The organism is Mesorhizobium sp. LNHC209A00 (assembly GCF_000502915.1).
GTDB lineage: Bacteria > Pseudomonadota > Alphaproteobacteria > Rhizobiales > Rhizobiaceae > Mesorhizobium.
Map to the genome: position 1 here is coordinate 54859 of NZ_AYWT01000005.1, position 114618 is coordinate 169476.

103 protein-coding genes, 1 tRNA gene and 4 pseudogenes (1 of these 108 only partly in view) are annotated in these 114618 nt (G+C 63.9%); 61 read left to right on the top strand and 47 right to left on the bottom strand.

Annotation, left to right across the window (positions count from 1 at the left end):
- On the bottom strand, positions 1-1067 hold the 5' portion of the coding sequence (gene tsaD / locus X739_RS151010) for a tRNA (adenosine(37)-N6)-threonylcarbamoyltransferase complex transferase subunit TsaD (RefSeq protein WP_198026145.1). 19 nt of this gene lie to the left of the window's left edge; the window shows 1067 of its 1086 coding nt (coding positions 1-1067); the start codon lies at positions 1065-1067; the stop codon falls past the left edge of the window.
- Between the two features lie 101 nt (positions 1068-1168).
- Here tsaD and hemC point away from each other — a divergent pair, with 101 nt between their 5' ends.
- From hemC to X739_RS150980, 6 genes are all read left to right on the top strand, one after another.
- Complete coding sequence (hemC, locus tag X739_RS151005; protein ID WP_023771864.1) at positions 1169-2095, top strand: hydroxymethylbilane synthase; 927 nt, start codon at positions 1169-1171, stop codon at positions 2093-2095.
- 2 nt (positions 2096-2097) lie between these two features.
- Positions 2098-2814, top strand: coding sequence for a uroporphyrinogen-III synthase (locus X739_RS151000; RefSeq protein WP_023771863.1), 717 nt, complete (start codon positions 2098-2100; stop codon positions 2812-2814).
- A 109-nt stretch (positions 2815-2923) separates the two neighbouring features.
- Positions 2924-4477: a mitofilin family membrane protein gene (locus X739_RS150995; RefSeq protein WP_023794800.1), complete on the top strand. Its 1554-nt coding sequence runs from the start codon at positions 2924-2926 to the stop codon at positions 4475-4477.
- Positions 4478-4487: 10 nt separating this feature from the next.
- On the top strand, positions 4488-6080 hold the full coding sequence (locus X739_RS150990) for a heme biosynthesis protein HemY (RefSeq protein WP_023771861.1): 1593 nt from the start codon (positions 4488-4490) through the stop codon (positions 6078-6080).
- A 37-nt stretch (positions 6081-6117) separates the two neighbouring features.
- Entirely contained in the window at positions 6118-6597 is a 480-nt protein-coding gene (locus X739_RS150985) for a TerB family tellurite resistance protein (RefSeq protein WP_015315071.1), read from the top strand.
- Between the two features lie 15 nt (positions 6598-6612).
- Complete coding sequence (locus X739_RS150980) at positions 6613-7329, top strand: glutamine amidotransferase (RefSeq protein WP_023794801.1); 717 nt, start codon at positions 6613-6615, stop codon at positions 7327-7329.
- Positions 7330-7386: 57 nt separating this feature from the next.
- On the opposite strand, the gene X739_RS150975 is transcribed toward X739_RS150980, so the two are convergent.
- The 8 genes and pseudogenes from X739_RS150975 to X739_RS150945 all read right to left on the bottom strand — a co-directional run bounded on the left by X739_RS150975 (position 7387) and on the right by X739_RS150945 (position 16669).
- Positions 7387-7656, bottom strand: coding sequence for a hypothetical protein (locus X739_RS150975; protein WP_051407630.1), 270 nt, complete (start codon positions 7654-7656; stop codon positions 7387-7389).
- Positions 7657-7671: 15 nt separating this feature from the next.
- A pseudogene (locus tag X739_RS0134390) lies at positions 7672-8310 on the bottom strand (MFS transporter); the annotation flags it as partial.
- A gap of 861 nt (positions 8311-9171) precedes the next feature.
- Positions 9172-10272: an aminotransferase class I/II-fold pyridoxal phosphate-dependent enzyme gene (locus tag X739_RS150970; protein ID WP_023771857.1), complete on the bottom strand. Its 1101-nt coding sequence runs from the start codon at positions 10270-10272 to the stop codon at positions 9172-9174.
- A gap of 123 nt (positions 10273-10395) precedes the next feature.
- The gene (locus tag X739_RS150965; protein ID WP_023771856.1) at positions 10396-10860 is read right to left on the bottom strand and encodes a MucR family transcriptional regulator; all 465 of its coding nucleotides are present in this window, start codon (positions 10858-10860) and stop codon (positions 10396-10398) included.
- A 207-nt stretch (positions 10861-11067) separates the two neighbouring features.
- A complete protein-coding gene (locus X739_RS150960; RefSeq protein ID WP_023771855.1) occupies positions 11068-11772 on the bottom strand; it encodes an ROK family protein in 705 nt (234 codons plus the stop codon).
- Positions 11773-11786: 14 nt separating this feature from the next.
- A complete protein-coding gene (gene zwf, locus X739_RS150955; protein ID WP_015315078.1) occupies positions 11787-13163 on the bottom strand; it encodes a glucose-6-phosphate dehydrogenase in 1377 nt (458 codons plus the stop codon).
- Positions 13164-13185: 22 nt separating this feature from the next.
- On the bottom strand, positions 13186-14202 hold the full coding sequence (gnd, locus tag X739_RS150950; protein WP_023771854.1) for a phosphogluconate dehydrogenase (NAD(+)-dependent, decarboxylating): 1017 nt from the start codon (positions 14200-14202) through the stop codon (positions 13186-13188).
- 49 nt (positions 14203-14251) lie between these two features.
- Complete coding sequence (locus X739_RS150945; RefSeq protein WP_023794802.1) at positions 14252-16669, bottom strand: glucan 1,4-alpha-glucosidase; 2418 nt, start codon at positions 16667-16669, stop codon at positions 14252-14254.
- Positions 16670-16879: 210 nt separating this feature from the next.
- Between X739_RS150945 and X739_RS150940 the strand changes: the two genes are divergently transcribed.
- From X739_RS150940 to X739_RS150920, 5 genes are all read left to right on the top strand, one after another.
- On the top strand, positions 16880-17893 hold the full coding sequence (locus tag X739_RS150940) for an ABC transporter substrate-binding protein (RefSeq protein ID WP_023771853.1): 1014 nt from the start codon (positions 16880-16882) through the stop codon (positions 17891-17893).
- A 49-nt stretch (positions 17894-17942) separates the two neighbouring features.
- Positions 17943-19463, top strand: a complete 1521-nt coding sequence (locus X739_RS150935) for a sugar ABC transporter ATP-binding protein (protein ID WP_023771852.1) — start codon at positions 17943-17945, stop codon at positions 19461-19463.
- 1 nt (position 19464) lies between these two features.
- Positions 19465-20445: an ABC transporter permease gene (locus X739_RS150930; protein WP_023784165.1), complete on the top strand. Its 981-nt coding sequence runs from the start codon at positions 19465-19467 to the stop codon at positions 20443-20445.
- Between the two features lie 3 nt (positions 20446-20448).
- Complete coding sequence (locus X739_RS150925; protein ID WP_023794803.1) at positions 20449-21396, top strand: ABC transporter permease; 948 nt, start codon at positions 20449-20451, stop codon at positions 21394-21396.
- A gap of 120 nt (positions 21397-21516) precedes the next feature.
- Positions 21517-23577, top strand: coding sequence for a 3-hydroxyacyl-CoA dehydrogenase NAD-binding domain-containing protein (locus X739_RS150920; RefSeq protein WP_023771849.1), 2061 nt, complete (start codon positions 21517-21519; stop codon positions 23575-23577).
- A 27-nt stretch (positions 23578-23604) separates the two neighbouring features.
- On the opposite strand, the gene X739_RS150915 is transcribed toward X739_RS150920, so the two are convergent.
- Positions 23605-24417, bottom strand: a complete 813-nt coding sequence (locus X739_RS150915) for a LuxR C-terminal-related transcriptional regulator (protein ID WP_023771848.1) — start codon at positions 24415-24417, stop codon at positions 23605-23607.
- A 114-nt stretch (positions 24418-24531) separates the two neighbouring features.
- On the opposite strand from X739_RS150915, the gene X739_RS150910 reads away from it, so the two are divergent.
- The 6 genes from X739_RS150910 (at position 24532) to X739_RS150885 (ending at position 30420) form a co-directional block, all read left to right on the top strand.
- A complete protein-coding gene (locus tag X739_RS150910; RefSeq protein WP_023771847.1) occupies positions 24532-25668 on the top strand; it encodes an ABC transporter ATP-binding protein in 1137 nt (378 codons plus the stop codon).
- Positions 25649-26812: a spermidine/putrescine ABC transporter substrate-binding protein gene (locus X739_RS150905; protein ID WP_023771846.1), complete on the top strand. Its 1164-nt coding sequence runs from the start codon at positions 25649-25651 to the stop codon at positions 26810-26812. Before X739_RS150910 ends, X739_RS150905 begins: the two co-directional genes overlap by 20 nt.
- A 36-nt stretch (positions 26813-26848) precedes the next feature.
- A complete protein-coding gene (locus X739_RS150900; RefSeq protein WP_198019198.1) occupies positions 26849-27739 on the top strand; it encodes an ABC transporter permease in 891 nt (296 codons plus the stop codon).
- The gene (locus X739_RS150895; RefSeq protein WP_023771844.1) at positions 27739-28551 is read left to right on the top strand and encodes an ABC transporter permease; all 813 of its coding nucleotides are present in this window, start codon (positions 27739-27741) and stop codon (positions 28549-28551) included. The genes X739_RS150900 and X739_RS150895 overlap by 1 nt, the downstream gene beginning before the upstream one ends.
- A 10-nt stretch (positions 28552-28561) precedes the next feature.
- Positions 28562-29323, top strand: a complete 762-nt coding sequence (locus tag X739_RS150890; RefSeq protein WP_023771843.1) for a glucose 1-dehydrogenase — start codon at positions 28562-28564, stop codon at positions 29321-29323.
- Between the two features lie 281 nt (positions 29324-29604).
- On the top strand, positions 29605-30420 hold the full coding sequence (locus X739_RS150885; RefSeq protein ID WP_023771842.1) for a hypothetical protein: 816 nt from the start codon (positions 29605-29607) through the stop codon (positions 30418-30420).
- Between the two features lie 337 nt (positions 30421-30757).
- On the opposite strand, the gene X739_RS1000000169330 is transcribed toward X739_RS150885, so the two are convergent.
- Positions 30758-31081, bottom strand: coding sequence for a hypothetical protein (locus X739_RS1000000169330; RefSeq protein WP_023771841.1), 324 nt, complete (start codon positions 31079-31081; stop codon positions 30758-30760).
- A 51-nt stretch (positions 31082-31132) separates the two neighbouring features.
- On the opposite strand from X739_RS1000000169330, the gene X739_RS150875 reads away from it, so the two are divergent.
- The 10 genes from X739_RS150875 (at position 31133) to X739_RS150830 (ending at position 41981) form a co-directional block, all read left to right on the top strand.
- Positions 31133-31438 (top strand): nucleotide disphospho-sugar-binding domain-containing protein, encoded by a 306-nt coding sequence (locus tag X739_RS150875; RefSeq protein ID WP_031247853.1) that lies wholly within the window; start codon positions 31133-31135, stop codon positions 31436-31438.
- 16 nt (positions 31439-31454) lie between these two features.
- The gene (locus tag X739_RS150870) at positions 31455-32825 is read left to right on the top strand and encodes a glutamine synthetase family protein (protein ID WP_023771839.1); all 1371 of its coding nucleotides are present in this window, start codon (positions 31455-31457) and stop codon (positions 32823-32825) included.
- 2 nt (positions 32826-32827) lie between these two features.
- Positions 32828-34126, top strand: coding sequence for an FAD-binding oxidoreductase (locus X739_RS150865; protein WP_031247852.1), 1299 nt, complete (start codon positions 32828-32830; stop codon positions 34124-34126).
- 65 nt (positions 34127-34191) lie between these two features.
- The gene (locus X739_RS150860; RefSeq protein ID WP_023794804.1) at positions 34192-35049 is read left to right on the top strand and encodes a CoA transferase subunit A; all 858 of its coding nucleotides are present in this window, start codon (positions 34192-34194) and stop codon (positions 35047-35049) included.
- The gene (locus X739_RS150855; protein ID WP_023794805.1) at positions 35046-35846 is read left to right on the top strand and encodes a CoA-transferase subunit beta; all 801 of its coding nucleotides are present in this window, start codon (positions 35046-35048) and stop codon (positions 35844-35846) included. Before X739_RS150860 ends, X739_RS150855 begins: the two co-directional genes overlap by 4 nt.
- A 1-nt stretch (position 35847) precedes the next feature.
- Positions 35848-37053 (top strand): 3-oxoadipyl-CoA thiolase, encoded by a 1206-nt coding sequence (pcaF, locus tag X739_RS150850; protein WP_023771835.1) that lies wholly within the window; start codon positions 35848-35850, stop codon positions 37051-37053.
- A gap of 153 nt (positions 37054-37206) precedes the next feature.
- Positions 37207-38238 (top strand): BMP family protein, encoded by a 1032-nt coding sequence (locus X739_RS150845; protein ID WP_023771834.1) that lies wholly within the window; start codon positions 37207-37209, stop codon positions 38236-38238.
- Positions 38239-38497: 259 nt separating this feature from the next.
- Complete coding sequence (locus X739_RS150840) at positions 38498-39985, top strand: ABC transporter ATP-binding protein (protein ID WP_031247851.1); 1488 nt, start codon at positions 38498-38500, stop codon at positions 39983-39985.
- Positions 39985-41040: an ABC transporter permease gene (locus tag X739_RS150835; protein ID WP_023794806.1), complete on the top strand. Its 1056-nt coding sequence runs from the start codon at positions 39985-39987 to the stop codon at positions 41038-41040. The genes X739_RS150840 and X739_RS150835 overlap by 1 nt, the downstream gene beginning before the upstream one ends.
- Positions 41037-41981 (top strand): ABC transporter permease, encoded by a 945-nt coding sequence (locus X739_RS150830; RefSeq protein ID WP_023771831.1) that lies wholly within the window; start codon positions 41037-41039, stop codon positions 41979-41981. Before X739_RS150835 ends, X739_RS150830 begins: the two co-directional genes overlap by 4 nt.
- 90 nt (positions 41982-42071) lie before the next feature.
- On the opposite strand, the gene X739_RS150825 is transcribed toward X739_RS150830, so the two are convergent.
- Positions 42072-42839: an SDR family oxidoreductase gene (locus X739_RS150825; protein ID WP_023771830.1), complete on the bottom strand. Its 768-nt coding sequence runs from the start codon at positions 42837-42839 to the stop codon at positions 42072-42074.
- Positions 42840-43128: 289 nt separating this feature from the next.
- On the opposite strand from X739_RS150825, the gene X739_RS1000000168045 reads away from it, so the two are divergent.
- Together X739_RS1000000168045 and X739_RS150820 are read left to right on the top strand one after the other, a co-directional pair.
- Positions 43129-43284 carry a hypothetical protein gene (locus X739_RS1000000168045; RefSeq protein WP_023771829.1) on the top strand — a complete coding sequence of 52 codons (156 nt, stop codon included), beginning with the start codon at positions 43129-43131 and terminating at the stop codon, positions 43282-43284.
- Positions 43285-43438: 154 nt separating this feature from the next.
- The gene (locus X739_RS150820) at positions 43439-44380 is read left to right on the top strand and encodes an LLM class flavin-dependent oxidoreductase (protein ID WP_023771828.1); all 942 of its coding nucleotides are present in this window, start codon (positions 43439-43441) and stop codon (positions 44378-44380) included.
- A gap of 6 nt (positions 44381-44386) precedes the next feature.
- Here the strand turns inward: X739_RS150820 and X739_RS150815 are convergent, their stop codons facing one another.
- Entirely contained in the window at positions 44387-45073 is a 687-nt protein-coding gene (locus X739_RS150815; RefSeq protein WP_023771827.1) for an isochorismatase family cysteine hydrolase, read from the bottom strand.
- 305 nt (positions 45074-45378) lie between these two features.
- Between X739_RS150815 and X739_RS01000000166125 the strand changes: the two are divergent.
- The 4 genes and pseudogenes from X739_RS01000000166125 (at position 45379) to X739_RS150800 (ending at position 48446) form a co-directional block, all read left to right on the top strand.
- Positions 45379-46031, top strand: a pseudogene (locus X739_RS01000000166125) (ATP-binding cassette domain-containing protein).
- Between the two features lie 66 nt (positions 46032-46097).
- Positions 46098-47024: a tonB-system energizer ExbB gene (gene exbB / locus X739_RS150810; RefSeq protein ID WP_023771826.1), complete on the top strand. Its 927-nt coding sequence runs from the start codon at positions 46098-46100 to the stop codon at positions 47022-47024.
- Positions 47025-47037: 13 nt separating this feature from the next.
- The gene (exbD, locus tag X739_RS150805; RefSeq protein ID WP_023771825.1) at positions 47038-47505 is read left to right on the top strand and encodes a TonB system transport protein ExbD; all 468 of its coding nucleotides are present in this window, start codon (positions 47038-47040) and stop codon (positions 47503-47505) included.
- The gene (locus X739_RS150800; protein ID WP_023771824.1) at positions 47502-48446 is read left to right on the top strand and encodes an energy transducer TonB; all 945 of its coding nucleotides are present in this window, start codon (positions 47502-47504) and stop codon (positions 48444-48446) included. The genes exbD and X739_RS150800 overlap by 4 nt, the downstream gene beginning before the upstream one ends.
- Positions 48447-48565: 119 nt before the next feature.
- Here X739_RS150800 and X739_RS150795 read toward each other — a convergent pair whose 3' ends face one another.
- The 3 genes and pseudogenes from X739_RS150795 to X739_RS01000000166130 all read right to left on the bottom strand — a co-directional run bounded on the left by X739_RS150795 (position 48566) and on the right by X739_RS01000000166130 (position 50080).
- Positions 48566-48817: a hypothetical protein gene (locus X739_RS150795; RefSeq protein WP_023771823.1), complete on the bottom strand. Its 252-nt coding sequence runs from the start codon at positions 48815-48817 to the stop codon at positions 48566-48568.
- A gap of 27 nt (positions 48818-48844) precedes the next feature.
- Positions 48845-49177: a nitroreductase family protein gene (locus tag X739_RS150790; protein WP_031247850.1), complete on the bottom strand. Its 333-nt coding sequence runs from the start codon at positions 49175-49177 to the stop codon at positions 48845-48847.
- Between the two features lie 251 nt (positions 49178-49428).
- Positions 49429-50080, bottom strand: a pseudogene (locus X739_RS01000000166130) (XRE family transcriptional regulator).
- A gap of 166 nt (positions 50081-50246) precedes the next feature.
- Between X739_RS01000000166130 and X739_RS150785 the strand changes: the two are divergent.
- Both X739_RS150785 and X739_RS150780 read left to right on the top strand, forming a co-directional pair.
- Positions 50247-50753 carry a hypothetical protein gene (locus X739_RS150785; RefSeq protein WP_084569518.1) on the top strand — a complete coding sequence of 169 codons (507 nt, stop codon included), beginning with the start codon at positions 50247-50249 and terminating at the stop codon, positions 50751-50753.
- A 41-nt stretch (positions 50754-50794) separates the two neighbouring features.
- Positions 50795-51214, top strand: coding sequence for a hypothetical protein (locus tag X739_RS150780; protein WP_023771819.1), 420 nt, complete (start codon positions 50795-50797; stop codon positions 51212-51214).
- 555 nt (positions 51215-51769) lie between these two features.
- On the opposite strand, the gene X739_RS150770 is transcribed toward X739_RS150780, so the two are convergent.
- Positions 51770-52069, bottom strand: a complete 300-nt coding sequence (locus X739_RS150770) for a hypothetical protein (protein ID WP_156939373.1) — start codon at positions 52067-52069, stop codon at positions 51770-51772.
- A 221-nt stretch (positions 52070-52290) separates the two neighbouring features.
- Positions 52291-52366, bottom strand: a tRNA-Ala gene (locus tag X739_RS150765).
- A 148-nt stretch (positions 52367-52514) separates the two neighbouring features.
- Here X739_RS150765 and X739_RS150760 point away from each other — a divergent pair.
- Together X739_RS150760 and X739_RS150755 are read left to right on the top strand one after the other, a co-directional pair.
- The gene (locus X739_RS150760) at positions 52515-52808 is read left to right on the top strand and encodes a YggT family protein (RefSeq protein WP_023771816.1); all 294 of its coding nucleotides are present in this window, start codon (positions 52515-52517) and stop codon (positions 52806-52808) included.
- Between the two features lie 7 nt (positions 52809-52815).
- Entirely contained in the window at positions 52816-53130 is a 315-nt protein-coding gene (locus tag X739_RS150755; RefSeq protein WP_023771815.1) for a DUF167 family protein, read from the top strand.
- A 164-nt stretch (positions 53131-53294) separates the two neighbouring features.
- Here the strand turns inward: X739_RS150755 and X739_RS150750 are convergent, their stop codons facing one another.
- The 3 genes from X739_RS150750 to X739_RS150740 are packed head-to-tail and all read right to left on the bottom strand — an operon-like array spanning position 53295 to position 56036.
- A complete protein-coding gene (locus X739_RS150750; RefSeq protein WP_023771814.1) occupies positions 53295-54176 on the bottom strand; it encodes a MurR/RpiR family transcriptional regulator in 882 nt (293 codons plus the stop codon).
- A 16-nt stretch (positions 54177-54192) separates the two neighbouring features.
- On the bottom strand, positions 54193-55263 hold the full coding sequence (locus X739_RS150745) for an ABC transporter ATP-binding protein (RefSeq protein WP_023771813.1): 1071 nt from the start codon (positions 55261-55263) through the stop codon (positions 54193-54195).
- A gap of 2 nt (positions 55264-55265) precedes the next feature.
- Positions 55266-56036 carry an SDR family oxidoreductase gene (locus X739_RS150740; protein WP_023771812.1) on the bottom strand — a complete coding sequence of 257 codons (771 nt, stop codon included), beginning with the start codon at positions 56034-56036 and terminating at the stop codon, positions 55266-55268.
- A gap of 178 nt (positions 56037-56214) precedes the next feature.
- Between X739_RS150740 and X739_RS150735 the strand changes: the two genes are divergently transcribed.
- The 4 genes from X739_RS150735 to X739_RS150720 all read left to right on the top strand — a co-directional run bounded on the left by X739_RS150735 (position 56215) and on the right by X739_RS150720 (position 61144).
- Positions 56215-57441 (top strand): sugar ABC transporter substrate-binding protein, encoded by a 1227-nt coding sequence (locus X739_RS150735; RefSeq protein ID WP_023771811.1) that lies wholly within the window; start codon positions 56215-56217, stop codon positions 57439-57441.
- Positions 57442-57852: 411 nt separating this feature from the next.
- On the top strand, positions 57853-58722 hold the full coding sequence (locus X739_RS150730) for a sugar ABC transporter permease (RefSeq protein ID WP_023771810.1): 870 nt from the start codon (positions 57853-57855) through the stop codon (positions 58720-58722).
- A complete protein-coding gene (locus tag X739_RS150725; RefSeq protein ID WP_023771809.1) occupies positions 58719-59543 on the top strand; it encodes a carbohydrate ABC transporter permease in 825 nt (274 codons plus the stop codon). Before X739_RS150730 ends, X739_RS150725 begins: the two co-directional genes overlap by 4 nt.
- 80 nt (positions 59544-59623) lie before the next feature.
- Entirely contained in the window at positions 59624-61144 is a 1521-nt protein-coding gene (locus X739_RS150720) for a M81 family metallopeptidase (protein WP_023771808.1), read from the top strand.
- Here the strand turns inward: X739_RS150720 and X739_RS150715 are convergent, their stop codons facing one another.
- The 6 genes from X739_RS150715 to X739_RS150690 form a co-directional block, all read right to left on the bottom strand.
- Positions 61145-63199 (bottom strand): M3 family metallopeptidase, encoded by a 2055-nt coding sequence (locus X739_RS150715; RefSeq protein WP_023794807.1) that lies wholly within the window; start codon positions 63197-63199, stop codon positions 61145-61147.
- Positions 63200-63288: 89 nt separating this feature from the next.
- Positions 63289-63723: a hypothetical protein gene (locus tag X739_RS150710; protein WP_023771806.1), complete on the bottom strand. Its 435-nt coding sequence runs from the start codon at positions 63721-63723 to the stop codon at positions 63289-63291.
- Positions 63720-64364, bottom strand: coding sequence for a carbonic anhydrase (locus X739_RS150705; protein ID WP_023771805.1), 645 nt, complete (start codon positions 64362-64364; stop codon positions 63720-63722). The genes X739_RS150710 and X739_RS150705 overlap by 4 nt, the downstream gene beginning before the upstream one ends.
- Positions 64365-64511: 147 nt before the next feature.
- Positions 64512-65303, bottom strand: a complete 792-nt coding sequence (locus X739_RS150700) for a DUF429 domain-containing protein (RefSeq protein ID WP_023794808.1) — start codon at positions 65301-65303, stop codon at positions 64512-64514.
- On the bottom strand, positions 65300-66184 hold the full coding sequence (gene pdxY / locus X739_RS150695; protein ID WP_023771803.1) for a pyridoxal kinase PdxY: 885 nt from the start codon (positions 66182-66184) through the stop codon (positions 65300-65302). The genes X739_RS150700 and pdxY overlap by 4 nt, the downstream gene beginning before the upstream one ends.
- A gap of 13 nt (positions 66185-66197) precedes the next feature.
- On the bottom strand, positions 66198-66449 hold the full coding sequence (locus X739_RS150690; protein WP_023771802.1) for a hypothetical protein: 252 nt from the start codon (positions 66447-66449) through the stop codon (positions 66198-66200).
- 164 nt (positions 66450-66613) lie between these two features.
- Between X739_RS150690 and X739_RS150685 the strand changes: the two genes are divergently transcribed.
- From X739_RS150685 to ppa, 5 genes and pseudogenes are all read left to right on the top strand, one after another.
- Complete coding sequence (locus X739_RS150685; protein WP_023771801.1) at positions 66614-67252, top strand: LemA family protein; 639 nt, start codon at positions 66614-66616, stop codon at positions 67250-67252.
- 141 nt (positions 67253-67393) lie between these two features.
- Positions 67394-68203 (top strand): YgcG family protein, encoded by an 810-nt coding sequence (locus tag X739_RS150680; RefSeq protein ID WP_023794809.1) that lies wholly within the window; start codon positions 67394-67396, stop codon positions 68201-68203.
- Between the two features lie 9 nt (positions 68204-68212).
- Positions 68213-68859: pseudogene (locus tag X739_RS01000000166135) on the top strand (TPM domain-containing protein).
- Between the two features lie 244 nt (positions 68860-69103).
- Positions 69104-69610 carry a GNAT family N-acetyltransferase gene (locus X739_RS150675; protein WP_023794810.1) on the top strand — a complete coding sequence of 169 codons (507 nt, stop codon included), beginning with the start codon at positions 69104-69106 and terminating at the stop codon, positions 69608-69610.
- A 191-nt stretch (positions 69611-69801) separates the two neighbouring features.
- Positions 69802-70335 carry an inorganic diphosphatase gene (ppa, locus tag X739_RS150670; protein ID WP_023794811.1) on the top strand — a complete coding sequence of 178 codons (534 nt, stop codon included), beginning with the start codon at positions 69802-69804 and terminating at the stop codon, positions 70333-70335.
- Between the two features lie 9 nt (positions 70336-70344).
- On the opposite strand, the gene X739_RS150665 is transcribed toward ppa, so the two are convergent.
- Entirely contained in the window at positions 70345-70938 is a 594-nt protein-coding gene (locus X739_RS150665) for a hypothetical protein (protein ID WP_023794812.1), read from the bottom strand.
- A 44-nt stretch (positions 70939-70982) separates the two neighbouring features.
- Complete coding sequence (locus X739_RS150660; protein ID WP_023771795.1) at positions 70983-71600, bottom strand: TetR/AcrR family transcriptional regulator; 618 nt, start codon at positions 71598-71600, stop codon at positions 70983-70985.
- A 74-nt stretch (positions 71601-71674) separates the two neighbouring features.
- Here X739_RS150660 and X739_RS150655 point away from each other — a divergent pair, with 74 nt between their 5' ends.
- Positions 71675-72958, top strand: coding sequence for an MFS transporter (locus X739_RS150655; RefSeq protein ID WP_031241337.1), 1284 nt, complete (start codon positions 71675-71677; stop codon positions 72956-72958).
- A 190-nt stretch (positions 72959-73148) separates the two neighbouring features.
- Here the strand turns inward: X739_RS150655 and X739_RS0134415 are convergent, their stop codons facing one another.
- Entirely contained in the window at positions 73149-73430 is a 282-nt protein-coding gene (locus tag X739_RS0134415; RefSeq protein ID WP_031247846.1) for a hypothetical protein, read from the bottom strand.
- 198 nt (positions 73431-73628) lie between these two features.
- Here X739_RS0134415 and typA point away from each other — a divergent pair, with 198 nt between their 5' ends.
- Positions 73629-75458, top strand: coding sequence for a translational GTPase TypA (gene typA, locus X739_RS150650; protein WP_023771793.1), 1830 nt, complete (start codon positions 73629-73631; stop codon positions 75456-75458).
- Between the two features lie 55 nt (positions 75459-75513).
- On the opposite strand, the gene X739_RS150645 is transcribed toward typA, so the two are convergent.
- Complete coding sequence (locus X739_RS150645; RefSeq protein ID WP_023794813.1) at positions 75514-76140, bottom strand: DUF1062 domain-containing protein; 627 nt, start codon at positions 76138-76140, stop codon at positions 75514-75516.
- Between the two features lie 438 nt (positions 76141-76578).
- Here X739_RS150645 and X739_RS150640 point away from each other — a divergent pair, with 438 nt between their 5' ends.
- Positions 76579-77190 (top strand): LysE family translocator, encoded by a 612-nt coding sequence (locus tag X739_RS150640; RefSeq protein WP_023794814.1) that lies wholly within the window; start codon positions 76579-76581, stop codon positions 77188-77190.
- A gap of 2 nt (positions 77191-77192) precedes the next feature.
- Here the strand turns inward: X739_RS150640 and X739_RS1000000170545 are convergent, their stop codons facing one another.
- The 3 genes from X739_RS1000000170545 to X739_RS150635 all read right to left on the bottom strand — a co-directional run bounded on the left by X739_RS1000000170545 (position 77193) and on the right by X739_RS150635 (position 79717).
- On the bottom strand, positions 77193-77432 hold the full coding sequence (locus X739_RS1000000170545; protein ID WP_023794815.1) for a hypothetical protein: 240 nt from the start codon (positions 77430-77432) through the stop codon (positions 77193-77195).
- A complete protein-coding gene (locus tag X739_RS14260; protein WP_023794816.1) occupies positions 77389-79014 on the bottom strand; it encodes an aromatic amino acid ammonia-lyase in 1626 nt (541 codons plus the stop codon). Before X739_RS14260 ends, X739_RS1000000170545 begins: the two co-directional genes overlap by 44 nt.
- A 139-nt stretch (positions 79015-79153) precedes the next feature.
- Entirely contained in the window at positions 79154-79717 is a 564-nt protein-coding gene (locus tag X739_RS150635) for a peroxidase-related enzyme (RefSeq protein ID WP_023784205.1), read from the bottom strand.
- Between the two features lie 138 nt (positions 79718-79855).
- On the opposite strand from X739_RS150635, the gene X739_RS150630 reads away from it, so the two are divergent.
- Positions 79856-84643 carry an NAD-glutamate dehydrogenase gene (locus X739_RS150630; protein ID WP_023794817.1) on the top strand — a complete coding sequence of 1596 codons (4788 nt, stop codon included), beginning with the start codon at positions 79856-79858 and terminating at the stop codon, positions 84641-84643.
- 85 nt (positions 84644-84728) lie between these two features.
- On the top strand, positions 84729-86102 hold the full coding sequence (locus tag X739_RS150625) for an MFS transporter (protein ID WP_023794818.1): 1374 nt from the start codon (positions 84729-84731) through the stop codon (positions 86100-86102).
- 160 nt (positions 86103-86262) lie between these two features.
- On the opposite strand, the gene purH is transcribed toward X739_RS150625, so the two are convergent.
- Both purH and X739_RS150615 read right to left on the bottom strand, forming a co-directional pair.
- A complete protein-coding gene (gene purH, locus X739_RS150620) occupies positions 86263-87879 on the bottom strand; it encodes a bifunctional phosphoribosylaminoimidazolecarboxamide formyltransferase/IMP cyclohydrolase (RefSeq protein WP_023794819.1) in 1617 nt (538 codons plus the stop codon).
- Positions 87880-87984: 105 nt separating this feature from the next.
- Complete coding sequence (locus X739_RS150615) at positions 87985-89709, bottom strand: heparinase II/III family protein (RefSeq protein ID WP_023794820.1); 1725 nt, start codon at positions 89707-89709, stop codon at positions 87985-87987.
- A gap of 421 nt (positions 89710-90130) precedes the next feature.
- Here X739_RS150615 and X739_RS150610 point away from each other — a divergent pair, with 421 nt between their 5' ends.
- Positions 90131-91063 (top strand): phytanoyl-CoA dioxygenase family protein, encoded by a 933-nt coding sequence (locus X739_RS150610; protein ID WP_023794821.1) that lies wholly within the window; start codon positions 90131-90133, stop codon positions 91061-91063.
- Positions 91064-91164: 101 nt separating this feature from the next.
- Here X739_RS150610 and X739_RS150605 read toward each other — a convergent pair whose 3' ends face one another.
- Together X739_RS150605 and htpX are read right to left on the bottom strand one after the other, a co-directional pair.
- Positions 91165-92547: an RsmB/NOP family class I SAM-dependent RNA methyltransferase gene (locus X739_RS150605; protein ID WP_023794822.1), complete on the bottom strand. Its 1383-nt coding sequence runs from the start codon at positions 92545-92547 to the stop codon at positions 91165-91167.
- Entirely contained in the window at positions 92544-93566 is a 1023-nt protein-coding gene (htpX, locus tag X739_RS150600) for a zinc metalloprotease HtpX (protein WP_023794823.1), read from the bottom strand. The genes X739_RS150605 and htpX overlap by 4 nt, the downstream gene beginning before the upstream one ends.
- Before the next feature lie 105 nt (positions 93567-93671).
- Between htpX and X739_RS150595 the strand changes: the two genes are divergently transcribed.
- Entirely contained in the window at positions 93672-93893 is a 222-nt protein-coding gene (locus tag X739_RS150595) for a DUF1674 domain-containing protein (protein ID WP_023794824.1), read from the top strand.
- Positions 93894-93902: 9 nt separating this feature from the next.
- Here the strand turns inward: X739_RS150595 and X739_RS150590 are convergent, their stop codons facing one another.
- On the bottom strand, positions 93903-94568 hold the full coding sequence (locus tag X739_RS150590; protein ID WP_023771781.1) for an HAD-IA family hydrolase: 666 nt from the start codon (positions 94566-94568) through the stop codon (positions 93903-93905).
- A gap of 170 nt (positions 94569-94738) precedes the next feature.
- Between X739_RS150590 and X739_RS150585 the strand changes: the two genes are divergently transcribed.
- From X739_RS150585 to X739_RS150575, 3 genes are all read left to right on the top strand, one after another.
- Complete coding sequence (locus X739_RS150585; protein ID WP_023771780.1) at positions 94739-95608, top strand: transglutaminase family protein; 870 nt, start codon at positions 94739-94741, stop codon at positions 95606-95608.
- Between the two features lie 383 nt (positions 95609-95991).
- Complete coding sequence (locus tag X739_RS150580) at positions 95992-97470, top strand: pilus assembly protein (RefSeq protein WP_023771779.1); 1479 nt, start codon at positions 95992-95994, stop codon at positions 97468-97470.
- Positions 97471-97804: 334 nt separating this feature from the next.
- Positions 97805-99073 carry a cyclopropane-fatty-acyl-phospholipid synthase family protein gene (locus X739_RS150575; protein ID WP_023794825.1) on the top strand — a complete coding sequence of 423 codons (1269 nt, stop codon included), beginning with the start codon at positions 97805-97807 and terminating at the stop codon, positions 99071-99073.
- Between the two features lie 15 nt (positions 99074-99088).
- On the opposite strand, the gene X739_RS150570 is transcribed toward X739_RS150575, so the two are convergent.
- Both X739_RS150570 and acs read right to left on the bottom strand, forming a co-directional pair.
- Positions 99089-99835, bottom strand: a complete 747-nt coding sequence (locus X739_RS150570; RefSeq protein WP_023771778.1) for an MOSC domain-containing protein — start codon at positions 99833-99835, stop codon at positions 99089-99091.
- Entirely contained in the window at positions 99835-101883 is a 2049-nt protein-coding gene (acs, locus tag X739_RS150565; RefSeq protein ID WP_023794826.1) for an acetate--CoA ligase, read from the bottom strand. The genes X739_RS150570 and acs overlap by 1 nt, the downstream gene beginning before the upstream one ends.
- 317 nt (positions 101884-102200) lie before the next feature.
- Here acs and X739_RS150560 point away from each other — a divergent pair, with 317 nt between their 5' ends.
- Entirely contained in the window at positions 102201-102473 is a 273-nt protein-coding gene (locus X739_RS150560; RefSeq protein ID WP_023771777.1) for an usg protein, read from the top strand.
- A 69-nt stretch (positions 102474-102542) separates the two neighbouring features.
- Here the strand turns inward: X739_RS150560 and X739_RS150555 are convergent, their stop codons facing one another.
- Both X739_RS150555 and X739_RS150550 read right to left on the bottom strand, forming a co-directional pair.
- A complete protein-coding gene (locus X739_RS150555) occupies positions 102543-103577 on the bottom strand; it encodes an aldo/keto reductase (protein ID WP_023794827.1) in 1035 nt (344 codons plus the stop codon).
- A gap of 55 nt (positions 103578-103632) precedes the next feature.
- Positions 103633-104814 carry an MFS transporter gene (locus X739_RS150550; RefSeq protein WP_023794828.1) on the bottom strand — a complete coding sequence of 394 codons (1182 nt, stop codon included), beginning with the start codon at positions 104812-104814 and terminating at the stop codon, positions 103633-103635.
- 122 nt (positions 104815-104936) lie between these two features.
- On the opposite strand from X739_RS150550, the gene X739_RS150545 reads away from it, so the two are divergent.
- Complete coding sequence (locus tag X739_RS150545; RefSeq protein WP_023794829.1) at positions 104937-105842, top strand: LysR family transcriptional regulator; 906 nt, start codon at positions 104937-104939, stop codon at positions 105840-105842.
- A gap of 62 nt (positions 105843-105904) precedes the next feature.
- Here the strand turns inward: X739_RS150545 and X739_RS150540 are convergent, their stop codons facing one another.
- The 4 genes from X739_RS150540 to X739_RS150525 form a co-directional block, all read right to left on the bottom strand.
- Positions 105905-106954, bottom strand: a complete 1050-nt coding sequence (locus X739_RS150540) for an aldo/keto reductase (protein ID WP_023794830.1) — start codon at positions 106952-106954, stop codon at positions 105905-105907.
- Between the two features lie 155 nt (positions 106955-107109).
- Positions 107110-107511, bottom strand: a complete 402-nt coding sequence (locus X739_RS150535) for a type II toxin-antitoxin system VapC family toxin (RefSeq protein WP_023771772.1) — start codon at positions 107509-107511, stop codon at positions 107110-107112.
- Entirely contained in the window at positions 107511-107765 is a 255-nt protein-coding gene (locus tag X739_RS150530; protein ID WP_023771771.1) for a type II toxin-antitoxin system Phd/YefM family antitoxin, read from the bottom strand. Before X739_RS150530 ends, X739_RS150535 begins: the two co-directional genes overlap by 1 nt.
- A gap of 67 nt (positions 107766-107832) precedes the next feature.
- Entirely contained in the window at positions 107833-108495 is a 663-nt protein-coding gene (locus X739_RS150525) for a YggS family pyridoxal phosphate-dependent enzyme (protein WP_023771770.1), read from the bottom strand.
- Positions 108496-108648: 153 nt separating this feature from the next.
- Here X739_RS150525 and leuS point away from each other — a divergent pair, with 153 nt between their 5' ends.
- From leuS to X739_RS150510, 3 genes are all read left to right on the top strand, one after another.
- Positions 108649-111273, top strand: coding sequence for a leucine--tRNA ligase (leuS, locus tag X739_RS150520; RefSeq protein WP_023771769.1), 2625 nt, complete (start codon positions 108649-108651; stop codon positions 111271-111273).
- A complete protein-coding gene (gene lptE / locus X739_RS150515; protein WP_023771768.1) occupies positions 111260-111838 on the top strand; it encodes an LPS assembly lipoprotein LptE in 579 nt (192 codons plus the stop codon). The genes leuS and lptE overlap by 14 nt, the downstream gene beginning before the upstream one ends.
- 274 nt (positions 111839-112112) lie before the next feature.
- Positions 112113-114569 (top strand): DNA translocase FtsK, encoded by a 2457-nt coding sequence (locus tag X739_RS150510; RefSeq protein ID WP_023794831.1) that lies wholly within the window; start codon positions 112113-112115, stop codon positions 114567-114569.
- Positions 114570-114618 lie beyond the last annotated feature (49 nt).

Consider the following 114618-nt stretch of genomic DNA (forward strand, 5'->3'; position numbering starts at 1 on the left):
CGGCCGGAGCCGACCATTGGCGCCGAGACGGTGTCCAGGGGCCAGCGCGAGCGCGGCACGAAATCGAAGCCGTTCTCCTGCGCCACGCCTTCTCGCAGACGTTCGATACCGGCCCAGGCGATCATCGCCGCGTTGTCGGTGCAAAGCTTCAGTGGTGGCGCGACGAAGCTGAAACCGGCGTCAGTGCAAAGCCGCTCCAGCGTTGCCTTGACCGTGCGGTTGGCGGCGACGCCGCCGGCGACGACCAGCGCCGGATTTCCCCTGCCAGGGAATGTTTCGCGAAAGCGTTCCAGCGCGCGAGAAATACGGTCGGCGAGCGCATCGGCGACGGCCGCCTGGAACGAGGCGCAGATGTCGGCGACATCCTGGTCGCTCAAGGGCTCGATCGCTGTCGCCGCCTGGCGTACCGCCGTCTTCAGGCCGGAGAAGGAGAAATCGGGCTGTGCGGAGCCTTTCATCGGCCGTGGGAAGGCAAAGCGCGAGGCATTGCCCGACAGCGCTGCCTTCTCGACATTGGGACCGCCGGGATAGGGCAGGCCGAGCATCTTGGCGGTCTTATCGAAGGCTTCTCCGAGCGCGTCATCGATGGTGGTGGCCCAGCGCTGGTAGTCGCCAACGCCGCGCACGGCCAGAATCTGCGTATGGCCGCCGGAGACCAGCAGCAATAGATAGGGGAATTCGAGCCCGTCGGTCAGCCGCGCGGTCAAGGCGTGGCCTTCGAGGTGATTGACGGCGATGAGCGGCTTGCCGGCCGCCGCGGCGATCGCCTTGGCCGTCATCAGGCCGACGATCAGCCCGCCGACGAGGCCTGGCCCGGCGGTGGCGGCGATCGCATCGAGATCGGCCAGCGCCACGCCCGCATCGGCGAGTGCGGCCTCGACAATGCCGTCCAGCGCCTCGACGTGGGCGCGCGCGGCGATCTCCGGCACGACGCCGCCGAAGGCGGCATGTTCCTCGATCTGGGAGAGCACGATGTTGGACAGGATTTTCGGCGCGGCATCGCCCTCCAGCGCCACGACGCTGGCGGCGGTCTCATCGCAACTCGTCTCAATGCCTAGAACGCGGATCAATTCGTCGCTGTCTCCAGAGATTGTATGTCAGGGCGTTCCTCGTTAGGAGAGTGCCCGGAAACGCAAAGCCAGCCGGGGGTTATCACGGACCGCGCGCCATGCAAACAATCTTGAAAATCGGAACACGCGGCAGCCCGCTGGCATTGGCGCAGGCGCATGAAACACAGGCGCGTCTGATGGCCGCGCACGGCATGCCGGCGGAGGCGTTCGAGGTCGTCGTCATCTCGACCAGCGGCGACCGCATCCAGGATCGGCCGCTGTCGGAGGCTGGCGGCAAAGGCCTATTCACCAAGGAAATCGAGGAAGCCCTGCTCGCCGGTGCGATCGACATCGCCGTGCATTCGTCGAAGGATATGCCGACGCAATTGCCGCCCGGCCTGGAACTCTCCGCCTTCCTGCCGCGCGAGGATGCGCGCGATGCCTTTGTCGGCAAGGCGGCGAAGACGATCGCCGAACTGCCGCAAGGGGCGAAAGTCGGCTCCTCGTCGCTGCGGCGGCAGGCGTTGATCCGCCGCATGCGGCCGGATCTCGAGGTGGTGATGTTCCGCGGCAATGTGCAGACGCGGTTGCGCAAGCTGGACGAAGGGGTCGCGAGCGGCACCATCCTTGCCTATGCCGGCCTGAAGCGGCTGGGCCTGGAAGATGTTGCCACCGACTTGATGCCGCTAGACAGCTTCCCGCCGGCGCCAGGCCAGGGTGCGATCGGCATCGAGACCCGTATCGGCGACCGCGAGGTCGAGAAGATGCTGGTGGCGATCCACGATGTGGCGACCGGGCAGGCACTCGCCTGCGAGCGCGCCTTCCTGGCGGCGCTCGATGGCTCCTGCCGCACGCCTATCGCCGGCTACGCCGCGATCGAGGCCGGAAAGCTCTCTTTCGCCGGGCTGATCATATCGCCCGACGGTACGCAGTCGCACACGGTCGAGCTACAAGGGCCGGCACAGGACGCCGCCCGCATCGGTGATGAGGCGGCGCGGTCGGTGCGTGCCGGGGCCGGCGAAAAGTTTTTCGACGGCTGGCTCTGAAGATGCTCCGCGTCCTGGTCACCAGACCGGAGCCGGGTGCGTCTCGCACCGCGCGAAAGCTGGAGGAGACGGGTTTTGAACCTCTTCTCCTGCCCTTGACGGAGACGCGGGCGTTGCCGGTCGATGCCAAGGGGGTTCCGGACGACGTGGCCGCCGTCGCCATCACCAGCGCTAATGCGGTGCGCCATGCCCCCAGGGATATCATTGCGGTCCTGTCCAACCTGCCCTGTTATGCGGTCGGCAGGAGGAGCGCGGAGGCCGCGCGCAAAGCCGGCTTTCTCTCGGTCAATGAGGGGCCCGGCGATGCCGAGGCGCTGGCCGACGGCATGGCAATCGCGTTTTCCGGCAAAACGATCGTCTATCTCTGCGGGCGTGTGCGCTTTCATGCCTTCGAGCAGAGACTGAAAGCTGCTCATGTCCAGGTCCATGCCGTCGAGACTTATGGCACGCTTGCGGTAACCCATTCGGAGGAAGCGGTCCTTCAGCTGATATCCGGCCAATCCGTGGATGCGGTGCTTCTATATTCGGCCAAGGCGGCTGCCGAAATGCAGATCCTGGCCAGGCGACCGGCCCTGCATCAGACCTTTGAAAAGACGCACTTTTTCGCGCTTTCCGCGCGGATTGCCGTCGCTTTCGGCGACAGCACCGGCAAAGCAATGCACGTTGCCGCGCGGCCCGACGAGGAGGCGCTGCTGGCACTTTTGCGGGCACGGCCCTGACCCGCGTCATCACACCGCCCCTTTTCACCGCTTGGTGATGTGCTAGACCCTTTCTGAACCATCACGCGCCGCCAGGCGTTGAGACGAAGCGAATTTGCGGAGCCCCTGCATGGTCAAGACGCCGAAGATGCGACACTCGAAAGGCCGCCGCGAGCCGGTGACCATCGATCTCGATCCGGGCGCCGTCTCACGCATCGTCGACGAGGATGCCGCCAAGAATACCGCTCAGACCGACGAGGCGAAGGCCGAGGAGGCGGCGAACGCCTCGCGGCCAGAGCCCCCGGAAGAGCCGGTACATGACGACCAGACCGATCTCGAACCTTGGGAGCATGGCGATGCCGCCGCCGGGCAGCCTGGCACCGANCCGGTACATGACGACCAGACCGATCTCGAACCTTGGGAGCATGGCGATGCCGCCGCCGGGCAGCCTGGCACCGAAGTGCCACCGCAAGCCGAGGCCAAAGCCACTGAGCCGGAAATGCCTTATCCCGGTACGGATACATCCCCCAACCGCGCCAAGGCTTTCGACTACAATTTCGAGGATGCAAACGCCAAAACCGCAGAGACCAAGGCGGCTTTCGGTAAAACCGATTCAAGGAGCGAACCGATGGCCACGCAGCCGAAGCGGGGCGGCCTCAACGGCATCGCCGCCGGCATCATCGGTGGTGTCATCGCCCTGGTCGGGGCCGGTGGCCTGCAATTTGCCGGCGTGCTCGGTGCGCCGCGTGCCGCTCCCGGTGCCTCGCTAGACGGCGTCAATGGCGAGATCGCCTCGTTGAAGAGCGAAATCGCGGACATGAGGGAAGCCGGCGGCAGCGGCGGTGCATCGGCCAAGGTCGACGGCCTGTCGTCGGCGCTGGATCAGGTCAAGAGCGATGTCGCGGCGCTGAAATCAGCGGTCGAACAGGGTGGTGCGGGCGACAATGCCGGGCTTGCCGCGCTGGGCGACAAAGTCAAGCAGATCGAAACCACGGTGGCAGCCCTCGGCAAGGCCGGCAGCGCGGCGCCTGTCGATCTCGGCCCGCTCAACGAAAAGCTGGCGGGTCTCGATGCGCTGGTGAAGTCGACGGGCGAGTCGGCGAAGGCACAGGAAGGCCGTCTCTCCGCGCTGGAGCAGTCGGTGTCGCAGCTTTCCGGCAAGGTCGATGCGCAAGCGTCGCAGCCAAAGATCGCACTCGCCATCGCGGCCTCGGCGCTGAAGGCGGCGCTCGACCGCGGCGCGCCGTTTTCGGCCGAACTCGATACGCTGGCCGCGATTTCGCCTGATGCGCCCGAACTCGCGACCTTGCGGCCCTATGCCGAAAAGGGCGTGCCGACCCGTACCGAGATCGCCTCGAAGATGGATGCCGCCGCCAATGCCATGGTCGCCGCCGCCACGCCGGTCGATCAGAATGCCGGCGTCCTTCAGAACCTGATGTCGAGCGCTGAATCGCTGGTCAAGGTCCGGCCGATCGGTGCCGTCGAAGGCGCCGGCGCACCGGAAATCGTGGCGCGCATGGAGGTTGCGGTCACCCAGGGCGACTATGCCAAGGCACTCAGCGAATATGACACGCTGCCTGCAGCCGCGAAGGCCGCAGGCGCCGACTTTGCCGGCAAACTGAAGGCGCGCATCGAGGTCGAAACCCAGGTCGACGCGCTGATCTCCGGCGCGATGAAGGCATGAGGGCAACACGATGATCCGCCTGCTCGCCTTCCTCATCGTCGTCTTCGCGCTCGGGCTGGGCTTTGCCTGGCTGGCCGATCGGCCGGGCGACATGGTCGTCACCTTCAACGGCTATCAGTACCAGGTGAGCCTCATGGTGGCGGCGGTTGCCGTCGTCGCTGTCGTCGCCGCGGTGATGATTGTCTGGTGGCTCATCAAGTCGCTGTGGAACAGCCCCTACACCATCTCGCGTTATTTTCGCGTGCGCCGCCGCGACCGTGGCTATCAGGCGCTGTCGACCGGCATGATCGCCGCCGGCGCCGGCGACGGGGCGCTTGCCCGCAAGAAGACCAAGGAAGCAGCCAAGCTGATCCGCTCCGACCAGGAGCCGCTGATCCATCTGCTCGAAGCACAGGCATCGCTGCTCGAAGGCGACCATGAAGGCGCGCGCCAAAAATTCGAGAGCATGCTCGACGATCCCGAAATGCGGCTGCTCGGCCTGCGTGGGCTTTACCTGGAAGCCGAACGCCTGGGCGACCGCAACGCCGCCCGGCACTACGCCGGCCGTGCCGCCGCAGTGGCGCCGCAACTGGCCTGGGCGGCCGAATCGACGCTGGAGGAACTGACCGCGCGCGGCGACTGGGATGGTGCACTGAAACTGGTCGACGCGCAGAAGTCGACGCGGCAGATCGAGCGTGACGCCGCCAACCGCCGCCGCGCCGTGCTGTTGACCGCCAAGGCGCAGTCGCTCGCCGACAGCGATCCCGCGGCTGCCAGGACAGCGGCGATCGAAGCCAACAGATTGCAACCGGATTTCGCCCCCGCCGCCGTTGCCGCCGCCGCGGCGCTGTTCAAACAGAATGACGTGCGCAAGGGCTCGAAGATCCTCGAAGCGGCGTGGAAGGCCGACCCGCATCCCGAAATTGCCGAGCTCTACACCCATGCGAGGCCGGGTGACGCCGTGCTCGATCGGCTGAACCGGGCAAAGAAGCTGCAGGAAATGAAGAAGAACCACGCCGAATCGTCGATGACGGTGGCGCGTGCCGCGCTCGACGCGCAGGATTTTTCAACCGCCCGCCGTGAGGCAGAGGCCGCGATCCGGATGGACCGACGCGAGGGCGCCTATCTGCTGCTCGCCGACATCGAGGAGGCCGAGACCGGCGATCAGGGCAAGGTGCGGCAGCTGCTGTCCAAGGCGGTGCGAGCCCCGCGCGATCCCGCCTGGGTCGCCGACGGCGTTATCTCCGAGCGCTGGGCGCCGGTCTCGCCGGTCACCGGCCGGCTTGACGCGTTCGAATGGCGCGCGCCGATGGAGCGGCTTGGCCAGCTGATCGACAGCCGCGATGAGCCGGACGCCCCGGCAGTGGCCATCGAGGCGCCGGGCAGGCCGGAAAGGCCGGTCGAGGTGATCGATCACGCCGCACCGGGCGACGAGGCGACGGGCAAGGACGCCGAAAGCCGCGAGGATCATGTCACACCGGTCACGGCCGCCGCCTTTGCCGCGGTGCCCGCCGACGCCGAGGCCGTCGAGCCGGCGGAAGAACTGGCGCGGCTGCCGGACGATCCAGGCGTCGATCCGGACGACGAGGCGGAAAAGTCGCCCCGCCGGTTCCGGCTGTTTTGATTTTGGGCAGGCCGTTGGGCCGTTTGGGAATGAATTGATGTTCGAGCGCGTTCTGTCGTTTCTCAGGGATTTGCCGGCCGGCTCCGGCAGCCATGCCAGCACGGACGATCCGCGCGTCGCGGCCTCGGCGCTGCTCTACCATGTGATGAATGCCGACGGCGTGCGCCAGGATGTCGAATGGGAGCGGTTCAAGGCGGTGCTGGCGCAAAGCTATTCGATCAGCGGCGCCGAACTCGAAGCACTCGCCGCCGCCGGCGAGCGGGCTGACAACGAGGCGATCGACCTCTACGCCTTTACCAGCGTGCTCAAGCGCCACCTTGACGCGGAGGGGCGCAAGGCGTTCATCGGCCTGATGTGGGAGATCGTTTATGCCGATGGCGAACTGCATGAGCTGGAGGACAACACGGTGTGGCGTGTCGCCGAGTTGATCGGTGTCGAACGCCACGACCGCGTCGAGGCGCGGCGCAAGGCGGCGGCGCACGCGCCGGGCGCCACCGGAACATCCTCGGACGAATAGGATTTTCGCCGTCCCATGCCGCGCCAGACGAGGTCGAAACCAAAAATCCTGATCGTGCTGTATCAGGAGAATTCGAGCCCCGGACGCGTCGGCCACATGCTGCTCGAAGAGGGCTTCGATCTCGACATCCGCCGCCCGCCGCTCGGCGACGCCTTGCCGGGGACACTGGATGGCCACGCCGGCACGGTCGTCTTCGGCGGTCCGATGAGCGCCAATGACGAGGACGAGTTCGTCCGTCGCGAGACCAACTGGCTGCAGATTCCACTCAGGGAGAACCGGCCACTGCTCGGCATCTGTCTTGGGGCGCAGATGCTGGCCAATCATCTCGGCGGCAAGGTCGAGGGCCATGGCGAAGGGCTGGTCGAGATCGGCTGGTATCCGCTGAAAGCGACCGAGGCTGGCAAGAAACTGATGCACTGGCCGGAGATGGTCTACCAGTTCCATCGCGAAGGCTTTTCGCTGCCGTGCGACGCGACGCTGCTGGCCACGAACGAGACCTATCCCAATCAGGCCTTCCGCTATGGCGATAATGCCTGGGGCATCCAGTTCCACGGCGAACTGACCCGAGTGATGATGCAGCGCTGGGTAGTGCGCGGCGCCCATCGTTTCGAACTGCCGGGCGCTCAGCCCGGCCGCGACCACCTCGGCGGCCGGCTGATATGGGACATGCATTTGAAGCGCTGGCTCGACGAGTTTTTGCGCACGATTTTTGGCGAACCTGTGGCGCGGTAGTGCCTGGGCCGGCGCTTTGACCGCCGACTTATGACAGCGGGCCTTCGAGCCTAAAAACTAGTCCGAAAACGTTACGCTCACGCCGCGCTGCCGAAAATAAGCCTGCATCAACTTGCGGCCCGAGCGGTTGCTCTGCGCCAATTTGGCAGGATCGAACACCGCCTGTTTTATCCCTTCTCGCCCCAGCGCTGCCTTGAGCGTCGCGATATGGACATCGATGTCGGCATTGTCCGCCCGGAGCGACGCGTAGATATTTTCGGTCGCTTCGGCCACGGTCGGTTCGCTCACTTGTGTCGTCCTTTGGTTGGTTCGGCGGGGGCTTAGCATAGATTCGCTGCCCCGTCAGTTTCGTCCTTTGAGGTGCCTCACCTTGCGCAGCGCCGGGAACAGATAGGCCCACAGGCCGGCAACCGCGACGGCGCCGACGCCGCCGATCACAACCGCCGGAACCGTGCCGATCAGCGCCGCCATGGTGCCGGCGCGAAATTCGCCGACCTCGTTGGAGGCGCCGACGAAGACTTGGTTGACGGCGTTGACGCGGCCGCGCACCTCGTCGGGCGTCCACAGCTGGATCAGCGTTTCCCTGATATAGACGCTGAACATGTCGGTGGCGCCGAGCAGGGCAAGTGCCACAATCGAGAGCCAAGTGAGGGTCGACAGGCCGAACAGCACGGTGCAGGCGCCGAACGCCGCCACGAAGCTCAGCATGATCTTGCCGGCGCGGTCGCGGATAGGATGGCCCGCAAGCCAGACGGCGACGCAGATCGCGCCGATCCCCGGTGCCGAGCGCAGCAGGCCGAGGCCCCAGGGGCCAAGCTGCAGAACATCGCGGGCATAGACCGGCAGCAGCGCCGAGGCGCCGGACAGAAGCACGGCGAAGAGGTCGAGCGAGATGGCGCCGAGCACGATCTTCTCGCTCCAAATGTAGCGGAATCCGGCAAACAGCGTCTCCATTGTCGGCTTGTCGGTGGCGGTCTGTTGCNGGAGTTCAGACGTGTGCTCTTCCGATCTTCTTCTCGCTCCAAATGTAGCGGAATCCGGCAAACAGCGTCTCCATTGTCGGCTTGTCGGTGGCGGTCTGTTGCGCGGGCTTGGGGATGGTGAAGATCAGCAACGCGGCGGCGAGCATCAGGACCGCGGCGGTCGCATAGGCCATTTCCGCCGACACGCCATAGAGCAAGCCGCCGGCGACCGGGCCGACAATCGTCGCGGTCTGCCAGGCGGAGGAGTTCCAGGCGATGGCATTGGCGAAATCGCGCTGCGGCACGAGATTGGCGAACAGGGAGGACGAAGCCGGCCCGTAGAAGGCGCGGGCAATGCCGAACATGACCAGCACGGCGAAGATCGGCAGCGGGGTCGTAAGGCCGCGCAGGGTCAGAAACAGCAGAGCCAGCGCGCAGGCGCCTTCGACCAAGGTCGCCAGCGTCATGATCAGCCGGCGGCCGAAACGGTCGGCGACGACACCTGTAACCAGCACCAGAAGCAGAGACGGCAGGAACTGGACGATGCCGACAATGCCGAGATCGAACGGGTCGCGCGTCAGATCATAGACCTGCCAGCCTACGGCCACTGAAACGATCATGGTCGCGAAAGTGGTGAGAAAGCGCGCCGTCCAGTAGCTGAGGAAGGCTCTGTGCCGGAAAGCCGCGTAACGCTGCTCGGGCAAGGTTTGTTCTGGTATCATGCAGTGAGGCCCCGTTGCTGTGGGCATCGGCGCGCGGGGCACTTCCCGAATGGGCGCTGTTCGACCAATGGAACTTGGTAAAGTTCGGGGCGGATATGCTTTAAAATCAAACCCGGATCAAGCGACTTTCGATCCGCACCACCGATAGCACGCGGAAGTTACTGCCGCAGCGCAGCTGAAATCGCTTCCAGCCCGCCTTTCAAGTCGGCCTCCGTCGGCCAGCCGAAGCCGACGCGGAAAAAGCGCTTTTCCATTTCGAACCAGTGGCCGGGCCCGACATAGGTGCGGTGATCTTCCAGCAGCCTGACATAGAAGCCGTCGAAGTCGAAGCCGGGTTCGACATTGAGGCGCGGGAAGCCGACGACACCGCCGTCGGGCCGCACCCAGTCGACCAGCGGCTCGCGGTCGATCCAGGCCTGGACGATGTCCCGGCGGCTGGCCATTTCGGGCAGCAGCTTCGCCAGGAAAGCGTCGCGGCCCTCCAGCACGCCGCGCGCGATGCCTTCGTCGACGACGCTGCCGCAGATGCCGATCTGCTCCTTGGCGGCCAGAAATGTCTCCTGAAGGGCCGCATCCCTTGTGATCAGCCAGCCGATGCGGATGCCGGGAATGCCGAAGGCTTTCGACAGCGACGAGACGCTGATGGCCTTTTTGCTCAGCGAGGCCGCCGAAGGCAGCCGCCTGCCATAGGAGAGATCGCGATAGGTTTCGTCGACCAGCAGATGGCAGCCGCTGGCCTCGGCGAGCGCGACCAGCGCGTCCAATTCGGTACGGCTCATCATGGTGCCGGTCGGATTGTGCGGGCAAGTAACGCTGATCAGCTTCGTGTTCGGCCGCATCGCGGCCTTGACGCGCTCGACGTCGATGGCGAAGCTTTCGTCGAAGGCGAGGTCGACAAAGCTGATGGCGCAGCCGATCGCCCGCGGCGTTTCGATGTTGGTGGCGTAGTTGGGCCGGATGACGACAAGGTGATCGCTGGCCGAGAGCAGCGAGGTGGCGATGATGAACAACGCGCCGGCCGCACCCGCCGTGACCAGCACATCGTCGGGCGCGATGCCAGCATCCTGCGCGGCGATCAGCGCGCGCAATTCCCTGTCGCCGCGATGCTCGCCATAGAAAAGGGTCAGATCAGGCAGCGAGAGGCCGATGTCGGAAAGTTTCTGATCGGCGATCGAACTTTCGGAGAGGTTGTAACGGATACGGTCGTAACCGTACTCCTCCGGCGCTTCTTTCTCGATCACCATTCTGGTGTAGTTCATGGCTCCCCCAGATCGTCTTGTCTCGGGTTATCCAAGCCACAAAAGCACGAAGCCTGCCAAGGCGAATTCGCCGGCAGGCTTCTGTTCCAGTCGTTCTAACGATTGGCTCAGCGTCAAATCGCCTCAGGCCAGGACTTTGGCCTTCCGGCCTTTGCCTTTGACGGGGGCGACCACGGCGGCCTTGCGGCCGAGGCCGATCGACTTCGCCAGTTCGGAGCGCGAAGCCGCGTAGTTGGGGGCAACCATCGGATAGTCCGAAGGCAGGCCCCATTTGGCGCGATAGGCGTCCGGCGTCAGGCCGAAATGCACACCGAGATGACGCTTCAGCGATTTGAATTTCTTGCCGTCCTCGAGGCAGATGATGAAATCCGGCGTCACCGACTTCTTCGGGTTGACGGCCGGGACCAGCGGTGCCGCCACGGGGGCGACCGGCTGGCCGAGCCCGCTGATCGAGGCGCTAACGCTGGCGATCAGCTCGGGAAGGCCGGACGCGGGCAGGCGATTCTTCTCTACATACGCGGATACGATATGGGCCGTCAGTTCGAGAAGGTCGAGGGTCTTGCTGGCGTGGCTGTTTTCGTCGGTCAATCTATTTCCTCCATCCATGGCGCATAACCTCGAAAATGGGGCCGTTTTCAAAAAGGATGATGCGCAAAATTAAAGTGAGTCGTCTTCGAGCGTCGCGCGCGACGCGATGTAGTCGGGCTGACTTCCTAGTCGGCAAATCTGCACAATGCAATCTATCGGCGCGACATCACACGGCATTTTGAACAACTATACTAAACTGTAATAATATCAGACGATCAGCGCCTTGTCGCGCCACAGACGAAATCCGCCTTCAAAGGCGCGTGTGTTGTCACCGCGCCTGGAGTCAGGGGGCAATTCGTCGAGCTTGTCGACATTGCCGCCGCCGATGACGACATAGTCTGGCTGCAGGGCGGCGCGTAGCCGGTTGACGACGTCGAAGACATGACCGCGCCACTTCTTCTTGCCGCGCTTTATGAGGCCGCGTTCACCGACATAGTCCTCGAAACTCTGGCCTTTTCTGTAGGGAAGGTGGGCGAGTTCCATCGGCTGGCCGACATTGTCGAGGACCATCGCCGCACCGAGGCCGGTTCCGAGGCCGAGGAACAGCATGCGCCCGCCCTCATAGCTGCCGAGGGCCTGCATCAGCGCGTCGTTGACCACCTTGACCGGCTTGCCGAACTCAGCGGTGAAATCGAAGCCAGCCCAGTCCTTGCCGAGATTCATGGGATCGAGCACCGGCTTGTTTTGACGCACGGGGCCCGGATAGCCCATCGAGATAACGTCGTAGGTCAGGCCGTCGGCGAGCTTCTTCACCTTGTCGATCATCTGCCTTGGCGTCAGGTCAGGCCCGGAATCCGTCCGGCGCTCGGTGCCACCGTCGCTGGTCAGGATCTTGACGTGCGACCCGCCAATGTCGATCGCCAGCACGACCTGCCCGGTGTCCGACGCAGCCTTCTTAACCACCTTGGCCATCTCGTCCCCTCCACTCATGCGACCGGGTCGATCCAGCCATTGGGCGGCCCGAAGCCGGCCATGGCGTCCGCTGGCCCCCACGTCCTCGGCTCGTAAAGATGCGGCGGCGTGGTGTCGCCGAGCACCGGACCGACGATGCGCCAGGCGAGTTCGGCGGCGTCCTGGCGGGTGAAGAGCTGGCCGTTGCCGTTCATGGCGTCGCCGATCAGCCGTTCATAAGGCGGCATGTCCCCCTTCGAATCGTCGAGCGCGGTGAGTTCCACCTGCTCGCCGATCATGTCGTCGCCGGGCGCCTTGCGCTGGGCGCCGATGGCGATCATCACCTGCGGGTCGATGCGGAAGCGGACGTAATTCTGGTCGGCGGGTTTGATCGGGTCGAAGACATCGAGCGGCGGCCGTTTCAGCCGCACCACCACCTCGGTGACATGCACCGGCATGTTCTTGCCGGCGCGGATGAAGAACGGCACGTCCTGCCAGCGCCAGGTGTCGACGAAAAAGCGTACCGCCGCGAAGGTCTCGACCGGCGAGTTCGGCGCCACGCCGGGCTCGGCGAGATAGCCGGTGAACTGGCCGCGCACGACATCGTCTTTCGTCAATGTCCGGATGGCGCGCAACACCTGCACCTTCTCGTCGATCAGGTCGTCGGCGGAGCGGCCGACCGGCGGCTCCATGGCCAGGAGCAGGAGGATGTTGAGCAGATGGTTCTCGATGACGTCGCGGATGGCGCCGACATCGTCATAGAACCGCCCGCGCCCCTCGACGCCGAAATCCTCTGCCATCGTGATCTGCACGCTCTCGACGTAATTGCGGTTCCAGATCGGCTCCAGCAGGGAGTTGGCGAAGCGGAAATAGAGCAGGTTCTGGATCGCCTCCTTGCCGAGATAGTGGTCGATGCGGAAGATCGACTGTTCGTCGAACACCAGGTGCAGCACCCGGTTCAGCCAGCGCGCCGACTGCAGATCGTGACCGAACGGCTTTTCGACCATCAGCCGCGCGCCATGCGCGGTGCCGGATTGCTCCAGCCCTTGCACGACGGTCTCGAACATGGACGGCGGCACCGCCATGTAATGCAGCGGCCGCTGGGCGCTGCCGAGTGCCGTCTTCAGCTTCTCGAAGGTTGTGGGATCGCGATAGTCGCCGCTGACATAGCGCAGCAGCGACGCGAACTTGGCGAAGACCGTCTCGTCGACGGCGCCGAGGGCATGGACGATGCCGTCGCGGGCGCGGTCCTGCAACTGCTTCAAGTCCCATGCATCGAAGGCGACGCCGATCACCGGTTCGGTGAGCGTGCCCTTGGCGACCATCTGGTAAAGCGCTGGAAATATCTTCTTGTGGGCGAGGTCGCCGGTCGCTCCGAAGAGCACCAGCGTATCGGACCGTTCCTGGCTCATGCGAGCGTCTCCCCTGTCGCCGTCACTTGCCGCCCTTCGGCTTTTCGATGTGCCCGCCAAAGGCATAGCGCATGGCGGACAACAGCTTGTCGGCGAATTCGGATTCGCCTTGCGAGGAGAAGCGGTCGAACAGGGCCGACGACAGCACCGGTGCCGGCACGCCGGTGTCAATCGCCGCCTTCAGCGTCCAGCGGCCCTCGCCGGAATCCGAGACCCGGCCGCCGAATTGCGCCAGACCCGGATCGCTCTTCAGCGCGCCGGCGGTGAGATCGAGCAGCCAGGAGCCGATGACGCTGCCATGCCGCCACACCTCGGCCACCTGCGGAAGGTCGATGTCGAACTGGTAGTATTGCGGGTTTTCCAGCGGGCTTGTCTCGGCGTCGGCCGTCCGCTGCCGTTTGCCGGCATTGGCCGACTTCAGGATGTTCATGCCTTCGGCATAGGCGGCCATGACGCCGTATTCGATGCCGTTGTGCACCATCTTGACGAAATGGCCGGCGCCGCTCGGTCCGCAATGCAGGTAGCCATAGGGCGCGGTGCCGGCGGTCTTGTCCGGGGTGGGCGCGCCGGCATCAGCGCCAGGCGCCAGTGTGGCAAAGACCGAATCGAGGTGCTGCACCGCCACGTCGGGACCGCCGATCATCAGGCAGTAGCCGCGCTCCAGCCCCCAAACACCGCCACTGGTGCCGACATCGACAAGATGCATGCCCTTGGTGGCCAGTTTCGCGGCCTGGTCGACGGCGTCGTGATAGTAGGAATTGCCGCCGTCGATGACGATGTCGCCGGGCTCAATCAGCGCCGCGACCTGATCGATGATCCTGCCGGTGATCGCCGCCGGCAGCATCAGCCAGACACAGCGCGGCTTGGCCAGCTTGCCGACGAATTCTTCCAGGGATGCCGCCCCCAAGGCGCCGTCGCTCACAAGCGCCGCGACGCTGGCCGGGTTGATGTCATAGACGACGCATTCGTGGCCGTCGCGCATCAGCCGCCGCACCATGTTGGCGCCCATCCGGCCCAGTCCCATCATTCCGATCTGCATGGTTTCGTCCCTGTTTCCTAGAGATTTTCTGGGGTTGTCGAGGAAGGATCTAGTGGCTGTCCTGCGCGCCTGACATGACGGAGAAGTCGACATTCTCCCAATCGCCGGTTCCGGGCCAGAAAAAAGTGAAGAGCAGTGTGCTTCCGTTGAGGAGGCTGGCCGTGGGTAGATCGACAAGGTGAAGGCCGAAAGCGTTTTCCGCTGTCCGGCTGTCGTGGGCGGTTGCCCAATTGTCCGTGCTCCAGTGGACGGTGGCCGCCGTCAGCAGCTCGACGCGCAATGTCTTGCCCTCGGGCAGTGCGCGAATCTTGTTGTTGAAGCGCCATGCCCTGAACGAGGATACGGTCTTGTCCTGGATGTAGCGCTTCACGCCTTGCGGCGGCATATCGAAGACGGCGCCATCGCGGAGCGAGCGCAGCAGCTTGATGTGTTCGGAATGCGCCCAGACCAGTGGCATGGCGCTGCCCGATGGCTTGCCATGCAGCAACTCGCGTTCGGGAATATCGGCGCCGTCCCACACCTGTTCGGGCAGCAGGCCGCCAGGCCCGGCCGACCGTTCCAGCGCATCGAGCAAGCTGGCCGCCTTGTCCTTGCTCCCGGCGGCCAGCTCGTAATGCGCCCTTTCGCCGGCCAGCAGGGGCCAGGGCCGGCCCTGGCCGGTGCCGTCGAAGGGCGCGCCATCCTCATGCTCGCCATAGCCGTCGCTGTTATAGCGGTACCAGAGCGGCCCTTGCGGCAGTTCGCAGCGCAGTTGCGCGTCGATGACCTTGACGGTGTCCACGATGCGCGGATCGTCGGCGGCTCTCAGGCCAAAGCGCACCAGCGCCAGCGCATCCGGGCTGACGATTTCCTCGGCCGGTCGGTCCGTTTCGCCGGGTGGGCGGTTCTTGATCGGCACATAGCCGTCCTTCGGCGAGCCGGCGTCGGGGTCGTCTGGCGGCGCAATGCGGACGTAATAGCCGCCGACGCCGACGGTCTTGCAGATGGCGGTGCCGCTGACATAAGTCCAGCGCTCGACCTGATCGTTCCAGCAGTCGGCGGTTTCGCGCAGGTAGGCCGCCTCCGCCGCTTTGCCGCAGCCGTCGAGCAGGTCGGCGCCGGCAAGCAGTGCCGCGATCTCGACGGCCAGCGTGAACGGGCTATAGCCGGCGTCTTCTTCCCAGCGGTCCTCGCCGGTGACCGGACCATTGCGCACGACATAGGAGGCGGCGCGCTCGATCATCGGCAGGAAGGCCTTCAGCCTGGCACGCGGCAAGTGGCCAGCGCGATGCAGGGCATCCGCCAGCAGCAAGGGAAAGGCGCATTCGTCCATCTGGATGCCAGGCCAATAAGCGGAGCCATCGAGCCAGGCGTTCTGCGGCCAATGGCCGTCCGGCTGCTGGATGAAGCGGAGATATTCCAGGATCCGCAGCGCCGAAGCGGCATCGCCGGCGGCGAGAAAGCCGCCCGCCGTTTCGACCAGGTCGCGTGGCCAGACAAGATGGTAGCCGCCGAGATCATCGTCGCCTTTGTTGAATCCCCATGGGATCGACAGGCTGGCCACCGCCGCCCCGGGCATTGCCGACGACCGGTGGGTTGCCAGCACCGCGGTGGAGACGCGGTAGCTGTTCACTCCGGGGACCGCGTGGCGGTCCAGTGGCAGCAGCCCCGCCTGCCATTTGCGCCATTGTTCGACGTACAATTTCGCCGCCGGTTCAAAACCCTGCTTCAGGCTGGCGAAGGCGTTTTCGGCGGCTTCGTCCGGTGTCGTCCCGAAACCCAGCGCCAGCACGGTTTTTGTGTTGGCGGCGGTGAAGCCGATCTCGCCGGTCAGCGCGACATTGCCGTCCTCGGCACGCCGGCAAGCCGTGTCGAGCTTGCCGGTATTGTTGAGTTGCTGCCAGCCGTCGGAGAAGCCGACATAGCCGGCCGAGCAATCCCGCCAAGGCAGGGACGAGACCAGCGCCAGGCAGGTGCCGCGCCCCGAGGCAAACAGGACAGGCTTTCCCTGGTACTCGCTGACCCAGGCGGTGTTGCCCATGCCGGCATTGACCAGATGCGGCGCCAGAAGCGCGTAGACGCGGTAGTCGGCCGCGGAGCCCTTGATCGGGCTGAAGGTGATTTCCTGTACCAAGGTCGGACGCGCCGGATCGGCCAGAATACGCTTCTCGATCCGGTAGGCGCCGTCATCGGCTGTATTGGCCAGCCTGTAGGCGGGCACGCCGTCCTCGAACGGCCCGATGCCGTGCGAGGCATCGCGCTTCTCCTCGGAGAAATAGCCATCCCTGCCGGTGACGATGAGGCCGAGGTCGCGCGTGCAGGCGCTGTCGACGCGCGGGTAATACACCTCGTTCAGGATCCCGTGGCTGATGGTGAACCAGACGCGGCTGGACGGCGAAAGCGCCGAGCCGACTCCGCTCTTGGCGCTTGAGGTCCAGCGCGCGGGAATTCCCGGTGCGCCCGGCGGCACAGTCGGCGTCACTGCCATGCTTGTTCGCTCTCCTGGCCCGCATGCCTAGCCATCAAACGACGCCATTTCAATCAGCGCACCGCAAGTTGATCGCCGGCGCACATCGGATTGCAGTTGACAGCCCGCCGGCCTTCTGCACTTTTGTCTGACAATAGATAAAAAACAGGATCGCAATCGCGAAATTCGTCGACAATCAAACTGATCAGCAACTCTCGGGAGGAGTATCACATGAAGAAACTATTGGTTCTCAGCACGCTTGCAGCGGTGCTCGCGGCCGGTACGGCTTTTGCGGACACCAGCGGCAAGAAGATCGCGTTCTCCAACAATTATGCCGGCAATTCGTGGCGGCAGGCGATGCTCGACAGCTATGGCATCGTCACCAAGAAGGCCGTCGACGACAAGGTCGTCGGGGCGGCCGATGTCTTCACCACCGCCGACAAGGAAGTGCCGACCCAGGCCGCCCAGGTGCAGAACCTGATCCTGCAGGGCTATGACGCCATCGTCATCAACGCCGCCTCGCCGGATGCGCTCAACGGCGCCATCAAGCAGGCCTGCGATGCCGGCATCACCGTCGTCTCCTTCGACGGCACCGTCACCGAGCCTTGCGCCTATCGCGTCGTCGTCGACTTCAAGGACATGGGCAAGCAGGAAGTCGAGCACATGGCCAAGTTCCAGCCCAAGGGCGGCAATCTGCTTGAAATCCGGGGGCTTGCCGGCACCTCGATCGACGATGCCATCCATGCAGGCATCCTCGAAGGCGTGGCCGCGCATCCCGAATTCAAGATCGTCGGTTCTGTCACCGGCGACTGGGACCAGACCACGGCTCAGAAGGCGGTGGCGACCATCCTGCCGTCGCTGCCCGACGTCGTCGGCATCGTCGACCAGGGCGGTGACGGCTATGGCGCCGCGCAAGCCTTCGCCGCCGCCGGCAAGCCGCGCCCGACCATCATCATGGGCAACCGGCAGGACGAATTGAAGTGGTGGAAGGAGCAGAAGGACAAGGACGGCTATCAGACCTGGTCGGCTTCGATCGCGCCGGGCGTATCGACGCTCGCCTTCTGGGTGGCGCAGCAGGTGCTCGATGGCCGCAAGGACATTCCGCACGATCTGCTGGTGCCGTATCTGGCCTTCACCCAGGACGATTTCGAGGCGGCCTTGCCCAAGATCAAGGAGGGCGGTGTCGCCACCCACGAATACACGCAGGAAGATGCCATCGCGGCGATCAAAGCCAATATCAAGTGAAAGTCGCAGACGCGTTGCCGCGGGCATCATCGAGCGGATATCGTTGAGCATGGCTGCAGGCGACACGGACATCGTCAGACAGGGCGGCGCCGAAAACCAATTCGGCGCCGTCAGCGTTGACATCGTAAGACTTGACGGTGCCGAAAAGCATTTCGGCGCCGTCAGGGCGCTAGGCGGGGTGGATTTCCATGTCGGGCCCGGCGAGTGCGTCGGCCTCGTCGGCCATAATGGCGCCGGCAAGTCGACGCTGATGCACATGGTGGCCGGGACCTCGACGCCCGACGGCGGCACGATCACCGTGCATGGCGGCATCGAGGACAACTACTTGGTGTCGCGGGCGCAGCAGCTTGGCATACGCTGCGTGTTCCAGGAACTGTCGCTGTGCCCCAATCTCAGCGTCGCCGAAAACACGCGCATCAATCATGCTTCGCTCACCGGCTTCGGCTGGCGGCGCAAGGCGGCGGAGCTGATCGCCGCCAAGCTGGACGAAATCTTTCCGGACCATGGCATCTCGGCCTGGGACATTGTCAGCGATCTGTCGATCGGCCGGCGCCAGATGGTCGAGGTGGCGCGTGCCTTCACCGTGACTCAGGACCGGCTCGACCTGGTCATCCTCGACGAACCGACCTCGTCGCTCGACGCGCACACATCGGGCCAGTTGCTGGCCTTCGTGCGCCGCTTCGTCGCCGGCGGCAAAAGCTGCATCCTGATCTCGCACGTGCTGGGCGAGGTGCTGCGGAACGCCGACCGGATCGTGGTGATGCGTGACGGCAAGGTGGTGGCGTCGGACGCGGCTGGCGCCTTCGATCGCGACCGGCTGGTGACCGTGATGGGCGGAGCCGAGGCGCGCGCGAAGACCGCCGCGCAGGCCGCTGCCGCCAAGACAGGCGCCAATCCGCTTCGCGTCCGGGCGCGGCCCGCCGGACAGGCGGATGGCAAGGATCTCGTCGCGCGCGCGGGCGAGATCATCGGCCTTGCCGGGCTGGCCGGTCACGGACAGACCGACTTGCTGCTGCGTATCTTCGACGCCGCCGCACGCGCCAAGCCCGGCATCGAGGTGACGGCGCCGGTCGCGCTGGTGGCGGGCGACCGCCAGTCCGATGGCATTTTCCCGCAATGGTCGGTTGCCGAAAACATCGGCATCCGCTCGCTGGCGCGCTTGCGCAACGGGCTGTTGATTTCACCCCAGCGTGAGGCCGAATTGGCCGCGTTCTGGCAGAAGAAGATCGGCATCCGCACGCCTGACATGAACAACAACATCTTCTCGCTCTCGGGCGGCAACCAGCAGAAAGCGCTGTTCGCCAGGGCGCTCGGCTCCGATGCCCAGATCGTGCTGATGGACGACCCGATGCGCGGCGTCGACATCGGTACCAAGCTGGAGGTCTACGATCTCGTGCGCGAGGAGGCGGGCCGCGGACGCTCCTTCCTCTGGTACACGACCGAAACCGAAGAGCTCGACAATTGCGACCACATCTATGTCTTCAAGAACGGCCGCATCGTGGCCAATCTGACGCGCGACGAGCTGACCGAAGAGAAGATCATCCAGTCCTCCTTCGGCGATGCGGCCTGAGATGACGGCGACGCCAATCGACAATGGCTTCAAGGGATCGGCGGCACGCAATGCGGCGGCGCGGGCGCGGCTGTTGCGCGGCCTGCTGCCCGCGCTATCCCTAGCGCTGGTGTTGCTCGCGATCGCCTGGCTCAATCCGCGCGCCATCAGCTATTTCGGCTTCAGCCTGATGTTGAACCTGGCGATTCCGATCGCGCTGGCGACGATCGCGCAGATGTTCGTCATCGCCGGCAACGAGCTTGATCTCTCGATCGGCACCTTTGTCGGTTTTGTCGGTTGCGTCACCGCGACCTGGCTGAAGGATGCGCCACTCATTGGAGTCCTTATTCTCGCCGGATCGATCGGCATCTATGCGCTGCTCGGCGCGCTGATCCATCTGCGCAACCTGCCCTCCATCGTGGTGACGCTCGGCATGAGCTTCGTCTGGCAGGGCCTCGCCATTCTCGTCCTGCCAAAACCGGGCGGCAAGGCGCCGGACTGGCTTTTGGCGATCATGTCGTTCAAACCGCCTTTCATTCCGTTTCCGATCATCGCCGCGCTGCTGATCGCGGCCGTCGTGCATTTCGGCCTGATGCGTACCTCCTATGGGGTGATCCTGCGCGGCTCGGGCGGCAATCCGGCGGCGCTCAAGCGCGCCGGCTGGTCGCTGCTCAGGACCAAGATCGTGCTGTTTGCGCTGGCCGGCCTGTTCGGCGTTCTGTCGGGCATGGCGCTGATCGGCATCACCACCTCCGCCGATGCCAATATCGGCAATGGTTACACGCTGCTGGCCATCGCCGGGGTCATCCTCGGCGGCGGCGAGTTCGTCGGCGGCAGGGTCTCGCCAATCGGCGCCGTCATCGGCGCGCTGACGCTGGCGCTGGCCGCCTCGCCGCTGCTCACCTTCATGCACATTCCGCCCGACTGGCAGGTGGCCGCCAACGGCGCCATCCTGATCATCGTGCTTGCGGCGCGGGTGCTGATCAGCCGCAGGGAACGGTGAGCGATGGCTTCGCTGAAGACCCTGCTCACAAAACCCGGGATATGGTCGTTTGTCGGTGCGCTGCTGGTGTGGCTGGCGACGATCGCCTTCACAGGGGGCTATGGCGGCGGAGGCATGGTCACGGCGGCATTGTCGCTTGCCGTGTTCACCGTCATCGTCGGTGTCGGCCAGATGTTCGTCATCACGCTTGGACCCGGCAATGTCGACCTGTCGCTGCCGGCCAATATCGGCCTCGCCAGCGCGGTCGCCATGAAGGTGATGGGCGGCAGCGATGCCATGATCCTGGTCGGATTGCTGGCGGCGCTCGCCTGTGGCGCCGCGATCGGGGCCATCAACTATCTACTGATCTGGGCGCTGCGCATCCCGCCGATCATCGCCACGCTGTCGGCGAGCTTCATCATCCAGTCGGTCGACATCAGCTATGGGCGCGGACTGCAGATCAAGCCGCCGCCTGGCTTCGCCGATTTCACCAACTGGCAGGTGCTGGGCGTACCCGTGCTGGCGATCCTCACCGTGCTGTTCACCATCGCAGCGGCCATCGCCTTGCAGCGCATGATCTATGGCCGCTCGGTGCTGGCGATCGGCCAGAATATCCGCGCCGCCTGGCTCGCCGGTGTCAATGTCGGGCGCATCCGCTTCCTCACCTATACGCTGTCGGGCGCGCTCGGCGGCATCGACGGCGCGCTGCTCGCCGGTTATTTCCGCGGCGCCAACGTCGACATCGGCAACGAATACCTGCTCGCTTCGATCGCCGTGGTCGTCATCGGCGGCACGTCGGTGGCGGGCGGCAAGGCCAATGTGCCCGGCGTCTGGGGGGCGGCGCTGTTCCTGGTGCTGCTGCTCACCATGCTCAACACATTCGGCGTCAGCGCCGGGGTGCGGCTCTTGCTGACCGGGCTTATCATCGTAGGGGTGATCACGGCTGCGGGCGGCGAGAAGGCGGTGCGCTGACCGCAACGTCTCCGGCGCGACCGCAGCCTGTCTTGCCAACGATTGGACCAGCCGGTTCCCATTCGCGGCGTGGCCTTGTAAACCGGTCCCCGATCTCAGTCGGTCTTGGGAGGCCCCCACTTGTCCAGTTCTGTCAGCGTCGCGAACGAGGGTGGCGTCGCCATCGTCACCATCGACAATCCGCCGGTAAACGCGCTGAGTTTCCACGTCCGCGAACCGCTGATGCAGGCTCTGGCCGCTTTGCGCGATGACGCATCGGTCGCGGCAATCGTCATTGCTTGCGCCGGCCGGACCTTCGTTGCCGGTGCCGACATCACCGAATTCGGCAAGCCGATGCAGCACCCGGAATTGCGCGCCATCGTGGCGGTGCTGGAAGCCATTGCCAAGCCGACCGTCGCCGCCATCCAGGGTACCGCGCTCGGCGGCGGGCTGGAATTGGCGCTCGGCTGCCATTTCCGCGTTGCCGATCAAGGCGCAAGGCTCGGCCTGCCCGAGGTGAAGCTCGGCATCCTGCCCGGTGGCGGCGGCACGGTGCGGCTGCCGCGCCTGGTTGGCGCCGCCAAGGCATTGAAGATGATCGTTTCCGGTACACCGATCGGTGCCGATGAGGCATACGGCGCCGGCCTGCTGGATGCCGTTTTCGAAGGCGATCTGACCACCCACGTCGTCAATTTCGTCCGCGAGATGGCCCGCAAGGGTGGTCCGTTCACGCCGGTACGCGACCGCGACGACGTCCTCAAGGAAACCGACCTTGCCGCCTTCGATGCCGAGGTCGCGGATCTTGCCCGCAAAGCGCGTGGCCTCGAAGCGCCTGTTGCCTGTGCGCAGGCGGTGCGCAATGCCGTCACGCTGCCCTTCGACGAGGCGCTGGCGGAGGAGCGGGCGCTGTTCGTCAAGCTCGTCGCCAGCGACCAGTCGCGCGCCCAGCGGCATCTGTTTTTCGCCGAACGCGAGGCGGCCAAGCTTCCCGGCAAGGATGTCGTCAAGCGCAGGATCGCCCGCGTCGGTGTCATCGGCGCCGGCACAATGGGCGGCGGCATTGCCATGGCATTCGCCAATGGCGGCTTTCCCGTCACCTTGCTGGAAACCAGCCAGGAGGCGCTGCGGCGCGGGCTGGCGACGATCGAGAAGAATTACACCGTCTCGGTTGCACGCGGCTCCTTGAGCGAGGATGCCAAGCGGCAGCGGCTCGCCCAGTTCAAAGGCACGGTCGACCATGCCGATCTCGCCGATTGCGACCTGATCGTCGAGGCAGCGTTCGAGGACATGGCGGTCAAGAAAGAAATCTTCGGGAAGCTTGACGCGGTGGCGAGGCCGGGCGCCATCCTCGCCACCAACACCTCTTATCTCGACATCGACGAAATCGCCGCCTCGACCTCGCGGCCGCAGGATGTCCTCGGCCTGCATTTCTTCTCGCCGGCCAACGTCATGAAACTGCTGGAGATCGTACGCGCCGAAAAAACGGCACCCGATGCGCTGGCGACCGTGGTCGACCTTGCACGCCGGATCGGCAAGGTGGCTGTCGTCGTCGGCGTCTGCCACGGCTTCGTCGGCAACCGCATGCTGGCCGCGCGCGGCTCGGAACCCGAGGCGCTGCTGCTCGAAGGCGCTACCCCCAGCCAGATCGATAAGGCGTTCACCGATTTCGGCTGGCCAATGGGTCCGTTCCAGATGGGCGACCTTGCCGGTCTCGACATCGGCTGGCGCAACCGCAAGGCGCGGGGCCTGACGGCCGTCATCGCCGACACACTGTGCGAACAGGGGCGTTTCGGCCAGAAAACCGGCCGTGGCTTCTATCTCTACGAGAACGGTTCGCGAATGCCGGTGCCCGATCCCGAGGTCGAGGCGCTAATTCGCGGCAAGGCGGCGGAAAAGGGCATCGTGCCGCGCACGATAGGCGCCGACGAAATCATCGAGCGCACACTCTATCCCCTGATCAACGAGGGGGCGAAGATTCTGGAGGAGGGAATCGCTGCCCGTGCGTCCGACATCGATGTCGTCTGGGTCAATGGCTATGGCTTTCCCGTCGGCAAGGGCGGCCCGATGTTCTGGGCCGGCCTCGAAGGCGCGGACAGGATCGTCGGGCGACTCAGGTATTGGCATGAGCGGACAGGCAAGGATGTTTTCAAACCGGCTCCTTTGCTCGAGCGGATGGCCGAAACCGGCTCATGGCAAGTCTGATCCGAGGTAGTCAGCGGCCTGCGGGAATCACCGTATCCGCGCATCGATGATCTCGACAAAGCGGGCGAAAAGGCCGGCCTGCGACTTGATCTTGAGCTTGCGGTAGATGTTGCGGCGATGGACCTTCACGGTTCCCGGCACGATGCGCATGGCCCTGGCGATCGATTCTGTCGAATGGCCCTGCAGCACTAGGTCGACGACGTGTTTTTCGCGTGGCGTCAGCGACAGGCTTTTCCAGATATGGGCGCGGTCGAACTCGTTGACCTCGGTGATTTCCTGGTCCTGCTTCGTCTCGGCCGGTTCCTCGGTGGGAAGGGTTGGCCAGCGCAGCCTGGTGAAGCTGATCACCGCCGGCGCCATGTCGCGCAGCAGCCTGGCATCGGCGGTGCCGAACGGACCGGAAGCGCTTAGCCGCATCAGCGACAGCACCAGCGCGTCCTTGCCCGGCAGCGGCACGAAGAAGCCGACTTCCTCTGCCAGCCTGGTCTGGCTGTAATAGGAGCGAAAATATTCGCTGGCGTAGAAGCGGTCAGGAGCCAGTTCGCGCATGCGCCAGAAGCCTTCCTTGCGCTCGACCGCCGCGTGATGGAAGGGGTCGAGCAGGTAGGGGCCTTCCTGGTAGAGCGCGACGAAGACGTGGCTTTCGGTCGGCGTGAAGGTCTCGAACAGCAGTGGCGGGCGCGCCGCACCCCGATAGCCGAAGACCACGCAATGGTCGAAGCCGACATGCTGCCGCAGCCAATCGACCATCGCTTGACCGAAGAGATCCCCGCTCGTCTCCCGCGTCGCCGCGACAAGGGTGGCGAGCCGGCTGTATTCGTCGCTGCGGGAAACGCTCAATCCAATACCACCTTAAACGGGAAAATAGATCAGATATACCACCTACGAGGTATATACTAGATGCCATTGGCTCTGGTAGCGTCTTGAAATCGCATCGTCCTGGAGCCCGCAGCCTTGACCGCAGTGCCCGACATCGAATTTCGCGGCGTCGCCAAGCGCTATGGCGCGGTGACCGCGGTCAGCGGCATCGACCTTGCCGTGCCGCCCTCCGCCTTCGTTGCGCTGCTTGGACCGTCCGGCTGCGGCAAGACCACCTGCCTGCGCATGATCGGCGGGTTCGAACAGCCGAGCGAAGGCCAGGTGTTCATCCGTGGCCAGGACATGGCCGGCACGCCGCCCTACCGACGGCCGGTCAACATGGTGTTCCAGCAATACGCGCTGTTTCCGCATCTCGATGTCGAAGCCAACGTTTCCTATGGGCTGCGCCAGGCAAGGCCACGGCTGTCGTCGCGCGATATCGGCCGGCGGGCCGGCGAAGCGCTCGAAATGGTGCGGCTCGCCGGCTATGGCGGCCGCAAGATCCACGAACTGTCCGGCGGCCAGCAGCAGCGTGTCGCGCTGGCGCGCGCGCTGGTCAACAAGCCGGCGGTGCTGCTGCTCGACGAGCCGCTTGCGGCGCTCGACAAGAAGCTGCGCACCGACATGCAGATCGAGCTGCAGAACCTGCAGCGCGAGATCGGCATCACCTTCGTGCTGGTGACCCACGACCAGGAGGAAGCGCTGTCGATGAGCGATTTCGTCTGCGTCATGAATGGCGGGCGCATCGTCCAGCTCGGCCAGCCGAGCGAGATCTATGATGAGCCGGCCGACCTGTTCGTCGCCGATTTCGTCGGCAAGACCAATCTGTTGAGCGGCACCGTCGCCGGGCACACGGGCGACCTGGTGGACGTGGCGCTGGCGGACGGCACTGTGGTCGCGGCGCGCAAGCGAACCGCGCTTCTACAAGGCGAGACCGTCTCGGTCAGTCTGCGCCCTGAATCGCTCAGCCTTGGCGCTCCCGAAAGCGGTCCGCTCAAGGGCATCGTCCGCAACCGGATATTCCTCGGCTCGACCGCGGAATACGCGATCGAAGTGCAGGGCATCGGCACTTTGCTCGCCAAGGCTGATCACCTGATCGGCCAAGGCAATCTCTTCAAGCCGGGTGAACCCGTCGCCATCGGCTATGCCACGGGAACGCCGCTGGCGTTTCCGGAAACCAAGAACAACGGGACCAACCAGAGGGTAAACAAACATGTCGAAATCATATCGTGACGGACTGCCGATAAGCCCGGAGAATTTCGTCGACCAGCTGATGCGCCTGAAGCGCGGCTCGATCGGCCGCCGCGACTTCCTTGGCCTCACCGGCCTTGGCATCGCAACGGCGGTGATGGCGCGCGAGATCGGCATCATGCCGACGCCTGCCTTCGCCGCCGAAAGCCTTGGCGACCGCATGTCGATCGCCACCTGGCCGAACTACCATGACCCGCAGACCTTCGAGAACTTCAAGAAGGACACCGGCGTCGCCGTCGAGGTCAACGTGTTCGGCTCCAATGAGGAGATGCTGGCCAAGCTGCAGGCCGGCGCCTCGGGCTGGAGCCTGTTCGTGCCGACCAATTATACGATCTCGACCTACAAGAAGCTCGGCATCATCGAGCCGCTGGAGATGGCGAAGCTGCCGAATTTCGACGGCACCCAGGAAGATCCGCGCTTCACCTCCGAGGGCACGATCGACAAGGTGATCTACGCCGTGCCGAAGAACTGGGGCACCACAGGCTTTGCAGTGAACACCAAGAAGCTGACCAAGCCGATGACGAGCTGGAAGGAGTTCTGGGATACCGCCATGGCCGAGGGCGATGGCCGCACCATGGTGCACGACTACCAGCTCACCACCATCGGCAACGCGCTGAAATATTACGGCTATTCGTTCAATTCTCTGAAGCAGGACGAGCTCGCCAAGGCAGAGGAACTGCTGCTGAAGGTCAAGCCGCATCTGTTCGCCGTCTCGTCCGACTACCAGCCCGGTATGCGTGCGGGCGACGCGTGGATGACGATGTGCTGGACCAATGACGGCGCGCAGCTGCATCGCGACATTCCCGAGATCGCCTATGTGCTGGGCAAGGAGGGCGGCGAGATCTGGACCGATTTCTATGCGATCCCGAAGGACGCGCCCAACAAGCCCGCCGGTTATGCGCTGCTCAACTATCTGATGAACCCGCAGGTCGCGGTGAAGGAGCACCTCGCCAACGGCGCGCCTTCGACGGATGCGCGCGTCAACAAGCTGCTGCCCAAGGAAGTGCTCGACAATCCGATTCTCTATCCGGCGGTGGAGCTGTTGACGCCGCTCGAATTCGGCGCGGCGGCAACGCTGACCGACCCGGGCCGTGCCGAACTGATGGCGCGCTTCAAATCGGCTTGAGAGTGGCCTGGATAAAGACAATCGACCGGCGGGCCCATGCCCGCCGGCACCGGGGCGGTTTCGATGCACGGCAACAGATTTCGGCGTAATTTTCTGACCGCCTTGCTGCTCGCGCCGGCGACGGCATGGCTGGTGGTGTTCCTGGTGCTGCCATTCATCGCCATCGCCGTGTTCAGCGTCGGCGAGCGGGCGCCGGAGGGCGGCTACCAGGCAGCCTTCACGCTGGCGCAATATGCCAATCTCCCGGCACGGGCGACCGCGTTCTGGAACACGATGGTGCTGGCGCCAGTTGGCGCGCTCGCCTGCCTGCTTGTCGCCTATCCGGTCGCCTATTACCTCGCCTTGCAGGCGCCGCAGCGCTGGCGGCTGATCCTGCTCGCGCTGGTCGTCATTCCGTTCTGGACCAGCCTTTTGATGCGGACATATGCGTGGATGTACATTCTGGGTGGACGCGGCATCCCGGCGCTGCTCGCCTTTGCCGGCATCGAGGATGTCAGGTTGATCAACACGCCGGGCGCAGTCCTGCTCGGCATCGTCTACGGCTATCTGCCGCTGATGATCCTGCCGATCTATGTCAGCCTCGAACGGCTCGACCGAAGGCTGCTGGAGGCCTCCGCCGATCTCGGCGCGACGCCGTTGTCGACCTTTGTCGGCGTGACCCTGAAGCTGTCGCTGCCGGGCGTGATGACCGGCTTCTCGCTGGTCATGATCCTGCTGCTCGGCGAATACCTGATCCCGACGCTGCTCGGCGGCGGCAAGGTGTTCTTCATCGGCAACGCGCTGGTCGACCTCTTCCTGCAGTCGCGCAACTGGCCGTTCGGGTCGGCCATCGCGATCACGCTGGTGCTGGTCTCGGTGGTGGTGCTGATTGTCGCCAACCGCATTTCGAACCGCGTTGCGGGCGCTCGCCGGGTGGACCTCATCTGATGCGCGCCTTCGTCATTGCCGTCTTTGCGTTCCTCTACCTGCCGATCGTGCTGGTCGTGCTGTTTTCCTTCAACGCCGGCCACCATGCCAGCGAGTTCACCGGTTTCTCGGTGCAGTGGTACGGCAAGGCCCTGTCCAACCCGTTCCTGGTCGAGGCGCTGAAGAACAGCCTGTTCATCGCCACCACCAGCGCCCTGCTGGCGGCGGTGTTCGGCACCGCGGCGGCGCTTGGCCTGGCGCGTGTCGGCGCCAGAACCCGCGCGGTCTTCGACGGGCTGCTTGGCGCGGCGATCGTCGTTCCGGGCGTCGTCATCGGGATCTCGACGCTGGTTGCACTCGTTCAGCTGTTCGCGGTCGTCAATCCGTTCCTCGCCTCGGTCTGGCCGGGCGACCAGCCGCCGCGCCTGTCGCTCGGCTACGGCTCGATCATCGCCGCGCATGGCCTGTTCTCGATGGCGCTGGTGACGATGATCGTCGGCACGCGGCTCGGCAGCCTCGATCGCAATCTGGTCGAGGCCTCCAGCGATCTATACGCCACGCCGTTGACGACCTTCCGCTCGATCGTCCTGCCGCAGATCATGCCGGCGGTGGTCGCCGGTTTCCTGCTCGCCTTCACCTTCTCCTTCGACGACTTCATCGTCGCCTTCTTCGTCGCCGGCGCGCAGACGACGCTGCCGATATATGTCTTTGCCTCTATCCGGCGCGGCGTAACGCCGGAGATCAACGCCATCGCGACGATCGTGCTCGTCGCCTCCGTCCTGCTCGTGGTGCTTGCCCAATGGCAGCTGCGCCAGCGCAAGCCGTCAAACTGAAAGCCGCTCCATGATCCTCAAAGACCGCATCGCCGTGGTGACAGGCGCCGGCTCCGGCATCGGACGTGCCGGCGCCATGATCATGGGCAGGGAAGGCGCGGTGGTCATTATCGCCGACAGGGATGAGGCCGCCGGCGAGGCAACGGCCGCGGATATCCGGGCGGCAGGCGGCCGGGCCGAGGCGATCGCGACCGACGTCTCGAACGACAATGCGGTCGACCAGCTCATCGTCGGTACGCTCGACAGATATCAACGCATCGACATCCTGCACAATCATGCCGGCATCCAGGTCGGCGGCACGCTGACCGAGGTCGAGACCGCCGGCATGGACGCCTCCTGGCGGGTCAATGTGCGGGCGCAATTCCTCGCGGCGAGGATCGTCATGCCGTCGATGATCGCGCAAGGCGGCGGCGTCATCCTCAACACGGCTTCGAATTCGGGTGTGTTCTACGACCGCGAGATGATCGCCTACGCGACGTCGAAGCACGCGGTGGTGGCGATGACCAGGCAGATGTCGCTCGACTATGCCCGGCACAATGTGCGCGTCAACGCGCTCTGCCCGGGCTGGGTCGACACCCCATTCAACGAGCCGTTCATCGCCCAGATGGGCGGACGCGAGGCGATCGAAACCTATGTCCGCACCAAGATCCCGATGGGGCGCTGGGCGGTGGCCGAAGAGATCGCCGAGGCGATCCTGTTCCTCGTCTCGGACCGTTCATCCTTCATGACCGGGCAGGCGCTGGTGATAGATGGCGGCGAGAGCATCGGCTGACGCTGCTTTCATCGATCGACCTTTCCATTTAAGCCGCTTTTTCTGTCGTTTCGCTGGATGCCGGACGGCACAAGACCAAGGTCTAGCGGGCATGGGACTTCAGTGCCATGCTAGGTCACAGGGTGTTTTTCTGTTTCTTTTCAACTTGTTATGCGTACGGCACAGCGCGCGCTCTCGGATTGAGACCGCATTTGTCTAAAGTTTACCGGGTATCATTAGCGATTTCTCATACGCAGGTGGTTCAGCGGTGGGCGAGTGCGGCGATTCCCGAGGAGATTACCATGACAAACCGGAAAACACTGTTCGCGGCCGTTGCCGCATTGGCGCTTCTGGCGTCTCCGGCGCTCGCCGGCAATGGGCATGGCAATGGCGGCGGCAATGCTGGAGGCAATGGCGGCGGCAATGGCAATGGCAATGGCGGCACCCATGGGAATGGCAACGGCAACAGCGGTGCTTCGCACGGCAAGTCGTCGTCGGCACCGGGCCGGGCAGGCAAGACGGAAACGGACACAACGGCCGACACCACGGTTGACACGGACACAAAGGTCTCATCCGTACCCAAGGACAAGAACATCCACGCCAAGCTCGGCCGGCTGAACTCGCTGCAGCGCAACGTCAACGCCTATACGCACTCCAAGAGCAAGAAGTTCGCCGCCATTCAGGCATTCGTGACGCAGTCCGCGAAAGCCAAGAATGCGCAGGCCGCGGCTGCGGCGGCCGCTGCTACGGCTGCCGCGGCCCAGGCTCAACTGGATACGCTGAATTCGCAGTTGAGCGCACTGACGTCGCTGTCTCAGGCCGAAATCGACGCCATGACACCTGAACAGCAGGCGGCCCTGCCCGGCCAGATATCGGCGCTGCAGGCTGACATCACCGCCCAGCAGGCGGTGGTCGACGCCGACAATACGGCGGCCGATGAGGCCGTGGCCGCGGCTGCCGCTGCAGCGGTAGGCACCGATGATGCATCGCTCGACGCGGCGCTGACGGACATGGCCAACAAACCGGTCGACGCCGGGGTCACGGCCTGGGCCCAAGGTGTTCTTGCCGGCAAGATCGACCAGACGGCGGCCAAGCTTCAGGCGGGAACGACGCCGTAGCGGTTCGTCGCTGAAAAGGCAGTAGTCACCAAAGGAGATGCCGCTGGGCTTGGCCCGGCGGCATTGTTGTCCTCCTGGAGCCGCTGCCGTTCAACGACAACGCAGAACCGCTCCTCGCTTCGGCCCGATTGCCGGCGAAAATCGCTAGACATTTTTCCTGGAATTGCATGGCGCGGCCAATCTGCTGCTGGCGTCCTTGGCGCAGTGCCGCGACTGACGACCTATCTGCGTTCGATCGGCGATACGGCGACGAGACTCGACCGGATCGAGCCGGAGCGACGTCGAACGGCGCGGCTCTGCCGCGCCGCCGGTTTTACACACACCCAGCCGCTCCGACTCATGCATCAACGTCTTCCGGCTGAAGCAATCGTTGCGCGAGCACCTCAATACACTCGACCATCTCGACAACCGGCGATATGAACTGGGTGCCGATCTGTTTCGCATCCACCTGCGCCTCTCCCGCAGCCGGCGACCGCAGGCGGCCAGGCACGGAGCCGCACTGTTCGGCGTGATCAGCCGGCCGGATTGAAGAGGATGAATTGACGCGTAAAGCCAGCCCGACCGTCGCGCTGTTTTCCAAGGCGGGCCCTGGCGCCGCGCTGAACTGCATTGGCATCGCACAGGCCTTGCGCGCCCGGGGCGTCCAGCCTTCATCCACCATTGCGCGGTGCCCGATAACGTCTACGTCGACGCTTGGGTTCCGCAGCCCTCGGTGGCGCCGAAGTCTGACCTGTTCATCCACGTCGGCAATAACAGCTTTTGCGAGGCGCTGCGCTTCGGCGTGCCGTCGCTGATCATGCCCTATTGCTGGGACGGGCACGACAATGCGCCACGCGCCGGAGAAACCGGCGTCGGCGATCATATCGGCCGCGATGGCTGGACCGAAGGGGGATTGAAGAGAGCCATTCTCGGCCTGCTGGCCGATGACGCCATGCGCGCCCGCCTCAGGGACAATGCAGCCCGGATGGCGCTGCAACCCGGAACGGAAATGGCCGCGCAAGCCATACTCTCTCTCTGATACGGACTTGAACGAAATGCCCGACAAAAACACTAACACCGCGACCAACGACCCCAAGGCCTGGCTCACGCAGCACGGCATCACCGAGGTCGAATGCCTGGTGCCCGACATGAACGGCGTGTTGCGCGGCAAGGCGCTGCCGACCGCCAAACTCCTCAAGGCGCTGGAAGACCGCGCGCTCTATCTGCCGAGCAGCGCCTTCCTGGTCAGCATCGACGGTCGCTATTCCGGCTCTATCGACGAGGGTTTTGCTTATTCGGACCCCGACATGCGCATGGTGCCTGATGTCTCGACGCTGTGCCTGGCGCCGGGTGCGGGGGCGGGCAAGGCCTATGTCTTCGCCGACGCGTTCCACATGGACGGCAGGCCATGGATGGCCTCGCCACGCCACGTGCTGCGCGCCGTGCTCGATCTCTATCGCCAGCGCGGCTGGCGCGCGGTGGTGGCGCCGGAACTCGAATTCTATCTGATCGCGCCGAACCCCGATCCGGACAAACCGCTGACCGCCCCGGTCGGCGCCAATGGTCGCGCCGAGGGTGTGCAGCATCCCTATGACATGGCAGCGCTGGAAGAATTCGAGCCGGTGATCCGGCGCATCTACGACTATTCAGCGGCGGCCGGTCTGCCGCTGGATACGCTGATCCATGAATCGGGCACGGCGCAGCTGGAAATCAACCTGCTGCATGGCGACGCCCTGCCGCTGGCCGACCAGGTGCTTTTGTTCAAGCGGTTTACGCGGCAGGCCGCGCAGCAATGCGGCATGCATGCGACTTTCATGGCCAAGCCGATCACGGCGCAAGCCGGCAGCTCGATGCATCTGCACATGTCGGTCGTCGACGAGGCCGGCAACCCGCTTTTCGCCAGCGGCGACGATGCCGATACCGGGATGTTTGGACACTTCATCGGCGGCTTGCAGAAATATGTTCCGGAAATCATGCCGCTGTTCGCGCCAAACGTGAACTCTTTCCGCCGCATAAGGCCCAACCACAGCGCACCCGCCAATATCGAGTGGTCGCACGACAACCGCTCCTGCGGCCTGCGCGTGCCGGCGGGAGGACGCGCCGCGCGGCGGGTGGAGAACCGGCTGCCTGGGGCGGATTGCAATCCCTATCTGGCGATCGCCGGGTCTCTGCTTGCCGGCTATCTGGGCGTCGAGCAGAAACTGCCGCGCTCGGCCGAGGCGTCGGGCAACGCCTACAAGATCAGGAGCACGCTGCCGAAGACCATGGAGGAGGCACTCGACCGCTTCGCCGCCTGCGGCCCGGTACGCGAATTGCTCGGCGAGGACTTCTTCCAGACCTATCTGCGCGTCAAGAGCGTCGAACTCGACCTATTCCAAAGCGTGGTGACGAGCTGGGAACGCGATCACCTCTTGCTGAAGGTGTGATGATGGAATCTTTAACGGGGTTCAATTCCGGTCTCGATATCGGCAAATCCTACTACGTCGCCACCGCCAATCCGGCGCCGGACCATCCGGCGCTCGTCGGCGATGTCGAAACCGATCTGGTCGTCGTCGGCGGCGGCTGCACCGGGCTGTCGGCCGCCCTTCACGCCGCAGAACGCGGGCTGAAGGTGGTGCTGCTCGAAGGCGGCAAGGTCGGCTGGGGCGCATCGGGCCGAAATGGCGGCCAGATGATCCCCGGTCTGCGCAAAGGCGCCAAGGGTCTGGTCAAGATCTACGGAGCCGAGCGGGCCAAGATGCTGTTCGATCTCGCTTTCGAAGCGCGCCGCCTGGTGCTCGAGCTCATCGAGCGCAATGCCATCGAGTGCGATCTAAGGCTGACCGGCCATCTGGTCGGCGCGGTCAACGGATCCGATCTCAGGGATCTGGAAGAAGAGGCCAAGTGCCTCGAGAGCGCGATGAAATTCCGCGAGGTCGAGATACTCTCGGCGGCGGCGGCTCGGGCCAAGGTCGACACGCCTTATCATGGCGCCATGTATGAGCCGCTCGGCGGCCACATGCACCCGCTCAACTACACGCTTGGGCTTGCCCGCGCGGCTGTGGCGGCCGGCGTGTTCATCCACGAAAATTCGGTGGCCGTGAAGCTGGAGCGCGAACCCTCGATCCGGGTCTCGACGGCAAAGGGATCGGTGCGGGCCCGACATGTCGTGCTGGCGGGCGACGCGCTGCTCAACGGGCTGGAGCCGCGCGTCAACAGCCGCATCATGCCGGTCGGTAACTACATTGTCGCTACCGAGCCGCTGGAGGGCGCGCGAAACGTCATCCCGGCCAATGTCGCGGTGTCCGATACACGCTTCGTCGTCAACTATTACCGGATGTCCGCGGATGGACGCCTGCTGTTCGGCGGCGGCGAGCGCTACACGCCGTCACCGCCGGCCGACATTGCCGGTTTCGTGCGGCCGCACATGGAGAGCACCTTTCCGCAACTCAAGGGCTGCCGCATCGATCATGCCTGGGGCGGGCTGGTGTCGGTAACGACCTCGCGGCTGCCGCATGTCGGGCATTATGGCGAAGTCTATTTCGCGCACGGCTATTCCGGCAAGGGCGTCATCCTGTCGACGCTCTCGGGCAAGCTTTTGGCCGAGGCGATCACCGGCGACGCCTCACGGCTCGACCTGTTCTCGACGTTGACACCAATGCCGTACCCGGGAGGCACGGCGCTGCGCGGGCCGCTCTATGTGCTGGGCATGCTTTGGTACGCGATGCGGGATAGGATCAAGCATTGAGGGGTGTGTAGTTTCGCCACTTTCAGACCCTGGCGGGACGGCCTTTTTGAATCGGAGCCCGATCAATGGTCAAATTCCTGCCGCTCAAGCAGGCCGTTGCGGAGAACCTCAACGATGGCGACGTGGTCGCCTTCGAAGGCTTCACCCATCTGATCCCGACAGCCGCAGCGCATGAGGCGATCCGCCAGGGGTTTCGCGACCTAACCCTGATCCGCATGACGCCGGACCTGATCTACGACCAGATGATCGGCATGGGCATGGCCAAGAAGATCGTCTTCTCTTATCTCGGCAATCCCGGTGTCGGCCTGCTGCGGCGCGCCCGCGATGCGATCGAGAACGGGTTTCCCCGGTCGATCGAGGTCGAGGAACACAGCCATGCCGGCATGGCCAATGCCTATGAGGCGGGCGCGGCCGGCCTGCCCTGCGCGGTGTTCCGCGGCTACCGCGGCACCGGGCTGACTGATGTCAATCCGAACATCAAATCGGTGACTTGTCCGTTCAGCGGCGAGGTGCTGGCGGCCGTGCCTTCCATCCGGCCCGATACCACTTTCATCCATGCGCAGAAAGCCGACCGGAAAGGCAATGTGCTGGTAGAGGGCATCATCGGCATCCAGAAGGAAGCGGTCCTGGCGGCCAAACGCGCCGTGGTGACGGTCGAGGAGGTGGTCGACAATTTTGACGATCTCCATCCCAATCTGACCGTGCTGCCGCGTTGGGCGATCGCGGCGATCTCGGTCGTGCCGGGCGGTTCGCACCCCTCCTATGCCCATGGCTATTACGCGCGCGACAACGCGGCCTATCTCGAATGGGACGAGATTGCCGCCGACCGCGAAAAATTCCGGGCCTGGATGCAGGCCAACGTGATCGAGAAGAGCGCCGACGATTTCGCGGCCCGGGTCGATCATTTGAGGAAAGCGGCATGAGCGACAATCATCTCGGCTTCACCCCCAATGAGATGATGACCATCGCCGCAAGCCGGGCGCTGAGGAATGACGACGTCTGCTTCGTCGGCATCGGCGCGCCGTCCGCGGCCTGCAACGTCGCGCGGCTGACGCATGCGCCCGACATCACCTTGATCTATGAGAGCGGCACGATCGGGACGGTGCCCGACGTGCTGCCGCTGTCGATCGGCGATGGCGAATTGTGCGAAACCGCCGTCACCACCGTAGCCGTGCCGGAGATGTTCCGCTACTGGCTGCAGGGCGGCCGCATTTCGATCGGCTTTTTGGGCGCGGCGCAACTCGACAAGTTCGGCAACATCAACACCACGGTCATCGGCGACTATTTCCATCCCAAGACCCGACTGCCCGGCGGCGGTGGCGCACCGGAGATCGCGACGTCGTCGAAAGAGATCTACATCACCATGGCGCAAACCAAGCGCGGCATGGTCGAGAAGATCGATTTTTTTACCTCCTTCGGCCATGGCGAGGGCGGCGACCACCGACAGCGGTTGGGCATCCATACATCCGGCCCGACATTGCTGATTACCGATCTCGCCATGTGGAAGCCGGATCCGGTGACCAAGGAATTCACCGTTGTCTCTCTTCATCCCGGGGTCACCCGTCAGCAGGTGCAGGAGAGCTGTGGCTGGGTCGTTAAGTTCGCCGAGGCGCTTGACGAAACACCGGCGCCAAGCGAACTCGAACTCGCGACATTGCGCGACCTGCAGGCCCGCACCAAGGCGGCGCATGAGGGAACCGGAAAAACAAAGGCTGCATAAAATGGCCGAGGCCTATATCTGCGACTACATCCGCACGCCGATCGGTCGCTTCGGCGGTTCGCTGTCTTCGGTTCGTGCCGACGACCTTGCTGCCATCCCCTTGAAGGCGCTGGCCGAACGCAATCCCGGCATCGACTGGCAGCGGATCGACGACGTTGTCTATGGTTGCGCCAACCAGGCCGGCGAGGACAACCGCAACGTGGCACGCATGGCCTTGCTGCTGGCTGGACTGCCGAAGGAGATACCGGGCTCGACGGTCAATCGCCTGTGCGGCTCGGGCATGGATGCGCTGACCATCGCGGCGCGTGCCATCAAGGCCGGCGAGGCGGAACTGATGATCGCGGGTGGTGTCGAATCGATGAGCCGCGCGCCTTTCGTCATGCCCAAGGCCGACACCGCCTTCTCGCGCAATGCCGAGATTTACGACACCACCATTGGCTGGCGCTTCGTCAACCAGCTGATGAAGAGGCAATACGGCGTCGATTCCATGCCGGAGACCGGCGAGAATGTGGCGGGAGACTTCGCGGTTTCCCGCTCGGACCAGGATGCCTTTGCCGTGCGCAGCCAGGACAAGGCTGTCGCCGCACAAGCCAATGGCCGGCTGGCGAAGGAGATCACCCCGGTGACCATCCCGCAGCGCAAGGGCGATGCGGTCATCGTGTCAAAGGATGAACATCCTCGCGCCGGCACAACCGTCGAGGCGCTGGCCAAATTGCCGACGCCGTTCCGGCAAGGTGGCACGGTGACAGCCGGCAATGCGTCGGGCGTCAATGACGGCGCGGCGGCACTGATCGTTGCCTCGGAAGCGGCGGTGAAGACATACGGGCTGACGCCGATCGCCCGTATTCTTGGCGGGGTCGCCGCCGGGGTCGCGCCGCGCATCATGGGCATCGGTCCGGCGCCAGCGACGCAGAAGCTCTGCGCGCGGCTTGGCCTGACGCCGCAACAATTCGATGTCATCGAACTCAACGAAGCCTTTGCCTCGCAAGGCATCGCCGTGCTGCGCCAGCTCGGTATTGCCGAGGATGCGCCGCATGTGAACCCGAATGGCGGCGCCATCGCACTTGGCCATCCCCTGGGCATGTCGGGCGCGCGCATATCCGGCACGGCGGCGCTGGAGCTGCGTGAGCGCGGCGGCCGCTACGCGCTGGCCACCATGTGCATCGGCGTCGGCCAGGGCATTGCCATCGCCCTCGAACGGGCCTGAGCAATCGCCCTTCCTGGCTGGGCCAGGAGAGTGGATATGCTCGAGCCTGCCAAATTTGACCATGTGGACAAAAGTCCGGACCCGTTCCATAGTTCCCTGTCTGATTTCAGGAACGGCCGGCTCGACAAGGCTGTCAAACAGAGGGGCACTTCAATGGAAGACCGGAAGAACAGATCTCATTCGATGCGCGAAGGGCTGTCGCGGCGCAACGTGCTGGAGCTCGGCGCGCTTGGCCTGGCCGCGACGATGCTGCCGGGTGCGGCCCACGCGGCGGGCAAAAAACTGAAGGTGGCGGCGATCTTCGCCACGCCGATCGAGGAACCCTGGGACAACCAGATCCACGTCGCCTTGCAGAAGGCCGAGAAGGAATTGGGCATCGAATACAAATGGTCGGAAAAGGTCCAGACCGCCGACTTCAGCCGCGTCATGCGCGAATATGCGCAGGGCGGGTACCAGCTGGTGCTGGGCGATGCCTTCGCCGCCGAGCGTGAATCGCGCCGCACGGCAAAGCAGTTTCCCAAGACAGCCTGGCTGTTCGGCTCTGGCGCCGGGCCGGCCGAGCCGAATTTCGGCGTGTTCGACAACTGGATCCACGAGCCCGCCTATCTCTCCGGCATGATCGCCGGCAAGATGTCGAAGTCAGGCACGGTCGGCGCGGTGGCGGCGATGGGCATTCCGGAAGTGAACCGGCTGGTCAACGCCTTCTTCGCCGGCGCCAAGGAGGTCAACCCGAACGTCAAGAAGAAGGTCGCCTTCATCGGCTCCTTCTTCGATCCGCCCAAGGCCAAGGAAGCCGCGGTGGCGCAGATCGATGCCGGGGTCGATGTCATCTATGCCGAGCGCTTCGGCGTCATCGAGGCGGCGGTGGAAAAGAAGATCTTCGCCATCTCCAACATGTCCGACCAGTCGAGTCTCGGCCCCGACACCGTCATCACCGGTCCGGTCTGGGACATGTACCCGACGGTCGAGCAGGCGATCAAGCTGGTCAAGGCCGGTGTCTACACGGCGCAGGATTATGGCGATTTCTCGCGCATGGCCAAGGGCGGTTCGTATCTGGCGCCCTTCCACAAGTTCGACAAGACCTTGCCCGCCGAGGTCAAGGATCTGGTCGAGAAGAAGAAGGCCGAGATCCTGGAAGGCAATTTCCGCGTCGACGTCGACGAGAACACGCCGGTTTCGGATTGACGCTAATGGTTGAGGGGCTGGCGCGTGGCGCCACCCTCTGTCCTGCCGGCCATCTCCCCCTCAAGGGGTGAGATTGCAGCTCGCCGGCAGTGCTTGTCTCTCCAAACGCTGGAGGTGCCGAGAGCCGAAGTGACATCTGATCTCCCCGCTTGAGGGGGAGATGGCCGGCAGGCCAGAGGGGGTGCAGCGCCGCTCTCCGGGGCTAAGCTGGATCGCAAAGTCAGGAGACCCCTTGCCGACGTCCGCCCTACTCATCGAAATGCGCGGCATCACCAAGACCTTCGGCGCCGTCAAGGCGAACGAGGCTGTGGATCTCAGCGTGGCGCCGGGCGAAATCCTCGGGCTGCTCGGCGAGAACGGCGCCGGCAAGACGACATTGATGAACGTGCTGTTCGGTGCCTACGCGGCGGATGCCGGTGAGATCCTGATCCAGGGCCAGCCAGTCAGGATCACCAGCTCGGCCGATGCGCTGGCCGCGGGCATCGGCATGGTGCATCAGCATTTTCATCTGGCGCCACGGCTCACCGTGCTGGAAAATCTGCTCATCGGTATTCCCGGCAAATCGGGACGGATCGACCGCAGCGCCGGGCTGGCGCGGCTTGCTGAAATCAGCAGCCAGCACGGGCTGACTCTCGATCCCAATCAGCCGGTCTCGGCGTTGTCGGTCGGCGAGCAACAGCGGCTCGAAATAGTCAAGGCGCTGTTTCGCGGCGCCAAGCTCTTGATCCTTGACGAACCGACGGCGGTGCTGGCGCCGAGCGAGGTCGACGGGCTGTTTTCGGCCCTACGCTCGATGGCGGCGCAAGGCCTGGGCATCATCTTCATCTCGCACAAGCTCAACGAGGTGCGGGCGCTGACCCATCGCTGCACCGTGCTGCGGCATGGCCGCGTCGCGGGCCGTGTCGACGACCCAGCCAACACGACGTCGGCTGCAATGGCTGAACTGATGTGCGGCCATGAGATCGTGCCGCCGGCAAGGGGATCGTCGATGCCCGGCGCCGATGTGCTGACGCTCGAAGGCATTTCAACCTCGAAGCATTCCGGCACGGCGTTGCGCGATGTCTCACTCGCGGTTCGTGCCGGCGAAATCCTCGGCATCGCCGGCGTCTCCGGCAACGGTCAGCGGGCGGTCGCGGAGATTATCTCGGGCACGCGTGCGCCCGACAGCGGTCTAATGACAATAGCGGGCAAACAGGTCGTGCGCTTCTCGCCGCGCGAAGTGCAGGCACTCGGCCTTGGCCGCATCCCGGAAGATCGCATGACGACGGGGCTGGTCACCAATTTGCCGCTCGCCGATTCGATGGTGCTGCCGCGCATCGGTACTTCAGCCTTCTCCGCCAAGGGCCTGCTCAAGCCGGATGCGATCCGCGCTTTCGCCGAAGAACAGATCAAGGCCTATGACATCAGATGTCCCGGGCCGATGACGCGCGCCGGCGCGCTGTCCGGTGGCAATCTGCAGAAGGCGCTTCTGGCGCGCGAGCTTGCTTTCGATCCGAAGGTGCTGATCGTCTCACAACCGACACGTGGCCTCGACATCGGTGCGGCGCGCTTCATCCATGAAAAATTCCTCGACATGCGCGCCAAGGGCTGCGGCATCATCGTCATCGGCGAGGATCTGGAGGAACTGCTGGTGCTGTGCGACCGCATCGCGGTGATGTATGAGGGCCGCATCGTCGGCACGCTGGACAGTGCCGACGCGACCGTCGCCCGGCTCGGCCTGCTGATGACGGGCGCGGAGGGCCACTGATGTTCCGCCTCGAAGTCCGCACGTCCACGCCCGCCTGGTTCAACCTCGCGCTGCCGCTGCTGGCGATTGTCGCTACGCTCATCCTGTGCAGCGGCCTGATCGCGCTGGCCGGGGCGGGGGTGTTCGAGTCCTACGGCGTGATGTTCACGGCCTCGCTTGGCGACAGCTACGCCATCACCGAAACGCTGGTCCGTGCCGCCCCGATGATCTTTACCGGGCTGGCGGTGGCGGTCGCCTTCCGCGCAAAGTTCTGGAACATCGGCGCGGAAGGGCAATTGCTGGCCGGCGCGGTGGCGAGCTGTTTCGTCGGTGCGATCCCGATGCCAGGACCGCTTGCCATGCTTTTCATGGCTCTGGCGGGGGCGGCCGCGGGCGCGGCGGTCGCGCTGGTGCCTGCGACGCTGCGCGTAAAGTTCAAGGTCGAGGATGTCGTGAGCTCCTTGCTGCTCAATTCGGTCATCTATTATGCCCTGATGGCGCTGATCGAGGGACCGTGGAAGGACAGCTTCAGCGGCTATCCGATCTCGCCGCCGATCGAGGATTCGGCGAACTTTCCGGTGCTGGTCGAAGGCACGCGGCTGCATCTCGGTGTGGTCGCGGCGCTTATCGCGGCCCCGTTGGTCTGGTTCCTGATCGTGCGCACGACGCTGGGCTTCCGGATCAGGGTCACCGGCGAAAACCCGGAAGCGGCACGCTATGGCGGCATCCATGTCGAGCGCGTGCTGCTGTCGACGGCGCTGCTGTCGGGCGCGTTGGCGGGGCTGGCCGGCGTCGGCGAGGTCGGCGGCGTGCATTTCCAGGTGATGAGCGATATCTCGCCGGGCTACGGCTATTCCGGCATTGTCGTCGCCATGCTGGCGCGGCTCAACCCGCTCGGCGTCGTGCCGGCGGCGATCTTCCTCGCAGCCGTGATGACCGGCGCCGAGGCTATGTCGCGCGCGACCGGCGTGCCGGCATTCCTCAGCGACGTCATCCAGGGCACGGCGCTGCTCGCCATGCTGGTGGCGCTGCTGTTCACGGCCTATCGTATCCGCCGCGTCGGAGCCATTGGATGAGCGCGGTGTTCGAACAGATTTTTCAGGTCGGCTTTCTCGCCGCCATCATCCGCATCGCCACGCCGCTAGCCTTTGCGACGCTCGGCGAAATGTTCTCCGAACGGGCCGGCGTGCTCAATCTCGGCATCGAAGGCATCATGCTGCTCTGCGCCATGACCGGCTTCACCGCCACCAGCCTCAGTGGAAGCCTGTGGCTCGGTGTGCTGGTGGCGGTGCTGACCGGCATGCTGATGGGCGCGCTGCATGCGCTGTTCACGGTAGTGCTCGGCCTCAGCCAGCATGTCTGCGGCATCGGCGTCACGCTGTTCTCGTCGGGGCTGGCCTATTTCCTCTACCGGCTGATCTTCGGCCAGCAATCGGTGCCGCCGAGCATCAAGGGATTTCAGACGCTGCCGATCCCGGTTTTCTCGGACATTCCCGTGCTGGGACCCGCGGTGTTCAACCAGTTCGCGCTGGTCTACATGGCCATCCTGGCCATTCCTCTGGCGGCCTTCATCCTTTACCGCACCCCCTGGGGGCTGTCGGTGCGCATGGTCGGCGAGAACCCGCGCGCGGCCGACTCTGCCGGCGTCAGCGTGATTGCCACGCGCTTCCAGGCCGTCATTCTCGGCGGCGCCCTGATGGGGCTCGCTGGTGCTTTCCTTTCGATGGCGCAGTTCAACGCCTTCACCTTCGGCGTCGTTTCCGGGCGCGGCTGGGTGGCGATCGCGCTGGTCGTCTTCGGCCGTTGGGATCCCTGGCGCTCGGCAGGGGCCGCGCTGCTGTTCGCCTTCGTCGATGCCTTGCAATTGCGCATGCAGGCGAGCGGCCTCGGCCACATCCCTTACGAGGCGTTCCTGATGCTGCCGTTCATCTTCACCATCGTCGCCATGGCCGTCATGTCGCGCAACGCGATGGCGCCGTCAGCGCTGCTCAAGCCGTTTCGAAGGGAAGAGCGATAGACTCAGGATTGGGTGTCCTTCCTATCCCTCCGGAGGGGGAGAGGAAGGGCGTCAAGCTGTCCCGGGATGAAGACTGGACCTTGGGACGCCTCACATCGCTGTAAACCCATTATCGACAAACAGATGCGTGCCGTTGACGAAACTGGACTCGTCGCTGGCCAGGTAAAGCGCTGCCTTCGCCACCTCTTCAGGCTCGCCGATGCGGCCCTGCTGCGCCGCAAGTGCGGCATCGGATACATCGACGCCGAGCTTACCGAGATCGGCAACTTCCCGCAGACCGTGCGGCGTGCGGATGAAACCGGGGCAAACCGCGTTGCAACGGATGTTGCGGTCGCGGAATTCCACCGCGATGGCGCGGGCGAACATGTGGCAGGCGCCCTTGGTGGTGTCGTAGAGCACTTCGTTCGGCGTTGCCGCCACCGCCGAGATCGACGAGGTGCAGACGATCGAGCCCCCGGCCGCCGCGATCATCCCGGGCAGCACGGCACGCGTCATGAGGAACATCGAGCGCACATTGACGGCGTGCAGCCAGTCCCATTCCTGAACCGTCGTCTCCAGGAACGGCTTAATCACGATGGTGCCGGCATGGTTGAACAGCACGGTGACAGGTCCGAGCTTTTCGGTCGCCCCTGTAACCGCAGCCGCGACCTGGGCCTCATCAGACACGTCGGCCACCCAGTGTTCGGCTACGTGTCCCCGCGCGCGTATCGCGGCCGCGGTTGCCGCGGCGGCCGCACCGTTGCGGTCGATGATCGCCACCTTGGCGCCTTCGGCGGCGAACAGTTCCGAGGCCGCGCCCCCCATTCCCGTCGCGCCGCCCGAAATGATGGCGACCTTGCCGGCCAGTCTTGTGCCCATTTTTCTGCTCCCGTTTGGATAATCAGGTTGACTGACAGCGATGCTATCCCCTCCTGAACCGACTGGCCAATGCACGAAATAGGCGCAGCAATGACAAGCACCTAGGTCCCTCGCATGCGCATGGAGCGATGCCGCCGCGCTCTTCCGATCTGTTGCCGGGACCCATGCCAACAGCAACTTCACACCAATTTTCGGCTCTCTATGAGAAAATAATTCTGCCAGTTGCACGAAAATAGCAATCGACAAAGTCTACAAATTTTATAGATTAAGCGGCAAGACGGAGGTCGACATGTCCTATTTGCAGAACGCCCAGACCGACAGCAACGGCCAGCGAGTGGCCAATGCCCAGGGCTTTCGCCCGGCCTATGCCGGCGCTTTCGCCTATCTCGTCTTTGCCCTTGCGTTCGTGTTCACCGGGGCAGTCGTGCTGGGCCTTATTCCCTAAGGCGCGGGATCGACAGGGGCTGCTGCCCCACAGCTTTCAGGCAATCGGAGTTGCAGGCAATCGGAGTTGAATGAGCCGGATCCCGGAGCGTTTTCGCGCGCCTGAGGATTTGCATTTCACAGCATCAGTGATTCCAGTGATGGAGGAGATGACAATGCCGATCGAATTCACGCATATACCCGGCAAGACCGCCGACGCGGCGGTTCCCTTTTTCTATGACTTCGCCGAGACCTCGACCAAGCTCGGGCTGATCGAGGACGGCGGTTTCCAGAAGATCGTCGTCGACGATTCGGCCGGGCTGCTGACCAACATGGATCTTGCGTCGCAGGTGCTCAACCGCACCGGTTCGCTGGAAGTGGTGCTCACCCACTGGGCCGGCGTGATCGAACCGACGGTGGCTGCCCGCCAGCTGGCCTCCATCGACAGGCAGAGCGGCGGACGGCTGGCGCTCAGGATGATCAGCGAGCCCTTGAACGACGACGATGCCGAGACGCGGCCGGTCGGACATGGCGTCGTCTGGCAGCGCATCGACGAATATCTGGTGCTGTTGAAGCGGCTGTGGTCGAACGACCGGCCCTTCGATCACGAAGGCGCGTTCTACAGCATCAAAAACGGTTATGTGCCGCGCAAGGGCCCACATGGCGCCGACCTCTTGGTGCGCATGGGCGGGCAATCCGGAACGGCGCTGAAGGTGGCCGGCCGGCATGCCGATGTCTTCGAACTGGCGCCGGGGCCGATCGACGATATCAGGCAATTAATGGAGCGGGCACGTGGCGCCGCGGCCGAACATGGCCGTGCCGGCAAACTGCGCTTCGCGCTTCCGGTCAGGATCCACCAGGGTGTTTCCGCCGCCGGCCACAAGGCCGTGGACCTATCCGGCCCGCCGGCCCAGGTCGCGCTGTCGCTGCTCGCCTATGCCGGGCTCGGAATCGATGAGTTCATGATCGTCGGCGTCGACACGCCGCGCGAGATCGCGACAGCCGGCCGGGAAACATTGGCGCTGCTGCGCAACTCGCTGGCGCGCCGGGAGGCCAGCGAGTTCCAGCCTGGAGCTTATGCCCCTCGCCCAGGATTGGAGACGCGAGCAGCGGGGTGAAGCCCATCAATCGTCTGTTGCTTCAGGCCTGTCGCCAAGCCGCGACAGGCCCTTAATGACAGCGTCCGAATCGGCCAGCACGCCGAAGACGCCGTCCTCGACCGTCACCATGTGCAACGCCGCTTCATGCGCTTGTCTGTCGCCGCTGGCGCAGGCGTCCGAAATCGTCAGGCACTGGAAATTGCGGTCACAGGCCTCGCGCAGCGTGGTGTGGACGCAGACATCCGTCGTGCATCCGGAAAACATCAGATGCGTGATGCCTTGCGCACGCAGCACAAGCTCGAAATCCGTATAGGTGAAGGCGCTGTTGCAGGTCTTGTCGACGATGATGTCGTGCGGCGCGACGTCGATCTCCGGAACGATCTGGAACCCAGCGCCTGAGCGCAGCAGGACGTCGGTGCCGTCGAGGCCGGAACGCTTGCGGCGCCATTTCTCGTAGGGCATCATGTCGGCCATGTCGGCGCGGTAACCCTGTCTGGTGTGGATGACCCTGACGCCGGCTTTGCGCGCGGCGGCGATCAGGCGGTTCACGACGGGCAGGATCGCCCGCAGCGGCGATGGGTCATACCCCTTCCTGGCGAAATAGCCCGATGTCGACAGGAAATCCTGTTGCAGGTCGATGACGACCAGCGCGGTGTTTTCGGTAACCAGCCGGCCGTCATAAGGGTAGTCGAAGGGTGTCGCGTTGATCATCCGGAGCTCCTTGCCGCCGGCTCACCCTAGCGTGTCCGCATCGATGCGGCGACACCTGGTGCCGACATGCGGTCCGGGCCGGAGATCGCCGGCGCGGATCGGCCGGCTGCGCGAACGACGGCCCGTACGCGGCAACAATGACGCCCGCCCTGGAGCGTTTCAGTTTTGCGGCGCATTCCCAAATTGCCGAGTGTTGCGGTCACCTTAAATCTTGACTATTAAGTTCATGTTTCATAGTCAACCGGGCACCTGCCTCCGCAGCCAGGATCGGAATGCGGTGGCCGGGCTGGAGAAATGCCGTGACCATGGGCGAAGCCGATAGCCAGACAGCATTCGATATCGATGCAGTGTGTTTCGCCGTCAACGGGCGGACGCTGCTCGGTCCGGTCTCGCTCGAATTGCGGCGCACGCGCGTCTACGGGCTGATCGGCCATAATGGTTCGGGCAAATCGACGCTGATCAAGCTTTTGGCGCGCCAGCAGCCGGCAAGCTCCGGCGCCATCACTTTCGCCGCGCGGCCGCTATCCCAATGGGGCGCGCGCGAGCTGGCGCGGGCTCTTGCCTATCTGCCGCGGACGACGCCGGCGGCGACGGGCTTGACCGTGCGCGAGCTGGCAACGCTTGGACGCTATCCATGGCACGGCGCGCTTGGGCGTTTCGGCGTCATGCTGCTCGACGAGCCGATCTCGGCGCTCGACCTCGCACATCAGGTCGCGGTGCTGGGCCTGGTCAGGGAGCTCAGCCGCAAGCGCGACTGTGCGTCGTCGTGGTGCTGCACGACCCCAACATGGCGGCGCGCTACCGCGATGAGCTGATCGCGCTGAAGGACGGCAAGCTGCTGACGCGCGGCACACCGGACGAAATCATGCGGAGCGATGTGCTCAAGGACATTTTCTGCGTCGAGATAGGTGTGTTCGCGCATCCCGTCACCGGCCAACCCGTCGGTCATGTGCGGTGAAGTCGTCGCCAGCGATTGCAGGAACCAAGCAAGCGGCTGGCCGCCGTGAGAACAAGGAAGAAGCTCATGTCGAGACATGGTTTGTTGGCGGCGGTGGTCGCATCGCTTATCCTGGGGACAACCGGGGCGATGGCCCAGGAGCAACCGGCCGGCTCTTCTCCAGCGGTTGAGGCCCCTGCCGCGCCGGTACAAGCAGCACCAGCTGCCATGGCGCCCGCGCAGCCAGCCGGCCAGCCGAGCGCGACAGCGCCGGCCGAGGCCGCGCCTGCCGGAGCGATGGACCTGAACCTGCCGCATGACCTGTCGCCATGGGGCATGTTCAAGGCGGCCGACATCATAGTGAAGGCGGTGATGACTGGACTGGCCTTCGCGTCGCTCGTCACCTGGACGACATGGCTGGCCAAATCGCTGGAGATTTTCGACGGCAAGCTGCGCCTCCGCCGTGCCGTCCTGGCGATCGGCGATGCCGCGACGCTGAAGCAGGCGAGCCGCGCGCTCGACCGCGGTGGCGGCCCCGGCGCGCTCCTGGTGCGGGCAGCGGAAGAAGAGGCCGCGCTTTCGGCCGATGCGCTCGACCATGTCGGCGGTGACGGACTGAAGGAACGGGTCAGCTCGCGCCTGTCGCGCATCGAGGCGGCTGCGTCGCGGCGCATGTCGCGCGGCACTGGCCTTCTGGCGACGATTGGTTCCACCGCGCCTTTCGTCGGCCTGTTCGGCACCGTCTGGGGCATCATGAACGCCTTCATCAGCATCTCGCGGGCCCAGACCACCAATCTCGCCGTGGTCGCGCCGGGCATCGCCGAAGCGCTGCTGGCCACCGCGATGGGTCTCGTCGCGGCCATCCCAGCTGTGGTGATCTACAACGTCTTCGCCCGCTCGATAGCCGGCTACCGGCAGATCCTCGCCGACGCCTCGGCCGGCGTCGAACGGCTGGTCAGCCGCGACCTCGATTTCCGCGCGATAGCGCCGGCGACAGCCTTGGCGGCGGAGTAGCGGGAGCGACGCCATGAGGAGCAGAATTCGACAGACGCTGGACGACGACCTCGAGGAAAGCCACGAGATCAACGTCACGCCCTTCATCGATGTCATCCTTGTGCTCCTGATCATCTTCATGGTCGCCGCACCGCTGGCGACGGTGGATGTCAATGTCGACCTGCCCGGCTCGACCGCGACGCCGGCGCCGCGACCGGAGACGCCGCTGTTCCTGACGCTGAAGGACGATCTCAGCCTAACGATCGGCAACGACACGGTGCCGCGCCCGGCTTTTGCCGCCACGCTCGGCAGCCGTACCAAGGGCGACAAGCGGACGCGGATATTCCTGCGCGCCGACAAGGCGGTCGCCTATGGCGACCTGATGGAGGCGATGAACCTGCTGCGGGCAGCCGGCTATCTGAAGATCGCGCTGGTCGGTCTGGAGGCCGCGCCGACCGGTGATATCGCCGCGCCGGCGCCAGGCAAAACGGCCGCTCCATGACGCAATCGGCCGCCTCGCCCACGGTGGTGCTGTCGCGCTTCGACTGGCGCGACCTTGGCCTATGGGCATCCGCGGCGGTGCTTGTGCTTGGGGCTCATGTCGCGGTCGCTTATGGCGTGCGGAATTTCAGTCCAGTCGACCTGTCGGATGGCGGAGCGCCACCGGCCCTGGTGATCGAAATGGCGCCGATGATGGTGACGCCGGCGGTGCCCGAACAGGCCGCGATCCCCGACGCGGCCATTCCCGACCGGACCGAGCCGGTCGAAGAGACCGAGAAGGCAGCCGAGGCCGAGCCTGACAAGGTGGCCGAGCAAGCGGAGCCTGTTGCCGAGGCCGAGATGGTCCCGCCCAATGAGCCCACGGAGATGACGAAGGCCGAACCGGTCGAACAGCCGCCGCTGGAAGAGGTCGTCCCCAATATTGTCGAGACCGTCGCGCCGGAGGCTGTCGTTCCGCTGCCGGGGGCAAAGCCCATGGAGCGGCGCAAGGAAAAGAGACCGGCCGAAGCCAAGGTCAAAAAGCCGGTCGACAAGCCAAGGCCAAGGCCGAAGAAGAAAAAGGCCGAGCCACCGAAGACGGCAAGTGCCGCGAGCGCCGAGGCCGGGGCTGCGGCCAAGGCGGCGGCGCCGAGATCGGCGGCCGGGCTCTCGGGTGTCAGCCCGGCCAAATGGGAATCGCGGCTGACGGCGTGGATCAATCGCCACAAGCGCTACCCAAGCGCCGCGAAATCCCGGCGCGCGCAGGGTAATGTGAACGTGACTTTCACAATGGACCCATCCGGCCGGGTCCTGTCGGCCCGGGTCGCCCGTTCGTCCGGCGATGCCGAGCTCGACCGAGCCGCGTTGGCGGTGCTGCAGGGCGCGACCGTGCCGGCGCCGCCGGCGGAACTCGGCCCGCGCGTCAGGCGTACAGCGCCATTCGTGTTCAGTTTGCGGGACTAATGCATGTGGGTCGGCGGCCGCGTTTCTCAGCAGCGGCAGCAAGCTTTGCAGCGTATCGAGCGTCTCCCAACGGCTCGGCCGCGAGCCAGCCGTGCCGCAAGGCCGACAATTGCGTCTCGCTACGCTGTTCTTGGCTGAGCGTGGTTGTCTTTCGCGTGTGCCTTGGGGTGCATCGGGTTGCCGCTGAGTTGCGCATGTCGTGCTGGCCGTGCGCCGCGCAAGACGTCGAAGGCCTCGGCATAGGCCATGCCGAGCAGATAGGAGATCATGGGGAAGCGGCTTGCTTCGGCCATCTGCACCAGCTCATTGGTCATCGTCGCGATATATTGAAGACTATCGAGCTCTGACTGACGTAAGGCCTGATTTGACATGTTCTGCTCCTGTCATCGGATGGAACTCTAGGAATGCGTACTGGCTGAACTGGACATATTAGGTCGGCTAGTCGACCGGCCGAATGCGGTGTCAAGTTCCGGGGTTGAGAGGGTCAACGGATAGATGGGCGGGTCGGTGAGGCGGTCGAGGCTCAGAAGGCGCTTGACCGCCGAATGGCTCAGCGCCGCCGTCGGACAGGCCGACAAGCCGTGCCTGGTCGCCGCCAGCATCATGTTCTGGCCAATATGGCCCGCCTCGATCAGCACGACGCGGTAGGCGTTGGCGTGACCATGTTTCCACATCGTGCGGTCGAGCCTGGCATAAAGCAGGATCAGGCACGGGCATGGCGCGTTGTTCACTTCTTGGTCATTTTCCCACATTTCCCGACCCCAAGGGATTTGTCGAAAGACCCCGGAAAGGGATCCGCGAGAAGAAAGGTAAGGTCGGGAGAGTTAATGGTCTGTTAAAATTGTAGTAAATCCAATATCAGCTAAAATATCTTTCTTGTGGGAAAGTCTAAAAAAATCGATTTTACTGAGACATGGAGCAGGCAATCGCTAGCTTACGCTTTTTCGGGATATTCTTGTTCTTATCCAGCGTAAGCAAGCGGCTAGGCCAGCCCGTCCCGAGCGAGGCCGACGACGAGTTGGTCGAGGCTGGGATCGTCGAGCCTGACGGCATGCGCCATGCGGATCGCATGCCTGGGCCTGATATTGGACCTATCCTGCCGCATGATGACGGACACGAATGCCGGCGCGGCTTCGGTCAGAAGCATGGCCTTGCCCGTCAGCACCGGTTCGGCGATAGGCGCCCATTGCACCGAGATCAGCGACGGCTCGCCTGTCTGGCGGCGGTTGACGCCGCTGAAATAGATCCAGTTAAGGCGCGAGATCGCCACCCCACAATGATTGCCGCGTCCCCGCGCCCATGCCGAGCCACGATGCTCCGACCATCCGGTGACCCTGCGGAACGTGACCAGCTCGGCCTCACGCCGCACGAAGGTCACCGACCGCATCAGCAGATCGGAGCGGGTCGGAATTGAAAAATAGGTGAAATAGATGCCGCCGGCGATCGACGGGGCGGGTGGGGCGGATCATCTGGGTGACAGGCTTTCGAAAATCGGCGGCAGGCCGAGAGCCGCCGGCTCGGGGATGCCGGGGTCCCGGTACAGTTCGGCTTCTTCGACGTGCAGGTAGTCGCAGATCAGCTTGGCCCTTGCAGAGCCGCCTGAGATTTGCAGCGAGGTTCTCGCGAATGGACACTTTTTGCTTCCCCCAGCGCCTCCAGAGGCCGATCACACTCCAGCACCACCCGCTCATGGCTATGGTCTCCAGCCTCGCCGCTGACGGCTCCAACACCACCACCATGACTTACCAGAACCTCGCAACAATCATGTCGCGGGGACCACCAACTTTGAAGGAACAACCTATGTCCAGATACAGCGAAGAACAGATGAGCGGCAGCGCACGCCACACCTACAGCGAACCGACCGAGCAGGAACGAGCCTTGATGGCGATGTCCACGACCCAGCGAGAGGAGCTTATTGACCGGATGCGCTATGACGCGGCCCGAGCGACCCACCTAGAGAAAGAGGCCCGCATGAAGGCCCAGATTGCAGCAGCGACCGAGGTCTCTTTAGCCGGCAACCATTGGTATCAGGCACAGCAGCGGGGCCAACTCAGCCAGCGCGTCTCCGTCACCAACGGCCAGACCACTGTGGAGCAGCTTAATGCCAAGGCTCCTCCCTCCAATAGCAGCGCCTTTGCCGTCCCGCCGCGCGCCCTTGTCGACAGCCTTCGGGTGACCATCGGCGGCATTCAGCTTGGACCCAAGCAGGCCCGGCAGATGGCTGAAGATGGCGAGATCAGCATGGAGGACTACGGCGAGGCGGTCGCGCGGGCCGTTGCGCCTTATGGCTATGGGTCTTTCCGATAAGCTCGACCGTCCAAGAACAGCCTCGGGGTGACAATCCCGAGGTGGCGGTTGAGCATGATGCTGATGACGACGCGGGCGACGACCTGACGCCAGAGCAGAAGGCGGAGAAGACCCATCAAGAGCTTTCTGATGGCGCTGACAGGGCCTTGAACCGATGGGCGGAAGCGCAGCCGGTTGAAGTTCAACAGGCCGTGGTCGACACCTTCGCGGAAACAGGGGTCATCGACTTTGAAGCGGCAGGCGTGGACCAGCTTGAGGCCCAGGTGGTCGAGGCTGCGTTCACCCAGCGGCTCGTTAGGAGAGTCCTTGCGCCACTCGGGCTGACCCTCGAAAGCTGGTCTGAGCACATCGACGAGGCCGAGTTGCCAGAGTTCAGGCGGGCCGTTGTGCGTGGGGACTGGGCGTTGCTCACCCGACATGCTCAGGCTGCTGCGAAGATGCGTCTCGACCTCGGCATATAGCAGCACCACCATCCCGAAGGGGGGTTAGGTCGCCATCTCCGGTGAACCATTTGCCCCAAGCTCACAGCCCCCTTCGGGCTCTCCCCTAACAGGCAAGTACCCTGCGCGCAGCGGCGCTTTGGTCTGGAGGCACATCGTGCGCCCAGATTGCTTCACCGCGTTCAGCGCAGCCTCGGTGGGCCGGGAAACATCAATTCAACAGGAAGGTAATTCAGACAGTGAGCAGAAGCAGAACCCCGCGCGCTCTTAACCCGACTTGCGAGGAAGCAGACAACTATTCCCGCGTGGTCCTGAGATGGGACTTCAGCGAGGCCAAGGCGACCCGGATCATCGAGTGTCGCAACCAAATCCAATGGATCATTCAGTACAAGTCAGGAACGCGCGGCGGTCACCCCTCATGGCGACCTCAGTCCTACTGTCGGACCCGTCAGGGCCTTGAACGGCATTTGCCGGGGATGGCTGAGGAGATCGCCGCAGGGTTGCCGGTCAGGTTCGTTGAGGTGGGAGAGGCTTAGCGAGTTGAGATAATCGTCTCCTGCCCGTAGAGGTCGCGCTTTAGCCGGTTACCACGGGTAGTACGATGTAGTTGCCGTAGAGGGACACAATTAGAAGGAATGAGGCCATGATCACGCCTCCATAGGCAGCGCTGGTCTTGCCTTCAAGTTGTTGCTCTCTGCTGGGCCAACTACGGTAGACAAGGCAGATCGAGAAAAGGGTCATGGCGAACGAGAACCCGAACATGACAAGCTCGAAGGTGTGAAAACTGTAGTGTCGAATAAGAGTGCCGCCAACGACGAGAGGCACACCGATCAGCAGCCACATCCTGACCTGACGCCGCAAATCCCAATTTGCCATGACTTGCCTCGCGATTGATCCAAATATGCCGGTGATCATAGACAGAGAAATTGTTGAATGCCTGAAGGATTTCGGAGTGGTTGGAACAAAGGCGAAGGGCACACACCGGCGACGATGGAGCCGGGATGGCCTGAAACGTGGCCAAACGCGTGGGCCAAACGAAAGAGGTCCTTTCGGCTATCTCACTGATTTCACTGTGAGATATGCCTTCTAAATTCCGCTGGTGGAGCTGAGGAGGATCGAACTCCTGACCTCGTCATTGCGAACGACGCGCTCTCCCAGCTGAGCTACAGCCCCGTCCAGCGGATGGCGCATTTATCGGGCGCCGCGGTTTCCTGTCAAGGCGGCGCTTCACTGAAAAACCGGCTGCCGGTCGCGTGGCGGAACCCTGCCCTTGCCGGTTTGGCGCGTAATGGCTACATGTCGGCAACAATTGGAGTCCGGCATGCTCGCCCTCATTCAAACCATCGTCATGGCGCTCGACCTCTATTGGTGGGTCATCATCGCCTCGGCGATCTTTTCCTGGCTCTATGCCTTCAACGTCGTCAACTCGCGCAACCAGTTCGTCGGCAGCATCGGGAACATGCTCTACCGCCTGACCGAGCCGGCGCTGCGGCCGATCCGCCGCTTCATGCCCGACCTTGGCGGTATCGACATCTCACCGATCATCTTGTTGCTGATCCTGTTCTTCCTCAGGCAGTTCATTCTCACCACGATCGCGCCGCTGCTGCTGGCCTGACGATCGCATGAGCGCGCCGTTCCGCATGCGCGAGAACGGCGTCGATCTGTTCGTGCGGCTGACGCCTAAGTCTTCCATGGACCGGCTCGACCTCGTCGAAACATTGGCGGACGGACGCAGTCACGTGAAGGCGCGGGTCCGCGCCGTGCCGGAAAATGGCGCCGCCAATCAAGCGCTGGAGAAGCTGGTCGCCAGGGCGCTGGGTGTTCCGGCATCGGCCGTTTCGGTCGTTGCCGGCGGTACGGCCCGCCTCAAGACGTTGCGGATATTGGGCGATCCGGAGGCGCTGGTGACAGCTGTCGGAGCGCTTTTCCAAAATTGAGATGCAGGCGGGACAGCGCCCCCTCCGTCCTGCCGGACGCGGTCCTGCGCTGTCGCTCCGGGCGTTCGTCGTTCGGAAAGCAAGCCAATTGGCTTTCCGTCCACTGCGCGGACCAGTCCTCACCCGCTTGGGGCGAATTGGCAGATTTTTTCGGCGCCGGCTCGTCAGTCGCCCAGCGGCAAACGCGGGTCGTCGACCTTCAGCGTGTTCACGCTCTGCTTGATGCGGCGCAGTTTCTCCAGCACCTTCGGGCCGCGTGTCTCGGCGACCGAGGTCACGATCATGTCGACGATCGCCAGCAACGCGTAACGTGACGATGTCGGCTTGTAGATGTTGCCGTCCTCGAACGGCTGTAGCTGGATGACAGTGTCGGCGACCTTGGCCAGTGCGGAGTCGGGCGCGGTGACCGCCACCGTGGCGGCCCCATATTGTTGCGCGACCTGCACCGCCTCAATGACCGAGCGCGCATAGCCGGAGACCGAGAAGGCGACCACGGTGGTGTCTGGCGTGGCAACGGCGGCATACATGCGCTGCAGCTGTCCGTCGATCTGTGCCAGAACCGACAGGCCGAGCCTGAACAGCCGGTTCTGCATTTCGGTCGCCATCATCGAGGAAATGCCACCCGAACCTATGCACAGCACATTGCCTGATGCCGCAAGGCGCGCGGCGACGTCGACCAGCGTCGTCATGTCGAGGTTCTCGCTGGCGCGCTGGATGGCTGAAACAGCCGCTTCGGTGATGGCCGACGCAATGCGCTGTTCGCGGGCGTCGCGGCTCAATGGCTCCGGCGACAGATACTGGCCGCCGATGGCGATGGCTTGGGCCAGATAGAACTTGAAGTCGCGCAACCCCTCGCAGCCGAGATTGCGGCAGAAGCGGGTGACCGTCGGTTCGCTGACGCTGACCCGCGCGGCGATGTCGGAGATCGCGGCCTTGGAGGCGAAGTCGAGGTCGGACAGGACGAGGTTTGCCAGGCGGCGATCCGACTTGGTGCCGTCCTGCGACATCAGCTGCAGCCGCGTGATGATGTCGGCCGGCGTCTTCATGTCCGAGTTTCCGTCGTCATCTCAGCGGCAGGCCCGTCGCCGTGTCGAACAGATGGATGTTGCCTGGGTCGACCGAGACCGGCAGCAGGTCGCCCGGCCGCACCGGCACCCGGTCGCGGAACACGGCGCGCACCGCATCAGTGCCAATGGCGCCGTAGACATGGGTTTCGGAACCGGTCGGCTCGACCACGTCAACCTTGAGCGTCATGGTATCAGTGGCTTCACCGACGATGAAATGCTCCGGCCGGATGCCCGCCTCAACGGCACTGCCTGCCGGCACCGGGTCCCCGGCAAGCGCAAGCCGGCCGCCGCCGACCGACTCGAACCAGGTCGTCCCGGGCGTCGTCTTCAGTGCCCCGGACACAAAACTCATCGACGGCGAGCCGAGGAAGCCGGCGACGAACTTGTTGGCCGGCCTGTCATAGAGCTCCAGCGGCGGCCCGACCTGCTGGATCCTGCCGCGGTCCATCACGACGATGCGATCGGCCATGGTCATGGCCTCGATCTGGTCGTGGGTGACGTAGACTATGGTGGATTTCAGCCGCTGGTGCAGCGCCTTGATCTCGGTGCGCATCTGCACGCGCAACTGCGCGTCCAGATTGCTGAGCGGCTCGTCGAACAGGAACACCGAGGGTTCGCGCACGATGGCGCGGCCCATGGCGACACGCTGGCGCTGGCCGCCCGAGAGCTGGCGGGGATACCGGTCGAGATAGGAGAACAGGTTGAGGACGCCGGACGCCTTCTTGACCTTCTGGTCGATGGCGGTGCGGCTCTCGCCCCGGATTTTCGGACCGAAGCCGATATTGTCGGAAGCCTTCAGATGCGGGAACAGCGCGTAGGACTGGAACACCATGGCGATGTTGCGCTGCTGCGGCGGCAGGTCGTTGGCGCGCGTGCCGCCGATCAGGAGGTCACCGGAACTGATGGTCTCCAGGCCCGCCAGCATGCGCAGCAAGGTCGACTTGCCGCAGCCGGACGGGCCGACGAGCACGACGAACTCGCCGCTCTTGATGTCGAGGCTGATCTCCTCGAGGATCTTGTGCTGGCCGAAGGATTTCGAGAGGTTGCGAAACAGGACGTCGGTCATGGTCACGCTCCCAATATGTCGTCGATGAACGGCAGGCAGCCGGCGGTCAATCCCGCATCGACGGGCATCACCACGCCTGTTACGCCCGAGGCGCGGTCCGAGGCAAGGAAAGCCACCGCTTCGGCGACTTCCGAGGCGTTGACGATGCGGCCGAGCGGATAGAGCCGCTGCAGCTTGCCGATTATGTCAGGGTTCTTGGCCAGGCGATGGTCCCAGGCGGCGGTGCGGATCGATCCGGGGCAGACGACATTGGCGCGCACGCCGCTACGGCCGAGTTCGACGGCGATCGACTTGGCATAGGCGTTGATGCCGGCCTTGGCGGCGGCGTAGGCCGGATTGCCGAAATGCGCGATGGCGTTGACGGAAGAAATGAAGACGACGCTGCCCGAACCGCGTGCAGCCATCGCCTTAACCAGCGGGTCGGCGAAAGTCATCACACCGGTCAGGTTGAGGTCGAGCTCATGTTCGATCGTGTCCGCCGTCAGCGCATCGAGCGTTTCGGCGCGCGTCCAGCCGGCATTGTTGATCAGGATATCGGGCACGCCGTCCCGGTCGAGAACAGCGGCGATCCCCGCCTCGATGGAAGCCCGGTCGAGAAGGTCGAAGACATGCCGCGAGGCAAGGTGCGGGCTCGCCAGCGCCTCCCCGGATTGGTCGCAGCCGACCACCCGCGCGCCCCTGCCGGCCAGCAGTGCGACAATCGCCGAGCCAAGGCCGCCACCGGCGCCGGTGACGACGGCGGTCCTGCCTTCGAATTCGGCTCTCGAAACCACGGCGCTTGCTCCTCCCTCAAGTCACGCAGATGCCGGAGAGGCTAAAGACCAGGATGTAATTTAGCAACATATTAATCCGCTTGCGCGCGGCGAATTCATCGATAATGTAGGAAAGTCACATAAACCTTGTGCCGGCGGCACAAGGAGCGCGAATGCGCGAAACAATGGGAGAGATCGGATGAACCTTGCGAAATGGACTGCCGGCCTGATGGCCGGAATGGGCATTCTGGCCTTCGCGGCGCAGGCAGAGGCCGGCGAAGTGCGGGTCACCGTCGCCGAATACAGTGCCAAGACCGGTCCGTATTTCGAGCAGGTCAAGAAGGAGTTCGAGGCGAAGAACCCTGGCATCACGGTCAAGTTCGAGGTGGTGCCATGGGATGTGCTCTTGCAGAAGCTAACCACCGACATCACCGCCGGCACCAACGCCGATCTGTCCATCATCGGCACGCGCTGGCTGATCGACTTCGTCCAGCAGGACGTCGCCGAGCCGCTCGACAGCTACATCACGCCTGACTTCAAGGGTCGCTTCATCGACACCTTCCTGTCGCCCTCGATCATGGGCGGCAAGACCTACGGCCTGCCGATCGCCGCCTCGGCGCGCGCCATGTATTACAACAAGGAGTTGTTCGAGAAGGCCGGCATAGCCAAGCCACCGGCAACCTGGACCGAATTGCAGGAGGATGCTCGCAAGATCAAGGCGCAGGGTGCTTTCGGTTTCGGCCTTCAGGGCAAGGAGATCGAGACCGACGTTTATTACTACTACGCGATGTGGTCGCAGGGCACCGAGATCCTCAACAAGGACGGCACGTCGGGCCTGAGCACGCCGGGCGCGCTCGAAGCAGCGAAGCTCTACAAGTCGATGATCGACGAGGGGCTGACGGAGCCCGGCGTCACCTCCAACAATCGCGAGGACGTGCAGAACCTGTTCAAGCAGGGCAAGGTCGGCATGATGATCACGGCGCCCTTCCTGTCCAACCAGATCAAGGACGAGGCGCCGAGCCTCAAATATGGCGTTGCCGCCATCCCGGCCGGTCCTACCGGTGCGCGCGGCACCTACGGCGTCACCGACTCCATGATCATGTTCAAGAACTCCAAGAACAAGGATGAGGCCTGGAAGCTGATGGACTTCCTGTTCACCACGGAACAGCGCGCCAAGTTCACGCAGGGCGAAGGATTCCTGCCGGTGAACAAGGAAGAGGCCAAGATGGACTATTACATCAACAACGCGGATCTGGCCGCCTTCACCGCGCTCTTGCCTGATGCCCGCTTCGCGCCGGTCATCCCAGGCTGGGAAGAAGTTGCCCAGATCACGTCGGATGCCATGCAGAAGATCTATCTTGGCGGCGATCCCGAGGCAGGCTTGAAGGAAGCGGCGGCCAAGGCCAACGCAGTGCTGAAGAAGTAGGGCGTATCTCCCTGCGTCCGTGGCGCGCGCCAAATTCAGGCGGGGCGCGCCACTCTTCTAACATGCAACGGCTCGCCGCGTGCAAGCGAGGAAGGTCGATAGGGCAATCCCTCAGGCAAAGGACAAAATCGGCGATGTCGGCGCCGCCCCTCATTGCACTGCCGGGCATTTCTCCGCGTATAGTGACTGGGAGAAAGGCCTGGCGGCAGCCTCGGCGCCATTCCTGCGAGGCCGGAGATTGGCGAAAGCGGTAGCGACGGCGCCCCTCTCCCCGTCACTATACGGGGAGAGGATGCCGGCGGGCAGGTGAGGGGCGGCACTGACGTCGGAAAGAGTTCGAAACCGAGCGCCTAGGGCCAACTGGGCGAGCCAGCGCCACCAATACCTCGCAACATGGTCCCAAATCAGCCGATGCAAAATCGCCTCCTGCCCTATCTCCTGACCTTGCCCAGTCTGTTCCTGGCGGCGGTGGTCATCTTCTGGCCGGTCTGGGACCTGATCCAGATCGCCACGCATGACGTCAATCGCTTTGGTCAGCTGCGCGAGTTCAGCGGTCTTGCCAATTTCGCCGCGCTGACAGCCGATCCCGACTTCGTCGCCGCCCTCTGGCGCACAGGGCTATGGACGGTGCTGGTGGTCTGCGGCGCGTTGCTGCTCTCGGTCCCGGTGGCGATGATCCTCAATACCGATTTCTATGGCCGTGGCCTTGCCCGCGTCATCATCATGCTGCCATGGGCAGTGTCGCTGACCATGACGGCCGTGGTCTGGCGCTGGGCGCTGAGCGGTGAAAGCGGCATGCTGAATTCGGCGCTGATCGGACTTGGCCTGATCGACCACAACATCCAGTGGCTTGCGAGCGCCGAGACGGCGTTTCCAATGCAGGTGCTGATCGGCATATTGGTGACGGTGCCGTTCACCACGACGATCTTTCTCGGCGGCCTGTCCTCGATCCCGGACGATCTCTATGAGGCGGCGGCGCTCGAAGGGGCAACGCCGCTCCAGCAGTTCCGCGAGATCACCTTTCCGCTTCTGAAACCCTTCATCAACATCGCCATCGTGCTCAACACCATCTACGTCTTCAACTCGTTTCCGATCATCTGGGTGATGACGCAGGGCGGGCCGGCCAACTCGACCGACATCCTGGTCACCCACCTCTACAAGCTGGCATTCCGTATCGGCAAGCTCGGCGAGGCTTCGGCGGTCTCGCTGGTGATGTTCGCCATATTGCTGATCTTCACCATGATCTATGTGCGCCTTGCCATGCGGGAGCAACGCGCATGAAGGCCAAGCTGAAGCGCACCGTCATCGCCTGGCTGCTGCTGGCTCCCTTGATCGTGGTGACGATCTTTCCCTTCGCGGTGATGTTCCTGACAGCGGTCAAGCCGCGTACCGAAGTGCTGACGCCGACCTGGTGGCCGAGCGAGTTCCGGTGGTCGAATTTTGCCGACATGTGGGTGGCGACCGGCTTCGGCCGGGCGCTGGCCAATTCGCTCTATGTGTCTGTCATCGCCACCGTCGGCGCCATCCTCATATCCGTCCCGGCGGCCTATGCAATGTCGCGCTTCCGCTTTGCCGGCTATGGAGCGTTCCGCCAGTTCCTGCTGATCTCGCAGATGATCTCGCCGATCGTGCTGGTGCTCGGCCTGTTCCGGCTGATGGCTGCCTGGGGACTGGTCGAATCGACCACCGCGCTCGGCTTCATCTACATGGCCTTCAACGTCGCCTTCACCGTTTGGATGCTGCAGAGCTATTTCGACACCATTCCGCGCGACCTTGAGGAGGCGGCCTGGATGGAAGGCGCCGGCCGCTGGCTGACGCTACGAAAAGTGTTTCTACCGCTCTGCCTGCCGGCGATCGCGGTGACGGCGATCTTCACCTTCATCAATGCCTGGAACGAATTCGTCGTGGCGCTCACCATGCTGCGTAGCCAGGAGAGCTATACGCTGCCGATCCAGGTGTTCTCGCTGGTTGCCGGGCGCTACACGATCGAATGGCACCACGTCATGGCGGCGACGCTGCTGGCGACGCTGCCGGTGGCGATCCTGTTCATCTGGCTGCAGCGCTATCTCGTCCGGGGGCTGGCGCTCGGGGCTGTCAAATAGCAATCCCAGCACCTCTAGGAAAAGTGCCCAGCGGTTTTCCGTCCGGAATTGCGAAACAACAAGAAGTCCACGGAGTTTTCATGCGTATTTTCACCGCCTCGCTGGCGACGGAAACCAACACCTTCTCGCCGGTGCCAACCGACCGGGCCTCTTTCGAGATGGCGTTCTATGCCGGGCCGGGCAAGCATCCGGAAACGCCGACCCTGTGCTCCTCGCCGATCGTGGCGCTGCGCCTCCGCGCGGCCGCCGAAGGCCTGACCGTGATCGAGGGCACCGCCACCTGGGCCGAGCCTGGCGGCCTCGTGCAGCGGCAGACCTATGAGGCGCTGCGCGATGAGATCCTCGATCAACTGAAGGCTGCATTGCCGGTCGATGCCGTTATTCTGGGCCTGCACGGGGCCATGGTGGCGCAAGGCTATGACGACTGCGAGGGCGACCTGCTGGAGCGCGTGCGGGGCATTGTCGGGCCTGAGGTGGTGATTGCCTGCGAGTTCGATCCGCACAGCCATCTGACGCCGAAGCGCGTGGCGGCGTCAGACATCATGGCCTATTTCCTCGAATTCCCGCACACTGATTTCTACGAGCGCGGCGAGCATGTCGTCGAGCTTGGCCTGGCTGCGGCGCGCGGCGAAATCAAGCCGGTCATCTCAACTTTCGACTGCCGCATGATCCAGGTGCTGCCGACCAGCCGCGAACCGATGCGCTCCTTCGTCGACCGCATCAAGGCGCTGCACGGCAAGGACGGCGTGCTGTCGGTCTCGGTCATCCACGGCTTCATGGCCGCCGACGTGCCCGAAATGGGCACGCGCCTCCTTGTCGTCACCGACAATGACAAGGCCAAGGGCGATGCGCTGGCGGAGCGGCTCGGACGCGAGCTCTATGCCATGCGCGAAACGACCGCGATGACGATGCTGAGTACGGCCGACGGCATCGATCGGGCTCTGGCCGTGCGCAAGGAAAAGCCGGGCAAGCCGGTGGTCATTGCCGATATCTGGGACAATCCCGGCGGCGGCGTTCCCGGCGACGGCACCGTCGTGCTGCGCCAGATGCTGGCGCGGGGCCTGGACAAGTTCGGCGTGGCGACGATCTGGGATCCGATCGCGGTGACTTTCTGCCAGGCTGCCGGCGAGGGCGCGGTCATCGACCTGCGCTTCGGCGGCAAAGCTGGCGCCCAGGCGGGCGAACCGATCGACGCACGCGTCAAGGTGCTGAAAGCGGTTGCCGAGGGTTGGCAGAGTTTTGGCCCGAGCCGGGTGACATTGGGGCCATCAGCGGTGGTGCGCATCGAGGGCACCGAAGTCGATGTGATCCTGAATACCAATCGCACCCAGACCTTCGAGCCGGATGTCTTCTCCAACATCGGCATCGATCCGCTGTCGAAAGACATTTTGCTGATCAAGTCGACAAACCATTTCTACGCCGGCTTCGAGCCGATCGCCGCCGAGATCATCTATGTCGCGGCGCCGAGTTCCTATCCCAGCAATCCGGCGGCGACGAATTACACGAAGCTGGCGCGGCTAGTGTGGCCAAGGGTGGCCGATCCCTGGAAGGGTGCCGCGGGCGACGCTGCCAATCTCCCCCACGAACGGCATGATTGCTAGTCACACCAATCCGCGCTTGACCATCATCGCTGCCGGCGACGGCATTTTGCCGCGAAACGCGGTGTAGAGCTCTTCCGGATCCTTCGAGCCGCCGGCGGCGTAGATGTTCTTCCTCAGCCGCTCGGCCAGCGCCGGGTTGAAGGGGTCTCCGGTTTCCTCGAAGGCGGCGAAAGCATCGGCGTCCAGCACCTCCGACCACATGTAGGAATAGTAGCCGGCCGAATAGCCCTCGCCGGCGAAGACATGGCCAAAATGCGGGGTGCGATGGCGCATGGCGATGGTATCCGGCATATGCAGGGTCGCAAGCGTTTCGGCCTCGAAACGAAGCGGCTCTTCCGGCGCGTGGGGCCGTGCATGGTAGGCCATGTCCATCAAGGCAGAGGCGGTGAACTCGACGGTGGCGAAGCCGGCGCCGAAGGTGCGCGTGGCCAGCATCTTGTCGAGCAGCGCTTTCGGCATCGGCTTGCCGGTCTTGACATGCAGCGCGTGCTTTTCCAGAACCGCCGGCACCGTCAGCCAGTGCTCGTAGAGCTGCGAGGGCAGTTCGACGAAGTCGCGGCTGACCGAGGTGCCCGACACCGATGGCCAGGTGACGTCGGTCAGCATGCCATGCAGCGCATGGCCGAATTCGTGGAACAAGGTCTTCGCCTCGTCGACGGACAGCAGGGCCGGTTCGCCCGCTGGCGGCTTGGCGAAGTTCATGATGTTGTAGATCACCGGCTTCGAGCCATGGCCAAGCTTATAACCGGACTTCAGCGCGCTCATCCAGGCGCCGGAGCGTTTTGACGGCCGCGCGAAATAGTCGGCGAGGAACAGGCCGCGCTCACTGCCGTCGGCATTTTTGACCACGAAGACGCGCGCGTCCGGATGCCAGGCGGCGATGCCCTTCTTCTCCTCGAACGTGATGCCGAACAACCGTGTCGCGACGTCGAAGCAGGCGTCGATGACGCGGTCGAGCTGCAGATAGGGTTTCAGCTCCGCCTCATCGAAAGCGAACTTCTCGGCGCGCAGCTTCTCCTGGTAGAAGCGCCAGTCCCAGGCGGCGAATTTTTCGTTGCTGCCGGCCTCGGCGGCCAGACGCTCCAGCTCTTTCTGGTCGGCGGCGGCCTTTTCCAGTGCCCTTTCCCAGACCGGGTCGAGCAGCGCATGCACCGCCTTCGGTGTCTTGGCCATGGTGTCGTCGAGCTTGAGCGCGGCGAAGGAGGCGTAGCCGAGCAGCTTCGCCTTTTCGGCGCGCAGCTTCAGCATGTCGCGCACCACGGATGTGTTGTCTGACGCACCGCCGTTCTGGCCGCGCATGGTGAAGGCACGATAGGCGATCTCGCGCAGGTCGCGGCGGTCGGAGAAGGTCGTGAACGGCTCATAGATCGAGCGCGACAGGGTTACGGCGTAGCGGCCCTTCCGGCCGCGCATCTCGGCGGCCTCGGCCATCGAGCTTTTCACGAAATCCGGCAGGCCGGCGAGATCGGCCTCGTCGAGGAACAGCGCCCAGTCGCGCTCATCGGCCAGCACGTTCTGACCGAAAGTCGTGCCGAGCGACGACAGCTCCTCGTTGATTTTGGCCAGCCGCGTCTTGCCGTCGGCGTCGAGCTTGGCGCCGGAACGGACGAAGCCTTTCCAGGTCTTCTCCAGGACGCGCAGCGTCTCGGGATCGAGGTTTAGGCTCTCGCGGCGCCGGTAGAGATCGTCGATGCGGGCAAACAGCTTCTCGTTCATCGAGATGGCCGAGAAGTGCCGCGACATCTTCGGCGAAATGTCACGCTCCAGCGCCTGGATGGTCTCGTTGGTGTAGGCGCCGGCGCGGCACCAGAAGATCGACGAGACATGATCCAGCGCCTCGCCCCCGAGCTCAAGCGCGGCAAGCGTGTTCTCGATGCTCGGCGTAGCCTTGTTGCTTGATATCGCGTCGATCTCGGCCTCATGCGCCTTCAGCGCGGCGTCGAAGACGGCGGAGAAATCACCGTCGCCAATATGGGCAAAATCGGGCAGGCCGAGCGGCCCTCGCCACGCGGTCAGCGGATGAGCGGCGAGATCGACGGCATTCGTAGAGGGCATGGAGGGTCTTTCGCTGGCGTCAGGAAGGAGGGTGTCACCGATGTAGGGCGCGCTTCGCGAGCCCGCAATATGCCAGTGGCCGCTGCGCCTCAGTAGCCCTCGCAGTTTTCAGCGATTGCCGCCTGAGAATTGGCGGTGATTCGGTTGTCGCTCACCGCGAAGGTTTCCTGCACCAGCATGTCGTTGTTGGGGAAGTCGTAGCAGGCGATCACGGTGGTGACCCCGCTTTCGGTCCTCTCGATGCGATGGCGGATCGCGGCTCCCGCAACCGCACCTTTCCATTCGTCGAGCGAGGCTATGAATTCCAGCTTGCTCTGGACAACGCCGAGGTCGTCAAGTTTGATGCGGACGTCGTCGGCGAGCAGGTCCGCCAGCTCGGTGCGATCGGCGACCATCAGCGCCGAATACCAGCGGCTTATAATGGCGCGGTCATCGGCGCGAGCAGCAACGATCGCTATCATTAGCGCGGCCGCCGTGAAAACGACCGGCCGAACGCTCATCGCCCGGCGCGCCGTACCGTTCATTCCAGCACCGGCCGCTCGAAATCGCCGGTCTCCTTGTTCATCACCCAGAGCTCGCCGGTCGAAATATCGAACCAGGCTCCGTGCAGCGACAGCCGCCCCTTGCCCTCGAGGATCGAGACGCAGGGAAAGGTCCTGAGATTGGCGAGGGAGTAGCGGATCGAAATGCGCTCCAGGGCCGTCTGGCGTTCCGTCGCCGTCATGAAGGTGCTGGCCGACACCGTCTCGGCGGCCGGCGCGATCAGACTCATCCATTTACCGATGAAGTCGCCGGGAGACAGCGGCGCGGAGTTGGGGTCGAGCGCGGCCCGGATGCCGCCGCAGCGGCCGTGGCCCATGACCACGATATTCTTGACCTTGAGGCTCTGCACGGCGAATTCGAGCGCGGCCGAGGTCGAATGGAACTCGCCGTCCGGCTCGTAAGGCGGCACCAGATTGCCGACATTGCGCAAGACGAAGAGTTCGCCGGGGCCGGCGTCGAAGATCGCCTCGGGCGCTGATCGCGAGTCGCAACAGGCGACGATCATGGTCTCGGGCGCCTGGCCTTCGCGGGCGAGCTCGCGATAGCGGCCGCTCTCGGTGAGGTAGCGGCCGTTCATGAAATTGCGGTAGCCGGCGAGGAGGTGTTCGGGAAGATGAGGCATGGGCGGCTAAGGCCTTTCCGGGTTGGAGGCGGCAGCTCGTTGCGGTCGAGGAAAGCCTCTAACGGCAAAAGCCCGCTACGAGCAATGCGGAATTGTAGGAGCTAGCCATAAATGCCATGCGCCAAAGCGGGACGCGCGCTGACATTGTCACGCCCAGATAGCGACCGGTATGCCAAAACCGTCAGCGCTAGGCGGGTCGGGAAACGGCTTCGCGTCGCCGCTGGCGATGCGGCCGGCAATCAGCATCATGCCGGCCGCATCGAGGAAATCGTCAGCGGCCGCACCACGTGGCGGCGGCCGGTCGAGGAAATCCATGTCATAGCCATGCCGGCAAAGCAGCGCCTTCCGCTCCGCCATGCCGGCCGGATTGACGCTGCCCTTGATCTTCTTCGGCAACCGCATGGCCTGATCGTCGTTCAGGCGGCAGAAGGCGACTTCCGGATGCGATTCGAAGATGCGACCGCGCAGTTCGGGCCGCACGATCAGCAATGTGTCGATCTCGCGGATTTTCGAAAAGATGCCGAAGGCCTGGATGGAAACGCCGCGTGGCGGGTTGGATGTGGCCTTGGCCACTTCGCTTGCCCTGATATGCGCCGCGTACCAGGCTTCGATCGTGGTGAAGCCGCTGGTGTCGGCATAGAGCGCGGCCCGGGACGGGATCGAAAAGACGCTGGACTGGCGAGCCCCAAGCAGCGGCCGCACCAGCGCTTCCGGCCCGCGTCCGCCCTTTTGCGAAAATTCCGGTAGACCGATCGGCATGTCGACGGCGACGATCGCGTCATCGGGGATCGCCGCCAGCAGGGCGGCGAACGAAGGGAAGACATCGACCGAAGGCGCGGCGTCCGGGTTACGAAGTGTCGGCCCGGGTTCGCTCCGCACGGCGATCCAGCCGGCCTTGCAGCCATCGGCGCCGACGAGCACGACCTTGGCCGGGGTCACGCCCGGCGGTCCCGCCCCGGATGCGTGAGGTGGCGAAGCTGGACCATGGCCATCGGGTGCGACAGACTCTGCGCGTCGGTTTCGAGCTGCAACTCGTCGCCGCCGCGTTTTGCCGTGCGCGCCAGGATCTCGTAGACCGCCGCCGTCGTGGACTGCAGGGCCTTGATCGCCGGCTGGCCGGACAGGATGCGCGCCAGGTAGACCGCCGCGGTCAGGTCGCCAAGGCCGTTCGGCGGCTTGTCGATCAGGCGATGTTCGGCCAGCAGCGCCTGGGTGCCGTCGAGCAGCAGATTGCCGGTGCCGCCTGACATCATCGACGGTGCCGAGGTGACCAGCATGGTCGATGGTCCGGCATGGAGTGCGGCCGAGATCACCGATTTCAGATCGGGCAGTGGCGCGCCGGCCATCCATTCCAGCTCATAGCGGTTGGGGGTAGCGATGTCGGCGATCGGCATCAGCCAGTCGCGCATGGCGGCGGCGGTGGGCTCGGGCACGTAGAGGCCGCCGGAATCACCCATCACCGGATCGCAGATATAAACGGCATCGGGCGTCCTCGCCTTGACCGCGGCCACCAGCGAGGCGACCGCCTCGGCCTGGCCGGCCTCGCCGAGATAGCCCGACAGCACGGCCCCGACCTCGCCCAGCCACGGCGCGCGCTCCAGATCGGCCATCAACGCCTTGAACTGGTCGAGCGGCGGCACAATGCGGGTCGCGCGGCCATGGCCGGGGTGCCAAGGCAGGGTGACCGTAGGTACGGCCCAGACCGGAAAGCCCAGTGTCTCCAGCGCGAAGACGGCCGCGCGATTGCCGACGGAGCCGCGGGCGACATGGCTGGATATGACGATGACCGCGCGCGGCGCGTCGGTTTTTTCGGCGCTCATTGTTTCTTGATTCCTAGCTGCCCCGGGTGAGGAAAAGCACGAGCCAGACCATCAGGCCCAGCGCCAGAAGCAGGCCGAGTATCCTGCCAACGCGCGTGCCCCAGACTTCAATCGGATCCGTGCGGTCGGCATCGGCCGCCGAGACGTGGTCGCGCACGCCTTTCGTCGTCCGTGCCACGAAAGAATTGCCGGCCGGATCGGTCTCCTGCGCGACGCGCTGGAGGATACGGCGCGATTCACTGTCGCTGTCCTGGCGTTTCGCCATGGTGATATCCCGTTCTGATCGAACCTTATCGTGTTCACCGGGCCAATCACAGGGCCTTGGGGCGGGCACAATTCATGCCGAGTCTGCTTCAGAGACCGAGGCCGTTTTCTTGCGCGCCGATTGTGGTAATGCTTCGGATGCAACTTCTATCGAGGGATCCCTTCATGCTTGTCCAGCGCCTTGCTCGACCATCGACATTTCGCACGCTGCCCGCCTTCCTGATGATGGCAATCGTGCTGCCGCTGCTTGCCGGCTGCGGCTACAACACGATCCCGACGGCGGAAGAAAACGCCAGGGCGGCATGGAGCGAGGTGTTGAACCAGTATCAGCGACGCGCCGACCTCATTCCCAATCTGGTCGAGACGGTCAAGGGCTATGCCTCGCATGAAAAGGACACGCTCGACGCCGTTGTCCAAGCGCGCGCCAAGGCAACGCAGATCACGGTGACGCCGGAAACGCTGAAGGACCCGGAAGCCCTCAAAAAGTTTCAGGATGCCCAGGCCGGGCTGACTAGCGCGCTGTCGCGGCTGATCGCAGTGTCGGAAGCCTATCCCGACCTTAAGGCCAACCAGAATTTCCTGGCGCTGCAGGCGCAGCTCGAAGGGACGGAGAACCGCATCGCCGTTGCCCGCCGCGACTACATCCAGGCCGTCAGGGACTACAATTTGACACTGAAGACCTTCCCGTCGGTGCTGTGGGCGACATTCTGGTTCCGCGGCAACGAGCCCTTCGCCAACTTCACTGTCGACGAGGACAAGATGCAGCCGCCGAAGGTCGATTTCGGCACGAAGCAGGGCGGGTGAACGGCGACCGTCACCGGAACAAATTCCGCTAGAAGACGGACCGCCGGCGTGCAAACAACCCCCTCTGTCCTGCTGCACATCTCCCCCTCAAGGGGGGCGCTGCGGAACGCCTACCTTTCCTTTCTTGGCCTTCTTGCCGGCATCCTCTTCCTCCCGTTCGCCGCCGTGGCCGCCGATCTTCCGGCTCTGACAGGTCGCGTCGTCGACAATGCCGGCATCATCGATGCCGGCACACGTGCCGCGCTCACCCAAAAACTCGCCGAGCTCGAAACCAAGGGCTCGGACCAGATCGTCGTCGCCACCATCCCCAGCCTCGGCGGCGAGGAGATCGAGCCCTACGCCAACCGGCTGTTCCGCTTCTGGAAGCTCGGCCAGGCCAAGGAGAATAACGGTGTCCTACTCCTGGTTGCGCCAAACGACCGCAAGATGCGCATCGAGGTCGGGTACGGGCTGGAAGGCACGCTGACCGACCTGCACACCAAGCTGATCATCGAAAACGACATGGTGCCGGCTTTCCGCGCCGGCGATTTCCCGGGCGGCATCTCCAAGGCCGTCGACGACATGATCATGGTGCTGAACGGCAATCCGGAGGAGTTGGAGGCGCGCGGCCAGCGCAATCCCTCCGGCAGCAGCACTCCCATGGATCCGGTCGTCGCGGTGTTCCTGATCCTGTGGGCGACGATGTTCTTGGGTGGCCTGGCAATGGCCTTCCTGCCGCCGATGTTCGGCACAAAGCTGTCGCCAGGCGTGTATCGATGGCTGGGCATGACGTTTCGTTATGGCCAGGGTGCGAGTGGATCATCCGGAACCAGCGGTTGGACGAGGTGGTCGGGCGGCGGCTGGTCCTCGGGCGGTTCCGGCAGTGGCTGGTCGTCGGGGTCAAGCAGTGGCGGCGGGTTTTCCGGTGGCGGTGGCTCGTCCGGCGGTGGCGGTTCTTCAGGAAGCTGGTGAGACAAGATCATGGCAACACGACCGATCAGCCCGCAGGATCATGAGCGCATCGCCGCTGCGATCCGCGCGGCCGAAGCGCAAACCGACGGCGAGATCTACTGCGTCGTGGCGCATGCCAGCGAGGGTTACTTAGCTCCCGCGGCCTTGATGGCGACACTCGGCATGCTGGCCGTCAGCCTGGCGGTCGCCTATGGGCTGGAGGCCTGGTGGCTCACCATCCGCCTGCCGCATTTCGTCATCGCTGAGTTGCTGGCCTTGGCCTGCGTGCTGGCCCTGTTGTGGGCGCTCCCCGGCCTGCGCATCCATATGGTGCCGCGTCGGCTGCGCTATCAGGCTGCGCACGCCAATGCGGTCAAGCAGTTCCTCGCCCGCAACGTCCATCGCACCACGGCGCGCACCGGCGTGCTGATNTGCTGATCTTCGTATCGATCGCCGAGCGCTACGCCGAAGTGGTCGCCGATTCGGGCATCGACGCCAAGGTCGGCCAGCATGTCTGGGACGGCGTGGTGCGCGATCTGACCGCGCATGCCGGCGACGATCGGCTTGCCGACGGTTTCGTCAAGGCGATCGAGCGGGTCGGGGCAGTGCTGGCCGAGCACTTTCCGGTTACTTCGGGCGATACCAACGAGCTCGACGACCATCTGGTCGAAATCTGAAAGCCTACCTAGCAAATGCTACTCAGCCGAACGCCCGACGCGGCTTTCTGGGCTTCCGATGCCACAAACCCTAAAAGTCCGCTGCGCTCCGGGTACTCGAAAGCCACGCCATCCGCCTCGGCTGAGCGCGTTTTCAGGCAGGCTTTGGCCAATGTGGGCAGTGTCATGATCGTCTGTGCGAAAGCGGACCATGGGCCGCGCGGACTCTTGCAATCGGGCGATGCGGGTTTATGGTTAACTAATCATGAATACGCTGACGATCGACATTCGGAAGGCAGACCCGCGCGATGCCGCCGCCATCGCCGAAGTGCACCTCGAGGCTTGGCGCGGCGCGTATAGCGGAATCATTCCGCACCGCACGCTGACATCGATGATCAACCGTCGCGGAAGCGACTGGTGGGCCAACGCCATCCGCCGCGCCGCCACCGTCCTCGTCGTCGAGATCGGCGGCACGATCGCCGGCTATGCGACGATCGGCAAGAACCGCGCCAAGGAGCTCAAGCAGCAGGGCGAGATCTACGAATTGTACCTTCGCCCTGAATATCAGGGCATAGGGCTCGGCAGGCGGCTGTTTTCGGCGGCCAGGGCTCGTCTCGCCGACCATGGACTGAAAGGCATGGTGGTGTGGGCGCTGGAAGACAACCAGAACGCACTTGCCTTCTATGCCGGGGCCGGCGGCCGCGACATCGCCGAAGGGGTCGAGATTTTCGAGCAGAAGGCGCTGAAGAAGGTCGCCTTCGTCTGGGAGTGACCGCCTGGGGGATGATCGCGGAAGGCGTGGTCGCGGGCTCACGCACATCACGACGCTGAAACATCTTGTGCCGATGATTGAACGCGTCGAACGCCATCGCGTCTCGCGGGACGCATGTAAGCACCATTCGCCGCATTGCACCATTTTGCGCCGCCCGCTATCTCCTGCCAATCGAGAGAGGGACAAAAGACATGCGCATCGAAGCCATAGCCATCGGAAAGAATCCGCCTGAGGACGTTAATGTCATCATCGAAGTGCCGATCGGCGGCGAGCCGATCAAGTACGAGATGGACAAGGAGGCCGGCACGCTGTTCGTCGACCGCTTCCTGCACACCTCGATGCGCTATCCCGGCAATTACGGTTTCGTGCCGCACACGCTGTCGGGCGACGGCGACCCGATCGACGTGCTGGTCTGCAACACACGCGCCCTTGTGCCGGGCTGCGTGATCAACGTGCGGCCGATCGGTGTGCTGATCATGGAAGACAATGCCGGCCAGGATGAAAAAATCATCGCGGTGCCGTCGCCGAAGCTGACACTGCGCTACGAGAACGTCACCGAATACACGCAACTGCCCGACATCACGCGCCAGCAGGTGCAGCACTTCTTCGAGCACTACAAGGATCTGGAACCTGGCAAATGGGTCAAGATCGAAGGCTGGCATGATTCCAAATACGCCAAGAAGATGATCATGGACGCGATCGACCGGGCGAAGACGAGCAAGTAGCTCGAGCGGTCAGTTATCGACCCGACCGAAAGCCGGCACGTCGCCAATCACCACGCGCTTGTCCTTGCCGCAGGCGAAGCCTTTTGCCTTCTCGTCGGCGATCTTGCGCGCTTGGTCATTGGCGGCGGGGTTACCGGTGGCCAGCACCAGGCCGACGGTGCAGCCTTCGCGGGCGTCCATCTGGGCGACCTTGGCGACGAGCAGCACCTCGGTCTTCTTGGTCTCGTCCTCGCCATTGCTGATCGAGCGACGGTGGATGGCCGCGAACGGCACGGCTTTGTCGCCATTCGTTTCGACGCGCCACTCGACCTTGGCTCCGGACGAATTGAAGGCGGAAAAACTTTCCCAGGCGGACGTCATGTCGCCGCCGGGCGGAAAACCATAGAACAGCGATTCGCGGGCGTCGTCATATCCGACCAGTACGGGATAGCCTCGATAGCCGGAGCAGGCGAGGTCGGCCCAGTCGCCGTCGCCCTGCTCGGCCCGCGCATAGGTCACGCAGTCCTTCTTCCAGTCGAGGTCGGTGTAGGTGCTGGATATGTCGCCGGCCTGTGCCGCCTGGCAAAGGCGGGCGAAGGTGAGCGGGATCAACAGGCTGCGCATGGCGGAGATCTCTCTTGGAGGTCGCCCCAGCGTATCGCCAATCGCTATTTCTTCAAGCTGGCTTCGATCAGCAAGTCGGCGTTGCGGGCAACCGACTGCGCGGGTCCGCCGAGGCCGAACAGCTGGCCGCTGATATAGGCGCCTTCGATAAGCAGCAGCAACCCGTCGCCCAGCGTGTCAGGGTCTTGCGCGCCCATCGCAGCCGCCATGGCGCGCAGGCGGCGGCGCAATTCCTGCTTGTTGGCCTCGCTGACGACGCGAGCCGGATGACTGTGGTCGGGATATTCGACCGCCGCATTGGTCATTCCGCAGCCGCGATAGTCCGCCACTTGCGTTCGCTTGCCGATGCGGGTCAGAAAAGCCTTGATCTGAGCGCGCGGGTCACCGGGATTGGCGGCGACGGCCTCGTCGAAACGCTCCCAATATTCAAGATCGTATTGCCTGAGGTAGGAGGCAGCCAGCTCGTCCTTGGAGGGAAAGCTGCGATAGAGGCTGGGCTTGGTGACGCCGGCACGTTTGACGATTTCGTCGACGCCGATCGCCCGGATACCGCGCCGGTAGAACAGGTCATAGGCCACGTCGAGGATCTTCTTGGCGGCCTTGGGTGGCGCCGACGCATGACCGTCGCTGATGGTCGGTTCAATATTTTTGTCGCTTGGCATGATGGGACTCGATTGACAATGTTACCGGTCGGTACGTATACATGCTCCCACCTTGCAACGTACCGGTCAGTAACATGATAGCTCAATCCCGTCCCTTTGGCCAGCGCTACGCTTTCGTCGTGGTGGGCGTCATCTTCCTCTGCTTGCTGATCGCGGCCGGCCTGCGCTCGGCGCCTTCGGTCATGATGCTGCCGCTCGAAAACAGTTTCGGCTGGCGGCGCGACGTCATTTCGCTCGCCGCGGGCGTCGGCATCCTGCTCTATGGGCTGACCGGTCCGTTCGCCGCGGCGCTCATGGAACGCATCGGGCTGCGCCGCACGCTGCTGGCGTCACTGGTGGTGATGTCGGCCTCGACCACGCTCAGCCTGCTGATGACCAAGCCGTGGCATCTGTTCATCACCTGGGGCGTTTTTTCCGGCATCGGATCCGGCGCTGTCGCCAGCGTCCTTGGTGCCACCATCGTCAACCGCTGGTTCAAGACCAATCGCGGTCTTGTCATGGGGTTGATGTCGGCCTCCAGCGCCACCGGCATGCTGATTTTCCTGCCGCTGATCGCCTCGCTTGCCCAGACAGGCGGCTGGCAGCCTGTCGTTATCGCTGTCGCGATCGCCACCGCGGCATTGATCCCTCTGGTCTGGTTGCTGGTGCCGGAGCGCCCGTCCTCGATCGGCATGGTGCGTTATGGCGCCGAGGCGGATGATGTGCCGCCGACTTCGCCCGCGTCACAGGGCAATTTCTTGGCGCATACGCTCAACACGCTGCGCCGCGCCGCCGGGACGCGGGTTTTCTGGTACCTGTTCGCCACCTTCTTCGTCTGCGGCTTCACCACCAACGGGCTGGTCGGCACGCATCTGATCGCCTTCTGCGGCGACATGGGCATCGGCGAGGTGCAGGCGGCCGGCCTGTTGTCGATGATGGGTATTTTCGACCTGATCGGCACGACGCTGTCCGGCTGGCTCACCGACCGTTACGATCCGCGCAAACTGCTCGGCGTCTACTATGCCATCCGTGGCCTGTCGCTGATCTATTTGCCCTATTCCGGCTTCTCGGCAACCAGCCTGATCATCTTCGCCGTGCTCTATGGTCTCGACTGGATCGCCACCGTGCCGCCGACTTTAAGGCTCGCCAACGAAGCCTTCGGCGACCGCAGCGGGCCGATCGTGTTCGGCTGGATCGTGGCAGGCCATCAGGTGGGTGCCGCCACCGCCGCCGCCTTCGGCGGCACGATGCGCGAACTGCAAGGCAATTACGAACTGGCGTTCCTGATCGCCGGCATGACGGCGATCGCGGCGGCCTGTATTTCGCTCCTGATCAACACCAGCCGGCCGGCCTTCGATCCGGAACCGCAGCCGGCTTGAGGCGCGTCCATGTTCAGGTAAGGCCGGCCTGCAAACAGCGGCTTCCTGCGCTTCCAGTTCTACTGCGTTGCAGTAGAACTGTGCTCACGTACAAAATGTACGCTCCGCTCCGGTTCTCGAATCCACCATTTTCGGCTCGGCCTGACCTGAACCTCAACACATCTCAGCGTGTAAGGACAGGCGCGAACGATCAATCGGGGTAGCAGACCATTGGAATGTTGGGCCAAACCGCGCTATCGCAGTTTGCGCTGGCCTGTCTCTGCTTGAAGGCGGCACTGACCGGGCCGGTCACCACCGGGTCGACGCCGTCGGGCGCGTCGGCAAAGGCCTGCTGCGCGGAAGGCGAGTTATCCGGCAAGACGTGCCGCGTTTCCTTCAGCGTCGCGGCCGACTGCGCGGCGTTGGCCGCCAGCAGCATCGCAAAGGCGGCGGAAGCGATAAGCGGCCAAAATCGGTTGAGTCTATCGGTCATGACGTTCGAACTGTCCGGGCCCTGAAAAGGTTCCCGCCTTGGTTAACAAAATCATTTCACACGCAGATGCTTAAGATTTGATGAGTATTTGGTGTCGCGCGTCCCCTTTCGCAACTGCGAAAAACCCTGTATGAGCCGCGCAACCGAAAGAGGCAGCGCCTTTGGCCTGCTGCCTGCAACGCTTCCGAGACCAGAATCATGAACCTCCGTAATATCGCGATCATCGCGCACGTCGACCATGGAAAGACCACCCTGGTCGACCAGCTTTTGAGACAGTCCGGCTCCTTCCGCGACAACCAGCGCGTCGCCGAGCGTGCCATGGATTCCAACGATCTCGAAAAGGAGCGCGGCATCACCATCCTGGCCAAGGCGACCTCGGTCGACTGGAAGGACACGCGCATCAATATCGTCGACACGCCCGGTCACGCCGATTTCGGCGGTGAGGTCGAGCGCATCCTGTCGATGGTGGATTCGGCAATCGTGCTGGTCGATGCCGCCGAAGGCCCGATGCCGCAGACCAAGTTCGTCGTCGGCAAGGCGCTGAAGGTGGGCTTGAGGCCGATCGTCGTCATCAACAAGATCGACCGGCCGGACGCGCGCCATGTCGAGGTGGTCAACGAGGTGTTCGACCTGTTCGCCGCGCTCGACGCCACCGACGAGCAGCTCGACTTCCCGATCCTCTATGGTTCGGGCCGCGATGGCTGGGTGTCGGAAAATCCGGAAGGCCCGAAGGACCAGCAGCTTGCGCCGCTGTTCGACCTCGTCATCAAGCATGTGCCGGCGCCGACTGTTCATCCCGGCCCGTTCCGCATGATCGGCACCATCCTGGAAGCAAACCCGTTCCTCGGCCGCATTATCACCGGCCGCATCGAGAGCGGCACGCTGAAGTCCAACCAGGCGGTCAAGGTGCTGCACAATGACGGCACCCAGATCGAGACAGGCCGCATCTCCAAGATCCTTGCCTTCCGTGGCCTCGAGCGCCAGCCGATCGAAGAAGCGCAGGCGGGTGACATCGTCGCCATTGCCGGCCTGTCGAAAGGCACCGTCGCCGACACGTTCTGCGACCTGGCGGTGACCGAGGCGCTGCATGCACAGCCGATCGATCCGCCGACCGTGACCATGTCCTTCCTCGTCAACGACAGCCCGTTGGCCGGCACCGAAGGCGACAAGGTCACCAGCCGCGTCATCCGTGACCGTCTGCTGCGCGAGGCCGAAGGCAATGTCGCGCTGAAAATCGAAGAATCGCCCGACAAGGATTCGTTCTTCGTTTCCGGCCGCGGCGAATTGCAGCTCGCCGTCCTGATCGAGACCATGCGCCGCGAAGGTTTCGAGATCGCCGTCTCGCGTCCGCGCGTCGTCATGCAGAAGGGCGAGAACGGCGAATTGCTGGAGCCGGTCGAGGAAGTCGTCATCGACGTCGACGAGGAGCATGCCGGCGTCGTCGTGCAGAAGATGTCGGAGCGCAAGGCCGAAATGGTCGAGCTGCGTCCCTCGGGCGGCAATCGCCAGCGCATCGTGTTCCACGCGCCGACGCGCGGCCTGATCGGCTACCAGTCGGAACTGTTGACCGATACGCGCGGCACCGCCGTGATGAACCGGCTGTTCCATGCCTACGAGCCCTATAAGGGCGAGTTGCCTGGTCGCACGAACGGCGTGCTGATCTCCAACGAACAGGGCGAGTCGGTGGCTTACGCCATGTGGAACCTCGAAGACCGCGGCCCGATGGTCATCGATCCCGGCGTCAAGGTCTATCAGGGCATGATCATCGGCATCCACAGCCGGGACAACGATCTCGAAGTGAACGTGCTGAAGGGCAAGAAGCTGACCAACATCCGCGCCGCCGGCAAGGACGAGGCGGTCAAGCTCACCCCGCCGATCCGCATGACGCTGGAGCGCGCGCTGGCCTGGATTCAGGACGACGAACTGGTCGAAGTGACGCCGAAGACCATTCGCCTGCGCAAACTCTATCTCGACCCGAACGAGCGCAAGCGTTTCGAGAAGTCGTCGAAGGCGGTCGGCGCGGCGTAAGGTTTGCTTTTCCGAGTTTGAGAGGGTGGAGCACTTGTGCTCCGCCTTCTTTCGTTCATCCACCAGCGGCCGAGATGATGGTCCGCCGGTCGGGCTCGCTGGCGAGATCGATGCGGATTGTCACTCCCTCTCGGACCGGTTTGCGCAGGGCCTTTGCTCCATCCGGCTCGATGGTCAGCAGCCTCCGCTCATCCAACGCCTGAAGCCGCGACCGCGAGATGCCCAGTTCGTTGGCAAGCAGCCGGTCGAGCCTCAACGATACCGGTACTTCCAGACCGAGCCGAAGTTCCAGCGCCGTCGCGCCTTGCTTAATCCCGCCGATCACCCGCTTGCGCACGACGGCGTCAGGAAACTCTTCGACGCGTCCCACCTGGTTGCGCAGGGCGACGATGTCGAAGGCATGGCTCCGGACCAGTGCCGGATCATTGCTTTCGAGCGCCGCCAGCAGTGCCGGCGCGATATCGCGCCGGTTGCAGCGCTCGAGAATGCCGAAATTCCAGGAATTGTCGCAGTCGACGCAGCGGTAGATCAGCCACACGTCGATGCGCTTGCCGTTGGCGTTGACGCGGAATTTCTCGCTGCAGCGATAGGCTTTCACGAAGCCGCAGCGATTGCAGTTGATCAGGGGGCGTGGTGCGATTTCAGGCGCGATCGTCCAGTGGATGCGCAGGGCCGAAGACATGCCGGTAAGTCCTTCCCGTTGGGAAGTTCATCCGGTCGGCGCTATCGAGATGCCCATGTGGGCGCGGCGTGGCGGGTGGCTGCGGAGATTGTGATGTCAGGTGTCGCTAGCGGAAAGCCGAGCGACAGCGGTTCAGCAATGCCAAACCGGTCTCGAACCGCCGCCCAGAGGAACACATGAAAATTGCAAACGGGCACCGCTGATGCGGCGCCATGCAGGTGTGTCGGGGGAGTTGACGAGACCGGTGGTTACTGGGGCAAAGTGAAGCTCGAAATTGTTTCGCGGCGGCCCTTCTAGCGGCGTGACGCTGGGGCTGCAAGGGGCTCGCCAAGCCATGCTGTAGAGACGGCGGCCATGGTCCATATTGTCTTGCCTTTGCCAGAGACCCAGCTGTTGGGTTATTGTGATTGATGGAGCCCTGACGCAGAGACCCTCGCCATGCACCTCGCCTCGCTGCTGATCTTCGCCGCCGCCTTGTTCGTGGCCGCCGGTTCGCCTGGCCCATCGATCGCGGCGCTTGTCGCGCGCGTTATCTCGAAGGGGTTTCGCGATGTGTTTCCGTTCCTGCTTGCCATGTGGATCGGCGAAGGCATCTGGCTGTCGCTGGCGGTGTTTGGGCTGGCCGTGGTGGCACAGACCTTCCATCTCGCTTTCGTCGTCGTAAAATGGGTCGGCGTTCTCTACCTGGCCTATCTTGCCTGGAAGATGTGGACGGCGCCGGTCGACGCCAAGGACGGCGAGATGCCGCGTGAGGATTCGGCCGGCAAGCTTTTCTTCGCCGGCATGGCCGTCACGCTCGGCAATCCCAAGATCATGATGTTTTACCTGGCGCTGTTGCCGACCATCATCGACCTCGCTTCGGTTAGTCTCGTCGGCTGGGTCGAACTGACGGCGACCATGGCGGTGGTGCTGATCGCCATCGATCTCGCCTGGGTGCTCGCCGCCTCGCAGGCGCGCAAGCTCCTCAGGAGCAACCGCGCCATGAAGATCGCCAACCGCGTCAGCGCCACGACGATGGCCGGTGCGGCGGCGGCCATCGCGGCGCGGTAAGGCTATCTGGGCAAAACGCCGGCCGCGGGCATGGCGGCGGCCGTCGGTGCCGGCGGTCCGCCGGAATAGAATTTCGAGGCCGGGTTCTCCTGCATGAAATCGTAGGCGACCATGCCGAGCGGCCGCTTTTGCCGTTCCGATGCCTCCTGATGCCAGGGGATCACCTGGCGCAGCGCCTCGAGCGCCGCGGTTGGCGCCTCACCGAATTTCCGCTGCGGATTCTGCGCTTTGCGGATTTCCATCCAATAGCTCGCCGTCAACAGGTCCTGCGCCAAGAGATGGAAGGATATGTCGACCGCCTCGCGGGCGCGTTGCGTCTATGATGCGGGTCTGCCCTTCCAGGTCCTCGACGGTGGCGACGATCGCCTGGCCATTCGGCGTCACCGGCGTGCCGAGGTCGGCCAGTTCCTGCCAGAGATCGGTCGGCAGATAGCCATCGAAGGTCGGGATGTCCTTGCGCTCGTCGGGCTTCAGCACATCGGCCGGCTTGACCACGGTGAAGAAGGGGTTGCGGAAGCGCTCGATGCGCTGCGCCACCGCGACACCGAGATTGGTGAGCGAGATGGTGAAAGCCTCGACCTGATTGGCCATGGGATAAGGATCCCAGTTGGCGTTGGAGAAGATATAGCCGGACTTGCCGCCACTCAGCGGCCCGCCCTTGATATAATATTTCATGAATTGCGGCGTGCTCAGCTCAGGCGAGCTCTGCGGCGTCAGGCCCGGCAGCACGGCCGGATTGTGATCCGACGAATTGATGGAGAGCAGCACGGATTGACGCAGATCCGCCCAGGCCTGCCAGGCGGAGCCCTGGCGCTGACTGGAGGCACGCATGCTTTCCGGATCCTGGATGATGCGGGCCTGGTCCTGATCGAAGAGATAGCTGCCCTTGATCATGTCCATGACCCGCGCGGCATCCCATGTCAGCCATGGGTAAGGCCGCATGGATTGCACGGGTGCGGAAATCGGCGTCACGCTGGAATTCATGCCGTTCAGCCCCATGGCGTAGCTGAGGTCGGTCCACTCCAGCAGTTTTCGCGCGTCCTCCAGCAAAAGCACCGCCTGTGCCTGTGCGTAGGCATTGGTGCTGATCAGCGCGGCCTGGTCGGCGGCGAAAGGTTCGAGAGGCTTCAGACCGGCCTGGGAAAGGGCCTGTGTGGCCGGCATGCGGACGCCATCGAGATAGGCTTCGCCTTCGCCGACCATGGTCGCACCGATATTGCCGAGCGTCGCGAGGTCGCCTTCGCCTAACGTGCCGCGCGATTGCACGACCGGCGTCACCCGCTTGTTCAGCATGTCGACCAGCAGGTGCGTCAGCTGCGGGCTGGCAGCCTCGTAGGACATGGTGTTGGCGCGGATCGCCATGATGGCGCGCACCAGCGCTTCTTCCTGCAGCTCCGGCCCGTAGCCTCTGTTGACGCCACCCTTGAAGCGGGCGAGCTGCTGATCCTTGAGCAGTTTGCTGTTTTCGGGCGTCGTCGGATCGCCCGAGAAGATCACCGTCTCGCGCTGGTCGCCGGCGCCACGGTTGAACCAGTAGATGGTGATACCCTCGGCGGCACCTTCGAGCAGCAGGCCATAAGCGTCCGTCGAACGTTGCAGCGCCTCGGGGCTGAGCTCGACCTTGGCGCCATTGCGGGCGATGTCGATGACCTGTTCGACGGTCAGGTCGTGGCCGGTCAAGGTTACTGTCTTGGCCGCCGCTGTCTCGAAAATGGGCTGGTAGACAGATGACGCCTCGAAGGCGTGAGCGGGTGGAGCGGCGAGCGCCAGCGTCATGCTCAGGGCGCGGAGAAAAATCCCGGGTTTGGCAATTGCATCAAGCATAGGGGATCCCATTCACGAAGCGTTGGCCTCGGGCATCAAGTTTCACCCCTTGGAAATTTTGTTTCCGGAAAACTAGCTGGCGGCATTCGCCTGTCAACGCTTGATGCGAAGTAGGACCGATGGTGGAACGCGCGTGGCCCTATCGCGCCATGGCGTGGTATTCGTCGTTCGGCCGCATATCGATCGCGGACGCGACACGGTTCGACATGTTGAAGAAGGCCGCGGTCGAGGCGATATCCCAGATGTCGCGATCGCTGAAGCCGGCTTGGCGCAGGGCAGCGCGGTCGGCCTCGACGATCCTGGCCGGCTCCTCGGTAAGCTTGACGGCGAATTCGAGCATTGCCGTTTGCTTCGGCGAAAGATCGGCGGCGCGGAAATTCATCACCATCATCTCACCAAGCAGGGGATCGCCCGAGAGCTGGCGCACCGCCGCGCCATGCGCGGTGAGGCAATAGTAGCAATGGTTGACCGAGGAGACGGCGACCGCGATCATCTCGCGTTCCAGTTTCGACAGGCCGGACTCGCCCAGCATCAAGTCATTGTACATGTCGGTGAAGGCCCGCAGCTTCTTGTCGTCGAAGGCATAGGCCTTGAGCACGTTGGGGACGAGGCCGAGCTTTTCCTCGCATTTGGCGAAATAGGCTTTTGTCGGCTCGCTCAGCTCTCCGGCGGCCAGGTCTAGCGCGGTGATTTTGCCGGTCATCGTGTCATTTCTCCTCGTCATGCGAAGCCTTGCCGCCGAATTCCGAGAATTCTTGGCAAGCCGTCAAACCTTTGTCGCCAAACAGCGGTCATCTGCTACCATAGTCGCAAAAGCATGCGACGGGAGGGAAGAAGCGTCATGGCCAGCGTGAAGTCCGCAGCTAAGTCGAAGAAGAAGGCACCTGCGGCTAAGGCCGACGACAGGCCGGCCAGGCTCGCCGATTACCTGCTCGCCCGGGCGCCGGCGGAAGACATCGCCGCCTATGACGTGGCCGACCTCGAGCGTGCCGCCGATCTGGCCGGTCAGGCGGTCGCCGCCCACAATAAGGGTGAGTGCGTCGTCGCCGTCGAAGCCGATTCGGGCGTGGTTCGCGAAGGCCGCCCGGTGACCGTCATCACGGTCGTCAACGACAACATGCCCTTCCTGTTCGATTCCATTCTCGGCGAGGTTACAGAAACCGCCGGTGAACCGACCTTGGTCACCCATCCGGTGGTCACGGTTCGCCACGGCAAGACGGGCGTCGAGGAAATCCTCGGCGATGGCAATTTCGCCAGGGATGACGGCAGCCACGACCGGCTGAGCGTGATCCATGTGCATATTCCCCGGCTGACGCCCGAACAAGCAAATGGCTTGACCGAGCGGCTGCGCAAGATGCTCGGCCAGGTGCATGCCGCCGTCAACGACTGGCGACCGATGCTGGCCCGCCTCGATCAGGCCATCTCCGAATTCCGCTATTCGGCGGTGCCGCTCGACAAGAAGAGCGTCGCCGAGGCTATCGCCTTCCTGGAGTGGCTGCGCGACGATAATTTCACCTTCCTCGGCATGCGTGAATTCAAGTACACCGGCGGCGAGGAAAGCGGCAATCTGGAGCGCGCCGAAAAACCGGGCCTCGGCATTCTGACCGACCCGGACGTGCTGGTGCTGAGGCGCGGCACCGAGGCCGTGACGACGACGCCTGAAATCCGCGCCTTCCTGCACGGACCGGAGCCGCTGATCGTCACCAAGGCCAATGCCAAGTCGCTGGTGCACCGGCGCATCTATCTCGATTACATTGGCGTCAAGACCTACAGCGCCAAGGGTGCGTTGGCGGGCGAACTGCGCATCGTCGGACTGTTCACCTCGACCGCATACACACGCTCGGTGATGAAGATCCCGTATCTCAGGTCCAAGGCCGAAACCATCATCGCCAAGTCGGGGTTCGACCGCCACGACCACTCCGGCAAGGCGCTGATCAACGTGCTGGAAAGCTATCCGCGCGACGAGCTGTTCCAGGTGCCGGTGCCGATCCTGCGCAAGCATGCCGCTGCCATTCTCGGCCTGGTCGAGCGGCCGCGCGTGCGGGCGCTGGTGCGCGCCGACCAGTTCGACCGCTTCGTCTCGATCCTGGTCTTCGTGCCTCGCGACCGCTACGACAGCGTCGTGCGCGAGAAGATCGGCGCCTATCTGAAAACCGCGTTCGAGGGCCGGCTGTCGGCCTATTACCCGGCTTTCCCGGAAGGCGGGCTGGCGCGCGTGCACTTCATCATCGGCCGCTCCGGCGGCAAGACGCCGAAGGTCGAGCAGGCGACGATAGAGGCGGCGATCCGCGACATCGTGCGCACCTGGGAAGATGCGCTTGCCGATGCGGCCGAAGCCAGCGGCAGCGACCCGGCGTTGAAAGCCATCGCCGCGCGGCTGCCAGAGAGCTACCGGGATACGTTCAGCGCTGGCGTTGCGCTGGCCGATGCCGGACGCATCGCCAAGATCAGCGCCGGCAATCCGATCGCCATCGATTACTACCGGCATGCCGAGCAGAAGCCCCACCAGGCGGCGCTGAAGATCTATCACCATGGCAGCCCCGTGGCACTGTCGCGGCGCGTTCCTGTGCTGGAGAACATAGGCTTCCGCGTCATCAGCGAGCGGACTTTCGAAGTCGGCGACGACCAGTCGGGCCTGGTCTTCATCCACGACATGGAACTGGAGAACAGCTACGGCAAGCCGATCGACCTCGCCGACGGCGGCGCGCTGTTCGAGGACGCTTTCCTGTCGGTGTGGCGCGGCGACGTCGACAATGACGGCTATAACGGCCTTGCCCAGACCGCCGGCCTGTGGTCGGGCGAGATCACCATCCTGCGTGCCTATGGCCGTTACCTGCAGCAGGTCGGCATCCCGCAGAGCCAGGATTTCATCGCCGCCGCACTCAACCGCTATCCCGAGATCGCGCGCGGCCTGCACGCGCTGTTCATCGCCCGGCTCGGTCCCACGGCCGAAACCGAAGGCGTGGTGGCGGCAAAGCACCTCAAGGCAAAGATCAGGGATGCGCTGGAGGATGTGCCCAACATTGACGACGACACCATCATCCGCCGCTACCTCAACTTGATCGAAGCCTCGCTGCGCACCAATCATTTCGTTGCCGATACGAAAGAAAAAGGCCAATCGCTGGCGATCAAGCTCGAGTCGCAGGCGGTCGAGGGATTGCCAGCGCCGCGGCCATGGCGGGAAATTTTCGTCTACGGCTCGGAGGTCGAAGGCCTGCACCTGCGCTTCGGCCCGGTGGCGCGTGGCGGCTTGCGCTGGTCCGACCGCGCCCAGGACTATCGCACCGAGGTGCTCGGCCTGGTCAAGGCACAACAGGTCAAGAACGCCGTCATCGTACCGGTCGGCGCCAAGGGCGGCTTCTATCCCAAGAAACTGCCGATGAGCGCCGGACGTGACGCGATCTTCGAGGCCGGCACATCGGCTTACAAGAACTTCGTTTCCAGCCTGCTGTCGATCACGGACAATATCGGCCTCGACGGCGTCATTCCGCCGGCGGGTGTCGTGCGCCGCGACCAGGACGATCCTTATTTCGTCGTCGCCGCCGACAAGGGCACGGCAACCTTCTCCGACACCGCCAACGCCATCTCCGAAAAGCACGGCTTCTGGCTCGACGACGCCTTCGCAAGCGGCGGTTCGGCCGGCTACGACCATAAGAAGATGGGGATCACCGCCAAGGGAGCCTGGGAAGCGGTCAAGCGGCATTTCCGCGAGATCAACCGCGACATCCAGACCTCGCCCTTCTCTGTCGTGGGCGTCGGCGACATGTCGGGCGACGTGTTCGGCAACGGCATGCTGTTGTCGCCGAAAACGCGGCTGATCGCCGCTTTCGACCATCGCGACATCTTCATCGATCCCGATCCCGATATGGCGGCCTCGATGGCAGAGCGCGAGCGCATGTTCGCGTTGCCGCGTTCGAGCTGGCAGGACTATGACAAGACCAAGCTGTCGGACGGCGGCGTGATCGTTTCGCGTAGCCAGAAATCGATCACCTTGCCGGCTGCCGCGGCGGCGGCGATAGGACTCGCCAAGACGACCGCTACACCCGTCGAGATCATGACCGCCATCCTCAAGGCGCCGGTCGACCTCTTGTGGTTCGGCGGCATCGGCACGTATCTTAGGGCATCGACCGAGACCAATGCCGAGGTCGGCGACCGCGCCAACGATGCCATCCGCATCACGGCGCTGGATGTGCGCGCCAAGGTGATCGGCGAGGGCGCCAATCTGGGCGTGACGCAGCGGGCGCGCATCGAGTTCGGCATGAATGGCGGCCGCTGCAATTCCGACGCGATCGACAATTCGGGCGGCGTCAACTGCTCCGACGTCGAGGTCAACATCAAGATCGCGCTGGCGTCGGCGATGCGCAAGGGATCGCTGACGCGGCCGGCGCGCAACAAGCTGCTAGCCGAGATGACCGAAGAGGTCGGCTCCCTGGTGCTGTCCAACAACTACCAGCAGACGCTGGCGCTTTCGATCGCCCGCAAACGCGGCCTCGCCGACATCGCGCATCAGAGCCGCTTCATGACGGCGCTGGAGGCGCGCGGCCTGCTCGATCGTGTCGTGGAAACACTGCCGTCGCCGGCAGCCCTTGCCGAGCGCGAGGCGCGCGGTGAGCCGTTGACCCGGGCCGAGCTCGGCGTGCTGCTCGCCTATGCCAAGATCGTGCTGTTTTCCGACATCGTCGCCAGCGACGTGCCTGACGATGCGCATTTCGACCGCGACCTGATGGGTTATTTCCCTGACCGGATGGCGAAGAAATACGCTTCCGAGATCCACGGCCATCGGCTGCGCCGCGAGATCATCGCCCGCGTCGTCGCCAACGACCTGGTCAATCGCGGCGGGCCGTCCTTCGTCAACCGGCTGCAGGAAGCGACGGGGCGCACCGCAGCCGATGTGGTGCGCACCTTCGCCGTGGTGCGCGATGGCTTTGCGCTGCCCGCGCTCTATCGCGAGATCGACGCGATCGACAACCAAGTCGACGGCCAGGTGCAACTCGATCTCTATCAGATGCTGAGCCGGCTTATCTATATGAGCAGCGGCTGGTATCTGAAGAACGATGCCGGCACGGCACCGCTCGGCCAGCGCATCGCCGAACTGCAGGATGCGCGCAAGGCGCTGGAGCCCAAGCTTGTTTCGCTGCTGCCGGCTTTTTCGCGCGAGCGGATCGAGGAGAAGCGGCACGGGCTGTTCAAGGCGGGCGCCCCGGAAAAGCTGGCCGAGCAGTTGGCGCTGAGCGAGGTGGCGGAATTGATCCCCGACATCGCGCTGACGGCGCGCACGGCCGGCGCCGACATCGTCGCCGCGGGCAAGGCGTTCTTCGCCGTCAGCGATGCCTTCCGCATCCCGCGCGTCGAGGATGCGGCGCGCTCGATCACGCCATCGGACTATTATGACCAGCTCGCTCTGTCCCGCGCCACCGACACGATCGGCGCGGCGCGGCGCGGCATCGCTATCGCCGCGCTTACCGGCCATAGTAAGGCGGCCGATCCGGTGGCGGCCTGGCTGGAAGCGGGTGGCGAGCGGGTGGCGCGCATCCGCGAACGGCTGCAGGCGTTGACGGAGGGCGGCGACATCACCGTGTCGCGGCTGTCGGTTGCGTCGGGGCTGATGAGCGATCTGACGGGGATGTGAGCCAGCGGTTGTCCGTTTGCATGATCATTCGAAACATGCAGACATGGCGCCCGAAATGGGCGGAGCGGACGCCGAGGGAATCACTATGGCGGTAGAGACAGTGCAGCGGGCATCCGGGCGCGGCATCTGGGGGTGGATGTTCTTCGACTGGGCGGCGCAGCCGTTCTTCACGGTCGTCACCACCTTCATCTTCGGCCCCTATTTCGTTTCGCGCATGGCGGACGATCCGACCACGGGCCAAGCCGTCTGGGGTTATGGCATCGCCGCGGCTGGGCTGGTCATCGCGGTGCTGTCGCCGATCCTCGGTTCGATCGCCGACCAGACAGGGCCGCGCAAGCCATGGATCGCGTTTTTCGCGGCGATCAAGGTCACCAGTCTTAGCTTGCTCTGGTTCGCCGCGCCGGGTTCCAACCTGTTCCTGATCGTGGCGCTGTTCTCGCTTGCGTCGGTGGCAGCGGAGTTCTCCACAGTCTTCAACGATTCCATGATGCCGCGGCTAGTGCCGAAGAGCGAGATAGGCCGCGTCTCCAACGTGGCCTGGGGCCTCGGTTATCTCGGCGGCATGATCGCACTGATCTTTGTCGTCACGTGCCTGGCCGGCTCGCCGGAGGCCGGCAAGACTATCATCGGCATCACCCCGCTGTTCGGGCTTGATCCGCAGCTGGGCGAGGATGCTCGCGCCACAGGGCCGCTGTCCGCCGGCTGGTATTTCCTGTTCATCCTGCCGATGTTTTTTTTTACGCCCGACGCCATTAAGGGCATCCCGATCGGGCCGGCGGTGCGCGAAGGCCTGTCGGAACTGAAGTCGACGCTGGCCGAGGTGCGCAAGCGTGGCGGCATCTTCCGCTTTCTCGTCGCCCGCATGATTTACCAGGATGGCGTCAATGCCTTGCTGGCGCTGGGCGGCACCTTCGCGGCGGGCATGTTCCACTGGTCGATCACCGAGATCGGGATGTTCGGCATCATACTAAATGTCGTCGCCATCTTCGGCTGCTGGGTCGCCGCCCGTCTGGACACCGCGCTGGGCTCCAAGGCGGTGGTGATGATTTCGCTGGTCATGCTGTCCATCGCCACCATCGGCGTGGTCTCCACCGGGCCTGGATTCACGCTGCTCGGCCTGATCCAGCTTTCGACCGCCGACTCAGGCGGCCTGTTCGGTACGGCGGCCGAAAAGGCCTACATCATGTACGGCCTGCTGATTGGCCTGGCCTTCGGGCCGGTGCAGGCCTCGTCGCGCTCCTACATGGCGCGCAGCGTGACCGCAGCCGAATCCGGCCGCTATTTCGGCATCTACGCGCTGGCCGGTCGGGCAACCAGTTTCCTGGCTCCGTTCATGGTGGCGACGATTACCGCAACCAGCGGCTCGGCCCGGCTTGGCATGGCGGCGATTATTTTGTTCCTGGCCATCGGCATGGCGATCCTGGTTCGCACACCGTATCCGGCGGATCGGCCGGAGTAGACCCTTCGATAATTCACCCTACTGGCCGCCCTGCCGCGATTTTCCACGCTTCCGGTGCTCACGGATACCAATGTCCGCTCCGCTCGGTTCTCGAAAACCGCACCAGTCGACTCAGCGGAGCGAATTCGTGGAGCATCTCAACGCCGAGCGGCAGGTTAGACTAGTGCCGGAAATGCCGCACGCCTGTGAACACCATGGCGACGCCGTGTTCGTCGGCGGCGGCGATGACGTCGTCGTCGCGCATTGAACCGCCCGGCTGGATCACGGCGGTGGCACCGGCTTCGATGGCCGACAGCAGGCCGTCGGCGAAGGGGAAGAAGGCGTCCGAAGCGACCACCGAGCCCTTGGTCAACGGCTCCGCCATGCCTGCGGTCTCCGCCGCGTCGATCGCCTTGCGCGCGGCGATGCGCGAGGAATCGACCCGACTCATCTGGCCGGCGCCGATGCCGACCGTGGCGCCGTCCTTGGCGTAGACGATGGCGTTCGACTTGACGTGCTTGGCGACGCGGAAGGCGAATTTGAGATCGGCCATTTCAGCCGGCGTCGGCGCGCGCTTCGTCACCACTTTCAGGTTGAGGTCGTCGACCACGGCATTGTCGCGGCCCTGGACGAGCAGGCCGCCCGAAACCGACTTGACCGTCGTGCCGGCCGTTCGCGGGTCCGGCAGGCCGCCGGTGACGAGCAGGCGCAAATTCTTCTTGGCAGCTATGATTGCCGCAGCCTCGTCGGTGGCGTCGGGCGCGATGATCACCTCGGTGAAGGTTTTCACGATTTCCTCGGCTGCCTCGGCGTCAAGGGTGCGGTTCAAGGCGACGATGCCGCCGAACGCCGAGACCGGATCGCAGGCGACCGCCTTGGCGTAGGCCGCTTTCAGCGATGTGCCTTCGGCCACGCCGCACGGGTTGGCGTGCTTGATGATGGCGACGGCGGCCGAGCGGTTCGGATCGAATTCGCCGGCCAGTTCGAAGGCGGCGTCGGTGTCGTTGATGTTGTTGTAGGATAGCTGCTTGCCCTGCAGCTGCCGCGCCGTGGCGACGCCTGGCCGTTTGTCGCCATTGACGTAGAAGCCGGCGCCCTGGTGCGGGTTCTCGCCGTAGCGCATCACCTCGGCCAGCCTGCCGCCGAAAGCGCGCCAGGTTGGATGCCCGATCTCCAGCGCCTCGGCGAACCAGCCCGAGATCGCCGCATCGTAGGTGGCGGTGCGGGCGAAGGCCTTGGCCGCCAGCTTCTTGCGGAAATCCAGCGACAGAGAGCCAATGTTCATCTCCAGCGCGTTGAGCACCGCGGCGTAGTCGCCGGGATCGGTGACGATGGCGACATAGGCGTGGTTCTTGGCCGAGGCGCGGATCATCGCCGGGCCGCCAATGTCGATGTTCTCGACGATCGACGCGTAGTCGGCGCCGGAGCGGCGGACTTCCTCGAACGGGTAAAGATTGGAGACGACGAGATCGATCGGCTCGATGCCGTATTTGCGCATCGCCAATGCGTGCTCGGGGTCGTCTCGCACGCCAAGCAGCGCGCCATGCACGGACGGGTGCAGCGTCTTGACGCGGCCATCCATGATCTCGGGGAAGCCGGTGAGCTCGGAGACGTCGCGCACCGCCATGCCGGCCTCGGTGATCGCTTTTGCCGTGCCACCGGTGGAGACCAGCTCGACGCCGGCCGCGGCCAGTGCCCTGGCAAAGTCGATCAAGCCCGTCTTGTCAAAGACGGAGAGCAGCGCACGGCGGACCGGAACGAGGTCGGGGGCGGGAATGTTCTTGGCAGGAACGGCCATGGCTGGCGGCCTTTCATGTCTGGAGGAGCGTGCCCGCGCCGTAGCACATGAGGCTCGGAAATCAAGCGTTGGCTTATTTTGCGGCGTGCCATTGCCGCCGCAAGCTCAATTGTTCTCGGGATAACCGGCGATCTTTGTCCGGGTCAGCTGCCAGTGGACTTCGGCAACTTCGGACGCCTTGAAGGCGAGCACGATCTGGCGGCTGCGGCGCGGACCGCCAAGACCGGCGAAATAGATCGATTCCTCAACTTCGGGCGCCACTTCGCTAGAGGTGAACACCCACGTATCGGCCTGATCGCCGGTCAGGACCAGCCGCTCCTGCTCGTCCTGCAGCAGATTGATGTCGGGGTGGACGTGGAAGCGCACGGTGATGAAATCGCGGCCATTGTTGCGGATCGCAGTGCTGCCGGGCCGCTGGAACCGGTCCCGGCCCGCCAGCACATTGCCGTCCGAGGAGAGTTTCAGCTCGCGCTCATGCAGGAAGCCGAAACGCTGGAGATAGCCGTCATGACGGGCGATGAAGCCGTGGACGCCCTTCTGGTCGATGCGCTTGCACTGCACTTGCTGCGGGCCGCCGATCAACGGTGAACCCAACTGGTCGTTTACCCGCAGCGCGTGGGTGAAACGCGCCGAAGACGTGTCGTTGATGGTAGCTGTCGAATGCGCGGCGGTGGCGCGGGCCAGCGGCCGGAACTCGGCGGCGCCGTAGGTGTCGATGCCGGCATTGACGATGTAGTGCTGGCGGCCCGACGACAGTTCGAAGGCGAGGCAGCCGGCATGCGCTGCATTGGACACGTCGACCGGTGGCGGCAGGCCGGTATCGGCGATGACGGTGGTGCCGCCCATCGCCAGCCGCTCATAGCCCGAATGCGGCGCATGCAGCAGCGGCGCGCCGGCGGTGTCGTCATGGCGCAGGATGGTGGCGATGCGGTCATGGATTGTGGCGCCCATGCCATTGAAGCGGGCGAGGCTGCCGTCCTGGTGGCGGAAGAAGCGCAGTGCCGGCAGCATGCGGTCGATGGCGCCGATCAGCGCCTGCGGCGGCGGTTCGGCCTGGTTGGCATAGGTCTGGCGCAGCGGCAGGAGGTCGGCGAGGATTTCCAGCACCGCCATCGGGTTGCGCGAGATGTGGCCGCCGTCGGCAAGGATCTGGCGATTGAGTTCCCCGGCGAGGTTGCGGGTGGCGCCGCGCAGCGCCGAGGCCGGCGCCGGCAGGGACAGCGCCGCGAAGGCCAGCGCGATGCGGGCGCGCAGCCGGTCCTTGCCGTCGGGCATTTCGCGCGCCATCGACCTGAGATAGCGGATCTGCATGGCCAGCGATTTCAGGAAAGCGCGGTAGAAGGGGAACTCGGCACCCTGCAGCACAATGGAGGAGTGCTGCAGCCAGGCAATGATGCGTTTGGCCGTCGTGCCTGGCTCCCAGGCAACGCCCGAAATATGATTGCCATGCATGGCGATCCAGTCCGAAACCAGGGCACGGGCATTGGCGGCGGCAAGCTCGGTGCCGGCGGCGCGCATATGGCGCAGCCAGCGGAAGCCATGCAGCGTTTTCTGCCAACCGTGGTTGGGGACATTGATCTGGAAAGGGGATTTGCCGCCGGTCTCGACCAGGTGGCCCGACAGAGGATAACGGCCGTAGTAGATCTCGAGCGCGATCTGCGGATCGGCCAGGCGCAGGTCCGGCGGTGCGATCAGGACACGTTCGGGCGTGCGGCCCGAATAGCGCCAGCGATAGACCGGCCCGGCGCGCAGGCGCCGGCGCGTCTTGCGCCAGAACTCCTTCGCGACCAGCGTCCACAGACGCGTCGTGTTGCCGGCAGCAAGTGCCAAAACCCCTCCTGGTCGTCCTCTATCCCGAGCACAAGCTTATATGATTCAAGAACTTATGCGAAGGCGGATTTCGCCTCGGTAAGGCGCCTAACGGGGCCGCGGCCGGGTCGCCCCTAAAAAAGTCACGTCTTTTCCGGGCCATACAGCCGGTTGCCCTGCAACTTATGTCTTCTTGGCGAGGCGGCCAAACGCGCTGGGCCAGCCGTTTTCGCGCTCCCGAAAGAGCCGCGGCGCGGAAGGCATCGCCGATCCCGACCCTCGTCGCAACCGTTTCGATCGAATCGATACCGCCAGCAATTGCCCGGCGAACAGGATGCAGGGCTGAAAGGCGTGAGCAAATAGAGGTCGGTTTCCTATCCATGGGAGCGGTCCGAATGATAAGGTATTCTCCGGCCAAGGTCGAAACGATCCAGGTGATGAGATGTCGGTATCAACGGATGAGCAGGCATTTCCGGACATCCCGCCGGTTGCCCTCACAGCCGACGGCAAGCGGCTGTCGACAATGCCGAACAGGCTCGGATACCTTTCCGCGACCGACCCGTCCGTCGGCATTGAAGCCATCCGGTATCTTTATACGACCCAAGGCTATGTGTGGCTGAAGGGCCTTTTGCCCCGCAGGGAAGTGATTGATTTTCGTGGCTGGGTGCTTTCCCATCTCGCCGAGAGCGGACTTTTGGAACCCGGGACGGATCCCTCGCTCGGCATCGCTTCGGGTCGTGCCGTCGACCGTCAGTTGGCCGAGCGCCGGCTGATGTCGGTGGTTCGGTCAACCGGTTATGAGGGCTTTTGCGCGCAGCCGCGCCTAGCGCGCTTGATGGACGCTTTCGTGGGCGGCCTATCCTATCTGCACAAACGCAAGATCATGCGCTTCACCTTGCCCGGAACGGCCATAGCGACGCCCGCGCACTACGATCTCGTCTATCTGCGCGGAGGCACCAACCGGGTGGTGACGACCTGGATACCGATCGGCGACACGACCGTCGACATGGGCGGCCTGGTCTACCTGGAGGGATCACATGCCGTCGGCGCCGCCCTGGAGAGACAGTTCAACAAGGACAATTCCGCTCTCAGTCCGCAGGAGCGCATCAGTGCCTACAATCGCAACATGAGTGAGGGCGGCTGGGTGTCGAAGGACCTGCCCGATATGGCGGAGCGGTTCGACACGCGCTGGCTGATGGCGGATTTCGAAGCGGGCGACATCGTCCTTCACTCGCCCTACATGATCCATGCCTCCACGACCAACCAAAGCCTCGATGGGCTGATCCGGCTGTCGACGGATATCCGCTACCAGAATGTCGACGACGAAATCGATGCCCGCTGGGGCAATCATTGGAGCCTTGATGACATGCTTTAGTCTAGAGCGTTCAGCGTTCGATGGGATCACCGCCTGCTCTAACTCTTTGTTATCGCACAATTCCGGACGGAAAACCGTCACACACTTTTCCTGGGATTGCTTTAGCCGACGCGTCGCATGCGGGCTGCGTAGAAGCCGTCGAGGCCGGAAATCGCGGGTGCGCCCAGCACCATGTCGGCGGGCGTGGTGCGCAGCGCTCCATCAGATGTGAGGAACTGGTCGAGACAGGCAAATTCACCCGGCCGGATCGGATCGGTGGTCACCCCCGGATTGTCGACCAGGAAGGCGCGGCAGAGTTCCTCGCCTTCCCGCGGATCGAGCGAACAATTGGAAAAGACGATCCGGCCGCCGGGCCTGACCAGCATAACGGCGCGGGCTAGCAGCCTGCGTTGCAGGTCGGCGAGTTTTTCGACGTCCGCCGCCGTCTTGGTCCACGGCACGTCGGGATGTCGCCGCACGGTGCCGGTCGAGGAACATGGCGCGTCGAGAAGCACGCCGTCGAACAACTCCGCCGGCTCGTATTTGAGCAGGTCGGCCTGGACGATTTCGGCGGAGAGGCCGAGGCGCGCAAGGTTCCGCGTCAACCGCGCCAGCCGGTTCTTCGAAGTGTCGAGGGCGGTGACCTTGGCACCGGCGAGAATGAGCTGCGCGGTCTTGCCACCGGGCGCGGCGCAGAGATCGGCGACGCGCAATCCGCTGACATCGCCGAACAGTCTTGCCGGCAAGCTGGCCGCCGCGTCCTGGACCCACCATGCACCCTCCGCGAAGCCCGGCAATTCGGTGACGGCGCCGGCAAGCTTCTCCACCCGAACCGTGCCCGTCGGCAGGACAATGCCGCCAAGCTTTTCGGCCCAGAGTTCGGGATCGGCCTTGACCGAGAAATCAACCGGCGCCTCGTGGCGGTGGGCAGCCAGGATCTGCCGGGCCTTCTCGGCGCCGTAGGCGGCCTTCAACCGGTCGGAAAACCATTTCGGCGCTTCGTCGGCGGCGGCAAGCGCGGCCGGAAGCTCGGATTCCTTGGCCCGCGCGAGCGTGCGCAGCACACCGTTGACCAGGCCGGAAAAGCGCTGCGTACGCGGATCGGACTTGGCGTGCGTCACCGCGAGGTCGACGGCCGCGCTGTCGGGAATATCGAGGAACAGGATCTGCGCCGCCGCTACATGCAGAATATGCGACAAGGCGGTCGCGTTGGGCGGCAGCGGCTTTTCCAGGCGCCGCGCCAGGAGCCCCGCTATGGTCATGCGGTAGCGCAGCGCGGTGACCAGTATGGCGCGTACCAGGCCACGGTCGCGCAGGTCGAGCGCCTTATATTGCGGATGGCCGTTCTCGTGATCGGTTAGACCGTCGAGCGGCGTGCGAGCGTCGATGACGGCGGCCAGCATCCGTGCCGCCGCCTTGCGCGCGGCGAGGCCGGCAACGAATTCGCCGCCCGCATTGTGATCCTGATCGCCTGGTCGAGGTGCCGCCCTGCCCGCGACGCTCACGACCACCGGCCCTTGGGCCCGGTCGGATTGCGACCCCACGGATTGGCTTTTGGGCTGGCCGGCTCGGTCGCCGGTTCTGGCGCGGTTGGCTTGCCCCACGGTCCGGTCATCTCCGGCTCGTCGGCCTGCGCTGACATCGGCGCTTGGCGCTGCGCGGCTGGCGGAGCGCCTTCGCCCATATGCTGTGCCATCGCCTGCAGCGCGGCGATACGGTTGTCGGTGCTCGGATGGGTGGAGAACAGACTGTCCATGCGCTCGCCATGCAGGGGGTTGATGATGAAGAGGTGCGCCATAGCCGGATTGCGCTCGGCATCGGGATTGGGAATGCGTTCGGCCCCGCGGGCGATCTTGTCAAGCGCGGAGGCCAGCCACAGCGGGTGTCCACAGATTTCGGCGCCGCGCCGGTCGGCCTCGTACTCGCGAGTACGGCTGACCGCCATCTGCACGATCATGGCGGCGAAGGGCGCCACGATCATCGCCGCCAGCACGCCGACAAAGCCGAACGGATTGTTGTTTTCGCGGCTGCCGCCGAGGAAAAAGGCGAAATTGCCGAGCATCGAGATGGCGCCGGCAAAGGTGGCGACGATGGTCATGGTCAGCGTGTCGCGGTGCTGGACGTGGGCAAGCTCATGCGCCATCACGGCGGAGACCTCCTCATGGGTCAGGCGCTGCAGCAGGCCGGTGGAGGCGGCGACCGCCGCGTTCCGCGGATTGCGGCCGGTGGCAAAGGCATTCGGTTGCGCATTGTCGATCAGATAGGTTCTGGGCATCGGCAAGCCGGCCTGCTTGGCCAGCGCCTGGACGATGGCGTAATATTCCGGCGCGTTGTTCTCGTCGACCTCGACGGCGCGATTCATCGACAGCACCATCTTGTCGGCATTCCAGTAGCTGAACAAATTGGTGCCGGCAGCGACCAGCAGGGCGATCATCATGCCGGCCGAACCGCCGATCAAAAAGCCGACGCCCATGAACAGCGCCGTCATGGCGGCGAGAAGCATGGCGGTGCGAATGGTGTTCATCGTCTGCTCCTGTCCGGATGGTGGTTAAAAAAGCTCGATCCTCGTGAGGTCACCGCTATATGATGGGAAACGCCCGTTCCCGTTTCAATCCACTGGAAATATCGCATGAACGCCGAAACCAGTAAAACGCCGCCCGGCACGGACGATGGCACGCCGCCACAGGAGCTGACGCCCGCCGCCCGCCGCGCGCTGCAGGAAGCCGAAGCAAGGCGGCATGACTACCGCCGCAAGGAAGCAGCACTTCCGCGGGAGATCGGCGGCCGTGGCGGCAAGGAGCCCGGCCGCTATGGTGACTGGGAGGTCAAAGGCCTGGCCAGTGATTTCTAGCGACTGATCTCAAGCTGCGTTGCGCTGCTGCTCGAGCGCAACGCAGCCTCGCTCGTCGACGGTGATGCCGATTGCGTCATAACCTGACATCGCGGCATGCTGTGTTGCCAGGGGATGCTGGTGCGTGGCGTTGATCACCATGACCGAAGCACCCGCCGCCTCCGCCGCCGCGATGCCGGCCGGGGCATCCTCGAACACCAGGCAGTCGCGCGCGTCGAAGCCAAGCCGTCTTGCGCCGAGCTGGAAGCAATCGGGCGCCGGCTTGCCGCGGGAAACGTCCTCCGCCGCGACGAGGACCGCAGGGACAGGAATGCCGGCGACCTTCATGCGGGCAAGCGCCAGGGAGCGTGGCGCCGAGGTTACGATTGCCCAGCGCTCCGGCGGCAGCGAATTGAGGAATGCCACGGCGCCGGCGATCTGGACAATACCCTCGAGATCGTCGGCCTCGGCCTTCAGCAGCAGATCCGCTTCGTGTCTGGGGTCGACGCCCGGAAGCGCCAGGGCGGTGATTGTCTCGATCGCCCGTACGCCGTGGATCGTCGGCAGGAAGGCCGCAACGTCGAGGCCGTGACGCCGCGCCCAATCGCCCCAGACCCGCTCAGCCGAGGCGATGGAATTGATGAGCGTGCCGTCCATATCGAAGAGGAAGGCGGCGAATTTTCTGCCAGCAAACATGATTTTCCTTGAAGTGCGGGGGAGGGGTCGAGGGAGGACGCAACCGTAGCGCCAAGCCGCCGACATGAAAAGGCGCGCGAGCGCATTTGGGGGGCGATGCAGGGAACCACCGTCACCTTGCAACGTTTCAAACGTACAATTCCCACCACGCGAACCAAGGGACGATACCCATGCTGATACGCCTCGGCTATGAGATTGCCATCGAATGCGCCGAGGCCACTCCGGTCATTTCGCTGCTCGAAATTCACAAGGACAGGCAGGCCGACATCAAGCGGCAGACGCGTGTCCTGACCTCGCCTTCGGTGCCGACCAGGCTCTACCACGATCTGCACGGCAATGCCTGCCGCCGCTTTACGGCGCCTGCCGGCGGCTTTCGCATCCTTTATGACGCCGTCGTGGAGGACAGCGGTGAGACGGATGAGGTCAACACGCTGGCCCGGGAAATGCCGGTCGCCGAGCTGCCCGACGAGGTGCTTTTCTACCTCCTGGGCAGCCGCTATTGCGAGACAGACCATCTGAGCAACCTCGCCTGGCAGCTTTTCGGCCATCTTCCTTCCGGCTGGGCGCGGGTGCAGGCGATCGTCGACTATGTCCATAACCGCCTGTCCTTCGGCTACGGCTATGCGCGTTCGACCCGCACCGCCGCGCAGGCGCACGAGGAACGTGTCGGGGTATGCCGCGACTTTGCCCATCTGGCGATCACGCTCTGCCGCTGCATGAACATTCCGGCGCGCTACGTGAACGGCTATCTCGGCGATATCGGCGTGCCGGCGGATCCCGCACCGATGGATTTCTCGGCCTGGATGGAGGCCTTCCTCGACGGCAAGTGGTATACGTTCGACCCGCGCCACAACCGGCCAAGGACCGGTCGCGTCGTCATTGCGCGCGGCCGCGACGCCACCGACGTTCCCTTGCTGCACAGTTTCGGCCCGCACCGACTCAGCTTGTTCAAGGTATGGACCTACGAACAGGAAGGCAGGCTGTCCAATCCACCCTATCACGGCATTGACAGGACGGTCAGCGCGCGGATGCTGGCCTAGCTACGTTGATATCCAGGGGAGGCCGGCCTGGCAAATGGCTGGCCTGACCTGGATCTCAACACACGTGTCCGAGTTTGTGCCCCGGCGTGCTTCGCAATCCTGGGACAGTTGGCCCGCTTCGGGACAAAGATGCTGTGCCGCAACAAGACATCGCCGACACCGGACCAGCACATCGATCTGGGCATGGTAAGCGTCCGGTAAAGGTGCGCGGTAATATTCGCTGACGTTTACCAGCCGTTCACCTTCTTACCCCGTGAAAATCCAATAAAAACAATGTTCTGCTGGTTAATTCCCGATCGCGGATCGGGTCGCCTCTCGTTCCGGCTGGAATCCTGCATTGCCCCCGATGCGGCGACGAGGCCGAGGCAAGTGGAGGCTGTTGGATGCGGAATTACGGGGGTCTTGTTCACGCGGTCGGCGGCTTCGCCGGAGACCGCAGTGGAAATTTCGCGGTTCTGTTCGGCTTTGCTGCCTCGGTCTTGGCGCTGGCCGCGGGCTTCTCGGTCAATATCACGCAGCTCTACAACGCCAGATCGAGCCTGCAGGGCGTCATCGACGCGGCGGTGACATCGACGGCACGTGACCTGACCACCGGCGCCATCAACGAGGCCGACGCAACCAAATCCGTGCAGGCCTTTCTCGACGCCAACGGCGCGGCGGGCATTCTGCACGCTGGCCAGATCGTGCTCGACAGGCTGATCGTCGACAGGACCGCCAACACGGTCCAGGCCGATGCCCATGTCGATGTCGGCCTCTACTTCCCGTTGTTCAGCACCGGTGACATGCAGCGCGTCGGCGCTTCCACCACAGCGCTCTATTCCGACAAGCAGATAGAGGTGGCCATGATGCTCGACATAACGGGATCGATGGCCAAGCGGGGCAACGTCAATAAGATCGGCGACCTGAAAGTCGCTGCGACGAATGCCGTCAAGACGATGCTCGAGAACCAAGACCCGAAGAACCCCCGCGTCCGGGTCGCGATTGTGCCCTATGCATCTGGCGTGAACGCCGGAAAACTGGCCGAAAACGTCTATGCCGAGAAGCAAGGGAGTTCTGAACTGCCACCCGTCGCCGGCAGTTCGCTTCTTGTTGCCAAGACGGGCAAAAATCTGCTGCCGTCCTTCAGCGACTACATCTCCATTGTTGGGGCGGCCATGCCACACCCGGACAACTGCGCTACAGAGCGCAAAAGCAAGAACGGCGATGCCGACTTGAGCGCGGATGGTCCAGACACGGTTCGCACAGACAGGAACGGTAAGAAATATTATGCCCTGGTAAATCGGGATGATCATCTCAGCGACGAGGGAATGAACAAATGTCCTGACGCGCAAGTGATCCCGCTGACAGCGGATTCGGAGGCATTGCTTGATTCGATCGACGACTTCCAGGCCGATGGTTATACGGCTGGCGCGATCGCCATTCAGTGGACCTATTACATGCTGTCGCCGCAATGGCGCGCTGCGATCAAGAATGCCGGTCTCGGCAACGGCGCTTCGAACGCCGATGCGAAGAAGGTCGCCAAGGTTGCGATCCTGATGACCGACGGCCAGTTCAATACCGCCTTCGCGGGTGTTGCTGGGAGATACAACAGCCAAGGCAACCTTGCGCGCGGCAATGCTGAAACGCTGTGCGGCAACATGAAAAATGACGGCATCGAGATTTTCACCATCGGCTTCGACCTGAACGATAAGGATATGTCGGCAACCGAGAGGGACCAGGCAAAGGCGGTGCTGAAGGATTGTTCTTCGAAAGACGCCTCCGCCGCCGAGAGGCATTATTTCGAGGTGTCCACCGGTCTGGAATTGGATGATGCCTTTCAGGAAATCATCCGCAACACCGAAAAGGTCGTACTGACCCAATAATCCGTGAAAAGGAAAAGGCCGCCGCTTCTTTCGAAGCCGGCGACCTTCCGTGTTTCCGTCCATGGCGCGGCTCAATGGTGGTGACGCTTAGGTCACCGACCGCGCATCTCGCGCCTTAACGGGAAGACTGCTTCCCGAAAGTGCAATCCGCTGAGCCCACGTTCTGGAAAACGAAATCACTCGACATCGGATCACCTCCTTTCGATTTGTTGAACACACACTCATGATGGGGTGCGTTGCAGCAAATGACAAGATGCCGGATGGAAAAAGCGTGACGTGCTTGCGATCCGCGGCCCAAAAGGACAACATCGCGTCATCGACCGTGGGGAAAGGCATGGATGCCACCGAAAGAGCTGCGCGCATCGTTCGAACGGTAGTCGAGGCGGTCAAGCCCGGCTTCGCGGTCAGGCTGTGGACCGGTGAGCGGATCGGCCCCGCCACCGGCCCCGTGCTGATCATCAACGACCATGACATTGTCTGGCAGATCGTTCGCCGACCGTCCCTGTCGACCCTTATCGAAATGTGGATATCCAAGGCAGTCGACATCGAGGACGGATCGCTGTTCGATTTCTATGCCCTGCCTTCGACGGGCAAGCTGCGATCGAAGCTGAAGGCGTTGCCCAAACGGGCGCTTCTGCGTGACTTGCCGGCGGTGCTGTTTTCGAGAAAGCAGATGGCGTCGCGGGTTGATCTCGCCGGTCGCAACCCGTTCGTCAGCGGCTCCAGCAAGGAGGCGATCCAGCATCACTATGATATCTCGAATGCCTTCTACGGGCTCTTTCTCGACGAGCGCATGGTCTATAGCTGCGGGTATTTCCAGGATTTCGCAAACAGCATCGACGAGGCGCAGGTCGACAAGCTCGACCATATCTGCCGCAAGCTTCGGCTGAAACCCGGTGAAAGATTGCTCGACATCGGCTGCGGCTGGGGCGCGATGCTGATCCACGCCGCGAAAAACCATGGTGTCGTCGGACACGGCGTCTCGCTGTCGCAAGCCCAGACCTCACTCGCCCGCGAGCGCATTCGCGCCGAGGGTCTGGAGGACAAGATCACCATCGAGATAAAGTCCTACGCGGAACTCACCGGCACCTTCGACAAGATATCGTCCATTGGCATGTTCGAGCATCTGGGCCTGGCAAACCATGACACTTATTTCTCCGCCGTCCACCGGCTGCTGAAACCGGGCGGCATCTATCTGCATCACGCCATCACAAGGCGCAGCAAGGGCGACATCAAGAAAACCCTGCGCAAGGGGCCTGAATACAAGGCGCTGATCAAATACATCTTCCCGGGCGGCGAACTCGACACGATCGGCATGACATTGGGCAATCTCGAAGCACACGGTTTCCTCGTCTACGATGTCGAGAATTTGCGCGAGCACTATGCCCGCACCTGCAGGCTGTGGGCCGAGCGTCTGCAGGCGCGGTTCGACGAGGCGATCGCCGAGGTCGGCGAAGCCAAGGCGCGGCTGTGGCTGCTTTACCTGAGCGGCTGCTCCATCACCTTTGAACGCGCCTCGGCGCAGATATTCCAGACTGTCGCCACCAAACGCGCGCGAGGCCCGAGCGGCCTGCCACCGACGCGGGCGGATCTTTATCGATAGGCTTGGGCCGGAAGGTCAGACGAACCGCATCGGCGCGCCGATCCCGACCCGGCCGGGCCGGTCGACTGTGCAGTAGACGCCGAGATTGTGGGCGTTGTGGCGGACCAGATTACGCAGGATGCCCGGATCATCGTCGAAACCATCCTGGGCGATGATGGTGAAGCCGCAGCGGCGGCACGGCTCGGAGATGGTCAGGACGAGATCGCCGATGGCGAGCTTCTTGCCGATCCATTCGGTTTCGGGAAACGAGCCGTCGACCGAGGCCATGTCGACGACGATGTTGGGACGGAAACGGCGCGGATCGGCGGCCCCCTCCGGATGGAGCGCCTTCAGCCGAGCCAGCGAGGCCGTGGTCAGGAGATGGATCGGCGCCTTGCGGTAGCGCTCCGCGGTCAGCGGCCCGGCGTAGCCGGCCGCGCTCTCCCCGTGGAACGGTCGGATCGAGGCGCCGAAGCCGAGATAGGCCGACACGGCGCGGTCGCATTCGGCGCCGGGTGCGGCAAGCCAGTCGCCATCGGGAACGGCTATTTCCAGTTCGCTGTCGCGGCCCAGCCGGGTGCGGATGCGAGGCACCTTGTGCCACTTGGCGTCACGATCGGGCCGGGCGATCTCATTGTCCGAGACATCGACGAGACCGAACAGGCGGTCGCCCTCGATGCCAACCGGTCCAACCAGGATGGTGTCCCGGCGCTCGCCGGCGAGCGAACTTGCCGGATAGCGCCACAACTGGGTGACGGTGCCCAATGCCGCGTCTTCCCGCATCAGCCCCTCTTGTTCTGCCTGTTGGCAACGAGGTCGTCGACCACGGCCGGATCGGCAAGCGTCGAGGTGTCGCCGAGCGCGGAAAAATCATCCTCGGCGATCTTGCGCAGGATGCGGCGCATGATCTTGCCCGAACGCGTCTTGGGCAGGCCGGGCGCGAACTGGATCTTGTCAGGCGTGGCGATGGCGCCGATCTCCTTGCGGACATGGGCGACAAGCTCCTTGCGCAGATCTTCGCTCGGCTGCTCGCCGGCCATCAGGGTGACGTAGCAATAGATGCCTTGACCCTTGATATCATGGGGATAGCCGACGACGGCGGCTTCGGAAACCTTGTCATGGCTGACCAGGGCCGATTCGACCTCGGCCGTGCCCATGCGGTGGCCGGAGACGTTGATGACGTCATCGACGCGGCCGGTGATCCAGTAATAGCCATCGGCGTCGCGGCGGCAGCCGTCCCCGGTGAAGTATTTTCCTTTGTAAGCGGAGAAATAGGTCTGCACGAAACGGTCGTGGTCGCCATAGACGGTGCGCATCTGGCCGGGCCAGGAATCGGTGATGCAGAGGTTGCCGTCAGCCGCACCTTCCACCACCTTGCCCTCGCTATCGACCAACTGCGGCTTGATGCCGAAGAAGGGCCGTGTCGCCGAGCCTGCCTTGAGGTCGGTGGCGCCCGGCAGCGGCGTGATCAGGATGCCGCCGGTCTCGGTCTGCCACCACGTATCGACAATCGGGACCCTGCCGTCGCCGACGACGTTGAAATACCACTCCCAGGCTTCCGGGTTGATCGGCTCGCCGACCGAGCCCAGCACGCGCAGCGACTTGCGAGAGGTCTTCTTCACATGCGCGTCGCCGGCACCCATTAGCGCGCGCAGCGCCGTGGGCGCGGTGTAGAAGATGTTGACCTTGTGCTTGTCGATGACTTCCCAGAAGCGCGACTGAGAGGGGTAGTTCGGCACACCTTCGAACATCAGCGTGGTGGCGCCGTTGGCGAGCGGCCCGTAGACGATGTAGCTGTGGCCGGTCACCCAGCCGACATCGGCGGTGCACCAATAGACGTCGCCGTCATGATAGTCGAAGACATATTGGTGCGTCATGGAGACATAGACGAGGTAGCCGGCGGTGGTATGCAGCACGCCTTTCGGCTTGCCGGTCGAGCCCGACGTGTAGAGGATGAAGAGCGGATCCTCCGCCTTCATCTTCTCCGGCTTGCAATCAGACTTAACCGTCGCGACTTCGTCGTGATACCAGACATCGCGTCCCGGCGCCCAGCCGATCTTGCCGCCGGTGCGGCGCACGACCACGACGGTCTTGACCTTGACATGGTGCTTGGCGGCGATGTCGATCGCCTTGTCGGTGTTTTCCTTGAGCGGGATGGGCTTGCCGCCGCGCAGGCCCTCATCGGCGGTGATGACGAAGGTCGATTCGCAATCGACGATGCGGCCGGCCAAGGCATCCGGTGAAAAGCCGCCGAAGACGACCGAATGGATAGCGCCGATACGCGTGCAGGCCAGCATCGCATAAGCCGCTTCCGGGATCATCGGCATGTAGATGGTGACGCNGACGTGTGCTCTTCCGATCTTAGCGCCGATACGCGTGCAGGCCAGCATCGCATAAGCCGCTTCCGGGATCATCGGCATGTAGATGGTGACGCGGTCGCCTTTCTTGACGCCGTGCTTCTTCATCACATTGGCGAGCCGGCAGACGTGCCCGTAGAGTTCGGTGTAGGTGATTTTCTTGTCGTCGTAGGGGTTGTCGCCTTCCCAGATGATGGCGGTCTGGTCGCCGCGCTTCTTCAGGTGGCGGTCGATGCAATTGTACGAGACATTGGTCTGGCCATCCTCGAACCACTTGATCGAGACCTTGCCGTCGAAGGAGGTGTTCTTGACCTTGGAGAAAGGCTTGAACCAGTCGATGCGCTTGCCGTGCTTGCTCCAGAACTTGTCCGGGTTCTTCATGCTGTCGGCATACCATTTGAGGTAGGTGTCATTGTCGATCAGGGCGTTCTTCTTCCACGCCGGCTGGACGCGATGGACATGAACCTCGGACATTCTTGGCTTTCCTCCCGAACCAGTCCGCCGGCTTGAAACGCCTGCGGGATCGCAGCTACGCAGCCGCGAATTCGGCGGCATTATTACCAGTTCCGTCGCGACGGCAACATTAGACGTTGGATTCGCGCGGCGGGATGCCGCAGGGGCGCTTTTCGAAACTGTCAGCACTCGACGATGTTCGCTGCTAACCGCATGTTTTCGCGGGTAAAGTTCCCTTTGAGATCAAGAAAAATCAATAGACAGTTAAGTAACGGCGCGCACAATTGGCAGCTGGGAGGAAAGGAGAATCAACCAGGGGACCGCCCAAGGGGACCATAATGCGCGACCATCTTGAAATGGACCTGATCCTCAAAGGCTACGGCCTGACCACGGCCAAGATTCTTTATCATTTTCCCGACCACCCGCATCTCCTGCAGAGCTTCGTCTGGCAGGACTACGACATCGCTCCGAAGTTTCCGGTGTTGATCCGGTTCATCGAATTCTGGAAAGCCAAACTCGACGGGCCACTGCATTCGGTGGTCTACACGCACCAGAAGCTGATCGCGCCGAATGAATGGCGCAAGGTGGATGGCGAGTTCGTGCTGCATTGAGATGGCAAGACGGCGATGGCTGTTTAGGCAGGCGCCGTCCAGCGACTTAGCCTGTTAGCGGCCGCATCATCAAACCGCCGGCGGGTTCAGCCGGGCGAAGCCTTCCTGACGTCGATAGGGGAAGTACGGATAGGGCGCGGTGACTTCGCTTGCCTCATCGAGTTTCTTCACCTGCTCCGGCGTCAGCGTCCAGCCGACGGCGCCGAGGTTCTGGCGCAGTTGCTCCTCGTTGCGAGCGCCGATGATGACGGAGGAAACGGTCGGGCGCCGCAGCAGCCAGTTGATGGCGATCTGCGGAACCGTCTTGCCGGTTTCCTGCGCCACCGCGTCGAGCTCATCCATGACCCGATAGAGATGCTCGTCCCCGACCGGCGGCCCGAAATCAGCCGTCTCATGCAACCTGCTCTTTTCCGGCAGAGGCTGGCCACGGCGGATCTTGCCGGTCAGGCGGCCCCAGCCAAGCGGGCTCCACACCAGCGCGCCGACGCCCTGGTCGAGGCCGAGCGGCATCAGCTCCCATTCGTAGTCGCGGCCGAGCAGCGAATAGTAGACCTGATGCGCGGCATAGCGCGGATAGCCGTGCTTCTCCGCCAGGCCGAGCGACTTCATCACTTGCCAGCCGGAGAAGTTGGAGGCGCCGACGTAGCGCAGCTTGCCGGAGCGAACGAGGTCATCCAGCGTCGACAGCACCTCCTCGATCGGCGTGCCGGCATCGAAGGCGTGCAGTTGCAGCAGGTCGATATAGTCGGTACCGAGGCGCTTCAGCGCGGCGTCGACCGACTTGATCAGCCGCGAGCGCGAGGAGCCGTGGTCGCCCGGCCCGTCGCCCATCGGCAGCGCCGTCTTGGTCGAGATCAGCACCGCGTCGCGACGGCCCTTGATCGCTTCGCCGAGCACCTCCTCCGAGGCGCCGTTCGAATAGACGTCGGCGGTGTCGAACAGGTTGACGCCGGCCTCGAGACAGATGTCGATCAGCCGCCGCGCTTCCTGCGCGTCGCTGCTGCCCCAGGCGCCGAACAGCGGGCCGGAGCCACCGAAGGTGCCCGCGCCGAATGAAAGCACCGGGACTTTCAGGCCCGATGCGCCGAGACGTCGATAGTCCATTTTCTTGCTCCTGGTGGTTTGTGAAGAGGTCGGACGATACGGATGTCGGCTGGCGTCACGACCGGACGGAGACAGGCGCACCTGATGTGGTGCCACCATCAAGGCGCAGCGCCAGTCCGGCCACGGCGAGTGCCGCGAGCGGCAACAGGGCGGCGACCCAGGTGAGCGAACCCAATCCAAGGCCATGGGCGATGACCGCGCCGCCAAGCCAGGCGCCGGCCGCATTGCCGAGATTGAAGGCGGCGATGTTGAACGATGAGGCCAGACTCTGGCCGGCGCCTTGCGACTTTTCCAGCACCCACATCTGCAGCGGCGCCACTGTGGCGAAGGCGGCGGCACCGAGCAGACCGACATAGATCACGGCCATGACCTGGCTGTGGATGGCGAAGCTCATCGTGGCAAGCACCAGCGCCAGCACCACGAGGCTGCCGAGCACCGCCGGCACCAGCCAGCGATCGGCGACCTTGCCGCCGGCGAGATTGCCGGCGATGAGGCCGCCGCCAAAGACGAGCAGGATCGGCGATACGGCGGCTTCCCTGAAGCCACTGATCTCGGTGAGCAACGGGGCGATATAGGTGAAGACGGCAAACACGCCGGCATAGCCGAGCACCGTGGTGGCGAGGCCGAGCAGGACGGGCGTGCGGCGAAGCACGGCGAGATCGGTGCGCAGATCGCTCTTCTCCGGCGCTGCCTGGCCGCGCGGCACCAGGGCCAGGATGACGGCGAAGGCCGCGAGGCCGACGGCGGTCACCGCCCGGAAGGTGGCACGCCAGCCAAAGGCCTGGCCGAGCCAGGTGCCAAAGGGCACGCCCAAGATGTTGGCTATGGTCAGGCCGGTGAACATCAGCGCGATCGCCGAAGCCTTCCTGTTGGGCGCGACCAGACCAGTGGCGACGACCGAGCCGACGCCGAAGAAGGTGCCATGGGCGAAGGCGGTGATGATGCGGGCACCCATCAGTGTCCAGTAGTCGGGCGCCAGCGCACAGGCGAGGTTGCCAATCGTGAAGATCGCCATCAGCGCAAGCAGCACGGTTTTGCGCGGCCAGTTGCCTGTGGCGATGGTCAACAAGGGGGCACCGATGACGACACCGAGCGCATAAGCCGAGATCAATTGGCCGGCGGCGGAGATCGACACGCCGAGGTCTTTGCTGACATCGATGAGCAGGCCCATGATGACGAATTCGGTAACACCGATGCCAAAAGCACCGGCGGCGAGGGCATAAAGAGCAAGAGGCATGGCGATGGTCCCATGTGTCGGCAAAGGAACGCTCAGTCCGCGCCCTGGCCCGGAAGATCGTGATCCGCCATGTTGTGAACCAGACTTGCCCAAGGCATACTTCTTGTGAAATAGATTCACAGATGGCCAGGCCCGAAATCAACCGTTCCGGCGAGATCGAAGTCTTCGTGCGCGTCGTCGAGGCAGGCAGTTTTTCGGCCGCGGCGCGGCGGTTGCGGATGACGCCATCGGCGGTGAGCAAGCTGATAGCGCGGCTCGAAACCCGGCTTGGGGCGCGGCTTGTCAGCCGCTCGACGCGCAAACTCCAGCTCACGCCGGAAGGGACGGCGTTCTACGACAGCGGCGTGCGCGTGCTCGCCGACATGGATAAGGCCGAGCGAGAAGCCGCGGCAGGAGCCGCGCCGCGCGGCAGGCTGAGGGTTAACAGCTACGTGCCGTTCGGCCAACACCGGCTGATGGACCTGCTGCCGCGCTTTCTGGAGCGCTATCCCGAAATTTTCGTCGAGGCTGTGCTGACCGACAGCGTGATCGACCTGCTGGAAGAGCGGGCCGACGTCGCGATCCGCGCCGGGCCGCTGCGCGAATCGAGGCTGGTGGCGCGCAAGCTCGGTCAAAGCCGAATGGTGGTGGTCGCGGCACCTTCCTATCTCGAAGCACACGGCACGCCGCGCACGCTGTCCGATCTCGGGCGTCACAACACGCTCGCTTTCGGTTTCGCGCGGCATATCGACGGCTGGCCCTTTATCGATACGGCAGGCGCGCCGGTGATCACCCCGGTTGTCGGAAACCTGACGTTGACCGATGGCGAGGCGATGCGCCAAACGACCGTCGCCGGGGCCGGCATTGCCCGACTGGCGCGCTGGCATGTCGAGCCCGACATTGCCGCCGGCCGGCTGGTGCCGCTGCTGGAAGATTTCAACCCCGGCGACGAAGAGCCGACGCATGCCGTCTATGTCGGCCAGGGCAAACACCTGCCGGCACGTGTGCGGGCTTTTCTCGACTTTCTTGCCGAGACCGTTCGGCTGTAATCGAAGCCGCGCGTCGATGCGACGCGCGGCGTTGAAAAGGACTGGCTTGCCAGCGGTACGAGTTATGCCTTCGGCACGAAAGGCGCCGGACGACGGCCGGCGCCCTGGCGTTCGACCATCCAGCCGGGATATTCGGCGGGTAGTGCGCTCACTTCGTCAAGCTTGGCGAGATCGTCGGCATCGAGCTTGAGGCTGGTGGCGGCAAGGTTCTGCTCGAGCTGGTCCATGCGGCTGGCGCCGATGATCACGCTCATCACGAAAGGCTTGGCCAGGACATAGCCGAGCGCCACGGTCGCGACGCCGACATCATGCTTCTCGGCGACCTCGCGCATGACGGCGACCGCCGCCCAGGCACGCTCCTCGTTGACCGGCGGGAAGTTGAAGGACGCGCGGCGGCCCTCGCCATTGCCCGGCGCGCCGGGCCCGTATTTGCCGGAAAGCAGCCCGCCGGCCATCGGCGACCACACCATCAGGCCGAGCTTCTCCTCGTTGATCAGCGGCACGATCTCGCGTTCGAGGTCGCGGCCGGCGATCGAATAATAGGACTGGATAGTTTCGAAGCGGGCAAAGCCCTTGCGGTCAGCGATGCCTAGCGCCTTGGCGATGCGCCAGGCCTGCCAGTTGGAGACACCGACATAGCGGACCTTGCCGCTGCAGACGAGATCATCAAGTGCCCGCAGTGTCTCGTCGATCGGCGTCACCGCGTCGGTGCCGTGCAACTGATAGAGATCGATATGGTCGAGCTGCAGCCGCTCCAAGCTGGCGTCGACCGAATCCATGATATGGCCGCGCGAGGAGCCGCGCTGGTTTGGTCCCTCACCCACGGCGCCGTGGACCTTGGTGGCGATGACTACGTTTGACCGGGCAACACCGAGATCCCTAAGCGACTGACCAAGCAGACGTTCGGACTCACCGACGGAATAGACGTCGGCCGTGTCGAAGAAGTTGACGCCGACGGCGATCGAGCGGCCGACGATCTCGTTGACGCCCTTCTGGTCGAGGCTGGCGATCAGGCCCCATTGGGTGTTTTGGCCGGCGGCGCCGAAGGTCATGGTGCCGAGGCAAAGTTCGGAGACGAATAACCCCGTGTTTCCAAGCTGATTGTAACGCATCTGAGACTCCAAGAGGCTGTGTGGCGACATCAAAGCAAATGGGAACGGTACGTTTCGTTTCAAGTGCTGGTATAGCGCTGGTATAATGGCGCTTGTGGATCAGGCCCAGCGATATGCCATGGCGAAAATGGCGCGCTCCGGGCAGATAGGGACGCTTAGACGGCCCAGGGGTTGAGCACCGTCAAGCCAATGTCTTCAAAGTCGGCGACATTGCGAGTCACCAGAATGAGATCATGGACAAGTGCGGTTGCCGCGATGAGCGTGTCAGCGCTGCCTCGTGTTCGGCCGGCGGTGATGCGGCCCCAAGTGAGTGCCACATCTTCCGTGACAGCAAGAATACGGTCGGCGTTGTCATGCCGAAGCTCCCGTAGCCAGAGATCGAGGCGTGCCGCCTTTCCGGGGTCGACCTTGCCCAGCTTGACGATCCCACGCTCGATCTCACCAAGGGTAATGACGCTGAGGTTCACTGATGTTGGATCCACCGAAGCCAGCCATTCAGTCGGCCTGGGTTGCTGCCTCCGCAGATCGGAAATAATGTTCGTGTCGAGCAGATACATCAGAGATCGACGTTCCGGATCATCGTTTCCGGACGCCGGTTGACCTCCTCGGCGAAATCATCGTCCCAAACCGGACCTGTCAAAAGATATTCGGCCAAGGATTTCTTCTTTCCAGCCAGGCGGTCGTAATCCTCGGCGGAGAGTACCACCGCGGCACGCTCGCCGCGCAGCGTTACCGTCTGCGGTCCCTCGCTGCGCGCGCGTTGGACCAGCTTGGAGAAATTGTTTTTTGCGTCCTGAAGGTGCCAGTTCATGGAATGCTCCTAGCTAGCCTGGCTAGATATAGTATTGACGCATGACGCGGCAAGCTTGAAATTCGGGCTACCGGCTTCCAAAAATCGCCGAACCCACCCTGACGCTGGTGGCGCCAAAGGCGATCGCGGTCTCGTAGTCGCCGGACATGCCCATCGACAGCTTGGCGACACCGGCTTCCTCGCCGAGTTTCTCCAACAAGGCGAAGTGGGGGCCGGGGTTCTCGTCCGCGGGCGGGATGCACATCAGGCCTTCGATGCCGAGGCCGTGCACTTCCCGGCAGCGTCTGACGAAGGCGACCGCCTCGCGCGGTTCGATGCCGGCTTTCTGCGGTTCGGAACCGGTGTTCACCTGGACATAGAGTTTTGGCGCACGGCCTTGCCGGATAATTTCCTTGGCGAGCTCCACGGCGATCTTGTCGCGGTCAACCGTCTCGATGACCTCGAACAGCGCCACCGCTTCCTTCGCCTTGTTCGACTGCAGCGGGCCGATCAGGTGCAGTTCGATGTCGGGGAAAGCTTCCTTCAGGTCAGGCCATTTGCCTTGCGCTTCCTGCACGCGGTTTTCGCCGAAGACGCGCTGGCCGGCCTCGATGACCGGGCCTATGTCGGCGGCGTCGAAGGTCTTGGAGACCGCCACCAGCGTCACCGCGCCGGCTTCACGGCCCGCCTCCCGCTCGGCGGCGGCGATCTTCGCCTTGACCGTGAAAAACTGCTGAACGGTGTCGCCCATATGCAAATCCCGCTGTTTTGACCCGCGTTTTTGTCAGCCGCGATGTCCATATGGTTGACGGGTTTGCCAAACCATGGTGAACACCCGGACCACATTTCATGAACTGCCGGGCTCTTGCCCGCAGTCCGCATGCTTTTAAGTGAAAAACGTCCCATGGCAACCGAACGATACAACCCGCGCGCGTCAGAACCCAAATGGCAGAAGGCCTGGGCCGAGAAGAAGCTTTTCGAAGCGCACAATGACGATCCGCGCCCGAAATACTACGTGCTGGAAATGTTCCCCTATCCGTCGGGTCGCATCCATATCGGCCATACCCGCAATTACACGATGGGCGACGTGGTGGCCCGCTACAAGCGCGCCAAGGGTTTCAACGTGCTGCACCCGATGGGCTGGGACGCCTTCGGCATGCCGGCTGAGAACGCCGCGATGCAGAACAAGGTGCATCCCAAGGAATGGACCTACCAGAACATCGCCGCCATGCGCGAGCAGCTCAAGGTGATGGGCCTGTCGCTGGACTGGGCGCGCGAATTCGCCACGTGCGACGTCGACTACTACCACCGCCAGCAGATGCTGTTCCTCGACTTCGTCGAGAAGGGGCTGGTGACGCGCAAATCCTCCAAGGTCAACTGGGATCCGGAGGACATGACGGTGCTCGCCAACGAGCAGGTCATCGACGGGCGCGGCTGGCGCTCCGGCGCGCTGGTGGAACAGCGCGAGCTGACGCAATGGTTCTTCAAGATCACCGACTTTGCCCAAGACTTGCTGGATTCGTTGGACGGTCTCGACGAGTGGCCCGAAAAAGTGAAGCTGATGCAGCAGAACTGGATCGGCCGTTCGGAAGGCCTGCTGATCCGTTGGCCGCTGGCCTCGGAAATCGCCGGCGAGCATGAGCTGGAAGTCTACACGACAAGGCCCGACACCATTTTCGGTGCCTCGTTCATGGCAATCGCCGCCGATCATCCGCTGGCCAAGAAGGCCGCGGAGACCAATCCGGCCCTGGCGAAGTTCATTGACGAAGTACGCCATATGGGCACTTCGGTGGCGGCGCTCGAGACGGCCGAGAAGAAAGGCTTCGACACCGGCATCCGCGTTGTCCATCCTTTCGACGATAGTTGGACGCTGCCTGTCTACGTCGCCAATTTCGTGCTGATGGAATACGGCACCGGCGCCATCTTCGGCTGCCCGGCGCATGACCAGCGCGACCTCGATTTCGCCAACAAATACGGCCTGCCGGTGGTGCCAGTGGTGATGCCTGACGGAGCCGATCCCAAGACGTTCCAGATCGTCGACGAGGCCTATGTCGACGATGGCGCGATGATCAATTCGCGCTTCCTCGACGGCATGCCGCCGGACAGCGCTTTCGATGAAGTCGCCAGGCTGCTGGAGCAAAAGACCATCGGCAACCGGCCGATGGCCGAGCGCAAGGTGAATTTCCGCCTGCGCGACTGGGGCATTTCGCGCCAGCGCTACTGGGGCTGCCCGATCCCGATGATCCATTGCGAGGATTGCGGTGTGGTGCCGGTGCCGAAGGCCGATCTGCCGGTCAAGCTGCCCGACGATGTCGATTTCGACCGGCCAGGCAATCCGCTCGACCGTCACCCGACCTGGCGGCATGTGAAGTGCCCGCAATGCGGCAAGGACGCGCGGCGCGAAACCGACACGATGGATACGTTCGTGGATTCGTCCTGGTATTTTGCCCGCTTCACCGCGCCCTGGGCGCATGAGCCGACCGATCCTAAGGCAGCGAACGAGTGGCTGGCGGTCGACCAATATATTGGCGGCATCGAGCATGCGATCCTGCATCTGCTCTATTCGCGCTTCTTCACCCGCGCCATGCGCGAGACCGGCCATGTTGCCTTGGCCGAGCCGTTCAAGGGCCTGTTCACGCAAGGCATGGTGGTCCACGAAACCTACCGTGTCGGCTCGGCGTCGAATGGGCGCTGGCTGGCGCCGACCGAGGTGCGTCTGGAAGACGTCGACGGCAAGCGCCGCGCCATCGACGTCGCCACCGGCGAGGCGGTCACCATCGGGCCGCTCGAGAAGATGTCGAAGTCGAAGAAGAACACGGTGAGCCCGGAAGACATCACCGATGGCTACGGCGCCGACACGGCGCGCTGGTTCATGCTGTCGGATTCGCCGCCCGAGCGCGATGTCGAGTGGACCGACGACGGTGCCGCCGGCGCGCATCGTTTCATGCAGCGCATCTGGCGGTTGGTGTCGACGGCGGCCGAGACGCTGGCAGGGGTCACGCCCAAGGCGGCCAATGATGGCGAGGCCGGGGCGGTTTCCAAGGCCGCGCACAAGATCCTGAAGGCGGTTGGCGAAGACATCGAGAAGCTCGCCTTCAACCGCGCCATTGCTCGCATCTATGAACTGGCCAACGCGCTGACAGCCCCGCTTAACGAAGTGGCGGAAGGCAAGGCCGTTCCGGCGCTGAAAAGCGCCTGCCGCGAGGCCGTGGAGATCATGGTGCATCTGATCGCGCCCGTGATGCCGCACCTGGCTGAAGAGTGCTGGGAGACGCTGGGCGGCGTCGATCTGGTGGCCGAACGGCCCTGGCCGGTCTTCGATCCGGCGCTGGTCGTGGACAACGAAGTCACCTATCCGGTGCAGGTCAACGGCAAGAAGCGGGGGGATTTGACAATTGCCCGCGACGCGGACCAAGGTGCGGTCGAAAAAGCGGTCTTGGCTCTCGACTTCGTGCAGAAAGCACTTGAAGGTAAGGCTCCGCGCAAGGTGATCATCGTGCCGCAGAGGATCGTCAATGTCGTTGCCTGACCGGGAAAAGACAGAGCTGGGCCGTCTGCTGCGCCGCATCGCGCTTGCCGGCCTCGTCGGGTCGCTGGCGTTCATTTCGGCCTGCCAGGTGCGGCCGCTCTATTCGAGCGCGCCGTTGTCGACGGGCTCGACCGCCAATGCGGAGATGGCATCGATCGCCGTCAAGCCGGTCCGGACGCGCTATGCCCAGCAGGTGCGTAACAATCTGATCTTCGGGTTCGGGCGCGGCGCCGGCGAGCCAGCCTCGCCGCTTTATTCGCTCGACCTCGGCGTGACCGAAGGCGTTGAATCCTCGGCGCTGGTACAGAATGGAACCGATCAAGACGAGCCGACGGCTGGGTCGGTGACACTGACCGCGGGCTACACACTGACCGATGCGAAAACCGGCGCGGTGATCGCCGTCGGCAAGCGGGCGATCACCTCGTCCTTCGACAGGCCGCGTCAGGAGTTTGCCTCCTACCGGGCGCAGATCGACGCCGAGAACCGCGCCGCGCGCGAGCTGGCTGAAGCCCTGCAGCTGTCGATCGCCCAGGATCTGGCCCGGCACGGCAAGGCGGCCAGCTAGCACGGTCGCCGTCTCAAAAGAGGGCCGAACGCCCTCTCTCATTCTCTCGATATCCCTATCCTGTGTCAGGGTGATGGAAACGCGCCGGCAGCCGGGCTTTGGTGCCATGCGAAGCCTGACCGCGGGTTTTCACGTGGCCAGGGTTAGCCCGCTTTTCAGCCAAGCGCTTCGCCGCGAAAGATGTGCCTCGATCGCTCCAGCGACGCTGACAGGAAGCAACTGTTAACCACTCGCTCCCTATTGCTCGGCAGTCGTTTCACAGTGAGTCTTGAGCATGGAAGCCAGGCGTTTTTCTCGGATCAATTCGTTGCACACAGCTGCGCCCGATGACCCCCAAGGAGAGCGTTCCGGCGGCCCGCGCGGCAAGGTCGACGTCCGCCAGTCCGGCGCTTCTTTCCCGCAGGGTGGCGACACCGAAAGCCCTGCCTGGCAAGAGTATTTTTTCCTTGCACCCAATGTGCGTTTTACACGCACGCCGGACTATGAGCCAAAGCACCGCCAACCGCAGGACGAAGTTGCCGGGCAGGACGACCCGCTGGCGCTCCCGACGCAGCAGGTCGGTCCTGGCGTCATGCATCGCGGACCGGCATCGGCCGGGCCCGCTCAGCCGGCGCGTAGCGGGGAGACGGCGAAAGGCGTTGCGCCGGCGGCTCTAAAGGCGCCAGCAACGGCACGAGCGGCCACGCGCCCGGCGCCCGTTGTCGGGAATGGCGCGCCGGTCAAAGCAGCCCCCGCTGAAAAAGCCCGGCGGCCCTATCTTTCGGATCATGCTTTCTTCGAGGGCTTGGCGCCGCTTCTGGTCGACGTGACACCGGCCCGCCAAGTCAGCCCGGTCCCACGTGCACCGGTCACGGCTCCGCCGGTTGCCGCCGTGCGGGCCGGTGACTCCGGACCGGCGGTGGCCGATGTCACCGCCTTGTTCCGTGTCATCGAATGCCTTCCTGGCCAGGTTCCACCCGCCCTGCCGGACGTCTTTCCGGCCAACTCCAACAAGGTCGTGGTCGAGCCGTCCGTCCCGGCAGGCAGGACCGTCCGGCTGGCTCGGACAACGGCCGCGACGGCGCCTGCCGCAGCCAGCGCCGCCCGGGCGCCATTTGCGCAACGTGTGGAGGAAACCAATCTCGCCGTGCGTCCGTCGCTGCCCATGGCTGGCAAGGTTGTGCAGCCGGTGACGGGCGAAGGCTACGAGCTTCCCTCGGAGGAGCTGCTGCAGCAGCCGCCGGAAGGGCAGGGCTTCTACATGTCGCAGGAGCGGCTCGAGCAGAATGCAGATCTCCTGGAAAGCGTGCTGGAGGATTTCGGCGTGCGAGGCGAGATCATCCATGTTCGCCCTGGTCCGGTCGTTACCCTCTACGAGTTCGAGCCGGCGCCCGGCGTCAAATCCTCCCGTGTCATTGGTCTCGCCGACGATATCGCTCGCTCCATGTCGGCGGTCTCGGCGCGCGTCGCCGTGGTGCCCGGCCGCAACGTCATCGGCATCGAGCTGCCGAACGAGACCCGCGAGACCGTCTATTTCCGTGAACTGATCGAATCGCAGGGCTTCCGCAAGACCAGCTGCAAGCTGGCGCTTTGCCTTGGCAAGACGATCGGCGGCGAACCTGTCATCGCCGAGCTGGCGAAGATGCCGCATCTGCTTGTCGCCGGCACCACGGGATCCGGCAAGTCGGTCGCCATCAACACCATGATCCTGTCGCTGCTCTACCGGCTGAAACCGGAAGAATGCCGGCTGATCATGGTCGACCCGAAGATGCTCGAACTGTCGGTCTATGACGGTATCCCGCACCTTCTGACGCCCGTCGTCACCGATCCGAAGAAGGCGGTCACCGCGCTCAAATGGGCGGTGCGCGAGATGGAGGACCGCTATCGCAAGATGGCGCGGCTCGGCGTGCGCAACATCGACGGCTACAACGAGCGCGCCGCCACCGCCCGCGACAAGGGCGAGACGGTCGTCATGACCGTGCAGGCCGGCTTCGAGAAGGGCACCGGCGAGCCGTTGTTCGAACAGCAGGAGATCGACCTCGCGCCGATGCCCTATATCGTCGTCATCGTCGACGAGATGGCCGACCTGATGATGGTCGCCGGCAAGGAGATCGAAGGCGCCATCCAACGCCTGGCGCAGATGGCGCGCGCCGCCGGCATCCACCTGATCATGGCCACGCAGCGGCCTTCCGTCGACGTCATCACCGGCACTATCAAGGCCAACTTCCCGACCCGAATCTCATTCCAGGTCACCTCCAAGATCGACAGCCGCACCATTTTGGGCGAGCAGGGTGCCGAGCAGCTGCTCGGCCAGGGCGACATGCTGCACATGATGGGCGGCGGGCGCATCGCCCGCGTGCACGGCCCCTTCGTGTCCGACGCAGAGGTCGAGCATGTCGTGGCGCATCTGAAGGCGCAGGGCCGCCCGGAATATCTGGAGACCGTTACGGCCGACGAGGATGAAGAGGAAGAGGAAGACGACCAGGGAGCGGTCTTCGACAAGGGAGCCGTTGCCGCGGAGGATGGCGATTCCAGCTATGACGAGGCGGTCAAGGTGGTGTTGCGCGACAAGAAATGTTCGACGTCCTACATCCAGCGCCGCCTCGGCATAGGCTACAACCGCGCCGCTTCACTGGTCGAGCGGATGGAGAAGGAAGGTCTGGTCGGCGCACCGAACCATGTCGGCAAGCGCGAGATCATGGCGGGCAAACGCCAGCCGGCGGCGGTGCCTGACACTGACGACGCGGATTGAGCGGAGGCTGTCATGACGCCAACAAAAAGGCCGGTTGCCCGGCCTTTTT

Coding starts and splice junctions, on each gene's coding strand:
- X739_RS1000000168045 (WP_023771829.1), top strand. CDS start 43,129: ATGTCCTATTTGCAGAACGCCCAGACCGACAGCAACGGCCAGCGAGTG.
- X739_RS150640 (WP_023794814.1), top strand. CDS start 76,579: ATGCACCTCGCCTCGCTGCTGATCTTCGCCGCCGCCTTGTTCGTGGCC.
- X739_RS150925 (WP_023794803.1), top strand. CDS start 20,449: ATGGCTTCGCTGAAGACCCTGCTCACAAAACCCGGGATATGGTCGTTT.
- X739_RS150630 (WP_023794817.1), top strand. CDS start 79,856: ATGGCCAGCGTGAAGTCCGCAGCTAAGTCGAAGAAGAAGGCACCTGCG.
- X739_RS150660 (WP_023771795.1), bottom strand. CDS start 71,600: ATGCCAAGCGACAAAAATATTGAACCGACCATCAGCGACGGTCATGCG.
- X739_RS150725 (WP_023771809.1), top strand. CDS start 58,719: ATGAAGGCCAAGCTGAAGCGCACCGTCATCGCCTGGCTGCTGCTGGCT.
- X739_RS150710 (WP_023771806.1), bottom strand. CDS start 63,723: ATGAACGGTACGGCGCGCCGGGCGATGAGCGTTCGGCCGGTCGTTTTC.
- purH (WP_023794819.1), bottom strand. CDS start 87,879: ATGGCCGTTCCTGCCAAGAACATTCCCGCCCCCGACCTCGTTCCGGTC.
- X739_RS150945 (WP_023794802.1), bottom strand. CDS start 16,669: ATGGCAGTGACGCCGACTGTGCCGCCGGGCGCACCGGGAATTCCCGCG.
- ppa (WP_023794811.1), top strand. CDS start 69,802: ATGCGCATCGAAGCCATAGCCATCGGAAAGAATCCGCCTGAGGACGTT.
- X739_RS150935 (WP_023771852.1), top strand. CDS start 17,943: ATGGCTGCAGGCGACACGGACATCGTCAGACAGGGCGGCGCCGAAAAC.
- X739_RS150550 (WP_023794828.1), bottom strand. CDS start 104,814: ATGCCTCTTGCTCTTTATGCCCTCGCCGCCGGTGCTTTTGGCATCGGT.
- X739_RS150745 (WP_023771813.1), bottom strand. CDS start 55,263: ATGACCGACGTCCTGTTTCGCAACCTCTCGAAATCCTTCGGCCAGCAC.
- typA (WP_023771793.1), top strand. CDS start 73,629: ATGAACCTCCGTAATATCGCGATCATCGCGCACGTCGACCATGGAAAG.
- X739_RS150855 (WP_023794805.1), top strand. CDS start 35,046: ATGAGCGACAATCATCTCGGCTTCACCCCCAATGAGATGATGACCATC.
- X739_RS150625 (WP_023794818.1), top strand. CDS start 84,729: ATGGCGGTAGAGACAGTGCAGCGGGCATCCGGGCGCGGCATCTGGGGG.
- X739_RS150675 (WP_023794810.1), top strand. CDS start 69,104: ATGAATACGCTGACGATCGACATTCGGAAGGCAGACCCGCGCGATGCC.
- X739_RS150825 (WP_023771830.1), bottom strand. CDS start 42,839: ATGGGCACAAGACTGGCCGGCAAGGTCGCCATCATTTCGGGCGGCGCG.
- X739_RS150835 (WP_023794806.1), top strand. CDS start 39,985: ATGTTCCGCCTCGAAGTCCGCACGTCCACGCCCGCCTGGTTCAACCTC.
- X739_RS150730 (WP_023771810.1), top strand. CDS start 57,853: ATGCAAAATCGCCTCCTGCCCTATCTCCTGACCTTGCCCAGTCTGTTC.
- X739_RS150830 (WP_023771831.1), top strand. CDS start 41,037: ATGAGCGCGGTGTTCGAACAGATTTTTCAGGTCGGCTTTCTCGCCGCC.
- X739_RS150750 (WP_023771814.1), bottom strand. CDS start 54,176: ATGAAGACGCCGGCCGACATCATCACGCGGCTGCAGCTGATGTCGCAG.
- leuS (WP_023771769.1), top strand. CDS start 108,649: ATGGCAACCGAACGATACAACCCGCGCGCGTCAGAACCCAAATGGCAG.
- X739_RS150635 (WP_023784205.1), bottom strand. CDS start 79,717: ATGACCGGCAAAATCACCGCGCTAGACCTGGCCGCCGGAGAGCTGAGC.
- hemC (WP_023771864.1), top strand. CDS start 1,169: ATGCAAACAATCTTGAAAATCGGAACACGCGGCAGCCCGCTGGCATTG.
- X739_RS150715 (WP_023794807.1), bottom strand. CDS start 63,199: ATGCCCTCTACGAATGCCGTCGATCTCGCCGCTCATCCGCTGACCGCG.
- X739_RS150705 (WP_023771805.1), bottom strand. CDS start 64,364: ATGCCTCATCTTCCCGAACACCTCCTCGCCGGCTACCGCAATTTCATG.
- exbB (WP_023771826.1), top strand. CDS start 46,098: ATGTCGAGACATGGTTTGTTGGCGGCGGTGGTCGCATCGCTTATCCTG.
- X739_RS150865 (WP_031247852.1), top strand. CDS start 32,828: ATGGAATCTTTAACGGGGTTCAATTCCGGTCTCGATATCGGCAAATCC.
- X739_RS150840 (WP_031247851.1), top strand. CDS start 38,498: ATGCGCGGCATCACCAAGACCTTCGGCGCCGTCAAGGCGAACGAGGCT.
- lptE (WP_023771768.1), top strand. CDS start 111,260: ATGTCGTTGCCTGACCGGGAAAAGACAGAGCTGGGCCGTCTGCTGCGC.
- X739_RS150770 (WP_156939373.1), bottom strand. CDS start 52,069: ATGGCAAATTGGGATTTGCGGCGTCAGGTCAGGATGTGGCTGCTGATC.
- X739_RS151000 (WP_023771863.1), top strand. CDS start 2,098: ATGCTCCGCGTCCTGGTCACCAGACCGGAGCCGGGTGCGTCTCGCACC.
- X739_RS150560 (WP_023771777.1), top strand. CDS start 102,201: ATGCGCGACCATCTTGAAATGGACCTGATCCTCAAAGGCTACGGCCTG.
- X739_RS150800 (WP_023771824.1), top strand. CDS start 47,502: ATGACGCAATCGGCCGCCTCGCCCACGGTGGTGCTGTCGCGCTTCGAC.
- X739_RS150940 (WP_023771853.1), top strand. CDS start 16,880: ATGAAGAAACTATTGGTTCTCAGCACGCTTGCAGCGGTGCTCGCGGCC.
- X739_RS150795 (WP_023771823.1), bottom strand. CDS start 48,817: ATGTCAAATCAGGCCTTACGTCAGTCAGAGCTCGATAGTCTTCAATAT.
- X739_RS150755 (WP_023771815.1), top strand. CDS start 52,816: ATGAGCGCGCCGTTCCGCATGCGCGAGAACGGCGTCGATCTGTTCGTG.
- X739_RS150960 (WP_023771855.1), bottom strand. CDS start 11,772: ATGGCCAAGGTGGTTAAGAAGGCTGCGTCGGACACCGGGCAGGTCGTG.
- X739_RS150970 (WP_023771857.1), bottom strand. CDS start 10,272: ATGAACTACACCAGAATGGTGATCGAGAAAGAAGCGCCGGAGGAGTAC.
- X739_RS150665 (WP_023794812.1), bottom strand. CDS start 70,938: ATGCGCAGCCTGTTGATCCCGCTCACCTTCGCCCGCCTTTGCCAGGCG.
- X739_RS150655 (WP_031241337.1), top strand. CDS start 71,675: ATGATAGCTCAATCCCGTCCCTTTGGCCAGCGCTACGCTTTCGTCGTG.
- X739_RS150690 (WP_023771802.1), bottom strand. CDS start 66,449: ATGGCGAAACGCCAGGACAGCGACAGTGAATCGCGCCGTATCCTCCAG.
- X739_RS1000000169330 (WP_023771841.1), bottom strand. CDS start 31,081: ATGGTGGATGAAGGCTGGACGCCCCGGGCGCGCAAGGCCTGTGCGATG.
- X739_RS150895 (WP_023771844.1), top strand. CDS start 27,739: ATGCGCGCCTTCGTCATTGCCGTCTTTGCGTTCCTCTACCTGCCGATC.
- X739_RS150585 (WP_023771780.1), top strand. CDS start 94,739: ATGCTGATACGCCTCGGCTATGAGATTGCCATCGAATGCGCCGAGGCC.
- X739_RS150785 (WP_084569518.1), top strand. CDS start 50,247: ATGTCCAGATACAGCGAAGAACAGATGAGCGGCAGCGCACGCCACACC.
- X739_RS150590 (WP_023771781.1), bottom strand. CDS start 94,568: ATGTTTGCTGGCAGAAAATTCGCCGCCTTCCTCTTCGATATGGACGGC.
- X739_RS150900 (WP_198019198.1), top strand. CDS start 26,849: ATGCCCGCCGGCACCGGGGCGGTTTCGATGCACGGCAACAGATTTCGG.
- exbD (WP_023771825.1), top strand. CDS start 47,038: ATGAGGAGCAGAATTCGACAGACGCTGGACGACGACCTCGAGGAAAGC.
- X739_RS150525 (WP_023771770.1), bottom strand. CDS start 108,495: ATGGGCGACACCGTTCAGCAGTTTTTCACGGTCAAGGCGAAGATCGCC.
- X739_RS150845 (WP_023771834.1), top strand. CDS start 37,207: ATGGAAGACCGGAAGAACAGATCTCATTCGATGCGCGAAGGGCTGTCG.
- X739_RS150980 (WP_023794801.1), top strand. CDS start 6,613: ATGCCGCGCCAGACGAGGTCGAAACCAAAAATCCTGATCGTGCTGTAT.
- X739_RS150610 (WP_023794821.1), top strand. CDS start 90,131: ATGTCGGTATCAACGGATGAGCAGGCATTTCCGGACATCCCGCCGGTT.
- X739_RS150580 (WP_023771779.1), top strand. CDS start 95,992: ATGCGGAATTACGGGGGTCTTGTTCACGCGGTCGGCGGCTTCGCCGGA.
- X739_RS150975 (WP_051407630.1), bottom strand. CDS start 7,656: ATGCTAAGCCCCCGCCGAACCAACCAAAGGACGACACAAGTGAGCGAA.
- X739_RS150930 (WP_023784165.1), top strand. CDS start 19,465: ATGACGGCGACGCCAATCGACAATGGCTTCAAGGGATCGGCGGCACGC.
- X739_RS150735 (WP_023771811.1), top strand. CDS start 56,215: ATGAACCTTGCGAAATGGACTGCCGGCCTGATGGCCGGAATGGGCATT.
- X739_RS150530 (WP_023771771.1), bottom strand. CDS start 107,765: ATGAACTGGCACCTTCAGGACGCAAAAAACAATTTCTCCAAGCTGGTC.
- gnd (WP_023771854.1), bottom strand. CDS start 14,202: ATGCAGATCGGAATGATGGGACTGGGCCGGATGGGCGCCAACATGGTG.
- X739_RS150535 (WP_023771772.1), bottom strand. CDS start 107,511: ATGTATCTGCTCGACACGAACATTATTTCCGATCTGCGGAGGCAGCAA.
- X739_RS150570 (WP_023771778.1), bottom strand. CDS start 99,835: ATGCGGGAAGACGCGGCATTGGGCACCGTCACCCAGTTGTGGCGCTAT.
- X739_RS150985 (WP_015315071.1), top strand. CDS start 6,118: ATGTTCGAGCGCGTTCTGTCGTTTCTCAGGGATTTGCCGGCCGGCTCC.
- pcaF (WP_023771835.1), top strand. CDS start 35,848: ATGGCCGAGGCCTATATCTGCGACTACATCCGCACGCCGATCGGTCGC.
- X739_RS150685 (WP_023771801.1), top strand. CDS start 66,614: ATGCTTGTCCAGCGCCTTGCTCGACCATCGACATTTCGCACGCTGCCC.
- X739_RS150990 (WP_023771861.1), top strand. CDS start 4,488: ATGATCCGCCTGCTCGCCTTCCTCATCGTCGTCTTCGCGCTCGGGCTG.
- X739_RS150860 (WP_023794804.1), top strand. CDS start 34,192: ATGGTCAAATTCCTGCCGCTCAAGCAGGCCGTTGCGGAGAACCTCAAC.
- X739_RS150890 (WP_023771843.1), top strand. CDS start 28,562: ATGATCCTCAAAGACCGCATCGCCGTGGTGACAGGCGCCGGCTCCGGC.
- X739_RS150510 (WP_023794831.1), top strand. CDS start 112,113: ATGGAAGCCAGGCGTTTTTCTCGGATCAATTCGTTGCACACAGCTGCG.
- X739_RS150595 (WP_023794824.1), top strand. CDS start 93,672: ATGAACGCCGAAACCAGTAAAACGCCGCCCGGCACGGACGATGGCACG.
- X739_RS0134415 (WP_031247846.1), bottom strand. CDS start 73,430: ATGACCGATAGACTCAACCGATTTTGGCCGCTTATCGCTTCCGCCGCC.
- X739_RS150575 (WP_023794825.1), top strand. CDS start 97,805: ATGGATGCCACCGAAAGAGCTGCGCGCATCGTTCGAACGGTAGTCGAG.
- X739_RS150760 (WP_023771816.1), top strand. CDS start 52,515: ATGCTCGCCCTCATTCAAACCATCGTCATGGCGCTCGACCTCTATTGG.
- X739_RS150870 (WP_023771839.1), top strand. CDS start 31,455: ATGCCCGACAAAAACACTAACACCGCGACCAACGACCCCAAGGCCTGG.
- X739_RS150905 (WP_023771846.1), top strand. CDS start 25,649: ATGTCGAAATCATATCGTGACGGACTGCCGATAAGCCCGGAGAATTTC.
- X739_RS1000000170545 (WP_023794815.1), bottom strand. CDS start 77,432: ATGGAAATCCGCAAAGCGCAGAATCCGCAGCGGAAATTCGGTGAGGCG.
- pdxY (WP_023771803.1), bottom strand. CDS start 66,184: ATGAGCGCCGAAAAAACCGACGCGCCGCGCGCGGTCATCGTCATATCC.
- X739_RS150720 (WP_023771808.1), top strand. CDS start 59,624: ATGCGTATTTTCACCGCCTCGCTGGCGACGGAAACCAACACCTTCTCG.
- X739_RS150820 (WP_023771828.1), top strand. CDS start 43,439: ATGCCGATCGAATTCACGCATATACCCGGCAAGACCGCCGACGCGGCG.
- X739_RS150645 (WP_023794813.1), bottom strand. CDS start 76,140: ATGTCTTCGGCCCTGCGCATCCACTGGACGATCGCGCCTGAAATCGCA.
- X739_RS150815 (WP_023771827.1), bottom strand. CDS start 45,073: ATGATCAACGCGACACCCTTCGACTACCCTTATGACGGCCGGCTGGTT.
- X739_RS150885 (WP_023771842.1), top strand. CDS start 29,605: ATGACAAACCGGAAAACACTGTTCGCGGCCGTTGCCGCATTGGCGCTT.
- htpX (WP_023794823.1), bottom strand. CDS start 93,566: ATGAACACCATTCGCACCGCCATGCTTCTCGCCGCCATGACGGCGCTG.
- zwf (WP_015315078.1), bottom strand. CDS start 13,163: ATGAGCCAGGAACGGTCCGATACGCTGGTGCTCTTCGGAGCGACCGGC.
- X739_RS14260 (WP_023794816.1), bottom strand. CDS start 79,014: ATGCTTGATGCAATTGCCAAACCCGGGATTTTTCTCCGCGCCCTGAGC.
- X739_RS150540 (WP_023794830.1), bottom strand. CDS start 106,954: ATGCGTTACAATCAGCTTGGAAACACGGGGTTATTCGTCTCCGAACTT.
- X739_RS150545 (WP_023794829.1), top strand. CDS start 104,937: ATGGCCAGGCCCGAAATCAACCGTTCCGGCGAGATCGAAGTCTTCGTG.
- X739_RS150555 (WP_023794827.1), bottom strand. CDS start 103,577: ATGGACTATCGACGTCTCGGCGCATCGGGCCTGAAAGTCCCGGTGCTT.